This is a genomic window from Pseudoalteromonas aliena (assembly GCF_038155085.1).
Lineage (GTDB): Bacteria > Pseudomonadota > Gammaproteobacteria > Enterobacterales > Alteromonadaceae > Pseudoalteromonas > Pseudoalteromonas aliena_A.
The window spans coordinates 173,015-288,357 of sequence record NZ_JBAKAU010000002.1; the positions used below are offsets into that span (position 1 = coordinate 173,015).

102 protein-coding genes and 2 pseudogenes (1 of these 104 cut by a window edge) are annotated in these 115,343 nt (G+C 38.6%); 65 read left to right on the forward strand and 39 right to left on the reverse strand.

Going from position 1 to position 115,343, the window contains the following annotated elements; all coding sequences use genetic code 11:
- Positions 1–136: 136 nt before the first annotated feature.
- From V6260_RS03575 to V6260_RS03665, 19 genes are all read left to right on the forward strand, one after another.
- Positions 137–1,978 carry a DUF885 domain-containing protein gene (locus tag V6260_RS03575; RefSeq protein ID WP_341592710.1) on the forward strand — a complete coding sequence of 614 codons (1,842 nt, stop codon included), beginning with the start codon at positions 137–139 and terminating at the stop codon, positions 1,976–1,978.
- A gap of 97 nt (positions 1,979–2,075) precedes the next feature.
- Entirely contained in the window at positions 2,076–2,588 is a 513-nt protein-coding gene (locus V6260_RS03580; RefSeq protein WP_341592711.1) for a YcgN family cysteine cluster protein, read from the forward strand.
- Positions 2,588–3,103 (forward strand): RNA methyltransferase, encoded by a 516-nt coding sequence (locus V6260_RS03585; protein WP_341592712.1) that lies wholly within the window; start codon positions 2,588–2,590, stop codon positions 3,101–3,103. Before V6260_RS03580 ends, V6260_RS03585 begins: the two co-directional genes overlap by 1 nt.
- A gap of 173 nt (positions 3,104–3,276) precedes the next feature.
- On the forward strand, positions 3,277–4,170 hold the full coding sequence (locus V6260_RS03590; protein ID WP_341592713.1) for an ABC transporter substrate-binding protein: 894 nt from the start codon (positions 3,277–3,279) through the stop codon (positions 4,168–4,170).
- An 84-nt stretch (positions 4,171–4,254) separates the two neighbouring features.
- Complete coding sequence (locus V6260_RS03595) at positions 4,255–5,511, forward strand: sugar MFS transporter (protein WP_341592714.1); 1,257 nt, start codon at positions 4,255–4,257, stop codon at positions 5,509–5,511.
- Between the two features lie 257 nt (positions 5,512–5,768).
- Positions 5,769–7,658, forward strand: a complete 1,890-nt coding sequence (locus V6260_RS03600) for a methyl-accepting chemotaxis protein (protein WP_341592715.1) — start codon at positions 5,769–5,771, stop codon at positions 7,656–7,658.
- 5 nt (positions 7,659–7,663) lie between these two features.
- A complete protein-coding gene (locus V6260_RS03605) occupies positions 7,664–8,752 on the forward strand; it encodes a GGDEF domain-containing protein (RefSeq protein ID WP_341592716.1) in 1,089 nt (362 codons plus the stop codon).
- Positions 8,753–8,766: 14 nt separating this feature from the next.
- Positions 8,767–9,381: a DsbA family protein gene (locus V6260_RS03610; protein WP_341592717.1), complete on the forward strand. Its 615-nt coding sequence runs from the start codon at positions 8,767–8,769 to the stop codon at positions 9,379–9,381.
- A 242-nt stretch (positions 9,382–9,623) separates the two neighbouring features.
- Positions 9,624–10,376: a DUF3450 domain-containing protein gene (locus V6260_RS03615; RefSeq protein WP_341592718.1), complete on the forward strand. Its 753-nt coding sequence runs from the start codon at positions 9,624–9,626 to the stop codon at positions 10,374–10,376.
- Between the two features lie 10 nt (positions 10,377–10,386).
- Complete coding sequence (locus V6260_RS03620; protein WP_341592719.1) at positions 10,387–11,754, forward strand: MotA/TolQ/ExbB proton channel family protein; 1,368 nt, start codon at positions 10,387–10,389, stop codon at positions 11,752–11,754.
- Positions 11,755–11,757: 3 nt separating this feature from the next.
- Positions 11,758–12,285, forward strand: coding sequence for a MotA/TolQ/ExbB proton channel family protein (locus tag V6260_RS03625; RefSeq protein ID WP_341592720.1), 528 nt, complete (start codon positions 11,758–11,760; stop codon positions 12,283–12,285).
- A gap of 53 nt (positions 12,286–12,338) precedes the next feature.
- Positions 12,339–12,752 carry an ExbD/TolR family protein gene (locus V6260_RS03630; protein ID WP_004334764.1) on the forward strand — a complete coding sequence of 138 codons (414 nt, stop codon included), beginning with the start codon at positions 12,339–12,341 and terminating at the stop codon, positions 12,750–12,752.
- 12 nt (positions 12,753–12,764) lie between these two features.
- A complete protein-coding gene (locus V6260_RS03635; RefSeq protein ID WP_341592831.1) occupies positions 12,765–13,370 on the forward strand; it encodes an energy transducer TonB in 606 nt (201 codons plus the stop codon).
- Positions 13,371–13,415: 45 nt separating this feature from the next.
- Complete coding sequence (locus V6260_RS03640) at positions 13,416–14,738, forward strand: tetratricopeptide repeat protein (RefSeq protein ID WP_341592721.1); 1,323 nt, start codon at positions 13,416–13,418, stop codon at positions 14,736–14,738.
- Positions 14,739–15,035: 297 nt separating this feature from the next.
- Entirely contained in the window at positions 15,036–16,637 is a 1,602-nt protein-coding gene (locus tag V6260_RS03645; RefSeq protein WP_341592722.1) for a hypothetical protein, read from the forward strand.
- Between the two features lie 95 nt (positions 16,638–16,732).
- Complete coding sequence (locus V6260_RS03650) at positions 16,733–19,450, forward strand: TonB-dependent receptor plug domain-containing protein (protein WP_341592723.1); 2,718 nt, start codon at positions 16,733–16,735, stop codon at positions 19,448–19,450.
- Between the two features lie 221 nt (positions 19,451–19,671).
- On the forward strand, positions 19,672–20,811 hold the full coding sequence (gene asd / locus V6260_RS03655) for an aspartate-semialdehyde dehydrogenase (RefSeq protein ID WP_341592724.1): 1,140 nt from the start codon (positions 19,672–19,674) through the stop codon (positions 20,809–20,811).
- A 442-nt stretch (positions 20,812–21,253) separates the two neighbouring features.
- Positions 21,254–23,143: a bifunctional diguanylate cyclase/phosphodiesterase gene (locus tag V6260_RS03660; RefSeq protein ID WP_341592725.1), complete on the forward strand. Its 1,890-nt coding sequence runs from the start codon at positions 21,254–21,256 to the stop codon at positions 23,141–23,143.
- Between the two features lie 313 nt (positions 23,144–23,456).
- Entirely contained in the window at positions 23,457–24,587 is a 1,131-nt protein-coding gene (locus tag V6260_RS03665; RefSeq protein WP_341592726.1) for a DUF748 domain-containing protein, read from the forward strand.
- Between the two features lie 83 nt (positions 24,588–24,670).
- Here V6260_RS03665 and V6260_RS03670 read toward each other — a convergent pair whose 3' ends face one another.
- The gene (locus V6260_RS03670; protein WP_341592727.1) at positions 24,671–25,477 is read right to left on the reverse strand and encodes an ion transporter; all 807 of its coding nucleotides are present in this window, start codon (positions 25,475–25,477) and stop codon (positions 24,671–24,673) included.
- Between the two features lie 100 nt (positions 25,478–25,577).
- On the opposite strand from V6260_RS03670, the gene V6260_RS03675 reads away from it, so the two are divergent.
- The 5 genes from V6260_RS03675 (at position 25,578) to V6260_RS03695 (ending at position 27,520) form a co-directional block, all read left to right on the forward strand.
- Positions 25,578–25,790 (forward strand): hypothetical protein, encoded by a 213-nt coding sequence (locus V6260_RS03675; RefSeq protein ID WP_004334789.1) that lies wholly within the window; start codon positions 25,578–25,580, stop codon positions 25,788–25,790.
- An 11-nt stretch (positions 25,791–25,801) separates the two neighbouring features.
- A complete protein-coding gene (locus V6260_RS03680; protein ID WP_341592728.1) occupies positions 25,802–26,083 on the forward strand; it encodes a hypothetical protein in 282 nt (93 codons plus the stop codon).
- A 68-nt stretch (positions 26,084–26,151) separates the two neighbouring features.
- Entirely contained in the window at positions 26,152–26,343 is a 192-nt protein-coding gene (locus V6260_RS03685; RefSeq protein WP_341592729.1) for a YwbE family protein, read from the forward strand.
- Positions 26,343–26,861 carry a DUF4240 domain-containing protein gene (locus tag V6260_RS03690; RefSeq protein ID WP_007377587.1) on the forward strand — a complete coding sequence of 173 codons (519 nt, stop codon included), beginning with the start codon at positions 26,343–26,345 and terminating at the stop codon, positions 26,859–26,861. The genes V6260_RS03685 and V6260_RS03690 overlap by 1 nt, the downstream gene beginning before the upstream one ends.
- A 197-nt stretch (positions 26,862–27,058) precedes the next feature.
- Complete coding sequence (locus V6260_RS03695; protein WP_341592730.1) at positions 27,059–27,520, forward strand: hypothetical protein; 462 nt, start codon at positions 27,059–27,061, stop codon at positions 27,518–27,520.
- 13 nt (positions 27,521–27,533) lie between these two features.
- Here V6260_RS03695 and V6260_RS03700 read toward each other — a convergent pair whose 3' ends face one another.
- The 3 genes from V6260_RS03700 to V6260_RS03710 form a co-directional block, all read right to left on the reverse strand.
- Complete coding sequence (locus V6260_RS03700) at positions 27,534–28,793, reverse strand: Y-family DNA polymerase (RefSeq protein WP_341592731.1); 1,260 nt, start codon at positions 28,791–28,793, stop codon at positions 27,534–27,536.
- The gene (locus tag V6260_RS03705; RefSeq protein WP_341592732.1) at positions 28,781–29,194 is read right to left on the reverse strand and encodes a LexA family protein; all 414 of its coding nucleotides are present in this window, start codon (positions 29,192–29,194) and stop codon (positions 28,781–28,783) included. The genes V6260_RS03700 and V6260_RS03705 overlap by 13 nt, the downstream gene beginning before the upstream one ends.
- Before the next feature lie 80 nt (positions 29,195–29,274).
- On the reverse strand, positions 29,275–29,694 hold the full coding sequence (locus tag V6260_RS03710) for a MarR family winged helix-turn-helix transcriptional regulator (protein ID WP_341592733.1): 420 nt from the start codon (positions 29,692–29,694) through the stop codon (positions 29,275–29,277).
- 125 nt (positions 29,695–29,819) lie between these two features.
- Here V6260_RS03710 and V6260_RS03715 point away from each other — a divergent pair, with 125 nt between their 5' ends.
- The 6 genes from V6260_RS03715 (at position 29,820) to V6260_RS03740 (ending at position 36,330) form a co-directional block, all read left to right on the forward strand.
- The gene (locus V6260_RS03715) at positions 29,820–30,563 is read left to right on the forward strand and encodes a siderophore-interacting protein (protein ID WP_341592734.1); all 744 of its coding nucleotides are present in this window, start codon (positions 29,820–29,822) and stop codon (positions 30,561–30,563) included.
- Positions 30,564–30,703: 140 nt separating this feature from the next.
- Entirely contained in the window at positions 30,704–31,693 is a 990-nt protein-coding gene (locus tag V6260_RS03720) for an LLM class flavin-dependent oxidoreductase (protein ID WP_341592735.1), read from the forward strand.
- A 296-nt stretch (positions 31,694–31,989) separates the two neighbouring features.
- Positions 31,990–33,003 (forward strand): patatin family protein, encoded by a 1,014-nt coding sequence (locus V6260_RS03725; protein ID WP_341592736.1) that lies wholly within the window; start codon positions 31,990–31,992, stop codon positions 33,001–33,003.
- Positions 33,004–33,423: 420 nt separating this feature from the next.
- Complete coding sequence (locus tag V6260_RS03730; RefSeq protein WP_341592737.1) at positions 33,424–34,830, forward strand: alanine/glycine:cation symporter family protein; 1,407 nt, start codon at positions 33,424–33,426, stop codon at positions 34,828–34,830.
- Between the two features lie 139 nt (positions 34,831–34,969).
- Positions 34,970–35,986: a patatin-like phospholipase family protein gene (locus V6260_RS03735; RefSeq protein ID WP_341592738.1), complete on the forward strand. Its 1,017-nt coding sequence runs from the start codon at positions 34,970–34,972 to the stop codon at positions 35,984–35,986.
- 38 nt (positions 35,987–36,024) lie between these two features.
- The gene (locus V6260_RS03740) at positions 36,025–36,330 is read left to right on the forward strand and encodes a hypothetical protein (RefSeq protein WP_341592739.1); all 306 of its coding nucleotides are present in this window, start codon (positions 36,025–36,027) and stop codon (positions 36,328–36,330) included.
- Between the two features lie 7 nt (positions 36,331–36,337).
- On the opposite strand, the gene V6260_RS03745 is transcribed toward V6260_RS03740, so the two are convergent.
- Entirely contained in the window at positions 36,338–36,901 is a 564-nt protein-coding gene (locus V6260_RS03745; protein WP_341592740.1) for a YSC84-related protein, read from the reverse strand.
- 141 nt (positions 36,902–37,042) lie between these two features.
- Between V6260_RS03745 and V6260_RS03750 the strand changes: the two genes are divergently transcribed.
- Both V6260_RS03750 and V6260_RS03755 read left to right on the forward strand, forming a co-directional pair.
- A complete protein-coding gene (locus tag V6260_RS03750; RefSeq protein ID WP_341592741.1) occupies positions 37,043–38,254 on the forward strand; it encodes a tyrosine-type recombinase/integrase in 1,212 nt (403 codons plus the stop codon).
- Positions 38,254–39,453, forward strand: a complete 1,200-nt coding sequence (locus V6260_RS03755; RefSeq protein ID WP_341592742.1) for a cation:proton antiporter — start codon at positions 38,254–38,256, stop codon at positions 39,451–39,453. Before V6260_RS03750 ends, V6260_RS03755 begins: the two co-directional genes overlap by 1 nt.
- 144 nt (positions 39,454–39,597) lie before the next feature.
- On the opposite strand, the gene ydiJ is transcribed toward V6260_RS03755, so the two are convergent.
- A complete protein-coding gene (gene ydiJ / locus V6260_RS03760) occupies positions 39,598–42,645 on the reverse strand; it encodes a D-2-hydroxyglutarate dehydrogenase YdiJ (protein WP_341592743.1) in 3,048 nt (1,015 codons plus the stop codon).
- Between the two features lie 145 nt (positions 42,646–42,790).
- Here ydiJ and V6260_RS03765 point away from each other — a divergent pair, with 145 nt between their 5' ends.
- Positions 42,791–43,000, forward strand: a complete 210-nt coding sequence (locus V6260_RS03765; RefSeq protein WP_341592744.1) for a PGPGW domain-containing protein — start codon at positions 42,791–42,793, stop codon at positions 42,998–43,000.
- Positions 43,001–43,065: 65 nt separating this feature from the next.
- Here V6260_RS03765 and ppsA read toward each other — a convergent pair whose 3' ends face one another.
- Positions 43,066–45,441 carry a phosphoenolpyruvate synthase gene (ppsA, locus tag V6260_RS03770; protein ID WP_341592745.1) on the reverse strand — a complete coding sequence of 792 codons (2,376 nt, stop codon included), beginning with the start codon at positions 45,439–45,441 and terminating at the stop codon, positions 43,066–43,068.
- A 154-nt stretch (positions 45,442–45,595) separates the two neighbouring features.
- On the opposite strand from ppsA, the gene ppsR reads away from it, so the two are divergent.
- Positions 45,596–46,405: a posphoenolpyruvate synthetase regulatory kinase/phosphorylase PpsR gene (gene ppsR / locus V6260_RS03775; protein ID WP_341592746.1), complete on the forward strand. Its 810-nt coding sequence runs from the start codon at positions 45,596–45,598 to the stop codon at positions 46,403–46,405.
- A 60-nt stretch (positions 46,406–46,465) separates the two neighbouring features.
- Here ppsR and V6260_RS03780 read toward each other — a convergent pair whose 3' ends face one another.
- Positions 46,466–47,815 (reverse strand): class II 3-deoxy-7-phosphoheptulonate synthase, encoded by a 1,350-nt coding sequence (locus V6260_RS03780; RefSeq protein ID WP_002962128.1) that lies wholly within the window; start codon positions 47,813–47,815, stop codon positions 46,466–46,468.
- Between the two features lie 814 nt (positions 47,816–48,629).
- Between V6260_RS03780 and V6260_RS03785 the strand changes: the two genes are divergently transcribed.
- Entirely contained in the window at positions 48,630–49,505 is an 876-nt protein-coding gene (locus tag V6260_RS03785; RefSeq protein WP_341592747.1) for a DNA replication terminus site-binding protein, read from the forward strand.
- A gap of 70 nt (positions 49,506–49,575) precedes the next feature.
- On the opposite strand, the gene V6260_RS03790 is transcribed toward V6260_RS03785, so the two are convergent.
- Complete coding sequence (locus tag V6260_RS03790; protein ID WP_033021802.1) at positions 49,576–50,790, reverse strand: hypothetical protein; 1,215 nt, start codon at positions 50,788–50,790, stop codon at positions 49,576–49,578.
- Between the two features lie 773 nt (positions 50,791–51,563).
- Between V6260_RS03790 and V6260_RS03795 the strand changes: the two genes are divergently transcribed.
- The 6 genes from V6260_RS03795 to V6260_RS03820 all read left to right on the forward strand — a co-directional run bounded on the left by V6260_RS03795 (position 51,564) and on the right by V6260_RS03820 (position 62,554).
- Complete coding sequence (locus tag V6260_RS03795) at positions 51,564–52,802, forward strand: AAA family ATPase (RefSeq protein ID WP_341592748.1); 1,239 nt, start codon at positions 51,564–51,566, stop codon at positions 52,800–52,802.
- Positions 52,803–52,817: 15 nt separating this feature from the next.
- On the forward strand, positions 52,818–53,780 hold the full coding sequence (locus tag V6260_RS03800; RefSeq protein WP_341592749.1) for a transcriptional regulator: 963 nt from the start codon (positions 52,818–52,820) through the stop codon (positions 53,778–53,780).
- 405 nt (positions 53,781–54,185) lie between these two features.
- The gene (locus V6260_RS03805; protein WP_341592750.1) at positions 54,186–57,332 is read left to right on the forward strand and encodes a DEAD/DEAH box helicase; all 3,147 of its coding nucleotides are present in this window, start codon (positions 54,186–54,188) and stop codon (positions 57,330–57,332) included.
- 872 nt (positions 57,333–58,204) lie between these two features.
- Complete coding sequence (rmuC, locus tag V6260_RS03810; protein WP_341592751.1) at positions 58,205–59,671, forward strand: DNA recombination protein RmuC; 1,467 nt, start codon at positions 58,205–58,207, stop codon at positions 59,669–59,671.
- Between the two features lie 847 nt (positions 59,672–60,518).
- Positions 60,519–61,679 (forward strand): aldo/keto reductase, encoded by a 1,161-nt coding sequence (locus V6260_RS03815; RefSeq protein ID WP_341592752.1) that lies wholly within the window; start codon positions 60,519–60,521, stop codon positions 61,677–61,679.
- A gap of 197 nt (positions 61,680–61,876) precedes the next feature.
- Entirely contained in the window at positions 61,877–62,554 is a 678-nt protein-coding gene (locus V6260_RS03820; protein ID WP_341592753.1) for a haloacid dehalogenase type II, read from the forward strand.
- Positions 62,555–62,620: 66 nt separating this feature from the next.
- Here V6260_RS03820 and V6260_RS03825 read toward each other — a convergent pair whose 3' ends face one another.
- On the reverse strand, positions 62,621–63,496 hold the full coding sequence (locus V6260_RS03825; RefSeq protein WP_341592754.1) for a LysR family transcriptional regulator: 876 nt from the start codon (positions 63,494–63,496) through the stop codon (positions 62,621–62,623).
- A 114-nt stretch (positions 63,497–63,610) separates the two neighbouring features.
- Between V6260_RS03825 and V6260_RS03830 the strand changes: the two genes are divergently transcribed.
- On the forward strand, positions 63,611–64,111 hold the full coding sequence (locus V6260_RS03830) for a lactoylglutathione lyase family protein (RefSeq protein WP_055018988.1): 501 nt from the start codon (positions 63,611–63,613) through the stop codon (positions 64,109–64,111).
- A gap of 96 nt (positions 64,112–64,207) precedes the next feature.
- Here V6260_RS03830 and V6260_RS03835 read toward each other — a convergent pair whose 3' ends face one another.
- A complete protein-coding gene (locus V6260_RS03835; RefSeq protein WP_341592755.1) occupies positions 64,208–65,446 on the reverse strand; it encodes an ABC transporter permease in 1,239 nt (412 codons plus the stop codon).
- Entirely contained in the window at positions 65,440–66,150 is a 711-nt protein-coding gene (locus V6260_RS03840; protein ID WP_341592756.1) for an ABC transporter ATP-binding protein, read from the reverse strand. Before V6260_RS03840 ends, V6260_RS03835 begins: the two co-directional genes overlap by 7 nt.
- A 79-nt stretch (positions 66,151–66,229) precedes the next feature.
- Here V6260_RS03840 and V6260_RS03845 point away from each other — a divergent pair, with 79 nt between their 5' ends.
- Positions 66,230–66,808 (forward strand): DUF3299 domain-containing protein, encoded by a 579-nt coding sequence (locus V6260_RS03845; RefSeq protein WP_055018986.1) that lies wholly within the window; start codon positions 66,230–66,232, stop codon positions 66,806–66,808.
- Position 66,809: 1 nt separating this feature from the next.
- Entirely contained in the window at positions 66,810–67,253 is a 444-nt protein-coding gene (locus V6260_RS03850) for a hypothetical protein (protein ID WP_341592757.1), read from the forward strand.
- Positions 67,254–67,342: 89 nt separating this feature from the next.
- Here the strand turns inward: V6260_RS03850 and V6260_RS03855 are convergent, their stop codons facing one another.
- The 7 genes from V6260_RS03855 to V6260_RS03885 form a co-directional block, all read right to left on the reverse strand.
- The gene (locus tag V6260_RS03855) at positions 67,343–67,510 is read right to left on the reverse strand and encodes an SEC-C metal-binding domain-containing protein (RefSeq protein WP_149592827.1); all 168 of its coding nucleotides are present in this window, start codon (positions 67,508–67,510) and stop codon (positions 67,343–67,345) included.
- A 24-nt stretch (positions 67,511–67,534) separates the two neighbouring features.
- Positions 67,535–69,163: an HAD family acid phosphatase gene (locus tag V6260_RS03860; RefSeq protein WP_341592758.1), complete on the reverse strand. Its 1,629-nt coding sequence runs from the start codon at positions 69,161–69,163 to the stop codon at positions 67,535–67,537.
- Positions 69,150–70,193, reverse strand: a complete 1,044-nt coding sequence (locus V6260_RS03865) for a GTP-binding protein (RefSeq protein WP_341592759.1) — start codon at positions 70,191–70,193, stop codon at positions 69,150–69,152. The genes V6260_RS03860 and V6260_RS03865 overlap by 14 nt, the downstream gene beginning before the upstream one ends.
- The gene (locus tag V6260_RS03870; RefSeq protein ID WP_341592760.1) at positions 70,183–70,743 is read right to left on the reverse strand and encodes a DapH/DapD/GlmU-related protein; all 561 of its coding nucleotides are present in this window, start codon (positions 70,741–70,743) and stop codon (positions 70,183–70,185) included. Before V6260_RS03870 ends, V6260_RS03865 begins: the two co-directional genes overlap by 11 nt.
- Positions 70,744–70,774: 31 nt before the next feature.
- Positions 70,775–71,698 carry a GTP cyclohydrolase FolE2 gene (gene folE2 / locus V6260_RS03875; protein WP_341592761.1) on the reverse strand — a complete coding sequence of 308 codons (924 nt, stop codon included), beginning with the start codon at positions 71,696–71,698 and terminating at the stop codon, positions 70,775–70,777.
- Between the two features lie 17 nt (positions 71,699–71,715).
- Positions 71,716–73,050 carry a dihydroorotase gene (locus V6260_RS03880; protein ID WP_341592762.1) on the reverse strand — a complete coding sequence of 445 codons (1,335 nt, stop codon included), beginning with the start codon at positions 73,048–73,050 and terminating at the stop codon, positions 71,716–71,718.
- Between the two features lie 61 nt (positions 73,051–73,111).
- A complete protein-coding gene (locus tag V6260_RS03885) occupies positions 73,112–73,648 on the reverse strand; it encodes a ZrgA family zinc uptake protein (RefSeq protein ID WP_341592763.1) in 537 nt (178 codons plus the stop codon).
- Positions 73,649–73,831: 183 nt separating this feature from the next.
- On the opposite strand from V6260_RS03885, the gene V6260_RS03890 reads away from it, so the two are divergent.
- Positions 73,832–73,984, forward strand: coding sequence for a hypothetical protein (locus V6260_RS03890; RefSeq protein WP_425355701.1), 153 nt, complete (start codon positions 73,832–73,834; stop codon positions 73,982–73,984).
- 187 nt (positions 73,985–74,171) lie between these two features.
- Positions 74,172–74,474 (forward strand): annotated as a pseudogene (locus V6260_RS03895) (GNAT family N-acetyltransferase); the annotation flags it as partial.
- Between the two features lie 227 nt (positions 74,475–74,701).
- Here the strand turns inward: V6260_RS03895 and V6260_RS03900 are convergent.
- Entirely contained in the window at positions 74,702–75,628 is a 927-nt protein-coding gene (locus V6260_RS03900) for a retron St85 family RNA-directed DNA polymerase (protein WP_341592764.1), read from the reverse strand.
- Positions 75,628–76,617, reverse strand: a complete 990-nt coding sequence (locus tag V6260_RS03905) for a retron St85 family effector protein (protein WP_341592765.1) — start codon at positions 76,615–76,617, stop codon at positions 75,628–75,630. The genes V6260_RS03900 and V6260_RS03905 overlap by 1 nt, the downstream gene beginning before the upstream one ends.
- A gap of 439 nt (positions 76,618–77,056) precedes the next feature.
- Here V6260_RS03905 and V6260_RS03910 point away from each other — a divergent pair, with 439 nt between their 5' ends.
- Positions 77,057–77,989: a ChaN family lipoprotein gene (locus V6260_RS03910; RefSeq protein ID WP_341592766.1), complete on the forward strand. Its 933-nt coding sequence runs from the start codon at positions 77,057–77,059 to the stop codon at positions 77,987–77,989.
- A 66-nt stretch (positions 77,990–78,055) separates the two neighbouring features.
- Here V6260_RS03910 and V6260_RS03915 read toward each other — a convergent pair whose 3' ends face one another.
- From V6260_RS03915 to V6260_RS03930, 4 genes are read right to left on the reverse strand one after another with little or no spacing between them, the layout of a single operon-like run.
- Complete coding sequence (locus tag V6260_RS03915) at positions 78,056–78,775, reverse strand: HugZ family protein (protein WP_341592767.1); 720 nt, start codon at positions 78,773–78,775, stop codon at positions 78,056–78,058.
- The gene (locus tag V6260_RS03920) at positions 78,772–79,596 is read right to left on the reverse strand and encodes an ATP-binding cassette domain-containing protein (protein ID WP_341592768.1); all 825 of its coding nucleotides are present in this window, start codon (positions 79,594–79,596) and stop codon (positions 78,772–78,774) included. The genes V6260_RS03915 and V6260_RS03920 overlap by 4 nt, the downstream gene beginning before the upstream one ends.
- The gene (locus tag V6260_RS03925; RefSeq protein ID WP_341592769.1) at positions 79,593–80,645 is read right to left on the reverse strand and encodes an iron ABC transporter permease; all 1,053 of its coding nucleotides are present in this window, start codon (positions 80,643–80,645) and stop codon (positions 79,593–79,595) included. Before V6260_RS03925 ends, V6260_RS03920 begins: the two co-directional genes overlap by 4 nt.
- The gene (locus tag V6260_RS03930; protein WP_341592770.1) at positions 80,642–81,451 is read right to left on the reverse strand and encodes a heme/hemin ABC transporter substrate-binding protein; all 810 of its coding nucleotides are present in this window, start codon (positions 81,449–81,451) and stop codon (positions 80,642–80,644) included. The genes V6260_RS03925 and V6260_RS03930 overlap by 4 nt, the downstream gene beginning before the upstream one ends.
- A 140-nt stretch (positions 81,452–81,591) precedes the next feature.
- Here V6260_RS03930 and V6260_RS03935 point away from each other — a divergent pair, with 140 nt between their 5' ends.
- Positions 81,592–83,673: a TonB-dependent hemoglobin/transferrin/lactoferrin family receptor gene (locus V6260_RS03935; protein WP_341592771.1), complete on the forward strand. Its 2,082-nt coding sequence runs from the start codon at positions 81,592–81,594 to the stop codon at positions 83,671–83,673.
- A 331-nt stretch (positions 83,674–84,004) separates the two neighbouring features.
- On the opposite strand, the gene V6260_RS03940 is transcribed toward V6260_RS03935, so the two are convergent.
- Both V6260_RS03940 and V6260_RS03945 read right to left on the reverse strand, forming a co-directional pair.
- Positions 84,005–84,979, reverse strand: coding sequence for a transposase (locus V6260_RS03940; RefSeq protein WP_341592772.1), 975 nt, complete (start codon positions 84,977–84,979; stop codon positions 84,005–84,007).
- 128 nt (positions 84,980–85,107) lie between these two features.
- Positions 85,108–85,770: a hypothetical protein gene (locus V6260_RS03945; protein WP_341592773.1), complete on the reverse strand. Its 663-nt coding sequence runs from the start codon at positions 85,768–85,770 to the stop codon at positions 85,108–85,110.
- 108 nt (positions 85,771–85,878) lie between these two features.
- Between V6260_RS03945 and V6260_RS03950 the strand changes: the two genes are divergently transcribed.
- Positions 85,879–86,754 (forward strand): LysR family transcriptional regulator, encoded by an 876-nt coding sequence (locus V6260_RS03950; RefSeq protein ID WP_341592774.1) that lies wholly within the window; start codon positions 85,879–85,881, stop codon positions 86,752–86,754.
- A 284-nt stretch (positions 86,755–87,038) separates the two neighbouring features.
- On the opposite strand, the gene V6260_RS03955 is transcribed toward V6260_RS03950, so the two are convergent.
- Entirely contained in the window at positions 87,039–89,120 is a 2,082-nt protein-coding gene (locus V6260_RS03955; protein WP_341592775.1) for a TonB-dependent siderophore receptor, read from the reverse strand.
- 160 nt (positions 89,121–89,280) lie between these two features.
- Here V6260_RS03955 and V6260_RS03960 point away from each other — a divergent pair, with 160 nt between their 5' ends.
- The 5 genes from V6260_RS03960 to V6260_RS03980 all read left to right on the forward strand — a co-directional run bounded on the left by V6260_RS03960 (position 89,281) and on the right by V6260_RS03980 (position 93,488).
- Positions 89,281–89,904 carry a fused MFS/spermidine synthase gene (locus tag V6260_RS03960; RefSeq protein WP_211015451.1) on the forward strand — a complete coding sequence of 208 codons (624 nt, stop codon included), beginning with the start codon at positions 89,281–89,283 and terminating at the stop codon, positions 89,902–89,904.
- Positions 89,897–90,781 (forward strand): fused MFS/spermidine synthase, encoded by an 885-nt coding sequence (locus tag V6260_RS03965; RefSeq protein ID WP_341592776.1) that lies wholly within the window; start codon positions 89,897–89,899, stop codon positions 90,779–90,781. Before V6260_RS03960 ends, V6260_RS03965 begins: the two co-directional genes overlap by 8 nt.
- 107 nt (positions 90,782–90,888) lie before the next feature.
- On the forward strand, positions 90,889–91,356 hold the full coding sequence (locus V6260_RS03970; RefSeq protein ID WP_211001089.1) for a MarR family transcriptional regulator: 468 nt from the start codon (positions 90,889–90,891) through the stop codon (positions 91,354–91,356).
- Positions 91,357–91,364: 8 nt separating this feature from the next.
- Positions 91,365–92,429, forward strand: coding sequence for an HlyD family secretion protein (locus V6260_RS03975; protein ID WP_341592777.1), 1,065 nt, complete (start codon positions 91,365–91,367; stop codon positions 92,427–92,429).
- A gap of 9 nt (positions 92,430–92,438) precedes the next feature.
- Positions 92,439–93,488, forward strand: coding sequence for a DUF2955 domain-containing protein (locus V6260_RS03980; RefSeq protein WP_341592778.1), 1,050 nt, complete (start codon positions 92,439–92,441; stop codon positions 93,486–93,488).
- Positions 93,489–93,675: 187 nt separating this feature from the next.
- Here V6260_RS03980 and V6260_RS03985 read toward each other — a convergent pair whose 3' ends face one another.
- The gene (locus tag V6260_RS03985) at positions 93,676–94,245 is read right to left on the reverse strand and encodes a short-chain dehydrogenase (RefSeq protein ID WP_341592779.1); all 570 of its coding nucleotides are present in this window, start codon (positions 94,243–94,245) and stop codon (positions 93,676–93,678) included.
- 192 nt (positions 94,246–94,437) lie between these two features.
- Here V6260_RS03985 and arfB point away from each other — a divergent pair, with 192 nt between their 5' ends.
- Complete coding sequence (arfB, locus tag V6260_RS03990) at positions 94,438–94,851, forward strand: alternative ribosome rescue aminoacyl-tRNA hydrolase ArfB (protein ID WP_341592780.1); 414 nt, start codon at positions 94,438–94,440, stop codon at positions 94,849–94,851.
- An 86-nt stretch (positions 94,852–94,937) separates the two neighbouring features.
- On the opposite strand, the gene arfA is transcribed toward arfB, so the two are convergent.
- The 3 genes from arfA to V6260_RS04005 form a co-directional block, all read right to left on the reverse strand.
- Complete coding sequence (gene arfA, locus V6260_RS03995; RefSeq protein WP_341592781.1) at positions 94,938–95,138, reverse strand: ribosome alternative rescue factor ArfA; 201 nt, start codon at positions 95,136–95,138, stop codon at positions 94,938–94,940.
- Between the two features lie 227 nt (positions 95,139–95,365).
- A complete protein-coding gene (locus V6260_RS04000) occupies positions 95,366–97,906 on the reverse strand; it encodes a TonB-dependent receptor (protein ID WP_341592782.1) in 2,541 nt (846 codons plus the stop codon).
- Positions 97,907–98,158: 252 nt separating this feature from the next.
- Positions 98,159–99,100, reverse strand: coding sequence for a sensor histidine kinase (locus tag V6260_RS04005; RefSeq protein WP_341592783.1), 942 nt, complete (start codon positions 99,098–99,100; stop codon positions 98,159–98,161).
- A 370-nt stretch (positions 99,101–99,470) separates the two neighbouring features.
- Here V6260_RS04005 and V6260_RS04010 point away from each other — a divergent pair, with 370 nt between their 5' ends.
- The gene (locus V6260_RS04010; protein WP_341592784.1) at positions 99,471–100,799 is read left to right on the forward strand and encodes an HD domain-containing phosphohydrolase; all 1,329 of its coding nucleotides are present in this window, start codon (positions 99,471–99,473) and stop codon (positions 100,797–100,799) included.
- A gap of 74 nt (positions 100,800–100,873) precedes the next feature.
- Positions 100,874–101,893, forward strand: a complete 1,020-nt coding sequence (gene hemH / locus V6260_RS04015) for a ferrochelatase (RefSeq protein WP_341592785.1) — start codon at positions 100,874–100,876, stop codon at positions 101,891–101,893.
- A 467-nt stretch (positions 101,894–102,360) separates the two neighbouring features.
- Here the strand turns inward: hemH and V6260_RS04020 are convergent, their stop codons facing one another.
- Positions 102,361–102,942: a uracil-DNA glycosylase family protein gene (locus V6260_RS04020; RefSeq protein ID WP_341592786.1), complete on the reverse strand. Its 582-nt coding sequence runs from the start codon at positions 102,940–102,942 to the stop codon at positions 102,361–102,363.
- Positions 102,943–103,092: 150 nt separating this feature from the next.
- Positions 103,093–103,448 (reverse strand): annotated as a pseudogene (locus tag V6260_RS04025) (VOC family protein).
- Positions 103,449–103,675: 227 nt separating this feature from the next.
- Here V6260_RS04025 and V6260_RS04030 point away from each other — a divergent pair.
- From V6260_RS04030 to V6260_RS04040, 3 genes are read left to right on the forward strand one after another with little or no spacing between them, the layout of a single operon-like run.
- Positions 103,676–104,017: a hypothetical protein gene (locus V6260_RS04030; RefSeq protein ID WP_341592787.1), complete on the forward strand. Its 342-nt coding sequence runs from the start codon at positions 103,676–103,678 to the stop codon at positions 104,015–104,017.
- Complete coding sequence (locus V6260_RS04035; protein ID WP_341592788.1) at positions 104,014–105,615, forward strand: PepSY-associated TM helix domain-containing protein; 1,602 nt, start codon at positions 104,014–104,016, stop codon at positions 105,613–105,615. The genes V6260_RS04030 and V6260_RS04035 overlap by 4 nt, the downstream gene beginning before the upstream one ends.
- On the forward strand, positions 105,612–105,947 hold the full coding sequence (locus V6260_RS04040) for a DUF3325 domain-containing protein (RefSeq protein ID WP_341592789.1): 336 nt from the start codon (positions 105,612–105,614) through the stop codon (positions 105,945–105,947). The genes V6260_RS04035 and V6260_RS04040 overlap by 4 nt, the downstream gene beginning before the upstream one ends.
- A 473-nt stretch (positions 105,948–106,420) precedes the next feature.
- Here the strand turns inward: V6260_RS04040 and V6260_RS04045 are convergent, their stop codons facing one another.
- Positions 106,421–106,942 (reverse strand): lipocalin family protein, encoded by a 522-nt coding sequence (locus V6260_RS04045; RefSeq protein ID WP_341592790.1) that lies wholly within the window; start codon positions 106,940–106,942, stop codon positions 106,421–106,423.
- Between the two features lie 120 nt (positions 106,943–107,062).
- Between V6260_RS04045 and V6260_RS04050 the strand changes: the two genes are divergently transcribed.
- Genes V6260_RS04050 through V6260_RS04060 form a run of 3 tightly spaced genes read left to right on the forward strand, consistent with a single transcriptional unit; the run spans position 107,063 to position 108,494 of the window.
- Positions 107,063–107,518 carry a YaiI/YqxD family protein gene (locus tag V6260_RS04050; RefSeq protein WP_058405404.1) on the forward strand — a complete coding sequence of 152 codons (456 nt, stop codon included), beginning with the start codon at positions 107,063–107,065 and terminating at the stop codon, positions 107,516–107,518.
- Entirely contained in the window at positions 107,519–108,082 is a 564-nt protein-coding gene (locus V6260_RS04055; RefSeq protein ID WP_341592791.1) for a DUF6942 family protein, read from the forward strand.
- A gap of 19 nt (positions 108,083–108,101) precedes the next feature.
- Positions 108,102–108,494, forward strand: a complete 393-nt coding sequence (locus tag V6260_RS04060; RefSeq protein WP_341592792.1) for an ACT domain-containing protein — start codon at positions 108,102–108,104, stop codon at positions 108,492–108,494.
- Between the two features lie 155 nt (positions 108,495–108,649).
- On the opposite strand, the gene V6260_RS04065 is transcribed toward V6260_RS04060, so the two are convergent.
- Positions 108,650–109,531 carry a LysR family transcriptional regulator gene (locus V6260_RS04065; RefSeq protein ID WP_341592793.1) on the reverse strand — a complete coding sequence of 294 codons (882 nt, stop codon included), beginning with the start codon at positions 109,529–109,531 and terminating at the stop codon, positions 108,650–108,652.
- A 144-nt stretch (positions 109,532–109,675) separates the two neighbouring features.
- On the opposite strand from V6260_RS04065, the gene V6260_RS04070 reads away from it, so the two are divergent.
- Together V6260_RS04070 and V6260_RS04075 are read left to right on the forward strand one after the other, a co-directional pair.
- Complete coding sequence (locus V6260_RS04070; RefSeq protein ID WP_341592794.1) at positions 109,676–110,281, forward strand: short chain dehydrogenase; 606 nt, start codon at positions 109,676–109,678, stop codon at positions 110,279–110,281.
- Between the two features lie 99 nt (positions 110,282–110,380).
- Entirely contained in the window at positions 110,381–110,551 is a 171-nt protein-coding gene (locus V6260_RS04075) for a hypothetical protein (protein ID WP_341592795.1), read from the forward strand.
- Between the two features lies 1 nt (position 110,552).
- Here V6260_RS04075 and V6260_RS04080 read toward each other — a convergent pair whose 3' ends face one another.
- The 3 genes in view from V6260_RS04080 to V6260_RS04090 are tightly spaced (at most 28 nt apart) and all read right to left on the reverse strand, a layout consistent with a single transcriptional unit that may run on beyond the window.
- Positions 110,553–111,209 carry a class I SAM-dependent methyltransferase gene (locus V6260_RS04080; RefSeq protein WP_341592796.1) on the reverse strand — a complete coding sequence of 219 codons (657 nt, stop codon included), beginning with the start codon at positions 111,207–111,209 and terminating at the stop codon, positions 110,553–110,555.
- A 28-nt stretch (positions 111,210–111,237) separates the two neighbouring features.
- Positions 111,238–114,888: an AAA family ATPase gene (locus V6260_RS04085; protein WP_341592797.1), complete on the reverse strand. Its 3,651-nt coding sequence runs from the start codon at positions 114,886–114,888 to the stop codon at positions 111,238–111,240.
- Positions 114,885–115,343, reverse strand: partial view of an exonuclease SbcCD subunit D C-terminal domain-containing protein gene (locus tag V6260_RS04090; RefSeq protein ID WP_341592798.1) — the end only. Its footprint extends 789 nt past the window's final position; 459 of the gene's 1,248 nt are visible here — the last part of the coding sequence; the start codon falls outside the window, past its right edge; the stop codon is at positions 114,885–114,887. The genes V6260_RS04085 and V6260_RS04090 overlap by 4 nt, the downstream gene beginning before the upstream one ends.

The following is a 115,343-nucleotide window of genomic DNA, read 5'->3' on the forward strand; positions in this document are numbered from 1 at the left end:
CATATTTGAATTAATAGAAATGTAACAAGCTCAGATAAAAGTGCAAATTTAATACGATGAACGCAATCTATCGTAATTACTTTATTAAGTAAGGTTTAATGCGCATAATTTAAAAACGATATTAAAAAGGATTATCATGAAATCAATTAAATTAGCATTAATTGCCAGTGGCGTTATGTTTGCTTTAAGTGGCTGTATGAATACTGGGCTTAGTAAACACACTAATACCAGTGCGCAGTTAAACACAGTTAACGCATCGGCAGGTATTGTTTCAGAGCTTTCAGCAGAGCAACAACTCGATGTACTGGTAGCGCAGTATTACGATGAATCGCTCACATATACCCCCATCAGCGCAACGTACAATGGTCGTAATGAGTTTAACGATCAATTCACGCCCGTGATTTCAAAAGAAAATAGAGCAAAAAAAGCAGCTTTTTATAAAAAATATCAACAGCGATTAAACTTTATAGATAAAGCACAGTTAACAGGGCAATCGCTTTTAAGTTTTGAAATATTAGAGCGTGACCTTGCACTTAAATTAGAAGGCATGGCGTTTCCTGATTATTTACTGCCTATAAACCAAATGGCGGGTGCGCATAATACTTTTGCAGGTTTTGGTTCTGGCCAAAGTGCTCAGCCGTTTAATACCGTTGAAGATTACAGTGCTTTTATCTCGCGTAGTGAAGGTTTTGTTAAATGGCTTGCCAGTGTAGAGCGTTCAATGGCGCAAGGTATTGAGCTCGGTGTTGTATTACCAAAGCCATTGGCCGAAAAACTTGCTCCGCAGTTTAACGTACATATTGTTACCAAAGCCGAAGATTCATTATTTTGGATACCTATCAAAAACTTACCAGCGTCGTTTACTGATGAGCAAAAGCAAACAGTTACATCGCAATACCGTGAGTTAATTATGCAGCGTTTGGTGCCTGCGTATAGCAGTATGACTGAGTTTTTAGTTAAGCAATATACACCCAATAGTCGTTTAACTTTTGGTTACGGTGATTTACCAAACGGTAAAGCGTGGTACGAATACCAAATTAAGAAAAACACGACGCTTAGCTTATCTGCAGATGAAATTCATGACATTGGTTTAAGTGAAGTGTCGCGCATTTTAAGCGAAATGAAAAAAGTAAAAGAAACCGTAGGCTTTAAAGGTGATCTATCTGAATTTTTTGACCACTTACGTAATTCAGACAAGTTTTACTACGACACACCTGAGGAGTTAATTGCGGCATATGAAAACGTTAAGAAAAAAATAGATGCGCGTTTGCCTCTGCTTTTTAACATAGCACCCAAAGCACCTTATATTGTAAAAGCAGTTGAAGCATACAGAGCACAGTCTGCAGCAGGTGCATCATATGCATCTCCGGCACCTGATGGCTCTCGCCCAGGCATTTTTTATATCAATACTTATAACTTAAAAGCACAGCCTAAATTTTTACTTGAAACTTTATCGATTCACGAAGCAGCCCCAGGTCATCACTTCCAAATAGCACTTCAGCAAGAAATAGAAGGCTTACCTGATTTTCGTAAATTTGGTGGTTACACCGTTTTTGCAGAAGGTTGGGCGCTTTACGCAGAAAGCTTAGGCAAAGAGCTAGGCTTATTTACCGACCCTTATATGTGGTACGGACGCTTATCGGATGAGCAATTACGTGCAATGCGTTTAGTGCTTGATACTGGTTTTCATGCAAAAGGGTGGACGCGTCAACAAGGTATAGATTACATGCTTGCAAATTCATCAATGGCAAAGAGCGATGTAATTGCAGAGGTTGAACGATATATTGCATGGCCAGGACAGGCGCTTTCTTACAAGTTAGGGCAATTTAAAATTCAAGAGTTACGTGATTTTTCTAAAAAACAACTGGGTGATAAATTTGATATTAAAGCGTTTCACACGCAAATATTGATTGATGGTGCATTACCAATGCCAATACTAGAGGAAAAAATTAAGCGTTGGGTTAAATCTCAAAGCTAATTTGTAGCACAAAGCCAGTACTTTGAAAGGGTATTGGCTTTGCGCCATTTACACCAATACGGTAGAATGCGCGCTCTTTAGGGGGCACGAGTAAACTATGTTTGATCAACAATTAGCAAATACACAATTTTGGCTTAAAAAAAGCTTAAGCGACATGAGTCAAAACGAATGGGAAGCCATTTGTGATGGATGCGGAAAATGTTGTTTAAATACGTTTATTGATAGCGAAGATGAAGACGAATTTACCGCCACCGATCAGTTACGTGAAGGTGAACAGTTAATATTTACTAATATTGTATGTCAGTATCTCGATAACAACACCTGTGGTTGTAGCGAATACGAAAACCGTCAAACGCTTGTTCCTTCTTGTGTAAAACTCACAAAAGAAAACCTTAAAGACATCTTTTTTATGCCACAAAGCTGCAGTTACCGTCGTTTATACGAAGGCCGGGGCTTAGCTTCTTGGCATCCGTTATTAAATAATGGTGATAAAACAAAGATGCATGAGCAAGGTATTTCTGTAAAAGACAAAACAGTTAAAGATTGCGATGTAAAACTCGATGATTTTGATTTATACATTGCAGAATGGCCAACAAAGGACGTAGATTAATGAGCAAACAACAAGCCGTAATTGGTTTAATTAATCCTAAAAGCCCGACTAATGTTGGCGGTGTATTACGTGCAGCAGGTTGTTACGATGCCAAACAGGTATTTTTCACCGGTAATCGTTATTTAAACGCTAAAAAGTTTCATACCGACACAAAAAATGTAGTGGAACGTATTCCTTTAACCGAAACAGATAATTTAGAAGTAGTAAAGCCAGAGGGCTCAACGGTTGTGGTTATTGAGCTTATTGAAGGTGCAACACCTTTACCTGAGTTTAAACACCCTGAAAATGCATTTTATGTATTTGGCCCAGAAGATGGCTCTGTACCAAAAGACGTTTTAAAGTGGTGTGATGAGGTGGTTTATATTCCAACTATTGGCTGCATGAACTTAGCGGCAACATGTAATGTTGTGTTATACGACCGCCTAGCGAAGATTGGCGGGGTAGAGAGTAGTGACGACACTATTATCAGCTCTCGCGATACAAACAATAAAATGAGATGGAAAAAAACAGATTAATCCTATATTTCTGCTTTTACTACAGAACCTAGTTTGTATTCACCTCAATGTAACTTACAAGCTAGGTTTAGTTCACTAAACATACCTGTCTTTACAAATCTTACCCAATTAAATCATGCAAATACTTAATTTTTTACTAAGCTTGAATAAATTAAACATTTTAAGATATTACAATGCGTTGGTTATTTTTATTAGTTTTATTGTTAGCGAGTAACCCTAGTTATTCTGATTCAACAGTAGAATATTACTTAAATGGAAGTCATCAGGTTATAAACGGCTATAACCATAAATCAGGAATACTGTTTGAGACTGAAAACTCAAAGCAAACTCTTCATTTAGCTACGTTAGACTGGCCTCCGTATATTGGTAATGATTTATGTAAAAAAGGATGGGTATATCAATTTTCAGTGGCGTTGTTAAATAGTAAAGGTTACAGCGTTTATATTGAATTTTTACCATGGGCTCGTGCGGTAAGAAACGTAGAGCTAGGTAAAGCGGATATATTACTTCCTGAATACTTTATTGAAGATACAGCTCCTTCTGATTACGTTACTAATAAAACGCGCCGTGAACTACTAGGATTATCAAATTCATTTGTAGGGGGAAAAATTGCTTTTTTAAAACGCAAAGGTGAAACAGATCGTTTTAAAGGTAATTTAAAATCTCTAAAAGGTCATAAAATAGGGGTCGTACGAGGGTATCAAAACACACCTGAATTTGACGCTATGATGGATAATGGTGAGTTTGAAACGATTAGTGCAGTTGATGATTTACAGCTTGTACAACTTCTTGTTGCCAAGCGTGTAGATTTAATAATTGGTGATCCTCAAGTACTTAAATTTTCTGTGCTGTATTCAACGCTTAGCGATCGCAAAAAGCAGAATCTGTTAAGTTCTATTGAACAAGAAACCTCTCCTTTGCAATACAACCCACTTTATTTTGCCATAAGTAAACTTACACCCTCATGGCTTAATGTTTTAGAAGATATTAATGAAGGTCTATATCAGTTTCACAACAGCGCAGAGACTGAACGAATAATTAAAAGCCTTGCCAAAGCGTGCAATTAACTAGGAACGTTCCTATTTGAGTTTCACCCTATTAACTAATAAACAGGTAAACTTGCCTTAATTTGTTAATGGAGTGAAAACAACGTGAGTGAAATAAATATAAATCAATCATATGGTGTCAATGAGCAATCTAATAAAAATTATCTGTTCCCGTTGACCGCTATGACGACCCTGTTTTTTTTATGGGGTTTTATAACAGTTTTAAATGATGTACTAATACCGCGCTTAAAGGGGGTATTTGACCTCTCTTATTTTGAGGCAATGTTAGTACAGTTTTGTTTCTTTGGTGCTTATTTTATCGTTTCTATACCTGCTGGCATTTTAGTAAAACAGCTTGGCTATAAAAAGGGCATATTAACAGGCTTAATTGTTGCCTCTGTTGGTTGTATGCTGTTTTACCCCGCTGTAGTAGTGCATGAATATTGGCTGTTTTTAGGTGCTTTATTTGTACTTGCTTCAGGTGTAACGGTATTACAGGTGTCAGCCAATCCTTACGTGGCAGCTCTTGGCCCTGAGAAAACAGCCTCATCTCGTTTAAACTTAGCACAAGCACTTAATGCTTTAGGCACAACGGTTGGGCCATATGTAGGTGGTATATTATTTTTTGGAACTGCTGGCACACTCGCGGCTTCCGCAGCTAGTGCTGAGTCTGTAAAAGTACCTTACTTAATGCTAGCTGCTGCCTTGCTGTTAATCGCTATTATTTTTGCATTTATTAAACTACCTGAAATAGACGCGCATAAAGAAGAGAACAATGCCGCCATTGAATCTCGCTCGCTTACGCAAGCACCACACTTAACTATGGGTGTGCTTGCTATATTTTGTTATGTGGGTGGAGAGGTTGCTATAGGGAGCTTTTTAGTTAACTACTTTGGTGAAGCACATATAGCAGGCCTTGAAGAGCACGCAGCTGCTGCACTAATTAGTTACTATTGGGGCGGTGCGATGGTAGGGCGCTTTATTGGCTCAGCACTTTTACAAAAAATTGCACCATCAAAAGCTATTGCCTTTAACGCATTCAGTGTTATTGCATTACTGCTTATTACCATATTTACACAAGGCGATATAGCACTCTATTCAGTACTTGCGATAGGTTTATTTAATTCAATTATGTTTCCAACAATATTTTCTGTAGCAATTGAAAAGTTAGGCTCGCTGACAAGTAAAGGCTCTGGCTGGTTATGTTTAGCAATTGTTGGCGGGGCGCTTGTACCATTACTGCAAGGGCTTATAGCTGATACAGTAAATATACAGCAAAGCTTTTTTGTACCGATGATATGTTACGTATTTATAGCGTGGTATGGCTTAAATGTTACTCGCTTAGCACATAAGTGGAAATAACAGACTATACAAGAGTGACTGAATACGTATTCAGTCACTAATAAAAAAAAATTATCAGGAACGTTCCAAAAAAAAGAAGCGCACTTTATTATATTTACAATAATTAATCAGTTGCATCCCTTTAATATTATTTAATTGGTCTTTTATTGTTATTTTTTATCAAATAACTACCTTCAACCCTTAATTATTAAGACATTTGGCTAAATTTTTGTTAAAACTATAGGGTTAATAGTAATTAAAATGATGAAAGGGCGCATATGTATAACTCGCTAAAATTTACTTCTAAAGTTACCATTGCAGCCTCTTTAATTTTGGTGTTGGTGTTAGGGTTATTTACAATTAATAATTATATAACTATGCGCAGCCAAACCGAGCAGCAATTAGGGCTTGTATTGCAGCAAAACTCCGAATCTGTTTCACAAAATATAGCGAGTTGGTTAAATGCAAAGTTAGCGATTGTTATATCAATTGCTAAAACGCATAAAGCTAATGATTCTAAAGCACTCACCCTTTCACAATTAAATACAGCAGAGCTTGCAGGAAGCTTTAAAAATACGTATATAGGTAAATCTAGCGGCACGTTTATCTTAAACGATCAATCAGTCGTTTTACCTCCAGATTTTAATGCGACTTCTCGCCCTTGGTATAAATTAGTCGAAAACAAATCCACTACCGCATTTACAACTCCCTATATTGATGTGACCACTAATGAATTAACGATATCTGCTGTAGTCCCGATACAGCAAGACGGTCAGTTTAGCGGCGTTGCTGGTGCTGATATTGATATGCAAACTGTAACTAAAATTATTAATGATATTGATTTTTTAGAATTAGGTTATGGTTTTTTACTTGATAATAAAGGTCAAGTGTTAAGTCACCCTAACACGAAGTTAAATTTAAAAAATACGTCAGATATTTTTGGTACTAATACACCTCTAAATAGTCAATTTACTGAATATAATGTAAATGGCGAACTTCAGCTTGTTTCTTTTACAAAAATTAACGGTATTGAAAACGTAAATTGGTATTTAGGTGTTGTTATAAATAAAGACAAAGCATATGCCAGTGTTTCAAGCTTTGGCCAAACCGCCGCTATTTATATGTTGATAGGTATTTTTGCTATTATCATTATGATGCAATTCTTACTTCGTTACTTAATGCAGCCAATGGATCGCTTAAATGATGCAATTAAAGATATCGCTCAAGGCGAAGGTGATTTAACCAAGCGTTTAGCTGTCGAAAATAAGGATGAATTTGGAGAATTAAGTAACTCATTTAATATTTTTATTGAAAAAATTCAGTATTCAATAGAGCAAGTTAAAAAGACTACAGAACAATTAGACACAGTGATTGCAAGTTTAACATCGCAAACACATTCATCATTGACTATGTATGATGATCAAAGCAAACGCACAGATAGTGTTGCAGCGGCCATCAATCAATTTTCGGTAACAGCGATGGATATTGCGAACAATGCAGAAAGTGCATCTCAACTTGCAAAAGATGCTGATGGACACTCAACACAAAACCAAGAAACGCTTAGCCACAGTGTTGCAACAATCCACCAGCTTTCAACTAACATGGAGCAAGCTCAGCAAACTATAAATAGTTTAAATACGCATACAGCCAGTATTGGCCAAGTGCTTGAAGTTATAAAAGGTGTAAGTGAGCAGACAAATTTATTGGCACTTAATGCCGCGATAGAGGCTGCGAGAGCTGGAGAGGCGGGACGCGGTTTTGCCGTTGTAGCAGATGAAGTTCGTCAATTGGCGCATCGAACCCAACAATCTACACAAGAGATTGAAGATACTGTAAGTCAGCTACAAAAAGGCTCAAATTTAGCTGTAGACTTGATGAAAACGAGTCTCTTGTATAGTGAAAAAAGTGTGCAGCAAGCGGATGCTGTTGGCAACTTAATGAACCATGTCACAGATGCAATTAAACAAATTAACAATGCAAATCATTCTGTAGCTAATGCGACTGATGAGCAGAACCAGGTTGTTATGTTGTTGGATACTGATATTCAAACAATAAATGAACTTTCTATACAAGGTAAGGCTAATTTGAATAGCACATTAAATGAATGCACCAAACTTAAACAACAGTTTAGTACCCTAGAAAATATGGTTAGAAAGTTTAAAGTGTGAATTCAATGAATAAAAATAATATAAACAAACCGAATTGGCTTAGCTTGATAAATATTGAAAATGTTTATAGCTCTGACAAGCAACGCAAAGCGTTTTCTTTATTTACCATGATTGGGATATCCATCGTGGTGATTACACTTTTAGTCTTTGTGAATTATCAGGTTTATTCATTGCTCCTTACGGTAGCGTTAGTTATTGTTAATATTACGATTATTAGTTGTGCTGTGTATTTTATTAAAACGGGTAAGCTTGAAATTGTTGCTTTGATAAGTATGAGCATTGTATGCATGATGTGTGTGGCATTAGCTTATACCGGTGGAAAAGAGAATACAGCACTCTATTGGTTAATGTTTTATCCTGTGGTTACATTTGCTTCTTTAGGAGTAAGAGCAGGTAGCTGGTTAGGTCTGACTTTACTACTTTGCTGTGTGTTTATTTTATATGGGCCTAATTTTGGACAAGTTTATTATGGGGAAGTGGAAAAATCTCGCTTCTTAGCAGGCTTTACTTTGGTATTTGTATTTTCTTTTATTGGTGAGTACTTTAGATATCGAAGCCATATGTTTATTGCTGATATTGCGCTAGAGCAAACACAGGATGCATATACTGATCAGCTTACTGGTGGTGCTAATCGGCGTTTTATAACGTCTCACTTTCTAAAGTTAGCTGAAGAAAATCCGCGTGACTATTTGCCATTCTCGATTTTATTGCTCGATTTAGATAATTTTAAATCTATAAATGATACATATGGTCATGATTTTGGTGACACTGTATTGATCGAATTTACTAAATTGCTTGATTCTCAATTTCCTACTTCGTCAGTAAAAGCTCGTTATGGTGGTGAAGAGTTTGTAGTGATATTACCAAAAGAAGTAAGTCAAAATGCTGCTAAAATGGCGGATGATTTTCGAGATTGTGTAAGTAGGCATATTATTTTGACATTAGATCATCAACAAGTAGCGCTAACGTGCAGTATTGGTGTAGCACAAGTTGATAATGTTGCAAGTTACACTGATGGATTTAAGCAAGCGGATCAATACTTATATAGTGCTAAAGAACAAGGCAGAAATAAAGTTGTATCTGTTCATAGTTAAGGTTTAAGGAAAAAATGACTCATAGTAAACTCATTTATGTACACGACCCAATGTGTAGCTGGTGTTGGGGCTATTCTCCAACCTGGCTTAAACTAAAATCAGAGCTTGATAGCAAAGTAGCAATTGAATATAAGGTTGGCGGTCTTGCTCCTGATAGCCATGATCCAATGCCACAAAATATGAAAGAGATGCTTGAGGGGACTTGGCATAAAATTTCAGCGCAGTTAGGTACGCAATTTAATTATGATTTTTGGCGTAATTGCCAACCTAGGCGTTCAACTTATCCCGCATGCAGAGCTGCACTTATAGCGCGTAAAGCGGATAAAGAAGCTCAAATGGTGGCTGCAATTCAACACGCTTATTACCTAAACGCACAGAACCCGTCTGATGAAAGTACATTAATTAGTTTGGTTGAAAAAATTGGCTTAGATGAAGATGAGTTTTCGGAGCAGTTAACGTCAAACGAGCTTAATGAGGAGCTCAAAGCGGAGTTATCACTTGTTCGTACATTACCTATTCAAGGTTTTCCTTCACTAGTGCTTATAAAAGATAATAAAGCTTACCCAATTGAAATAAATTACACCGATTGGCAATATTCTTTTGATCAAATTACGTCAATATTAAACTGATTTTGCTTGAATAAACGGGTGTTTGATCAATAAACACTCGTTCTCTTGTTAAAACCCCTTCGTAAGTCTCAATTGTTACAACTGTCATAAAAGCGACTTTTTTACGCAACATCCTTGTAATGTTTCATCTATAAACTTCTGCTCATTGAAATTATTAAGTCATAAATTATTTTTATAACTCAGTTTATGATCTTAAAAAACAAACTAGCAAATCCGCTAACTAACGAGTAAAGGTGTATGCGATGAAAGGCGTTAAACCATTAATCTTAGCTGGTATTGTAGCCGCAAGTGCAGCAGTACACGCAAACGATTTAGATAAGGTTATTGATAAAAGCAGTGAAATTAATAAATCAGCTGCGCAATCACAAACTAAAATAGACAAGATTGCAGATTCAATGCAAGGACGTTTACAGCAATTTAAAACTCTCAATACAGAAATTGATGGTTTAGCTGTTTACAACGCCCAGCTAACTAAACAATTAAATAATCAAATAGAAGAGATGGAATCTTTAAACCTGTCCATGGATCAGGTTTCTATTATTGAACGTCAAATTACTCCACTAATGCTTAGAATGATTGAAGGTCTAGAGCAGTTTGTATCTCTAGATATTCCATTTTTAACTGATGAGCGCACTAAGCGCGTTACGTCTTTAAAAGAAATGATGAATCGTGCTGATATTAACTCAAGTGAAAAGTTTCGCCGTGTACTTGAAGCTTATCAAGTAGAGGTAGACTACGGGCGCACTATTGAAGCTTATACCGCACTTTTAAATGTGGATGACAAAGAGCGTGAAGTTGATTTTTTACGCATTGGCCGTTTAGAGCTTATTTATTTAACACGTGATGGAAAAAATGCAGGTAGTTGGAATGCAGATACAAAATCATTTGAAGCGTTACCAGACTCAGCAATAAGCCAAATAAATAAAGGTTTACGCATTGCGCGTAAACAACTTGCCCCAGATATGTTAACTCTGCCAGTACATGCAGCAGAATAAGAGGTTAAAAATGAAATTGTTTACCCAAATGACAAAAATAGCTCTTTTTGCTTCAAGCCTAAGCATTACTGGCGCAAGTGTAGCGGCAGAGCCAATGAACCTAGATTCATTACTTAAAACGCTCGAAAATGGTAAATCAGAACAAAGGGAGCAAAATAAGCAACGTGAGCAAGAGTTTGCGGCTCGTCAAAACGAACAAGTACAAACGCTTAAAAATACCCAAGCTAAGCGAAATCAAATGCTGGTGGAATCTGAGCGTTTAGAAACACAATTTGAAGAAAACGAAGTAAAACTAGCTAACCTAACAGACACGCTTTCTAAACGTATGGGCTCGCTAAAAGAGTTATTTGGTGTGTTACAGCAAGTAGCAGGTGATTCTAGTAATAAATTTGCTACATCGATTGTGTCGGCTCAAATAGACGGGCGCAGTACGTTTATGGATGAACTTGCTCAAAAAATGGGTTCAACGTCAAAACTTGCTTCAATAGAAGATATTGAAAAAGTATGGTTTGAGCTGCAACGTGAAATGACTGAGCAAGGTAAGGTAAGTCGTTTTAACGCAAGCGTCATTGTTGAAGGCGGTACTAAAGCACAGCAAGAGGTTGTGCGAGTGGGCGCATTTAACCTCGTATCAAACGGTAAATATTTAGAGTTTAATCCATCGACTAAAACATTAAGTGAATTAACTCGCCAGCCAGTATCGCGTTTTACCGCAACGGCTGAGGATCTTCAAAGTACTAAAAGCGGTGTGGTGCAATTTGCACTAGACCCAACTGGTGGCTCTATACTTGGTTTATTAGTACAAGCACCCGATACCCAAGAGCGTGTTCATCAAGGTGGCACAGTGGGCTATGTGATTTTAGGCGTAGGTGTTATTGCACTTCTTATATCACTTGAGCGTTTTTTCTCATTATTAATCATGGGCGGTAAAATTCGTCGCCAGCTTAAAGATACAGTTGCACGTGATGACAATCCGCTTGGACGCGTAATGAAAGTAAAAGATCAATTTCCAAGCGTTTCACACGACACACTGGAGCTTAAATTAAGTGAAGCTATTTTACGTGAAATGCCAAAAGTGACGCGTAATTTAACACTTATCAAAATCATCTCTGTTGTTGCACCGCTGTTAGGTTTATTAGGTACGGTAACCGGCATGATCAATACATTCCAAGCAATCACCTTATTTGGTACTGGGGATCCTAAGCTTATGGCGGGTGGTATTTCTCAAGCGCTAGTAACAACGGTATTGGGCTTAGTGGTTGCTATACCAACGGTATTTTTATACACCTTACTTAATACGCGCGCTAAAAATATCTTGTTAACTATTCAAGAGCAAAGCGCCGGTATTATTGCCGAGCGTAGCGAGAAGGGAGCATAAACCATGGTGCTATTGATTGATTCAATCAATGCTATCCGTGATTTTCTCGACACTGGCGGCCAAGTTCTCTTGGTCATCGGGGTGTTAATCTTCGCGATGTGGTTATTGATACTCGAGCGATTTATTTACTTTTTTAATGGTTTTAGAAACTACAAACACGCTCTTAAAGCCGATTGGATTAACCGTGCAGAACGTGATAGCTGGAATGCAGAGCAAATACGCGAAGCGATGATATCGCGAGCTAGTATGCGCTTAAATACCAATCTATCTTTGATTAATGTGATGGTTGCTTTGTGCCCACTACTTGGTTTGTTAGGCACGGTAACGGGCATGATAGAAGTGTTTGATGTAATGGCAATTACCGGCACTGGTAGTGCGCGTTCAATGGCGTCAGGGGTATCTAAAGCGACTATTCCGACAATGGCAGGCATGGTCGGTGCGTTATCAGGGGTATTTGCCTCAACGTATTTACAACGAAAAGCTAAGCGCGAAGTAGAACTACTACAAGACACTATGGTTTTAGACCATTAAGCAAAATTTTGATAAGCGGCTCTTATAAAGCCGCTCATCCTAGGAGAATAAAAATGAGAGCCCCGTTAGGAAACCTATTTCAAGAAGATGAAGCTGAAGAAATAAACATGACCCCAATGCTAGATGTTGTATTTATCATGCTTATTTTCTTTATTGTAACTGCCTCTTTTGTTAAAGAAGCAGGTATTGATGTAAACCGCCCAGAAGCAGCTACAGCTGTAAAAAAAGAGCGTGCAAATATTCTAGTAGCGATTTCTGATACAGGCGAGATTTGGATTAATAAACGCCAAATTGATGTACGTGCAGTACAAGCAAATATAGAGCGATTAAAAGCAGAAAATCCACAAGGTAGCGTTGTAATCCAAGCAGATAAAAAAGCCACTACCGAAATGTTAATAAAGGTGATGGATGCCTCGCGCGCTGCGGGCGCATTTGATGTATCAATTGCCGCACAAGATGCGTCTTAAGGGCTAGTTATGTTGCGATATTTAGTTGCATTAGTGATAGCCGGTGTAGTGACCTTTATGTTGTTTTTAGGTATGCAGGCACTTATTACTGGCGGTGAAGGCGCTATGACGGATCCAGTAAAGGGTAATGTACTTGATTTTGTTCGCTTGAAAAAAGAGGAAACCGTACAAAAAAAAGAGCGTAAGCCACAAAAGCCACCAACACCAAAAGAGCCGCCACCACCAATGGAGTCACCGCAAATGCAAAGTAGTGATGCTACGGCAAATGCTAACAACTTTGACTTTGGTGCTAATGTAGATGCGGATGTGAATTTAGCTGGCGGGTTAGCGCTTGAAACAAGTGATGGTGAATACTTACCGATTGTAAAGGTAGCACCTGTTTATCCGCGCCGTGCGTTATCACGAGGTATAGAAGGCTACGTTATTGTTGAATTTACAGTAACTAAACAAGGTACTGTACGCGACCCACAAGTAGTAAAAGCAGAGCCTGAGTCACTCTTTGATAGAGCCGCGATGGATGCAGCCCTTAAATTTAAATATAAACCGCGCGTAGTAAATGGTGAAGCCGTTGAAGTGGCGGGTGTTCAGAACAAAATATCTTTCCAAATTAGTGGTTAATTTAGTAATTAACCACGAGTAAACGGACAGAAATGCGAGGCGATTATGAAATTACACCCTACAGCTAAATTTTTAAAAATAACATTATTTTGTACTGCTGCAGTAAGTGCCAGTATTGTTATACCAAGTACGCTAAGCTTAGTGCCAGGGCTTAACGTAGCTACTGCACATGCAGAGCAAAAAACAAAGCGTGTACCTGCGCTACGTGAAAAGGTTTATAGCCAGCTTGCTCGAGCACAAAAACTTGCTGACGACGGCGATGTTAAAGGCGGACTTGAAGCACTTAATAGCATTGAAGAGCGAGCTTCAAGTATGAATTCGTACGAAATAGCAATGATGCATAACTTTTATGGGTTTATTTATTACAACGAAAACGATTTACCAAAAGCGATAGCCTCGTTTGAAAAAGTGGTAGCAGAGGAAGCAATCCCTGAGTCGCTACGTTTAAGCACTACGTTTAGCTTGGCTCAACTGGCTATGGCTAATAGTGATTACACTAAAGTTATCTCATTTTTAGATGACTGGGACAGTATTAACACAAAGCCTAAAACAGAAGGCTATTACTTATTAAGGGCTCAAACATACTATCAGTTAAAAGATTACGAAAAAGGGCTTGAGTACATATCTCAGGTTATTGCTTTAAGTGATAGCGAAGACAAAATCCCTAAAGAAAACTGGTTAGTACTACAGCGTGCAATGTATTACTCGCTTAATCAAACTGACAAAGTTGTTGAAGTGCTTGAGCGCATGGTAAAGCTTTATAACAAGCCTGAGTATTGGGTGCAGTTATCGGGGATGTATGGCGAAACAGGCAGAGAAAAACAACAGTTGGCGGTTATTGAAGCTGCCTACCAACAAGGGTTTTTAACCTCTAAATCTGATTTACGTCAATTAGCACAAGTTTATTTATACAATGGTTTAGCGTTTAAAGCTGCAAACGTTATGAGCGATGCTATTGAAAAAGGTATCGCGGAGCAAAACGCTAAAAACTATGCCTTTGTAGCTGAGGCGATGATTCAGGCAAAAGAAGATGAAAAATCAATAGATTACTTTGTAAAAGCAGCCGATTTATCACCTAGTGGTAAGTATGATCAACGTTTAGCTGAAGTGTATGTCAATACTGAGCAATATGAAGAAGCGGCCGATGCAGCACGTAAAGCACTTGATAAAGGAGACCTTGATTTTGAATCAAATGCATTTGTTGCACTCGGTATGGCGCAGTATAACCTACAAAACTTTGATGCCTCTATTTTAGCGTTCGAACAAGCTGAAAAACATAAAAAATCACAGCGTTTAGCGCAGCAATGGATTAAATATGTAAAGCGCGAGAAAGTACATGCCGAAACACTCAGAACAGCGTTACTGTAAATTTTACTAATTCCTGCACACGTATAAGTAGAAATTATATAGCCATTACATAATCGTAATACCAAACCGCCTCATGGCGGTTTTTTTGTAGCTATAAAAAGTAACCAATTGATTTTATGAAAGTAATATTGTCATCTTACGGTTACCAAACTGTAACTACTTTGTCATATCACTACAGTATCTTACCTACATTCGATAACTCAAGTCACCTTAATGCATGAGTATCGTGCTTTAAAGTGACTTAAGTTTTTACTTAATACGCTAACAAAATAATTAAATACTTTAACGGAGTGAACAATGAAATTATCTGATTTATTCAAGGTCAGCCTAGTAGCAACTGCAATGTCACTAGCCGGCTGTGGCGGCGATATCGAAATTACACCAACCGTAAACGATAACAGTTCGACAACAGATAACAGTGTTAATAATTCAAACAATTCAAGTGGTTCAACCACTGATGACGAGGTTGTTTGTGCAAGCTATGAATCAGATGCAGGTACGGTAACGGGTATCGTTAGCGGAGTTGATTGTTTATATAACGACTCTTTCGCTAGCAAAACGATTTCTATTACAAGCAATATTACATTTGCAGAACTACCAGATGGCGGTGTGCATGTTTTTGATGATGCCCTGCAAATTGGTGAAGATGGTAGTACTGTTGATGGTTTTGATATCCCAGTGAATGGACCAACAATGACTGTAGAGCCTGGCGCTATTTTAGCATTTGGTTCAGGTGAAGCTATAGTACGTATTGCACGTGGTGCAAAAATTCAAGCGGTTGGTACACAAGAAAAACCAGTAGTATTTACATCAGCAAACGCATTTGACCGTTTTGACACCGCTGGTGAAGGCGCACGTTACGCTGACTGGGGCGGTATAATCATTAACGGTAACGGTATTACTGACCAATGTACTGATGCTGAGCGTGATGGTGGGACTTGTAATGTAGCATCAGAGGGCATAACTAGCTACTTTGGTGGTAAAGATAATGCAGATTCTAGCGGTAACATTAAATGGGCTAAAATTTGGTATGCTGGTTCAGGTCCTCGTGTTGGTGGGGAAGGCGATGACTTAAATTCCTTAACGTTAAACGCTGTTGGCTCTGGCTCTGAGTTTGATTACTTACACATTCACCAGGGTTTTGATGATGGAATTGAAATTTTTGGTGGCGCTACAACGCTTAAACATGTTGCAGTAACAGATACGCAAGATGATTCATTTGACTTTGATGCAGGTTGGCAGGGTAAAGCTCAATACTTATTTATTCAGCACGGTACTGTAACGTTAAACGACGGCACAGTTGTAAACATGGGTAACAATGGCTTTGAATCTGATGGTGTTAAAGGTGCATCTTCTGAGCAAGTTTCTCCCTCTAACCCAACTGTTGCAAATGTTACTGTAATTACGACTGATGGCAACTCTGTACGTGATGATGACCCTTCACAAGCATACAAGTTTGATGATCAGTTCAATTCAAGTATTTACAACGCCGTTATTATTAAGAAAAACGCGACAAATACACAATGTATTGAATTCTCTGGTGACGGTGAAAAGCAAGCAGACAAAATTTCATTCACAAGCTCTGTTATGGCGTGCTCTGCAAACTTTACTGATACAGATACGTTTGCAAGTGGACCATTAGAAGGTCAAACCAAAACAGCATGGTTTGAAAATAATGATGCCAATCAAATACTAACTGATGACGTGATGCTTCTTGCAGATAATGGTTTTGCTACTAACACAGCAGCTAGCGAAGTAACGGTTATGGCCACTGATTTAAGTACAACAGATTCATTCTTTGAAAATGTTAACTACATTGGGGCAGTATCGGATCAGGATACAGATTCTAGCTGGTATAAATGGGTTCAAGCGGCTGTTACAGCAGCAAATGCTGACTAAGTAATTGCCATTTATAACATCTAATTAAAGGCGCCTTGTGGCTTGTATATTAAGCGTCAGGCGCCTCTTTTGTATAACCTGATTAGGACTATCTCATGTCTAAAAAACATAGACTCAATCAAATTACTTGGGCAATCGGCTTAGGCTTAGTTACACAGTCTACAAGCCTTATTGCCGCCCAATCGGATGAACAGTTAACAAACTCACAAGAAATAGAAGAAGTGGTTGCTGTTGGAACGCGTTTACAAGGAAGTGCGGCCGCTGTTGTAGAAGAGCGTAAAAACCAAGCATTTGTTGCTGATATTCTAGGCTCTGAGCAATTAGCGCGTACTGGTGATAGTGATGCAGCATCAGCACTACGCCGTGTAACAGGCTTAACGTTAGTTGATGGTAAGTTTATTTATGTACGTGGTTTAGGCGAGCGTTATTCAAGTGCTCGATTAAATGGTGCTTATATTCCAAGCCCTGATTTAACACGTAATGTAATTCCACTCGATATATTTCCTGCCAGTATTATTGAGAGTATGGCTGTTCAAAAAGCATATTCGCCAGATATGCCCGCTGCATTTGGTGGCGGTAATATTGATATAAGAACTAAAACAGCGCCTAGTGAATTTACTGCAGGATTTGAAGTAGGCGCAGGATACGACACCGCATCAGGAGATGGGTTTACGTATAATCGCAATGAAGAGGGCATTCCAGAGGCTTTAAACAATGCTATTTCTCAATACCGAGGTAACTTTGGTATTGGTAATATAGTAAGTCGTGAAGGTTTTGTGGATGCTGAGCAAACCCGCGCTGAGCAAGCGACAGCGATTAACAATGCATTGTTAAAATCACTGCCACGTGCGTATGAGTTAAAAGAGGAATCGTTAGACCCTCGTTATAATGTTAAAGCGCATTATGGCGATAGTTTTGAAGAGTCTTACTTTGGCGGAAAATTTGGTTTTTTATTGGCTGGCGCATATAAAAATGAGTGGGATTTTGAAGAGCGTTTTAGCTCTGTAATTACTCAAGATCTTGAAAATCAAGATGGTTCAATTGATTGTACAACTTCGCTTGCCACAGCAGATGATGTATCTAACTCGTGCTACAACACAGTCAAAAATTCGCAGGTAACTACTGAGACTGAAAGTTATAACGGATCGCTTAGCCTTTCTTATACGCTTGGCACACATAGCATTTCAGCTCAACAGCTTTATATTATAGATAATGAAGACGAGTCAGAAATTGCTATTTCGCAAAGCCCTGCAGGCAGTTCTACGTTTAGTATTGCAGGCGATGGCGTTGCAAATCGTAACCATGCGTTTAATTACGAAGAGCGCCAGTTAAATATTACCCAATTTATGGGGCAGCATACTTTTTTAGATTACATGGGATTAGGTGTTGACTGGCAATACACTGAAGCTAAAGCAACGACTGATATTCCTACTAGTGCTGATTTTGAATTCCGTGATAGCTACAACAGCGATGGTAATTATGCGGGTTCGACTATTACCGGTGATGATAACCGCGTAATTATGTCTTATACCAATATGCAAGAGCGTGTAAAATCATATGGAGGTAATTTAACTTTACCACTTACGTTTGAAAGCATGGAAGTTGAACTTAAAGTTGGCTACGATTTTTCTGATAGGGCGCGACTATTTAATACCTCAAGTTTTGCTATTAACAACAGTGGTGGTTCTGGTATTTCAGTAAATGATGGCACCAATGATGCACTTAATAATAGCGGCTTTTTAACTGACGATTTTATTAATAATAACGCTGTTTTAGTTGATTTTAATGAGCCAACAGCACCGGATGCCGATGATTATATTGCGGCTCAAAAGGTGGATGCTGGTTATGCATCGTTTGATATTTTCTACGAACAGTGGTTAAGAATTAGCGGTGGTATTCGTTATGAAGAGTTTAAGCAAACATCAATTGGTACATCTAGCCTTATCTTTGATGAAGAAGACTTAAATACGTTTTACGACCCAGATAAAATTGCCGCAGGTTCAGTCATCACAGATGATTGGTACCCAGCACTGTCTGTTACTTATGTAGGCGGTGATGATTACCAAGTACGCTTTGGTTATGGTGAAACGGTTGTTCGACCTGATTTCCGTGAAGTTGTACCGGTAACTTATTACGATCCATTAACCGATATTAGAACATTTGGTCGAACAGGTATTAAAAGCAGCCCGATTAAAAACTATGACTTACGTTACGAATATTACGGCGATGTAGGTAATTCATTTAGCGTAGCTGCGTTTTATAAAGATATTACAGCACCAATTGAAACCGTTCTAAATATTGGTGATGAAGATTACTCTGCATCATTTATTAACGGTGAAACAGCAGAGGTGTATGGTGTTGAAGCTGAATGGCTACAAGACCTAACGTTCGTAACTGAAGGCTTATTTACCAGTGGTAACATAACGATAAGTGATTCTGAGGCATCTATTGACCCGGCGCTTGCAGGGACGCTAACCAATCCTAAAAAACGTATGACGGGTCATTCTGAATATGTTGTGAATTTACAGCTTAATTATGATTCACTTGATGGTATGCACAGTAGCTCACTTGTTTATAATGTGTTTGGTGAGCGTATTTTAGCAGCAGGTGTTGCTAATCGTGACGATGCTTACGAGCAACCATTTCATTCACTAGATTTAGTTTATACGTACTACCCAGATTTTAATTCTAAAGTTAAGTTCAAAGTTAAAAACCTACTTGATGAAGATCAAGAAGTAACACAATCAGATATTATTGTACGCTCTAAAGAGCAGGGCATTACATTTGACTTAAGTTACAGCTACGAGTTTTAAGCGTTTACTTTTATAAAGTAAAAACCTAGGGAAGGGATAAACAATAAAAGCAAACTACCCATTAGCCCTGTGTTTATAGCAGGGCTTTTTTATGACATGAAAAAAATTTAAGTTTCGCTTTATTCTCTAGTTTTAGAGCGCGGGTGATGTTAGGTTAGCGTTAATAAAAATTAAATCTCACGCAATGAATTTTTAATTTTTAATGTATTAAGGCATCTTTTATGAACCAAACAGTGGAACAAACAATGAAAAAAGTAGGATTAGTCGGTTGGCGTGGCATGGTTGGCTCTGTGTTATTAGAACGTATGCAGCAACAAAGTGATTTTGCCCATATCGACACCACCTTTTTCACCACCTCACAAGCAGGTCAATTAGGCCCAGATATAGCCGGCGATGCAAAACCATTACTTGATGCAAGTGACATTAGTGAACTTGCAAAAATGAATATTATTGTTACTTGCCAAGGCGGTGATTACACCAATGCGGTATATCCAAAACTTCGAGAGTCGGGTTGGAATGGTTACTGGATTGATGCAGCTTCAGCACTGCGTATGAGTGAGGACAGCATAATAGTGCTTGATCCCGTAAACAAAGATGTTATTGAACAAGGCTTAATGCAAGGCGTTAAAACCTTTGTGGGCGGTAACTGTACTGTATCGTTAATGCTACTTGCATTAGGCGGCTTGTTTGAGCAAGACCTAATTGAATGGGTAAGCCCAATGACTTACCAAGCAGCCTCTGGTGCTGGTGCACGAAATATGAAAGAGCTTATTGCACAAATGGGCGCTATTCATGCAAATGTTGCAGATAAAGTAGATAACCCAAGCTCTGCTATTTTAGAAATTGATAAAATAGTCAGTGAAACAATGGCGTCAAATGACTTACCACAAGACCAATTTGGTGTGCCATTAGCGGGCAGTTTAATCCCGTGGATTGACGTACCTATGCCAAGCGGTCAGTCTAAAGAAGAATGGAAAGCGCAAGTAGAAGCCAATAAAATTTTAGGCTCTTCTAAGCAACCAGTACCTATTGATGGTTTATGTGTACGTATTGGCGCTATGCGTTGTCATTCACAAGCGATGACCATTAAATTACGTGAAGATATTAGCGTAGAAAAAATTGAAGAAATTTTAGCGTCTCATAATGAGTGGGTTAAGGTAATTCCAAACGAGCGTGAAATTAGCGCCACAGATTTAACACCGGTTAAAGTAACGGGCACTTTAAGCATTCCTGTTGGGCGTATTCGTAAATTAGCGATGGGACCAAAATACATTAGTGCATTTACAGTTGGCGATCAGCTGTTATGGGGAGCGGCAGAGCCGCTTCGTCGTATGTTACGAATTATTGTTGATGCTGAATAATGAATCAAGATTATAACTTTGAACAAAAAGGATTAGCAATTTACTAGGCACTGTTTATCTTTTGAGGTTGAATTTTCAGCTGCGTTTTTAGGCCATAAAGCGCCTATGTAGTATGGTTATTTTCCATCAATAGACAATAGCGGATAAATGCCAAACATGAATAGTCTCTTGGTTCATCCTAGAGGCTACATTTACTTATTGTTGCTTACATGGATGTAAGCGAATAGGTTGCACACCTCGTACCTTAATTAAATTACTGCTATAGAACAGTCTTTAATCTTGGAAGATCAACAGGCTTCCCATTTTTGACCTGATTGTTGTTTTGACCGTATTAAAAAAGAAGTGGGAAGCTTTAATAGTACTTTTTTATGAATTTTTTCTTTTGTTTATTACTGAACTTAAGTAAACTGTTTACATAAAGCAGCCTATTGAGTCTAAATTCATGTCCACTTATATAAATAATTTTGCCAATAAGCGATTAGCATTTGTTAGTTCATATTTTAGCTCTGCAATTGCGATAAATACGGTTGTTTCTTGTGTTCTTATTTTTAGCAGCATTAATCACAGCGCATCCCAAGAAAAACTATATTGGTTTTTTACGCTAACATTTATTTCATTGCTTAGAGTAGCTAATCACCTATTTGTTAGTAACACCTACACGTTTAAATATAACCTGTATTTTATTGGTTTATTATTAACCGCACTCACTTGGGCTGCATTCCCTGTTCTGTTTTATGAAAATATGGGGATACAAGAGAAATTTGTATCTTTAGTGGTCTTTAGTTCACTAGCTGGTGGAGGCGTTAATGTTTTAGCTTCAGATATTCGATCATCACTATCGTATATAACATGCCTACTTGTGCCTTTTAGCATTTTGTTACTTTTACAACCTATAGAAGATGAAAGAGTTTTAGGTGTATTAGGGCTCGTTTTGTGGTTTATTTTGTGTTTTATAACTGCTGTACGTAGTGCAAGAGATGTTAAATCGTCAATTAATAATGAACTTAAGTTAGATCAATTCATTGAAAATTTAGAAAATGAAGTACAATCACGTACCGAGCAAATTATCCTTTTAGAGCAAAAAGATAATCTTACTAAGTTGTTTAATCGCGGAAGTTTTGTCTCTAATGTAGAACTCGATTTAGTGAATGAGAATAGTGATATTAAAGCTGTTTTATTTTTAGATATGGATGATTTTAAAATCATCAACGATAAATATGGTCATGAATTTGGTGATTATGTACTAGCTCAAATAGGTAAGCGGTTAATAGATGCACAAACTAAGGGGGACTTTATTGCTTGCCGATGGGGAGGGGATGAGTTTATTTTCTATTCTCGTAATGCCACGGAAGACGAGCTATATGATTGTATTTTTAGGTTAGTCAAAACTTTAACTCAAACTGTTTCTTTAAATAGTTTTCGGGTTAAGCCTTCTTTTAAGATAGGACTATACTTTACTCGTAAAAATTTTGAGCTAGAGCAAGCTATTAAATACGCTGATGTTGCAATGTATGATGGTAAAAGAAGCCGTAACGAAGTTTCTGTGTTTGATGAACGAATGTATGATGCGTTAAAAAGAGAAGATACTTTACGTAATGCAATTCATAAGTGTATTGATAAAGGTGACTTCCACCTTTGCTATCAACCCATTGTTAATATGATTGATAATAAGATAACGACGTTTGAAGTATTGCTTCGTTGGCAGTTTAATGATGAATTTATTCCAGCCTCAGAATTCATCGATATCGCAGAACGATATGGAAAAATTAACCAACTCGGTGAGTTTGTACTCGAACAATCAATTGCTAGCTTGGGTAAATTAAATGAAGTTGATCCGAGTATTGCGCTCTCTATTAATGTTTCAGTCTTACAGTTAGAAAATCATAACTTTTTGATTATCTTAACTGACTTATTAAAAAAATATGCAGTAACTCCAAGCAACGTACATCTAGAAATCACCGAAACTGTAATGATTAAAAACCTAGTATATTTGTCTGAGGTAATCACACAAATAAAGGAGACAGGCGTTCGCATTTCTATTGATGACTTTGGTACAGGATTTTCTTCGATATCTGTTTTAAAAGAGCTCTCAGTCGATTACATAAAAATAGATAAGTCATATATTGATAATATCTGCGAGCACTCTACAGATGAAAATATTGTCTCGGCCGTAACCAAAATGTCACATATGATTGGTTGCCAAGTTGTTGCTGAAGGCGTAGAAAATGTTGCACAGCTGGCATTATTGAAAACCTTGCATATTGATAAATACCAAGGGTTCTTATTTAGTAAACCAGTTAAGTTTACAGACGCTATTAAATTAATAGGTTAATTACTAAAGCTAGTAGTTATTGTAAAATGGATAGCCTAGGTTTTATATCTAACTTATTTTTACTTTTAAGGTAAGTACCTTCTCACTTTATCTTGCTACTAACCGCCCCTATTTTAACTTTTTAGCCTATCTATAAATTAAGCACTTATTACTGGTATAGCATTTGCTTTTAATACTTAAATTAGCCACTTTAACTTCAGTTAGGCTATAAACGATGTATTTTAAATACGATTTACGTAGTGTTATTACAATCTTGCGTAATTCTTACATGTTTAAAATGCTCATTTGAAAGTATTAGGTAAAGGAAATTACAATGAGCACGGTTTCTAATGTATTTCATAGCAAATGGTTTAACTCATTTGCGGTTATTTTATTAGTCCTTATTATTGTCAGGATAGCCGCGCCTTATGCGCTTCAGCAGTACGTAAATTATCAGCTAAAACATACGCAAGGTGTTACGGGGCATGTTGGTGATGTAGATTTGTTTTTATATCGCGGTGCCTACGCGATTGACGACGTTGAAATTTACGCTGTTGATGCAACCTCAGCTCCTAAGCCTTTACTGAGCATTCAAACTCTCGATTTTTCACTTGCGTGGTCAGCCCTTTTAAAAGGGAATTTAGTCACAAATATGGCTTTTACGCATCCTGAAATAGTTATTTACGATAAAGACCCCAATGCTTCTGAGCAAAATCAACAAGTAAAAGATGAAACCACTTGGGTGGGGCTGGCGAATGACTTAGTATTGTTTTCTATCGATACTTTAATAATTGAGCAAGGCAAGTTAACCTTAGTTAACTCAACCAATAGCAGTGAAAAGCCCACTTTTATATCAAATATTAACGCCAAAATTGAAAATATAACGAATGCGCAAAACCTATCAAAAACACTTGTGACTACTCTAAACGTAGATGGGGCGTTAATGGGGGAGGCCGCATTAAAACTTAATGGTAAACTAGACCCTTTTAGCAAACATGCCAATTTTGATTTTAACGCAGAGGTACAGCGCTTCTCAGTTAAAAATCTCGACACTGTATTTAAAGTGTATACACCGTTTGATATTGAAGCGGGGGGGATTGATGGCGCTATGGAACTTGTGGCTAAAGATAATAACTTAAGCGGTTATGTAAAAGCGGGTGTTCAAAACTTACGTGTTTTTTCGTGGCGCGAAGATATTGAAAAAGATGACGACGGTATTTTTACTGCTATATTTGAAGGTAGTGTAGATTTACTTGGCTCTATACTTGAAAACGATGAATCTAAATTTGTTGCTGCACGTATTCCTATCGAAGGGCAATTAGATAGTACGGATGTTTCGACTTTTCAAGCCGTTATTTCGGTTTTAAAAAATGCTTTTTTTGATGCGTTTAAAATGAAAGTGGATAATGTGATTTCTTTTGAAGATCCAAAGAGTGATAAACCTTTAAGTAATAAAAGTAATTAATGTATTTATATATCCTAAATTAAACGCTTAACTCAAAGTAACACCAACATTATTGATATTGGTGTTACTTAGTTTAGATATTTCTATTTGTCTTTACTTAATAGCGCTTTAAGCTCTGCAATTTGAACTTGTAGCTCATTTACCTGACCTTGCGTTGCAGGTAGAGAATCGTTATCCGCAAGCTCTTCTCGGGCATTTCGGTGCTCCTCACTCATTACTTCTAAGATCGCACCTACCATCATGTTTAAAAATACAAATGCAGTTAAGAATATAAACGTAAGGTAATAAATCCAGCTTAATTCGTACACCGCCATTGTTTCGTACATTATGTCGGTCCAATCTTCAAACGTTGCTATTCTAAATAAGGTAAGCATTGATATTGAGACGTCTTGCCAAAGTACGGGATTAATTTCAGCAAACATCATGCTACCCATTGCAGCATATATATAAAAAATAACAAACATTAACAGGGCTATATAACCCATTTGCGGAATTGCTTTAAGCAATGAGTTAACTAATAAGCGCAGCTCTGGGATCATCGAAACCAATCGTAACACTCTAAATATGCGCAACAGCCTAGCAATTAACATTGTAGAGCCAGCCGCAGGGTATAAACTGCCCAATACTATGATAGTGTCAAATATATTCCATCCCTTAGAAAAGAAGTCTTTAATGCCTTTACTTGCAACAAATCGGATTATTAGTTCAATTAAAAAGAATGCAGTAATGCCAATATCCATCCAATTTAGAGCAAGCTCTACGGTAGGATGTAGTGAGTAAGTGTGTGCACCTACTGTAAGGGCAGAAACAATAATTACAGCTATAACAAATGATTGAAATATCTTGCTTTTGTCTATACGCTGAAACAACTTTTGTAACTGCGACATCATAGTAATAGATCCTTTGGATATTAAGATTTTATGGCGCTAATATACAATAATATTGTAATAATTTAACGCTTTTTCGATATAGAAAGTGTAAGGAAATTTAATGTTTATCAATAAACTAAAAAGCAGCGCATTACTTATTATTGGATCATGTGTTTTGGCTGGTTGTAGCTCTGATGCACGTTTTCATGAATTGCAATCGGCGCGTCTTGACGAATGTAACTATAAAGCTGACAAAGAATATTACGAATGCCTCGATAAACAAGACTCTAACTACGAAGAGTTTAAAAAACAGCAACAAGCCCAGACTAAGTAACCTTTATATTTATGACTAAAACTCAAAAACAACGCGATAAGCAAATTCGCTTAGCGCTTACTAATGCATGCGAAGCAATAAAAGAAATGGTAATTGGTTTTGATTATCTTACGCATACAGTTGATTTAAATAACGAAGTAAACACGTTAAAAGTACAATGTTACTTTATTGATGAGATAGCCCGTGAAGATGTAAAATCGCAACTTGATGAGTTAACGCAGATTATACTTAGCCAGTTAGCAGCTATTAAGTTGAACGCAAAACCAGCACACATCTCATTTTTAGCCAATTAACGGCGGTTTAGTTGGTATGACATCACATGGACGTTATAATTAGATAAATTATTTTTAGGGTTTAAATTATGGCTATTCCTTCGCGTTCGCAAATTTCACCAGGCACCAAAGTAAATATTGTACTAAAAGAAGATCAACGCAGCGGCACATTAACTGAAGGTGTTGTTGAGTGCCTTTTAACAAAATCACCAAATCATCCACACGGTATTAAAGTACGTTTAGAAGATGGTCAAGTTGGCCGAGTAAAAGAGGTTTTATAATGGCAGCGTTAACAGAGCAGGCTTTTTGGGAATTAGTAACAACGCCTGATTTAGGGCTCGATCCGCAAAGTGTGAGTGATAACCTAAAAACTAAACTTAATGATTTAAGCGATCAACACCTTATCGATTTTGACAAGCACTTTGGCATACATATGCGCAAATGTTTTACCTGGGATTTGTTTGGTGCCGCCTTTGTAATGGCTGGATGCAACGACGATTACGGTTTTAGCGAATTTAGGTGTTGGTTAATTTCGCGAGGTAAAACAGTTTTCGAAAACGCCTTAGAAAATGCTGATTCGATAGCGCAGTGTACACCTGTTTATTACTTAAACGAGCAGCCTTATCCGTACATTGATGAGTATGATTTAATAGCCGGTTTATTATTTGAAGAACGCAGCGAAGACGAATTACCGTTCATCCCATCTGGCAGTGATGAACCTAAAGGTAAACGTTTTAAAGACAAACCTAAGTTTTTAAAGCAAAGCTACCCACTATTATTTGCAAAGTACTGGCAGTAATGTGCATTTAATCGTTTTGTTGTTCTGGTACGTATTTAACAGCGTACTTTACAACAAAATGATTAGTTGTGGTATCTAAGTGCTGTAGCGCGACTTATCTCCTTTTATAGTAAATCTCTGTTATAGTTGTAAAATTTATGAAAACTAAGTGATTAGCCATTATTTAGCACGCTGATTCACGAGGATACACCCACGCAATGAAATATATAACATTTGCTTTGTTAGCAATTACATTTACAAGTGCTTACGCCTTTAGTGAGCCAAGTAATAAAACACGATTTATACCGCTTTTAAAGTCAAAATTGGGGGCATACGAAGTCGTGTCGACCGATTCAGGGTTATGCGTTAATAGCCAACTGAGTTTAACAGACGAAAGTGATTTAAGTGCAGGTTTTAAACTTGGAGAGCAAATTGTATTTGGTCCGCTTCATAATGGTACACAAACAGTAAAAAAGCCTGGCTTTTGTTTTATTACCAGCTCGCTAAAATATAAAAGTGATGGCCTTGAAAATAGTTTACGAATGAGCCGTTGTGAAAACCCTGCAAACGAAAAAACAATTAATCAAAGTATCAAATTTTTAGCTAATAACACACTGAAATATACATTGAGCGAACCCAGTGTAGAGTGTACATTTAAAAAATCAGACGAGAGCAAGTAAAGTATTTAGTAAATTATTCGCAGTATATTTTGGGGATATCGTGCCAACGCGTAGTGTACTGCGGCGATAAATAATCGCGGTTCATGTACCAGCGGTTGTTTAATTTACTGCTAGCAAGGCTTAGCATGCCTTTTCCGTACCGGTTATTTATTGTATCTAGGCACTGCATTAATTTTGGGTTATCAGCACTTTGGTTAAATAAATCGCTTTGCTGATACTGCACCGAGGTAAGCTCTAAAGCGCCTACGCCACACTTATAAAACCGAACCCCTGGCTGATAAATAGTATTAAACACCTCAGAGACTGCATTTGCCATTACGCAGGTATCGTTAGTGGGGGTTGCAAACTTATACATAAACGACTTTTTGCAATAGCGGTCTTCGTGTTTACCGCTTGCGGCAAATATATAAAGTTGTTTTGTTAGTGAGCGCTGCGCCCGTAATTTACTAGCAACCGTAGTAACATGGTTCATAAGGGCGGTTTTTAATGCGCTAGGCTCGTATATTCGTTCGCCAAAACTACGGGTAGAGTAAATTTCTCGTTTATCTTGGCGTACATCGTCCCAGGTTAAACATGCTACACCGTTAAGCTCGCTTACTGTGCGCTCTACAACCACACTAAACGCACGGCGCATTGTTTTAGGACTTTGCTGTGCAAGTTCCCATGCTGTGTTTATGTTCATTATTTTGAGCTTTTTAGCTAGGCGCTTGCCTATACCCCATACATCTTCGCAGCTCATTCTTTGTAAAATGGCTTGGCGGCTTTGCTCGTTATCTATAACGGCTACACCATCAAACCCGCTTAGCTTTTTAGCGGCGTGGTTAGCCGCTTTGGCAAGGGTAGGCGTTGGGCCAAACCCTACGCCTACGGGCAGTTTTGCTTCTCGCCATACGGTACGCCTTATTACATGACCGTATTCGTGCCAGTTTTTAATCAGTGGCGTGTAGCCATTAAAGTGTAAAAACGACTCATCAATACTGTATATGTATTGTGTGTCGCAAAAGCGGCCAATTATATTCATCATTTTGGCGCTTAAATCGGCATACAGCTCGTAATTGCTTGAGCGTACAACCACGTTGTTTTGCTCAAGCAAATGCTTAACTTTAAAGTAAGGGCCAAATTTAGGTATGTTTAACTGCCTTGCAATAGGGCACACAGCACATACGCAACCGTCGTTATTAGTAAGTACAACAACAGGTTTGGAGCGAATGGAAGGGTCGAATACTTTTTCAGCACTTGCATAAAATGAAACAGCATCTACTAAGGCGTACATTTTAAAAGCTCTGGAGTTTGCCTGTGCATTCTTATTGATAGCGTCACTACGCCCTCTAATTGAAACTCATCCGCTGGTGTTAGTTGTACCGGCTTATGTAGGGGCGATGCTGACAGCAGCCTTGCATTGGTTTTATCAAGTAACTTACAAACAAACAGGCCATTTAAATTGGCAACAATAACATCGCCATTATCAGCTTGCTCTGCACGGTCTACTACAAGTAGGTCGCCTTCAAAAATACCTACCTCTTGCATAGAGTTACCCGATGCAATACCAATAAATGTGGCATCTGGGTGTTTTATTAATAGCTCATCAAGAGAAACACCTAGCTCGGTATATTGCGCTGCGGGCGATTCAAACCCACACACACCGGCTTCTATATAAACGGGAATAACAAACATAACACAACCTAAAACGCATATACTGTATAAGTGTACAGTATATGCGTTTTGTATGAGTTATGCCAAGAAATGAAAGACGATCAATCCATGTTTTTGATCATTTGTTGTGCTGTATTTAAAAAGTCTTTGATTTGCTGAGGGTTTAAATTTTTGCACATTTGATCATTTATTTGCTGCTCAGACGCTAATAACTTATCAAACAATGTATTGCCTTGCTCAGTGAGCGACAAAATAAAACAACGTTTGTCGTGCTCGCTTGCTTGCTTATTAATAAGGTTTAACGCAATAAGATCTTTAACTAACCGTGCTATTTGTGCTTTATCGCGCTGTGTTTTAGTAACTATATCGTTAGCTGTGCAGTTACTTGTACCTGCAATTATATGTATACAGCGTACGTGCATAGCGTTAATGCCAAGCTCTCCTGCGTTAATGGCCTCGCGGATTGTTACACGGTAACTTTGCATGAGCTCAAACAAGGTATTTGATAAAGGCGTGTTCATAGGATTCTCAATATGGTTGACAATGTCAATTAGTTTGCTATAGTTGATTTTATCAACCAATGGGGCGTTGTGCAATGCTTGCTGTAAAAAGCAGTTAACTATTTTGTTACACGAGGTGATTTTAAATGGGTAAACAAGTTCGCAAAGCCAAAGTATTAAGCACAGAGCAAATTACACCGCACTTACAGCGCATTGTTGTAGGCTCAGACGATTTTGCAGATATAACCTGTGCGCACATTGGTAATTATGTAAAAGTGCTTATTCCACAAAATGGCGTTGCCGATTTTAATTTAAAAACGGCATGCATGCGCTCATACACAATACAGCATGTAAATGAGCAAAGCGGCGCACTAACACTCGATTTTGTAATTAATATGCACCAAGGCCCAGCAACTAATTGGGCTAAAACTGCACAAGTAGGAGATGAGCTAGGTATAGCAGGCCCAGGCCCTAAAAAGCTCGATAACTACCAGCATTCACATTATGTATTACTTGGCGATTTAACATCGGTAAACGCTATTAAAGGCTATGTAAAAGCGCTCCCTGTATTTTCAAAAATTGATGCGTTTATACATGCCCCAACAGAGCAAGACATTATTGATTTAGACACCACACGCTACATTAATTGGATAATTACCAATAACGCCGATAAAACAATGCTTAATGCAATTAAAACTATTGAGCTAACAGAGCAGCCACCTATTGTGTTTATGGCGCTAGAGGCAGGTTTAGTACGTAAAACTAAAGCCGTGTTTAGTGAGGACTTTAATATACCGCGTTGTAATATAGTGTCATCAGGTTATTGGAAAAAAGGCGTTGATTCCGAAGGTTATAAAAAGCAGCGCCAACAAAATGCTGAACTTGCTTGAATACCTTAGAGCAAAATAACATATACTTATTTTGCTTTTATGCTTACCCTTAACTTGAATTGATTTAATAGCAGTCCCACTTAAGTGTTTTATGCTGATAATGAACCCATTATTAGTATGCATTTTTAGGAGCTGCTATTTTGTTATCTTCCATTCCTTTTTCGTTATTAGAGCTTGCCCCCATGATCAAAGGGGAAAGCGTTTCTCATACGCTCAATAAAACTACCAAATACGCCCAGCGCGCCGACCAGTTAGGCTTTAACCGCTTCTGGCTGGCCGAGCACCATAATATGCCCGGTATAATTTGTGCTGCTACTTCAATATTAGTAGGGCATATTGCAGGTAAAACTCAGCGTATACGTGTTGGCTCTGGCGGAATAATGCTACCAAACCATTCACCATTAGTTGTGGCTGAGCAATTTGGTACGCTTGAAAGCTTATACCCCGGGCGAATAGATTTAGGCCTTGGCCGTGCACCCGGTAGTGACCCTGTTACCAGCCGTGCACTTAATAACGATATGAGCCGAGCTGAAAACTTTCCTGGTGAAGTAACAGAGCTACAAACATTATTAGGGCCATACAATGGTACTCACTCAGTACGTGCTATTCCGGGGGAGGATACAAACGTACCACTTTGGTTATTAGGCTCAAGTTTATTTAGCGCTCAGTTGGCCGCGCAAAAAGGACTGCCTTATGTATTTGCAGGGCACTTTGCACCGCGTTTTGTACATGATGCAATAGCACTGTATAAACGTGAATTTAAAGCCTCAAACGTACTCGATAAACCCTATGTAATGCTTGCTTTACCGCTGGTGGCAGCAGAAACTGACGAAGAAGCGCAATACCTATCTACCACCTCAAAGCAACGGGTACTTGAACTAATACGTGGTAAAGAGCTGTGGTTAAAGCCACCGGTAGATACCATGGAAGGTTTATGGAGTGAACAAGAGCGCGCCCATGTAGAAAACTTTTTAAGCTTAAGCGTGGTAGGCGGGCACGTAAGTATAAAACACAAGCTAGAGATGATAGCTAAAGAGCTTGAAGTGGATGAGTTTATATTTACAAACGACGTATACGATAGTGAAAAGCGCCACCGTGCACTAGAGATTTTAATGGAAATAAAACATTAATTGGTCCTTTAGTTAAGCAAGCGTACACCCAAGGCTTGTTAGTATACAGGCATCATCAAAAGTTAGTTGTTTTACACCTATTTATTAACTTTTAGTGGTGTCTGTATTAAGTTGTTTTCGGTTTTTAAACAGTTAGCGTGAAGTGTTGTGCCAATTTTTAGCGGCAACTTTTGCATTTAATACCGTTCTGTTTTTTCAATCAAACTGATTTAAACAATCAATTTTAAGATATCACATTAATTTTTTATAATGACCGTATAAACAAAAAACATCATTAAATTAAAGGCAGGTATACCGTGAATTCTCTAAACACCCCATCAGCTAATTCAGTTACTAAACCAGCGCAGCCAAAAGTTGCTCTGATTGCTGAAGGTGGCGGGCAACGAGGGATATTCACAGCTGGTGTACTTGATGCGTGGTTAGAGCAAAACTACGACCCATTTGACTTATTTATTGGCACCTCTGCTGGCTCGCAAAATTTAACTAGCTATTTAGCTCGCCAAAAAGGTTACGCTAAGCGCTTAATTAGAGGGCTTTCGCGCAATAAACGTTTTTTTCAACTAGGTCGCGGCTTAATGGGTAAGCACATAGTAGATTTAGACTGGTACTTTGATAAAACCACAGAGGTAAACAGAGTACTCGACTTTAAAACAGCTAAAACCAGTTTAGGCGATCGTGAGCTTTTAATAACCGCTACTAACGCACGCGACAGAAAAGCCTATTACTTATCACCTACCGGTGAAGGCAAACAATGGCGCGATCTGTTAAAAGCATCAAGCGCATTACCGTTTTTATACAAACAAGGCGTTAAACTAACACCTTGGTTAGATACAAAAGCGGCAAACGAAGCACACTTAGCGGCAGAGCAAAGCGAAGAAGACTTTTACCTCGACGGCGGTTTAGCTGCACCATTACCTGTACGCGAAGCATATAACCGTGGTGCACGTAAAATTGTCGTTATAAGAACGGTAGACGCACACTTTCAGGCGCAATCTGCATGGGTGCAAAAATTAAGAACGTTTGCATGTGCATCTGGTTACTGCCCTAAAACACTCGACTACTTAATTCAGCATGAGGAAGCGTATTTAGATGAGCTTAACTTTATTGCTAACCCACCAAGTGATGTAGAGATTATACAAATTTTTGCAGACGAAAAGCTGCACAGTAAATTATTAGGCAGTTCAAATAACGATTTACGCTTTGATCATAAATTAGGCTTAGATGCCGGTCGCTCATACTTAGCAATGCAAAATTTACAGATTAACAGCAACAACCATTACAGTGCACCTACACAATATAGCTATAACTAATTAAATATAATTACAAAAAAAGCGCATAACTTTATGCGCTATTTTTTTGCCATTCTTAATCCTCATTACGCCTCATATAAACCTTACTGCATCAAAATAAAAACTATTGTATCCCGCACCTATGCGCAAAATAAAATACTGAATCTTAAAAAGATATTATTGATTTTTTAACTAATCAATATAAAGTGTAAGTGTGATTTATTATTCATATTTATAGAAATAAAATTCAATGTTGAATGTGCTTGCTCACAAATTATTAAATATCAATACACACTTCACTATCGGGTAAAGCCAAACTTAAACACTATTATGTTTAATGCATAATGAGCTGCCGGATTTTTTAAGTTAAGTAGCGCTACATGCAGAGTTTAAAGTCGGTGCTAACATAAAGTAAAAGTATAAAATAAAAAGGGATTAGTAATGTTCGATACCGTCGTCAAAAGTGTAAATGGCCTATTATGGGGAGAAGGCCAAATACTCATTTACATACTACTGTTTGCTGGTATTTGGTTTTCGGTACGTTTAAAAGCAATACAAATACTTAAATTTAAACACATGTTTAGCCTGTTAAAAGGCAGCAGTAAGTGTAAAAAAGACGACATATCATCGTTTCAGGCACTATGTACTGGGTTATGTGCTCGTGTAGGTACGGGTAACTTAGCGGGTGTAGCCGTTGCTATATCGCTTGGTGGTAGTGGTGCCATTTTTTGGATGTGGGTTATTGCAATACTCGGCATGGCCACAGGTTTTGCCGAAAGCGTACTGGGCCAAGTATATAAAGTACGCGATAGTAGTGGCGAATTTAGAGGCGGCCCCGCCTATTATATTCAACAAGGTTTGGGCAGCCGTGCCTTTGCTATTGTATTTGCCGCGTGTTTATTTTTAGGTTATGGCTTTACCTTTAGTGCCATGCAAACCAATACCATAACCGACGCCCTTAACTATGCTTTTCAAGTACCTACCTTTTATTCTGGATTAGTTATTACCGTATTAGCAGGTTCAATTATATTAGGTGGCTTTAAAGCCATTGCCTGCTTTGCTGAGCGAGTAGTGCCACTAATGGGTATATTATTTGTAGCCGCGGCGGTTATTATTACGATTATGAATTTACCGCAAGTGCCTGCCATGCTTAAAGATGTGTTTTTATCAGCCTTTGGTTTACAAGAAGCAGGCGCAGGTGCAATGGGTGCAGCCATTAAAAATGGTATTCAACGCGGTTTATATTCTAACGAAGCTGGTGCGGGTAGTGTGCCACATGCTGCAGCAAGCGCAAGCCCCATTCCTAACCACCCAGTAACACAAGGCTACATACAAATGCTTGGCGTGTTTTTCGACACCATTGTACTTTGTAGTTGTACCGCCGTTGTTATTTTATTAGCCGATGTTGATATAATCGGCGAAATGGAAGGCATACGTTTAACACAAAGCGCTATGACCGCACATTTAGCACAAGGCGGCGTGTACTTTGTTGCAGCTGCAATTACCATATTTGCATTTACCTCGGTAGTAGCAAATTATGCCTACGCAGAAAGTAACCTTCATTTATTTAAGCTCGATAACAAAGTAGGGCGCACAATTTATACATTACTTTATTTATCAATGATGCTGTGGGGCGCATCTGCGTCATTAAAAGAAGTCTGGGATTTAGCTGATATAGCATTAGGGTTAATGACAGTGGTTAACGTAATCGCTATTATATTGCTCACGCCAACGATTTTGTCTGTTAATCGCGACTACAATACACAAAGAGAAAAAGGCATAGAGCCTGAATTTAAAGTAAAAGACGTAAAAGTACAGGGTAAATGCGAAAGCGGCATTTGGGATTGATTCTCGTATTTTAAGCAATTTTAACGATAAAAAGCGGTTTTATGGCAACATAAAATCGCTTTTTAATTTTGCATAATTATTCAAAATTAGGTTTTGTAAATAGCACAAAAATATAAAAACAATAAGGTAAACTGATTTAATGATCGACATTCATGCAGGGAAAACAGCAGCAAAAATTATTAACGAGCAGGGCTTTAAACCGGAATTATTTACCTCTTTTTTAGGGGCAAGTGGCGGGCCAAAATGGTTTACCTTATTCGGGTTAGACAAATATATTTTTGGTGAGTTTTTTAAAAACCGAACCCAACCACTTAACTTAATTGGATCATCTGCTGGCGCATTTCGTTCAGCCTGTTTTGCACAAAACGACCCCGTTGCTGCCATTGAGCGTTTAGCAAAATCGTATTCGCAAACGCGCTATTCTAGTAATAAACCAACACCTGCTGAAATAACAATAAAAGCGCGCGCACTACTCGAAGATGTTTTTGGCGATAACGGCGTAACCGAAATAATAAATAATCCCGTGTTTAAAGCGCATTTTATAGTGGCTAAATCTAATGGTTTTATTGCCAGCGAAAATAAATTAATACAGCTACTGGGTTTATCAAAAAGTTATATGCTCAACCGCGTTAACCGAAAATTATTAGGCGCGCAGTACGAGCGATTTATTTTTGGCGCGCCAAACAGCAATTTATCAATAACCGACAGTTATAATTTTAAAACACAAAACATACCACTTAGCCAAACTAATTTAAAAGATGCCTTACTCGCATCGGGTTCAATACCACTTGTTATGCAAGGCATAAAAAATATTGCAGGTTCGCCACAAGGCATGTATCGCGATGGCGGAATAATTGACTACCACTTTGATTTAAAAATTAATAATCCCGGCTTAATTTTATATCCGCATTTTAATTCAGAGCCAAAAGCAGGGTGGTTCGATAAAAATTTAAAACGTAAAGTAGCAGCACAAAATTACGATAACGTGGTGATGATCTCACCATCAAAAGAATTTATAGCCGGTTTACCTTACGGAAAGATTCCAGACAGAAACGACTTTACCGATCTCGATGCAGACACACGCATTAAATATTGGAATACCGTTTTTAGTGAAACTGAAAAATTGGCTGAAGCGTTTGACAACTGTTTAAAGTAAATACTTAAACGAAGAATTATTTATAAAAAGGAAAACAAATGAAACGATTGACTATTATTATTTGTATTTTTTTATCTTTAACAGCTATAGCAGCTGAACAGAGAGAGAAAGAATATAAAGCTCCTAGTGTTCATAGTCTTCATAGTAGAGATATTGATGAAAAAGTTAGTGACAATATAAGTAGTGATTTAAAAGTAAAATATAAAATAACATTTTATTTTTTTAAAATACAATTGACACGTGTAATACTTATGAAACAACCCATAAATTACGTTATGTTAAATTGGATTATTTATAATAAAGCGAGCGTGATTATACAAACCAGCCCGCTTTTAGGAGAGTAATTAGGGGTTAATTTAGTTCAGAATCTACCCAAAATTTAGTGCCTTTTAATACAGCTTGTAGTGCAAGGCCATTTTCGGTTAAAGAATATACGGTAACTTGATCTGCAATAGCTTCCGCAACCAATGCTCCGCCTTTATCTTCGTATTTTGCTGCTGCATCTGCGTTTCCGCCAAATGCCCAACCGTGTTCAATAAATCTATTTACTGCTGCTTGGTTATGAAAAACCATAACAACATTAAAGTCTTTAACACCTAAACCTAGGCCTAAACCGGCTTCGCCCATATTCATGTAAGTTGATTTACCGGTTAGGTTATTTTTTACTACACCATAACCACCACCAAAACTGGCTAAAACAACATTTACGTTTGCGTTATCAAATACAGCATAGCCAGCAGAGTTTGCAATTTGCGTTTTAACGTCAGGTTTTTGTGCATATAATTTGTCTAGCGTATTTGATTTCATGCTTTGCACTAAAGAGCGCTTTTCGCTTGGTGAAGCACTGCCCGTTGTAGCACAACCTGTTAGTAAAACACTTAATGTAATTACACTTAAAATAATAAACTTTTTCATAAACTTTCCTTAATAAGACCTAGCAAAACTAAATCAGTAAAAATGTGTAAATAATTAAACTTTCACTATGTCCAATACTAGACAGTATCGGACTTAAACGTTAAGCTGTAAGTCTATTATTTTATTGAATATTTACACATTATGCTTGTTGCTTTAGTTGATACGTTAAAACAATTAAGATACCAAATTGCTCATCTTGATGACGATACTCTTAAATCAGAATACCCAGAACTTGCATTCTTTATACAGCAAGTTGGCTTGACTGTAACTGAATCAAAGGCCGATCTTAAATTTTTATACCAATTTTTATATGTCTACGGGCGAAAATCAGAAGCAACATATAGTCGTTTTCGAAATGAGCTAGAACGCTTTTATTTATGGTCTTGGTTAATTGCAGAAAAATCAGTGTTCGATTTAAAACGTGAAGATATCGAAGCCTATGTGGATTTTATGGTCGAGCCTGATAAAAAATGGACATCAACTTCTGTGCAATGGCGCTATAAAGATGAGCAAGGTATCCGCCGGTTGAATCAAAATTGGCGCCCTTTCATGCAAAAAGAATCTATAGCAAGCCAACAAACTTTATCGGCTATGTTTACAGCATTAAATGTGTTTTTTAAATTTGCGATTTTAGAAGAACGTACTTTCGCGAACTTTGTACCTGTAGTTAAAAAAAATAGCCCCTACTTGGTGGTTCAGTCACAAATTCAGATCCCAGACACATTAAGTGACATACAATGGGAGTATGTATTTGGTGTAACACGCGATTTATGCGAACAAAAACCAGATCTTGAGCGTAACTTATTTACCCTTGCATGCTTAAAAGGTTTGTATTTACGAATTTCTGAATTGTCAGAGCGCCCGCAGTGGTCACCAGTTATGTCGCATTTTTGGCAAGATAACGACGGCTTTTGGTTTTTAAGAATAATGGGTAAGGGTAATAAACTGCGAGATGTTACATTAAGTGATGATTTTGTTGAATATTTAAAACGTTACCGATTATACAGAGGGTTACCCGCCCTACCTCGCGTTGACGAATCAGAACCATTAGTTCATAAAATTCGTGGCCAAGGTGGAATGACTGTTAGGCAAATAAGACGCTTAGTGCAGCAAAGTTTTGATTTGGCCCAACGATCTTTACTTGATGATGGTTTTAAAGATGATGCAGAACAACTTGAAGCAGCAACTGCACATTGGTTACGCCACACGGGAGCCACGCATGATGCACAAACACGACCACTAAAACATTTATCGGAAGATTTAGGACACTCTAAAATTGCAACGACCGATCAAATTTACATTCAAACAAATATTAAAGAGCGAGCAAAATCTGGCGTTAAAAGGAAAATTTAATGGAGTATTTAGTAATAGCATTTATTGGTTTATTATTTTTAATTTATTCAATTTCGATTAGGCAATTAGAGCGAACAGAAATTACAGGCCCTATGTTTTTTGTACTTGGTGGCGGCTTACTTGCGTGGTTACTGCCTAATGAAGGACAGGAATTAAAAACAGGAATTGATTTTTTACTGCCTTTAATTGAACTTACTTTAAGTATATTTTTATTTTCGGATGCGGCTAAATCAAAGTTAGGTGTTTTAAAACACAGTTTTCAATATCCTAGTTTATTATTATTTGTTGCCCTACCCTTAACATTATTATTTGGTATAGGTTGCGCTTTATTTTTATTCTCTGATTTATCTTTAATTCAAGCTTCGTTAGTCGCTATTATTTTAACACCTACAGATGCTGCATTGAGTAAAGGTTTGCTAGCAAGTACCAAAGTGCCCGAAAAAATCAGAGAAGGCATAAATACAGAGAGTGGTTTAAATGATGGGTTATGTGTTCCTGTTTTTTTAATTTTTATGTTGCTTGCAAAAAATCCTGAGTCGGCAATAACTGCTTCTCAAACGTTAGGTGTTTTTAGTAGAGAATTAGGTTTAGCTATTTTAATTGCTATTGCTGCTACTGGTATTTTCATACCGCTGTTAAATTTTGCTATGAAGCGACATTATTTTGCGCAGAACACGAGTCCATTTTTATTATTAGGCTTTGCAATGGGGGTATTTTCGATTGCACAATATTGTCACGCTAGCGGGTTTATTGCTGTTTTTGTTTCAGGATTATTATTTGATCAATTTTCAAAAGTTGAGATTAAAAAAGAGCTAATTGAAGACTCAGAACACATTGCCGATTTTACATCGTTAATGATTTGGTGTTTGTTTGGGTTTGTTTGCGCTTACTTAGTCATTCCTAAATTAAGCAGTGAAATTGTAATATATGCATTATTAAGTACAACAATAATTAGAATTTTACCTGTAATGGTTTCACTGCAATTTACTGCACTCACACTAAAAGAGCGTTTTACTTTTGCTTGGTTTGGACCTCGCGGTTTAGCATCGATTGTTTTTACTTTAATGGTTATAGATACAAAAATAGAAAATAAATATGACATTGCAACTATCGCTATGACAACTATTTTATTTAGTGTGTTTATTCACGGTATTAGTACAAAGCCAATTGCAGATAGTTTTGCTAAACAATCTAAATAACTTTTATAAAAATTAGTGAATTATTTGCCGAAGTATCGAGGCGTTTTTTCAGCCGCAAAATTGATCACTTAATTACGTGAATTGGTATTAATAAAAAAGGCGTAACTTATTTTTAAGTGACGCCTTTTTTATTTTTAACTTTTATTAGCTAAGTACCTGTGCGAGTAACTCTATTGGGTGCTTAGGTTTAAATTGTTCAAAGCGTTTAATTTGGCTGCGACACGAAAACCCGGTAGATAAAAGTTGCTCTGGCTTATTTTTGTCTACAATTGGTTTCCAACTCATTTCGTAAAGTGCTCGTGAGTTTTCTTGGTTTTGTGCTTCGTGGCCGTATGTACCTGCCATTCCACAACACCCAGTATTTGTTGTGTTTAGTGTTAAACCAATGTCGGTAAAAATAGTTTTCCAAACACTTGCCGCTTTTGGTAAAGCCGTTGTTTCTGTACAGTGGCTAAGTAGTGTAAATTCTGTATCTTGTTTTTGCTTTGCACTTAACGATTTGAAAGATTGAGTTTGTAGCCATTCATGTGCAAGTTGTACATGAAAATCACCGCGATTACTTTCTAAAATTGTGTTGTACTCATCGCGATAACACATAACTAACGATGCATCTAAACCAACCAGTGGCGCATTTATATCACTGAGTTTATTTAAAAATTCGGCGGCATTTTTTGCTGTTACTTTAAACTCGTGTAAAAAACCTTTAACGTGTTGTGCTTTACCATTTGGTTTAAAGGGCAATAGCATAGGCTTTTTACCCAGTGCAGTTATAAGCGTTATAAAACTTTGTACTAATTCAGCTTCGTAAAAACTGGTAAACGGGTCTTGCACAATTAGCACATAATTATTTTGCTCTTCACTTGAAAGTGAATTTAATAATTCAAAATTAAATTTATGCGCTTTGGCTACACGTTTATCAAGTGATGGAATACTTAATTGTGGTGTATCGACATAGCCAACCGTTTTTTTAATTAACCCGCTTACTAAATTGGTTTTTACAATGGGGTTAATTATTCGTGCAAATTTTGACATAAGCGGAGCCGAGGTTTCTATGTTCCCAACTAAATAATCTTTAAGTGGACGCGCGTAATAACTATGGTAATAATTTAAAAAGCGCGCTCTAAATGTTGGCACATCTACTTTTATTGGGCATGAAGTTGTACACGCTTTACATGCTAAACATTCATCCATTGATTCTTTTACTTCGTGAGAAAAGTCGTAAACGCCTTTGTTTTTTTCTCGGCTATGAACAAAGCGTTCCCACCAGGTAATCACTTCACCTTTATTAAGTTCTTTTTCTACTTCCAGTAAATCTACATTTTTAGACTCTTGAAGTCGTAACCATTCGCGCATTAATGTTGCGCGCCCTTTTGGTGAATGCCTACGATCGCCGGTTACTTTATACGACGGACACATAGGTGAATTTTCGTCGTAGTTAAAGCATATTCCGTTACCATTACAGGTCATGGCGTTATTAAAGCTGGTTTTTACATCGATAGATATTTGCTTATCAAAGTGCGAACGTTTTTGACTATCTACACTTACAAGTGAGTCTTCACTTTCAATAGGTGTACATATTTTACCTGGGTTGATTCTGTTATTAGGATCGAATGCCGTTTTAATTTTGCGCAGTTGATTAAATAAATGTTCGCCAAAAAATTCTGGGCCATATTCGCTGCGATAACCTTTACCGTGCTCGCCCCACATTAACCCGCCATATTTTGCAGTGAGTTTTACAACGTCATCAGAAATTGTGCGCAGTAGTTTTTCTTGATCTGGGTCGCACATATCAAGTGCTGGGCGTACGTGTAAAACGCCAGCATCAACATGGCCAAACATACCATATTGTAAATTATGGCTATCGAGTAATGCTCTAAATTCTACAATATAATCGGCTAGGTTTTCTGGCGGTACTGCGGTGTCTTCGGCAAAGGCCAGTGGCTTTTGGCTGCCTTTAACATTACCAAGCAAACCAACTGACTTTTTACGCATTGCGTAAATTTTTAAAATATCGCTTTTATCGTTGGTTAACTGATAGCCAATTACACCGTTGGTTTGATTTGCTACGCACTGATCTAATAATGTACAAAGTGTGTTAACTTTGTCTTTTATGTCGTCGGGTGATACTGCATTAAACTCAACCATGTTGAGTCCTTGCATATCTTTATTCGGTACGTCGGTTATTAAGTCCGATACTGAATGCCAAATTATATCTTCCCGGGCTAAATTTAATACTTTGCTGTCGACTGTTTCAACAGAGGTTGCACGTGCATCTACCAAAAAAGGTGAATGACGAAGTGCAGAATCAAAACTATCGTACTTAATATTTATGAGTGTTTTAAACTCGGCTATGGGAGTTAAGTTTAATTTTGCCTCAGTAACTATACCTAATGAGCCTTCTGATCCGGTAATTAGCCTGCTCATATCAAAAGTTTGTAAGTCATCACTTAGCACATGCTCTAGGTCGTAGCCGGTTAAAAAGCGATTTAAACGCGGGAATTTCTCTAAAATAGCATCGCGCTGCGTGATAGAAATATCTAATACTGTTTTGTACAAGCTGCCGATAAGTGAGTCTTGCTCGGCGATAACTTTTGCTTTTTGTATGTCGATTGGCGAGGTAACCATAGGTGTGCCATCAACTAAATAGGTGGTTAAGCCTAAAACATGATTACTGGTTTTACCGTAAACTAGTGACCCTTGGCCTGATGCATCGGTGCTGATCATTCCGCCAATAGTTGCACGATTACTAGTAGATAAGTCGGGTGAAAAGAAAAAACCATAGGGTTTTAAAAAGTCGTTTAATTGATCTTTTATTACACCTGTTTGTACTCTTACCCAACCTTCTTCTACGTTAATTTCGAGAATTTCTCGCATATAACGTGATAAATCAACAACAATACCGGGCGTGAGTGACTGCCCGTTAGTACCCGTACCACCTCCGCGAGGGCCAAAAGTAAGGGACAAAAATGGGTCGCGAGATGCGGTTTGCAAAGCGAGTTGAATGTCTTTTTCGGTTTTAGGAAAAATAACACCCTGCGGAATTTGCTGATAAATACTGTTATCGGTAGAGGCAGTTAAACGCGTTGCATAGCTTGCATCGGTGTCTCCGCTAAAACCTTGATTTTTAATAGTACTTAAGTAATTAGCGACAAGTTCGGTCGCTGCATCTTGCTGTGTAATTGTTGCTATCATGACGGCGATAATTTAAGGCATTTGTATAATTATATCATGGTGATGGCTAATAGAAATTGAAGATTTTACAGTTTGTAACACTCTTTTTATCGTATTTTGAGCTTCTGTATTTATAATCAAGTTAAGCCAATGTGTAGAGGTTTATATGAAAAAATTGCTATTACAGATCATAGGTGTTTTGTTTATTTTGCTCGGGTTGTTTTTTGCAATCGTGCCGGGCCCCTCGCTAATATTTTTTATGGCGGGATTACTGTGCTTTTCTTTTTACTACCCAAAAGCCAGGCATTATTTAAAACTATGCCAAAAACCCTTAACTAAATCGTGTATTTATTTAGATAAAAAATTAGCACGCTAAATTATGCCACATACAAAAATGCCAGCTATTAAGCTGGCATTTTTATTAGTTACTAATAAACGCGATTATTTAGCAAGTTTGTCTGCTAGGTATAACCAAGTTTCTAGTACTGTATCTGGGTTTAGTGAAACAGAATCAATGCCCTGCTCTACTAACCATGCTGCAAAGTCTTCATGATCTGAAGGCCCTTGGCCACAAATACCTACGTATTTACCTTTTTCTTTAGCTGTTTTAATAGCCATTGAAAGTAGCTTTTTAATAGCAGGGTTACGCTCATCAAATAAATGTGCGATTAAACCTGAGTCACGATCTAAACCAAGTGTTAGCTGAGTTAAATCGTTAGAGCCGATAGAAAATCCATCGAACATATCTAAAAATTCATCTGCAAGTAATGCATTTGACGGTAGCTCACACATCATGATTACTTTAAGACCATTTTCGCCACGTTTAAGGCCATGCTCTTCTAGTAATTCGATTACGCGTTTACCTTCTTCAAGGGTACGTACGAATGGGATCATGATTTCAATGTTGGTCATATCCATGGTGTTTCTTACGCGTTTTATTGCTTCACACTCAAGGGCAAAACAATCACGGAAGTCTTCAGAGATATAACGAGCAGCACCACGAAAACCAATCATTGGGTTTTCTTCTTCTGGTTCGTACTGCTCACCACCGATTAAGTTTGCGTATTCGTTTGATTTAAAATCAGACATACGCACAATTACGCGCTCTGGTGCAAAGGCACAACCAAGTGTAGAAATACCCTCTACTAACTTAGAAATATAAAATTCTACAGGTGATTCGTAGCCGGCAATAATGTCATTAATTTCTGCTTGTAGAGCAGGTGTTTGCGCATCAAAGTTTAAAAGCGCTTTAGGGTGCACACCAATCATGCGGTTAATAACAAATTCAACACGGGCAAGGCCAACACCTGAATGCGGTAAACGTGCAAAGTCGAATGCACGATCGGGGTTACCCACGTTCATCATAACTTTCATTGGTAGTTCTGGCATGCTATCAACGCGCGATGTTAGTATTTCAAAGTCTAAAATACCTTCGTAGATGTAACCTGTATCGCCTTCGGCACATGATACGGTTACTTCTTGACCCGCTTTGATTAAATCGGTTGCATTACCACAACCAACCACTGCTGGAATACCTAATTCACGTGCAATAATTGCAGCATGACACGTACGACCGCCACGATTTGTAACAATGGCTGCAGCACGCTTCATGATTGGTTCCCAATCTGGGTCGGTCATGTCTGTCACTAAAATGTCACCTTCTTGTACTTGATCCATTTCTTTAATTGAATCGAGTACGCGTACAACACCGCTACCAATTTTGTGACCAATTGCACGGCCTTCAACAATTACGTTGCTAGTACCGTTTAATTGAAAACGTTCCATTACGTTTGCGTCTTCGTTTGAGCGCACGGTTTCTGGACGCGCTTGCACTATATATAGTTTACCGTCGTTACCGTCTTTCGCCCATTCGATGTCCATAGGGCGACCGTAATGTTTTTCGATGATTACAGCTTGTTTGGCAAGATCTTGCACTTCTTCATCTGTAATCGAAAATTTGTTTGAAAGCGCTGGGTCTACATCAACGATGTCTACTTGCTTACCGTGCGCTTTATCTTCTGAGTAAATCATTTGAATGGCTTTAGAACCAATGTTACGACGTACTACTGAAGGTTTGTTTTTAAGGAGTGTTGGTTTATGAACATAAAATTCATCAGGGTTTACTGCGCCCTGTACAACCATTTCACCCAAGCCATAGCTTGATGTAACAAATACAACGTCTTCAAAACCAGACTCTGTATCAATACTAAACATGACGCCTGATGCTGACTTATCTGAGCGTACCATGCGCTGAATACCAGCAGATAACGCTACACCACGATGATCGTAACCTTGGTGAACACGGTACGATATTGCACGGTCGTTAAATAAAGAAGCAAACACGTGTTTAATAGCGACCATTACTGAGTCGATACCTACTACGTTAAGAAAAGTTTCTTGTTGGCCTGCGAATGATGCATCTGGCATGTCTTCAGCGGTAGCTGATGAACGTACTGCAAAAGAAACATCTGCTGTTGTGTCACCGTGGAGTTGACTATAAGCGTCGCGGATTGCTTTATCTAGGTTAGGTTGGAATGGTGTATCGATTATCCATTGGCGGATATCCGCACCTACTTTGGCAAGTGTATTTACATCATCAACATCGAGTGTATCTAAAATGTCGTGAATTTTTGCGGTGAGTCCTGATTGATCTAAAAACTCGTTAAAAGCGTCGGCTGTAGTGGCAAAACCACCCGGAACCTGTACACCTGCGTTTGCTAGGTTTGAAATCATTTCACCGAGTGAGGCATTTTTACCACCAACACGAGGAACATCTTGCATACCAAGCTCTTGATACCAGAGAACGTATTCTTGCACGGGTCTTTCTCCAAAATACAAATTGTAGTTGAAACTGTGAGAGTTAAGAAAGAAAACCTTTTATAAAGGTCACCTTCATTCTACACTGGCATTAGTCCTCACGTAAACCGTGAGTAACCCATTTTAGGGATTAAACGTAATAAAAAGGTTAACTATGAGAACTGCTTTTTATATATCAGACGGTACTGCAATCACCTCAGAGGTGTTTGGGCACGCGACTTTGTCGTTATTTCCGGTTGATTTTAATCATAAAACTATTCCTTTTGTTGAAACAGATGAAAAAGCAAATGAAATTAAAGCGTTAATTAACGCAACTGCTGCAAAAGAAGGTGAGAAGCCATTTGTGTTCTTTACCTTCGTTAATCATAACTTAAGTGAAATTATTAAATCGGCCGATGCTGTTGCTTACGATTTTCTTTCTACTTATAGCGAAAAAATACAAAAAGAGCTTGATGTAGCACCAGTACCAAAAATGCACCGCACGCATTCTATTCACGAAAAAAGCTATGATTTTAGAATTGACGCCGTCAATTACGCCCTAATGAATGATGACGGTGGCAACATTAAAAACTTTTCTGAAGCCGATATTATTTTAGTTGGCGTGAGTCGTAGTGGTAAAACACCAACCAGTTTATATTTGGCTTTACAATACGGTATTAAAGCCGCTAATTACCCAATAACAGAAGACGACTTAGAGAGTGAGGGATTACCTAAGTGTTTACTCCCTTACAAACATAAGTTGTTTGGCCTGACTATTGACCCTGAACGTTTAGCTGCAATTAGACATAGGCGTATGGCTAATTCTAAATACGCCTCTATTAGGCAATGCCGAATAGAAGTACGTGAAGTAGAAATGTTATATAAGCGCCATAAAATTTCGTACTTTAATTCTACCCATCACTCGGTAGAAGAAATATCTGCTAAAATCTTAATTGACAGTAACCTTGAGCGACGTAAGTACTAACCAACAAATTTACTATTTTGCTAAAAAAAGCCGCAATATGCGGCTTTAATTTTTTACTTATTACTTACGAGCGTCTTTTAATAAATCAGCTACTAAGAAACCAACTTCTAATACTTGGTCTGCATTTAAGCGAGGGTCACATTGTGTTTTGTAACGTTGAGCTAGGTCATCGTCTGATAAACCGTAAGCACCACCTGTACACTCTGTTACGTGCTGACCCGTCATTTCTAAGTGAACACCACCTGCGTATGAACCTTCAGATTTGTGTACTGCAAAGAATTGGCTGATCTCGCGCATAATATTATCAAAGCTACGCGTTTTGTAACCAGATGTCGCTTTTTCAGTATTGCCGTGCATTGGATCTGAGCTCCAAATTACTTTACGGCCTTCTTGTTGAACGCGGCGAACTAGTGCTGGTAGTTTCTCTGGAAGAACATCGGCACCCATACGTGTAATTAACGTTAAGCGACCCGGGATGTTATCTGGGTTAACTGCATCAATTAAACGAATTAGGTCGTCAGGGTCCATGCCAGGGCCAACTTTAACACCTATTGGGTTTTTGATACCTTTGAAAAACTCAATGTGTGCATGATCTAGCTGGCGTGTGCGTTCGCCAATCCAAACAAAGTGTGCTGAACAGTCGTACCAATCACCTGAAAGGTGGTCTCGGCGTGTTAGCGCTTCTTCGTAACCTAGTAATAAGGCTTCGTGAGAAGTATATAAATCTGTTTCTTTAAGGCTAGGTGCAATTGTAGAATTAATGCCACACACTTCCATAAATTCAAGTGCATCTTGAATTTTGTCTGCCAGTTGTTGGAATCGCTCTTTTTGCGGATTAGCGGCAACAAACCCCATATTCCAGCGGTTAACCTGGTGTAAGTCCGCTAAGCCACCTTGTGCAAATGCACGTAGTAAGTTTAATGTAGCTGCACTGTTGTGGTAAGCCTTCATTAAACGTTGAGGGTCTGGTATGCGTGCTTCTTCTGTAAATTCAAAGCTATTTACAATATCACCACGGTAAGATGGTAATGAAACTCCATCAATTGTTTCTAAATCTGCAGAGCGTGGTTTTGCATATTGGCCAGCCATACGTGCAATTTTAACTACCGGGCATTTACCGCCGTAAGTTAATACAACCGCCATTTGTAGAATGGTTTTAAATGTATCGCGAATATTAGCTGCGTTAAAGTCACTAAACGACTCAGCACAATCACCACCTTGAAGTAAAAATGCACGACCTTCGCACACATCTTCAAGCTGTTTAAATAAGCTTCTTGTTTCTTCAGCAAATACTAATGGCGGAGCGCTTTTTAATTGGCCCTCTACTGACTTTAACTCTTCTTGATCTGGGTATTGTGGTTGCTGCAGTATTGGCAGCTCTCTCCAACTATTTGGGTTCCACGATTGCATGTTCTTTCCTCATTCCTACATTACCTGATAAGAAGAAATTAACGTATGCAGGCACCTAAGTTCAAGGACTAAATTCACTAATTACCAATTATTTAGTTATGAGCTAGGTATATATAAATTTTATAACTTAAATAAGCTGTTCTGTACGCCATTTTTTTGTTTTTTTTATAATATTTACTTGTTCAATAACAACAAGATAAAAGTAAATTGATTATATTTTGAGTATCTTATATTAAATTAAAGGCAAGCATTATATGTATACAAACAACAAGAGAACACATCATACTTAAATTATGTGCATTGTAATCTTAGCTTTACAGGTTGATGTAATTAAAAAAAGTAACCAGTATTATTGCGGGGGAAATTATGCTAGTGATTTTAGTGGCTTTGATAACTCTAAAGATTTAGCAATAAAAAACTTCAATAGTGTTTATTGGGCTTTAGTTTATTTAAAGTTAGCTTTGTTTAGTTAAGTTCCATAACGATTGATATCGTTCATTTTGCCCTCTGAGTCCAAAACCTCAATCATCCAGAGTATAAATAATTAAAACAGCTCACACTCATGATTTGTAGTTTATTACTTATCACCATAGTAGATTTGTGAGTTAGCTTTAATGAGATCACAGCTAATCTACAGGCTATTACATTAGCGAATTATAGTTAATTATATGTATAGCCAACAAGTAAAGAACACATCATACTTAATTTCATTCTAAATTTATCTTTGCAAGTGTGATAAATTTAAGAAATTAATAAACAAACAAAAGGTTATATGTGATAATTACAAAAATGTAAGATGTGTTCTTGGTTGCGTATGGTTAGTAAAATACAAATAAGAAGTCAGTTTGATTTGATGAGTGAGCTAACATTAATGTTAGTAGAAGAGCTAAAAGCTTGTGAATACTCAAAGGCTGAATATTATCAGTTGCCTGATATTAGTAGCGCTGATGAAAACATTGTTCCAGAGTCTATTATCACTAATAGGATTTCAGGTGATTTAGCACATAAATCTATCCTTAATTCATTCACTGATATTTATAAAAAAGATGGTTTAAGTAGTCGTGTTTTAAAGCGCCACCCTGGTTTACTAGTAATTAAAAATGCAAATAAAGAAGCGCTTAATAATCGAATAGCTCAGGTGAATAAGGCTAAGGCTGATTTTAAAGCTTTTATTGTCGCAATAGATAATAACGATGCTCGTTTTGAAGCAGTACACAATGCAATGCCTAATTTAATTACTTTAGCTGCCTACAGAAAAATACATTCTGAGAGTGATTCGCCTTTTTCAGTACGTTTTACGTGGATGCATAAGCACGCAACAAAAACACTCACCAAAAAAATGGCTTTAGAGATGCTTGATAAATCGGCCGGTTACAGAAACCCCAGAATGATTGATCAACAAAAATGGCAATCATTAGTTGCACAAGAACAAATGCGTGTAGCTAGTTTAGGTGAAAAAGAAAAATTAAGGATTAGACGCCCTACCCGTGTAAGCCCTCAAGTAAATGTTAGATACACAGCTCAAAATCGTTACCACGTTAGTGCTGCATTACCCTTTATTTTGATAAACCCAGAACCAGATGTAAAGCTTGGTATTTTACCTGATTATCAAAAGCCAGATGCTCACCCACGTAAGCGAGAGTATGATTTTTTAGTCGATAGGTTATATTTAGAGCAAGTAGACAAATAATGATTATGTTAAAAAGGCCACTATATGTGGCCTTTTTAGCTAGGTGTTTAATTGTTTAAAATAATGCTTTTTATTTTTCTACTATCTCTTCAATTTTATCTTCATCAATTAAAACTGCATTCTCAACGATACGTTTACCGCCTTGAATTTCTATGCGTTTATTGTGTTTGTTTAATGTAAGTATCTCATCGCAAAACTGATCTGATGGATGCATTTCATATGTGTAGTCGATAATATTTCCGGTTTTGTCATCTTTTACATTTGTTATGCTGTATTCAGATATAGCCCCTTTCTCGATCAAATCTTTCATTGTTGTAGTCATGTCGCGACGTAATGCTTTTAATTTATTCTCAGTAATGTCGTCGGTAGAATAAATAGAGCCATACTTTTCCATAATAGAAAGTAATCTAAAATGATACGTTTTACCTGGCGCCGCATACCGCCAAAGATGATACAAACGCAACATCATCCAACGTGATAATCCGCGTTTTAATTCTTGCGCACTATTAAAGTAATATCCTTTGTATTCAAGGTTATCAATCATGTTATGAACAAATGCATTTAAACATGCAACGCATTTAACATTACCACCTTGACCTTTTTTACCACTAAAGTGTAGCGACGATAAAAAGTTCATATTTGACTCATAAAAAGAGTCGTCAATGTCTGAATTTTTAGTGTCGGTCGCGGAATATTTAAATGAAAGTTTAGAACCTTGAAGTGCTTCTAATGATTCTTTGATTGCTGGATAAGGCATTGACTGCCCTACCGCTTTAAGCTCCTGTGCTAATTCGTTCATAGAAAAAACGACCGCATATTGAATACCGGACTTAAAATTAATTTTTACTATTTTGCCTTTAGAGGCTAAACGAATAAGTGCACGCTCTACTTTTTCTTCTCTATCTGATGGCCAAACTAAGTATTCAACGTCTTCACCATCTTTGCGTGTACTGACAACAGCGGGAGTTATTTTAATTTCGCCATCATATAAAATACCATCTACTTTTTCAGATATTTTACGCGTTATTATCGTTTTTTTAGGTGCTTCTTCTAATGGCAATTTTTTATGGCCAGAACGTACAAAGCGACCCCACAAATCGTAGTGATTAAATGTGTTAGAGTACGCACGTAATCCATGAGCTGCATTTTCGATTGAAATTCGCACGTCTTTATTATCTGTAAACAGTGCTAGGCTTTCGTTATCGATTGCACTTTCCACCCCGTGGATTTGGCCCCTTAGTGTATCGGGCAAGTTATCTACCGAGATGTTGACCTTTCGGCTCATTGTTCTAATTTCCATTTTTATTGTGACAGCTAATAACAACACATAAAATGACAAAAGTTAAATGTTTAAGTTAGTATAAAAGTGATCTAAGTTTAAATAAAACGCTCAGATCAATATTTTACTAAGGTTAATGTATTTATCATGATTTTAGATCACTATTTTACTAACCGTAAGCTTACAAATCTAATTTTTACTAACTCAGGTGTTATTTTGTCCATCAGATTTGTTTTTTTTGTAAATTTAGCACGACAAATTAGCCCTAAACTTTTCATCCCTGTGGATAAAGGCTCATTGAGTTAGCATAGATCTGATCTGTACTTACTACAGATCAGATCTATACCAATTAAAGTCACATTTTAAAGCACTGCCTGGTGTATAACTTTATAATTTACTTAGTAAAAATCTGATCTGCCAAGCCGTTTTTGTTCATAACTAGTGGAGTAACTTGTGGATAACTCTATATTTAAAATATAACTTAGTAAAAAGGTGATCTAAAGGTAGATAAAGATCTGATCTTAACTAAGTAAAAAGCTGATCTGCTTTTTTTTTTATTATTTATAATAATCATAGCGTTACATATAGATTATATACCCCTAACCTTTATTACCTTATATATTTAACCACCTTTAAACTTCTTTATTTATACTAAGCAATATTAAAGATGTAAAAATATTTTTAAATGTCTTGTTATTAAAATGCATGTCGTCTTAAATAGTTGTTTACAGCAATTTGAATGGACATTATACTAAATGCCTAACTTTGAGGAATAAAGTATGTCTATCAATAATAACGCGTTAAATACCTATCGGCTTTTAAAAGCAACTGCCGAAGTAGCTGAAAAATCATTAGAAGGTCGTATTCAGCACTATCGTGCTCATCTTAAATCAGAAGAAAAAGAATTAAGAACTTATACGCAAAAAGCAGCTGCCGATTTATTAGGTTGTAATAATCGTACTTTAAAAAGACGTCATGACAATGGTGACTTTGATGATTTAAACATAAAACGCGGCGCTAATGGACATTATGCTTACACGTTAGTAAACATTTTTGCTATGGCTGATATTATGGATATTAAACCAGATCATCGTAGTGGTGATGACAAACTGCAAGTTATTGTCATTAATTCTCTCAAAGGTGGCTGTGGCAAAACAACTAGCATGGTTAATATTGCAGCTGCGTTGGCAACCACAAATATTAAGCGCTATCGCATTGGTATAATTGATTTAGATCCTCAAGGTTCGTCTTCAAGTTTTTTTCCTTCAAACGAGCACGATCCAATTACCGTTGGTGATTTAATGCGTGATTGCATAGATTTAGATGAGGGCGAAACATGGCCTGAATTTGTATCAAACTCATTTTTATCAACCCATATTCCAAATATTCGTGTATTACCTTCTGGTATGGATGACTTTTACTTTGAGCACGAAACTGCAACAATACTTAAAGACACCTCAAATTATGAGCAAACCCGTCATTACCATAAGTTGCTTGAAAAAGTAATTGACCCAGTTAAAGATGAGTTTGACATTATATTAATTGATACAGCCCCAACCCTTAATTTTATGTTTTATAACGCTTTAATGGCATCTACAGCTATGCTTATACCGGTTCATCCTGAAGCTGTTGATTTTGATGCTAATAACAAATATTTAAAGCGATTAGGCGAGATTTATCATACAGTAGCGGCCCTTGGGCATGAAGGCTGGGACTTTATGCAGTTTTTAGTGACCAACTATGTAAAAGGTAACCATTCTCAACGCGATATCGTTAAAGATGTTCGTAGCGCATTTGGCCGGCAAGTTATGAGCTACCCAATTAATCACAGTTCTGCAATCACAGCTAGCTCATCGTCTTTTAATACTATTTTTGATCAAAAAGCGTCAGATAGTTTAGCTAGTCGTGAATCTTTAACAAGAGCCCAAGAAAATATTAAAGATGTTGTCGATGAGCTTGAAATGCTTATTCGTTCAAACTGGCAATCAACCCAATCAACTCTCAATTCCCCTAAGTAAGGATGTTAAATTAAAATGGCTAAAAAACGTAAAAATGACACCCGCTTAGACCCATTTGCAACGGCTGTAGGCAGCAGTAGTCTAGATGCTTTATTAGAACAAGCCAATGCAGGTGACGTAATAAAAATGCCTGCTCCAAGCGATCCTGGTCGACAAATTACACTTGTTTGTAAAGTGATCGCACACGCTGACATTGAGTCTACAACAGGTGTATACGGTAAAAACCGCCGTGTGCAAGCACTTCTAAACGAAAAATCAGTATCGGATATTCTACCTGCTATTGCAGAGGATGGCCGTAATCAGCACCCCGCGTTACTTTGGGACCAAGGTGATAAAAGCTTGGTTTTAGCGGGTTCCCGCCGTCGTATGGCCTGTATTTTAGGCAACGCTGATTATTTAGTACTTAGTTCAAGTGACTTTACTGAGCAAGACGCTAAAATTTTAGCTGTATCTTCAGATCAATATATCGCTCCAAGTTTATGGGAGCTAGGACAAGCTTACCAGCAAACTAAAAATGAGCTTATTGAACAAGGTAAAAAAGGATCTTATAGAGAGATTGCTGCAATTGAAGGTGTATCGCATACTGCCATTGCAGATGCTGTTAAAGCATATGAACAAATACCTGCTGAAGTTATTGCACTCTACCCTACTGCGAATCACGTAGGTCGCGAAGTCGCTAAAAAGCTCATGAGTGCAAAGGAGAGAGACCAAGAGGCGTTTAATCAACTTGTTAATAATCTGTCTAGAGATGAAGAGCTAAATGCCATTACAAGTGACGACAAGCGTGCAATGGCAATCACCAAATGCCTAACTGCTGAACCTCAAGTTGCTGTTAAGCGTGAAGCTGTACTTGAAAATAAGTTTGTATCGGTACAGCGTAATTTAAAAAGTGGTGATGTGTCTATCAAAATTGATAATAAAGTGATGACAGACAAACGCTTAGAACAATTAACTAAGCTATTAAGTGCATTTAATTAGTTAGTTAAATAATGATCTGTCAGACATGTCTACTTAGTTAAATACTGATCTGACAGATTTTTTGTTAGTAAAAATCTGATCTTTACTAGCCTAATCCTATCTTCAATAGTCATATTTCCTCTTCAAGATCACTTTTTTACTAACTAATCGTCCTCTTTTAGCTATTTGCTCTTGGTTTATCATTATCGTTAGTAAAATTGTGATCTATAGCGTTTCGTTTAATCTTTATATTTGTATGTAGTGCTTAATGTTTTACGTAATTTTATATACATTTTTACCTGTAAACTGATTTTTTACTAAGCTATCAGCTCCAACCAGTTTATATCTTGTTAATAGTGCTTTAGCTCAGAGCACATAAGGCATATACTGGCAGAATTATTTTTAAAATTTAACGCTTAGAGTGACATGTCTGCTAACTTATCAAAAAGTGATTTAATGGCTATTTTTGAAGAAATTAAAAATGAGCAGGCTACCCAGTTTCCTCTTTCTGAACGCTTTATAAAAAAACTTTTCCGCGAAAATGTCTTAGATAAAGGCAAAGAGTACTACAAGAAAGGTCAAATCACTTGGCTAGAGCATACCCCTAACTTTTCTGTTGTAGACTCTACCGTGCAAGTGGATAACGGATCATCATTTAACCAACGTATTGAGATCAGTAAAGTACCAACTGGTTATTCTGTTGATACACACTGTACGTGTAATGCAAAAACCAAATGCCGACATTTAGCCGCTATTTTGTTTAAGCTTAAAATAGAGCACTCGGGTGAATACGGTGAAGATTATTTTATTAATGACTGGTTTAGTGAATTAAGCGTTCTTAAAAGTGGTGATCAACATACACCGTCTCAAGTATTATTATTTGTATTAGATATTGAAAATAACAAAGTATTTTTAACACCTAAAATAGCTAATTTTGAGACTAAAAAGAATTACACGTTAGGCCGAAATCTCACTGAGCAACAGTTAAATAGTTTCGTAACGCCAAATGATTTACTCGAAAGTGATTTTAGACTATTTAGTTGGATACGTTCACAAAATGCAGTAGGCAGTATTGAGCTAAAAGGCCAATGGGGCTTTAGTGCTCTACAACAATTGATAGCTACTGAGCGCTTGTTTTTTCAGCGCTCTCGCGTGCCAATTAAAGCGCAATCTGGCCAAGCATTGAGCTTTAGTTGGGAGCAAGATAAAGATCTATCACAATTAGTTATTAAGCTTGAGCAAACCCAAAACTGGGCTTTATTAAAAACAACACCGCCTACTTATCTCGATTTAGATCATTTAAAAGCGGGTCGTCTTCGTACACCATTGAGTGCAGACGAAATAGCGCATTTACAAACTATGCCTGCTTTGCATGACGCTAATTTTGACAGAATATATAAACAACTTGCTGATAACTTTGGTGCAGGTGTTATACCGCACCCTACTAACTTGCAGCCAGCGTTACCTAAGCTATCTAGTAACGCTGTTTTAAAAGTAACAATGGACGAGCAAGGTTTATCGCTTTCACTGTTATTTAAGTATAAGAATAAAAATTATTTAGCTGGTTCTGCCCCAGCAAGTACTATAAATAGCGCATTTGAAAACACCGTAACTAACGAGCTAATCAATCTAGGGTTTGAATTTTGTAAAGGGGGTTTACAAAGTGAACTTGTATTTACAAAGCAATCTCCTATCCATTTGCATTGGCTAATATACGAAGTATTTCCCAGCCTTAAGCAGCGTGGTTGGCAAGTCAGTGTAAGCAAAGTAACAAGCCCTAATCCGCAGTGCGAAGTGAGTTTACATGTACACCGAGCAGCTGGGCATCAAATGCACTGCAAGATATTGTTGTGTGACGCAAAAGCAGCGCTGTTGTTTACTAATGCAGATTCGCTTTATCAGTCATTGAATCGCCAAAGTGAACTGTTTTATTACTACCCGCTTGGTCGTCAATTTGGGGTGATTGATAAGTCTGCCATTAACTTACTAAACGAATTTAAAGAGCGCTTTGAATTTGTAAAAACACGAGACGAATTTAATATCCCGCTTTCGTATTTACCTGAATTAGTAAAGCACACAGCTATTAACGTTGAGCTTCACGATGATTCACTTGAGCTATATTTACAAGAGTTAAATAATACTGATAAGGCAATGCCTAAGGTTTCATTACATGGTTTAAATGACTCAGTAACACTCCGTGAGTACCAACAGCAAGGAGTTGATTGGCTTAGCTTTTTGAAACGTCATCAATTAGGTGGTATTTTAGCTGACGACATGGGATTGGGTAAAACACTCCAAGTTATTGCATTTTTAGCGAGCACATTTAACCGCCCACAAGCAGGCCCTACACTTATAGTATGCCCAACTAGCTTGGTGAGTAATTGGAAAAACGAAATTACTAAGTTTGCTAAAAGTTTAAAAGTAACCACTATTTTTGGAGCAAATCGTAACGACCCTCTACAACACTTAGCACAAGCGCAATGCATTCTTACTACATACCCGCTTTTAAAGCGTGATATTGCATATTATTCGCCATTATATTTTGAAAATATAATTCTTGATGAAGCACAATACATTAAAAACGATACCGCGCAGGTTTCGCGATTAGTTAAACGCTTAAATGCTGACTTTAAACTTTGTTTAAGTGGTACTCCAATCGAGAATAATTTACTTGAGCTTAAATCGTTACTCGATTTTGCTATGCCATCGTTACTTGGGTCTCAAGCCCACTTTAAGCAGCATTTTCAAACACCTATTGAGCGCGAAGCTGATATGCAGAGAGCTGAGCAGCTAAAAGCGTTAATTATGCCCTTTATAATGCGCCGCACTAAAGCACAAGTAGCGCAAGAGCTGCCTGAAAAAACAGAGCTAACAAAAGAGTTTGAGTTTGAGCCTAAGCAAAAAGAAATGTATCAAGGCATTACACGTTCATTAGAAGAGAAGCTAATAGACTTATTTGCCGAACAAGGTGTACAAAAAAGTAAGCTTGCATTTTTAGAGGCACTTTTAAAGTTAAGGCAAATTTGTTGCCACCCTAAATTAATAGACCCAGATACTCAAGCTGGCTCCGCTAAGCTTGAATGGTTAACAACACACTTACCGCTTATGCTAAGCCTTGGTCGTAAGATTATTATATTTAGTCAATTTACATCGGCACTCGATTTAATATCCCAACGTCTTGAAGAAATAAACATTAACTTTAGTATGCTTACAGGTCAAACGCGTCAACGAGATAAAGTAATCGACGAGTTTACCAATGGTAAAACCTCCGTGTTTTTAATTAGCTTAAAAGCCGGCGGAACAGGCCTTAACTTAACACAAGCAGATACAGTTATTCATTTTGATCCATGGTGGAATCCCGCAGTAGAAAAGCAAGCGACTGATAGAGCCTACCGTATTGGCCAAACTAACCCTGTATTTGTTTATAAGCTCATAATGAGTAATTCAATAGAGCAAAAGGTATTTAAAATGCAGCAAGACAAACAAGCTCTTGTTGATGCATTATTTACTGATAAATCAATGAGCTTTACAAAGTTTGATGAGCAGCAAATGTTGTCATTAATTAAAAACTAAAAAAGATCTAAAAAGTTTTGATCTTTTTATGAACTTAATTAAAAACCGGACGTCTATTATTATGCTTGTTGATTAATTGCAGTTAACACAAGCATCATGTTGATTTCCCATTTAGTTACTAATTTTAGTAATAATTAAGCCAGCCCATTTTGAGTTGGCTTTTTTTATGTCTAAAATTTAGCGTTCAGCACTTATTTTAAAAGTTTTTATTTTTTTATGAACTTAATTAAAAAAGACGCGTCTACTATTTTGCTTGTTGATTAATTTCAGTTAATACAAGTTTTCATATTGATTTCCCTATTTAGTTACTAATTTTAGTAATGATTGAGCCAGCCCATTTTGAGTTGGCTTTTTTTATGCCTAAAATTTAGCGTTTAATTTTTATTTTAAAAGTTTTGATATTTTTATGAACTTAATTAAAAAAGACGCGTCTACTATTATGCTTGTTGATTAATTGCAGTTAATACAGGTTTTATGTTGATTTCCCCCTATTTGATTACTAATTTTAGTAATGATTAAGCCAGTTCATTTTGAACTGGCTTTTTTTATGGCAAAATTTATTTAAATTAACCCGTATAAAAATAAATGATCTGCTGTAAATTAATTCGAATTAATTATTTTGTTATCCGGTCTACTCAAATGCCTGTTGTTATATAGCCTCACCTAGTAATATTAGTTATTTTGGTGATTATGTATTTGAGTTGCAGCTTGCTCGGGCACATGTTGATTTTCCCTTTGATTACTTAATTTAGTAATATTTGACCAGCTTATTTTGAGCTGGTTTTTTTATGTCTGTAATTTCTTAACTCCCCTACTTCTGTTGTTGGTTATTGGTTATGATGGCATGTCTCTAAATTTTATAAGTTTATTTTATGCTCACTCAAGTACTCACTAATATTGATTGGCTAAGCGCTGGTGCTGGTGTTGCTCTAGGCACCCTATTTTACGGTGCTGTATCAACACGGCTTCGCAAAAAGCTACATCTACAAATAAGCGAACAGCAGCAACAGCTTTCCCTATTACAAAACCAATTTGATAATAAAGAGCTGCAATACACCGCCTTGCTAGAAGATCATGAATTGCTAGAACATACTCACCAAGAGCAGCGTGATGAAGCGCAGCATTTTAAAACGCGTTTTAGCGAACAAGAAAAACAAAGCATTCAATACAATCATTTTTGGCGTAAAGCCGAAGGCGAGCTGGCAGCGCTTCGTGAACAATATAATCAGCGCGATGTTGAATATAATAATATGCGCACTACCCTTGAGCAAAAACAGCAAAACTTTAGCGAGCAACTCGCGCAAATTGAACAAAGTAAAAATACGCTCAAAAAAGAATTTGAAAACCTAGCCAATAAAATTCTAGAAGAAAAATCACAAAGCTTTAAAACCTTAAATCAAGAAAGCATTGAGCAATTATTAAAACCAGTTCAAGGCGAGCTAAAAGGCTTTAGAGAAAAAATGGAATCAATGCAGGTTGAAGATATAAAACAACGCACTGCGCTTAAAACCGAGCTACTGCATTTGCAAGCTAAAAGCCAAGCTATAACAGATCAAGCCGATAAGCTCAGTAACGCCCTACAAGGGCAAAAGAAAACCCAAGGTAATTGGGGCGAACTCATGCTCGAAAACGTGCTAGATAGCGCTGGCTTACGTGCTGGCGTTGATTATAAGCGCGAAGTGTCGTTTAACACTGAAGATGGCCGTTTGCGCCCTGATGTAGTTGTGTACTTACCACAAGGTCGTCACTTAGTCATTGATGCTAAAACATCATTAAATGCTTATACACGCTACGTGAATGCTGAAAATGAGCTAGATGCTAATCAAGCAATTAAAGACCATGTAAGCGCTGTTACAGCGCGTATTAATGAACTTGCGAGTAAATCGTACGACCGCTTACCAGGTATTAACTCACCAGAAGTTGTGGTTATGTTTGTACCAATAGAATCAGCTTTTGTAGAAGCGCTTAAATATCAAAGCGATATTTACCAACAAGCAATCGAGAAAAATATACTGGTAGCCACACCTACTACGCTGCTGACTAGTTTAAATATTGTTAAACAGCTTTGGCGTTTTGAAGAGCAAACTAAATACTCTAAAGAGTTGGCAAATCGAGCTGAGCGCTTTTACAACAAGCTCAATGGCTTTTTAACAAGTATGGAAGGTGTTGGTAAACAACTCGATCGCGCAAAAGAAAGTTATGATAAAGCGTTCTCTCAGTTATACCGTGGTAAAGGTAACTTAATTAAACAAGCATCAGAATTTAAAGAGCTAGGTGTGTCGGTTCAAAAAGAACTACCTAGTGAGAGCGTAGAACGTGCTCAATTAGAATTAGATTAACCCTTATTTATTTTTATTTAGTTTATGTAAGTTAAATCTAAGGATATTTATGAATAATAAGATTGTAGGAATTGTTTTAATCGTTATAGGTATCGCTTTAATTACGTAGGGATATGATGCGGCGGCTTCGTAGTTAAGCCGTGCATTTAGTGGCGACACACTAATTAGAAGCATGGGGTATTATTGGCGGTGCCATCTGTGTGTTAATCGCTATTAAAAAGCTCAAGTAACCTGAACTTGAAGAATAGCTCTATTTTAAGCAGCTATTTTCAGCGTTAACTAAGTTGAATTTAGTTGTAATAGACTTCACTGCACAGTGTTACTTGCCAAGATAAAACTCTCACAGTGCTTGCCACCAATGGCATTGTTGAAGAGGCAAATACGCCGTGTATTGCAAGGCAAACCTTTAAGAATAAACACTTCAGTAATATTTACCCTAATGACTTCAACTACGCTCGGTTAAATTAGCCAAGTGTTGCCGCAATCGCTTTGCTAGTGAGATTATTCTTGACCTTTAATTTATTACGGTTTTGTTTACTAATTTGTACACATCTAATAAACGTAACCATTTTTATGTTGTATAAATGAGTATTATAGCGTGCACCAATTTGGAAGTTTGCTTTTTTATCAAGCTATTAAAGCGCACTGTTTTGTACATTTAAAAGCACTATACGAGTAAAGAAAACAATCCGTTTTAAATGTTAATTCAAACGCGTATTCAGCGCTTGTTAATTTGATTATCTTATTGATAGTATTATAGTTTATTGTCTCCTCTTTGCTTGAATTTGGTTGTTATTTATACTAGCTTGTAGCGTAGATATTTAACCTAATCAAGGAGAATAGTTACATGGTATCTCGCAGAAATTTTATTAAAGCAGGTGCAGCTTTAGGTATAGGATCTATTTTTAGTGCTTCAGCGCTAGCTGAGCAACTAAAGGTAAAAATGTCTCAAGGGCAGCTTATGCCAACTAAGGGGCCAATCGATAAAAGTGCAGCCTTGCCCACCAATGATGTTACAAACGCTAAACACTATCGCCCTGAAGCAAGAATGGGTTTAGGCGGACTAGCCGCTGGTAACGGTTTTAACACTATATCTAGCGATGCAGAAATTCTAACAATGTTAAATGCTGCATGGGACGCAGGCATACGGCATTATGATACTTCTCCGTTTTATGGTTTGAGTCTAAGTGAAAGGCGCTTTGGGGACTTATTACGTAATAAAAAACGTGAAGATTATGTTTTATCTTCAAAAGTAGGCCGCTTACTTACACCTTCCGCTGAGCCTTTAGAAAATAGCTGGCACTGGGCCGATCATTCACCGTTTCATTATAAGTATGATTATTCAGCCTCGGGCACGCGTCGTTCAATAGAAGATACTCTACAAAGAATTGGCGTGGCGTCGCTTGATATTGTTTATATTCACGATTTATCGCCTCAAAATAGTGATATGGGCGACGATTGGCTTAAATACTTTGATCAAGCCGCTAAAGGTGCCATACCTGAACTTACTAAAATGCGTGACGAAGGAATAATTAAAGGCTGGGGTTTTGGGGTAAATACTCCTCACGCAGTTTATAAAGCGCTTGATATGTCTGATCCCGATATTTGTTTATTAGCGCTGCAGTATTCAATTTTAGATCACAAAGAAGCGCTTAATAAAACATTCCCAATGCTTGATAAGCGCGGGATCTCAGCTGTTATTGGTGCTCCTCTTAATGGTGGCTTTTTAACAGGGCGAAATCGTTTTAATTATTCACCTAAAATTCCAGCGCCTATGCAGCAAAAATACAATGCCATTAGCCAAGTGGCTACAAAGCACGGAATTGATATTAAAACAGCAGCGCTGCAATTTGCAGAAGCGCCTTCTACAGTGGCTTCAATAGTGCCTGGTGCACGTACTGCCGATCAAATTAATGCAAATGTTGCGTCAATGAAGGTAACCATTCCAGATGCATTTTGGAGTGAGTTAAAAGCCAAAAATCTTATTGAGCAAAACGCGCCAGTATAAAACTTATCTATGAGGTGTGCTAAAAACTAAGCGCACCTTTTTTATGCCTACCTAAACGCCCCGCTTTTTCACTGACTACCTACATAAGCTGAACTCTGGTTATATAGTGTTTATTAAATTGAGCGTTCGTTCAAAATAAGTTAAGCTGTAAGCAAGTACTCTAAAACCAACTTAATTTATTTTATTGCGGAGCAAACATGGCAACCACACTCGCATTTGACGTATACGGCACGCTTATAAATACTCACGGCGTACTTTCATTACTTGAAGATATGATTGGTGATAACGCGCAAAACTTTTCAAATACTTGGCGCGAAAAGCAATTAGAGTATTCATTTAGACGTGGATTAATGCAAAATTATATTCCTTTCTCACTATGTACAAAACACGCACTAGATTACGCCTGCTTAGCACACAAAACCGAGCTAAGTGAAGATCAAAAAGGGAAACTGTTAGAGCTTTATAAAACGCTTCCTGCGTTCGATGATGTAAAAGCAGGCCTTGAGCAACTAAAAGCAAAAGATTACCGTTTGTTTGCATTTTCAAATGGCGCTGCTGATGCGGTAAATAAATTGCTCGAAACCGCTGGCATTAGTGAACTTTTTGAAGGTGTAGTAAGCGCCGACGACGTTAAAACCTTTAAACCAAACCCAGGGGTTTATAGTCACTTTTTACGCGAAACCAATTCAACAGGTGCAAACACATGGCTTATTTCGAGCAATCCGTTTGATATAACCGGCGCTATTTCGCATGGCATGCGTGGTGCGTGGATAAAGCGTTCTGAGGATTCTATTTTCGATCCGTGGGAAATACAGCCAAATACTATTGCAACCGATTTACTCGATTTAAAAGCTAAATTAGAAAGCGTTAATTAATTTAACTACATCCCCTTTATGCCCGGTATTAAATTCTACATTGTCGGTGTAAAGGGGGTTTACGTTTTAACTATTTACTCCCGCCTTTATTAGTTCAATCACTGTATTCATGCGTTTTGCCATTGGTCTATTTCGGTGATGGCACACATAAATATTTTCGCTGATTGGATTAGCTAAGTGATGCGTTTTAATAAGCGCAGGTTTATTAAATGCGCTAACAGCATGCGCAGGTAAAACCGTAAAACCCAGCCCTAAACTTACCGGCTCCAGTATTAAACTTATTTGGTTAGAAAACCCCGTGCGCTTAATTTGATCAACATGTTCAAACTCACTGTAGTTTTCGCTTAGTAGCAGCTGCGCGTGGTGTTTTGCATCGGGGTGGCCAATAAAGCCAAGCTCACATAAAACCTCCCACGTTGGGTTTTTAATATGTGCGGGAGTGACCAGTAGTAAGGCTTCATTACCAATTTTGTGGCTAGTAACTTCGCTAAGTGTGGGGGCTTGAGTTAAAAAGCCTATGTCGGCACTGTGGTTTGCTACGGCTTGCTCTACGCTTATATTGGGTGCAAAGCGATAATCAATATTAAGCTCGGTATGCTTTGCCTGCAGCGCTAATAACTGGCTATAAAATTGTAGCCCACAACTACCTGGCGATTGTATTTTTACTAGGCCGCTGTAAGGCGAATCATCTTTTAATTGTTGTTCTAAAAATTGCCATTCTTTTAATAACAAGCTGCCTTGTTGATACAAATTTTGCCCATGTACGGTAAGGGTAAATTGTTTGCCGTGGCGCTCTAATAGCGCGCAGTTTACTTGCTGCTCTAGCTTTTTAATGTGCTGACTTACGCCTGATTGAGTCATAAAAAGGCGCTCGGCTGTTTGGGTAAAATGATTTACCTCAACCAAAGTACAAAACGTGTTTAACCATGTTGGGTTTATCATTACAAAACGTACTCAAAATGATGATTAATGATAATTTTACTTAATAACTGCTGATTCGTAAACTAACTCCATCAACTCGTTACAAAACAAGCCGCACGTTAAAGAGGACATATTATGAGTCATACATATCCACGTAGTTTTTCGCACATTGGTATTTCAGTACCGGATGTTGAAAAAGCCGTAGAGTTTTACACTAAGGTGATGGGCTGGTACACCATAATGGAGCCTACCGTGATCACTGAAGATAACAGCCCCATTGGCGAAATGTGTACCGATGTATTTGGTCCAGATTGGGAAAAATTTAAAATAGCGCACCTTTCAACAGGCGACCGTATTGGTGTAGAAATTTTTGAATTTAAAGACCAAGAAAACCCTAAAGACAATTTTGAATACTGGAAAACCGGTATCTTTCACTTTTGTGTACAAGACCCAGATGTTGAAGGCTTGGCGGACCGTATTGTTGCGGCAGGTGGTAAAAAGCGTATGCCAGAGCCACGTTACTATTACCCTGGCGAAAAGCCATACCGCATGATCTACATGGAAGACCCGTTTGGTAACATCCTTGAGATTTACAGCCACAGCTACGAGCTTATATACAGCGCAGGCGCTTACTAAACTTAGCTCGTTTAAAAAAGTTTAACTATAAACAAAGGCCGCAGTATTAAATACTGCAGCCATTTTTTTACTACATGGTTAAATTTGTAAAAGGTACTAATTCTTAGAGCCGAGCGAGCTATGTAGGGCATTTTTATAGGCCTCATACGCGGGTATAGCTGAGGTAATAATAGCCGCAACAGTAATAACGGCGATTACTTTTAAAGTCTCTACATTAAGCATGTTTGCATTTAAAAATAAGCCATAAGTAGTGCCTAACCAATCACCTAAAAGCCACAAGGTTAAGCTAAGTAAAGCCGTTGCAGCTATGCTTGCCAGTATTACTAAAATTAACGCCTCTACCAGTACTAAGCTAAAAATAATGCCTGGCCCAGCGCCCAATACACGTAGCACGGCAATTTCGTTTTTACGCTGCGCCATAGAGGCAAGTAACATGGTTGATAAGCCAAATAACGACGATACCAACACCAAAATACCAATAATGCGTAATAGGTTTTCAACGGTTGCCATCATTTGCCAAAGCTCGGTCATGGCAACACCGGGTAACACAGCCATTAACCTGTCGGCTTTATAGTTGCTTATATCGCGCTGTAATTTAAAGGTTGAAAACTTAGACTTTAAACCCAGCATTACTGCAGTAATGCTCTCAGGTGTGGTGTTTACCGAGTCTACATTATTAAGTAATTTAGCTTGTTTTGCCGGTGATAAATGTATGGCCTCAATGGCGTTTAAGCTTACATGTATGGTTTTATCAACCGGCGTGCCTGTTGGGCTAAGTATGCCCTTAATTATAAAGGGGGTGTTGTCGTGATGGGTAAAGCTCGTGTTACCAATACCATGAGCAATCACTACGCTGTCGCCAATTTTATAATTGAGCTTTTTAGCTACATCGGCTCCTATTACCGCTTCAAATAATGTATTAAATGGCTGGCCGCTACTAAAAGTAAGTGGTTGCTTAGTGCCGTATTTAAAGTGTTCAAAATAGCTGTTATTGGTGCCCATTACTCTAAAACCACGGTGCGAATCACCTAACGAAATGGGAATTGCCCATTTAACTAATGAGCTGCCTTTTAGGGTTTCATAGCTTTTATAATTAATATTACTGGTGGGGCTGCCCATTCTAAATACCGAATAAAGTAAAAGGTTTAACTGCCCGCTAGGTGCGCCCACAATCATATCTACATCAGAGATGGTTCTGTTAAAGCTCTCTTTGGCCTGCTGGCGAATATGCTCAACACTTAACAGTACGCTTATACTTATAAGTAATGATAAAAAAGTAAGTATGACCGATTTACGTCTACTGGCTAAGCTGCTCCATGCTAACGATACTAGCATTTGCTGCCCTCCTCTTTTAAAAGTGAAGCTACATTTACGTTGCGCTCAAAAAATTGTTGTAAGTGCATATCGTGACTTACAAATACAAGCGTTATGCCGTGTTGCTTACATAAATCAATTAGCAGGGTCATAAATGCATCTCGCGATGCGGCGTCTAATGCTGAGGTGGGTTCGTCAACTAATAACAGTTTAGGTTTATTTATTAAAGCGCGGGCAATGGCCACACGTTGTTGCTGGCCAACACTTAATGTATTAGCTGCTTTTTGCAAAATAGTCGTCGGTAATTTAAGCGCTAAAAGCAGAGCGCTCGCCTCTTGCTCTATTTGCGTATTGCCCGTTTTTGCAAAGTAGCTAGCAAGTTGAATGTTTTTTAACACACTTAAGTACGGTATTAAATTAAATTGCTGAAACACCACGCCAATATTTTGCGCTCTAAATTTGTCGCGCTTTTTTGACGAAAGCGTTGAAAATGCTTGATCAAGCAAGGTTATATCGCCACTTTGCGGTGTGAGCACCCCGGCTAATAAGTTAAGTAATGTGGTTTTACCTGAGCCAGATTCGCCATGTAAAAATACCTGCTCTCCCTGCTTTACTTGCCAAGTAGGAATATAAAACGAGGTTTTATCGGCTTTGTGGTACTTATAGCTAAGTTGGTTAATATGTATGGCTAAGGGAGTAGAGGCCGCAGAAATTGTATTAGGCACGATGAGACTCCTATGGTTTGATAAGTGTTGATATGTTATAACGTTTTTAGTTAAGCAATAAGCTAATTGAGATAAAAACATGTCAAAATATGTAACTAACATGGTTGCTTGGTGTGTTATTGCCGTGGCCAGTTTAGTATTTACTTGTGAGTCAGCGGCTCAAAGTACAAGCTACGAAGAAATAGAGTGGATTCAGTTGATGCCTAAAGATGATTTAGACGCGCTGTTAAATCCGCCTGAATACTTAGAAGAGATTGTAGATGGCTCAGAGCAAGACACATTAAATAGCCTAGACGCTAAAGCGTTTGATAACGAGCAAGATAAACGCTACCAGCAAGCTTTAAGCTCAGTACGAGTGATTGAAAGTTACAATAATAAAAAGCTGCGTATACCTGGCTTTATAGTGCCGCTTGAATCAGAAGAAGGTAAACGTATTAGCGAGTTTTTTATTGTGCCTTATTTTGGCGCGTGCCTGCATATGCCTCCGCCGCCACCTAATCAAATAATCTACGTTAAGTTTGATCAAGGTGTTGATCTTAAAAGCCTGTATGACGCATTTTGGTTTGAAGGCACACTGACGATAAACACCGTTGAAAACGAATTAGGCACATCGGCTTACCAGCTTAAGTTAGACAATGTATTACCGTACGAGGATTAAAGTGAAATACATAAATATAAAACGAGGATTGTGCGGTTTAGCTTTTTTGAGTTCTTTAGGCGCTGGTGCGTGTGAGTTTCATGCGGGCGTGGGGTTAAATCAGTTTCATCCTTTTGCTCGGCAACACTTTCAGCCTCCTATTTTACAAAACTTCTCGTTTGAACATGCCAAACAAGCGCAAGTAAAAGTGGGTAACCCCAGCACGGCAAGCTTTAGTTACTTAGTACCTAAACGTTACAGCGCGGTAAGTGTAAAATTTGTTGCCCCTAAAAATATTAAATTAACTGGGGCTGCTTCTGTACAAATTGCCAGTACCCGCGGTATTCATCGTTTAAAATATGTGGCAAATAAGGCAGGCAATAGTGAAATTGTTATTCAAATTAACGGTATCTTAAATGCAAAGCCCTTCACGCTTGAACAAAAAATAAGTGTGGCGGCCAGTTGATATAACTTACATTTAGGTTAAATACAAAAAGGGCTAACGTAACGTTAGCCCTTTTTTTATGCCTAAATTAAAAGCAGCTTTGCTGTAATTTATGCGTTTTTACCACAACACTTTTTATATTTACGGCCGTTACCACATACACACGGATCGTTTCGCCCTACCTTTGGCGCATCACGTGTCACAGGGCTTTGCGGTGGTGGGCAGCAGCTTGTATTGCTGCAGCCTGAGCCTGTTGGGGCTGGTGATTTTTCGGTCATATTACTCTTCCTTTTTAATAGTATTTACCACGAACCATACATAGGGTTTGGTAGTAAAAATAATGATTTACCAAGCTTGGGTTGTAGCGTTTTTATATTGGCGCTTTCTTGTGTTACGCCGCTAAAGTCTTCTATGTTATCCCCCACTTGAAATTTAATAACCTGTGGCTGCTGCCAGTTATTATTTTGCCCACTTGGTGAAAAACAATCAGCTGTGCCTTGTGTTACTTGTTGGCGGCGCAAGTCTTTATCGTTAATAAATTCGTTGTTATTAACGGCGTTTTTGTCAGCCTCTGAACGGCCAATTAAACAGGTGTTTTTAAGTGTGACAGGTAACCCTACTGCTTTTAAATTATTCCATGTGTGCAAATCGTTTTGCTTATTACGGTTAGTAACAAGCGCTATTTTTCCACCGTGTTTATACACTGTTTCTATAAACGATTTAGCACCAGGTACCAGTGTGGCTTTTTCGCTTGCAACCCATGCCTGCCAAGATTGTGGTGTATATCCTTTGCCGTTAAGCTCGGTTTGTTTTTGATAAGCTGAATTATCAAGTACGGTTTCATCAACATCCATCACAGCTACCCAATTACGTGCTGTGTCTGGCAATTGCGTCACTGCTGCTTTTGCTTGTTCATAGGTTGTAGTTGCTAGTGCTTTGTACTCTTTACTGGTTGTTTGCCATAACACTGCTGATGAAAGTGGGTGCGCATTAGCAGCAAGTGAAACCGATACAGCGCAGTGGTCACTCAACATGGCTTTGTTATCCATATTTTTGAATTTATGCATCTGGGCCGACGCTTCAATATTTTGTGCATTCATACCGCCAACAATAATGTGATCGATAGGCGCCGGGTAGCGTGCTTGGCACCCTAATAATTGGCTGGTTGTAATACGAGTTGAGCGCTCATCACTTAATAAAGTGCGGGTTAGCCTATTGTAAGGTGCTGATATACGGTGGTTAAAATCACCTAATATTACGTAAGGCGTACCTGCTGTTTCGTGTTTTTCAACCCAGCTATTAAGCACTGGTGCTTGTTGTGCATAGGTTTTACACGCGGGTGAGTCGCTTTTTAAGTAGTCGTCTACAAAACAGCCGCTTTTCATATGTACGTTAAGTATATCGGTTGGCCCTTGTTGTGTATTAACGGTTATTTGTAATCCGTAGCGCAGCCCTGCTCTCGCTAATCCTAATTGGTCTATAGGAGCTGTATTGAGTACAGGTATTGCTTTTTTTACTGCAAAGGCTACTTTTTGCTGGGTAGATAAAGCCCCCGTTTGTCGGCACGTATAGGCTTTGCTGTCTGCTCGGCTAGACATAATTAGTTGCCAGTCGTCTTCAGAGAATATTTGCTCTAGCGCCTCTTTAGACGCAACCTCTTGTAGGGCGATTACATCAGCATTTAAATTGTTTGCGTAAGCTTTCATTGCTGCTATTTCGCTTGGCGTTCTGGCTCTACAGCCTGTATCTATTGGGTATGCAAGGTGCTCAACATTCCAAGTCGCTATTTTTAAAGCAGGTAGAGTTTGAGCTTGTAGCTGCGAGGCCGGCTGCGCTGAAAAACTTTCATTAGTATTGTTAGCTTGGTTAGATGTACAGCCAACACTAAGCGCACTGACTAAAGCAATGGTTAATGTATTAAATGTGTTCATGGTTGGATTTCTCTGAGTTGGTTTTATTATGAATTAAGCAGTTCATGAGTTGTTGCGCCCACATAAAGTTAATTTGTATCGCTATTATTTCTATACGGCTTTCTTGGCAATCGTTTAAGGGGGTAACGGTTAAGGTTTGCTCTGCTAGGTTAAAGCCTACAAACCCTTCGTTTGTTTTTATAACAGCTTTAATTCGCTCTACTTTTAAGTTGCTAAACAAAGCGTGCAGCGCGGTTTTACTAAATATGTGTGCTGCACTAATACGCCAGCCAATACTTTGATAGCCTTGAGCGCTATTTTCAATGCACAGTATGCCATTTGTGGGTAACGGCGCTTCGCGGGTATTAAGGCCTGAGTTTGTATGAGCATGCGCAGTGCAAGGCGCTGGTTGATTATAGCCGCACTCACCTTGTAACAACTCAGGCGCTATTTCACCTTGTGTAGTAAATACAATTTGCTGTGTTTGGTTTGCGCGCCTTATTACGTAATCAGTTAATTTTTCAGCGTCATTATGAGCGTATAAATCGTGCTTGTTACCTACAATAATATCTGCAATATCAATTTGCTGATTAAACGTAGCATGGCTTGTATAGCGCGAGTCGTTGAGCTTTCTGGCATCAACTAAAGTAATTGTTTTTTGTAAGCTCAGTACATTTTTATAATGCGATGATGAAAGTGTTTGTAATACTTCTTTTGGGTGGCCAAGGCCTGTGGGTTCAATTAAAAGCCTATCTGGGTTTGCTTGTTTTAGCAGCTGATTAAGTGCAACTTGCATTGGCACGCCGGCGGTACAGCACATACAGCCACCGGGTACTTCGCGAATAGATACACCGCTGTTTGGGTTTTGTTGCCCATTAAGTAGCGCACCATCAATACCTACTTCGCCAAATTCGTTTACTAATACTGCCCAGCGTTCAGTACGTGGTTTGGTTTTAAGTAGCGATACAATAGCGCTGGTTTTTCCGGCACCTAAAAAACCACTAATAATATTAGTGGGTATTGCCTTTAGCGTTTGCTTATTAGAGTTCATTAGCCAATTTCTTGTAACCTTTTACCAAATCGTGATTTGCAGAGACCACCGATTCAGAAAATGTTGAATATTCTGGCGGCACTTTGCTTATGCTGTTTAAATCAAAGCCGGGTTCTATATTGGTCATTGGCGGTACATGAAAATCTTTAGGTAAATCTAATCCATCAACAACGCAGTTATGCCTAACTACACACCCATTTCCCACATGCGATCTAAATACTACCGAATTAAAGCCAATAAATACATCATCCCCTACGCTGCACGGGCCATGAATAATAGAGCGATGCGCTATAGACGTGCGCTCACCAATGGATACAGCGGCACCCGATTTAGAATGTATAACCACGCCATCTTGTATGTTTGAATTTTTTTTAATAATAATTGGCTGCATATCGCCGGTGTCGTCTACTTCATCGGCGCGAATAACCGCATAAGGGCCAATAAATACATTGTCTTCAATGATTACTTTGCCACACACAATGGCTGTTGGGTCTATAAATGCGCTTTGTGCGACGCTTGGCATGTGGCCACTTGGATTTTTTCTTAACATTTTTATCCTACTAAATATGCAAATTAAGGTTTTAAATAACACGTTGCTGCGAAAACTTTCGGTCGTACACAACAGCGTTGTGAGCGTGTAAGCTTTCTTGGTGTTCAACTTTAAAGTGGTAGTCGCAAATGTTGGTTTTTAGCTCTAAGGCCTGTTTGATTCTGCGGGCGGCATCTTCGCAAAAAAGTAAGTTTTCGGCATTAAGCTTGGCAAATGCTTGCTCGTCTTCGCGCTTTACTGCGGTTTGAACAGGCGTACCAATCGCACTTTCTAGCTGTGTAATAAGTGCAGGTAAGTCAGGAAGCTCTTCACCTTTAATACGCATTGTTATGTACGCGTATGAGCGCTGGCTGTGTGGTGTAGCAATACTGCCTTGCTCTGATGATAGCCACTCTAGCAATGCGTTTTTATCAACGTGCTGCTCTGTAAATTGCTCTGCAACGGCATCGCTTAATGCTTTTCGTGAAAGCGCGGCTGAGCACGGGCACGTGCTTGAATAAGCAATAGTAAGGCTAAGCTCGGTATTAATTTCACCGTCTTCAATGGTTTTACATACATTCACCGGATACGCCTGATACCCCGACTGATTTGATAACAGCGCAGGCTTATTAAGTGTTAACTCAAAGGCTAAATTTACTTTAGCGCTTAGGCTTAGGCCTTGCTGAGAGTGCAGCATAGTATTTAATAACGCTGTTAAACTTTCGCCTGTTAAAGGCTGGTTTGCAAGCTGTTCTTTAAGCAGCAAATATAAACGCGACATATGTATGCCTTTGGCTTCGGCTTTATTTAAACTTACAAATATATCGGCTTTGGCGTGCGTATGGATAGGTTCGCCATCGTGTGGTAAAACATGCAAAGGCAGCGAAATTCCTTCCATCCCTACCCATTGTAAAGGTTGTGCATTCAAAGAGTTATTCTGCGAAGTAATATCTGGCAAATGGCTTTTAGCATTCATAAATTTAACTATTCCAATTAACGATTAAAAACAAGAGGCATGGCAGGTTTGCTAGGTTTAGAGACTGTTTTGCCATCGTAAAGGCGCTCGCCATTAACCCACGTACTTACTATTTTTGATGAAAACTCAACGCCATCAAAAGGCGTCCAACCGCAAAGGTAGCGGCAAGAGTCGTGGCTCACTTTTGTGGTTTGCTGTGTACTTACCAGCACTAGGTCGGCGTAGTAGCCCTCTTTTATAAAGCCGCGTTTATCTACTTTAAAACGCAGCGCGGGGTTATGTGCGGTTTTTTCTACCACCTGTTCTATGCTTAAGCGATTATGTTTAACGTGTTCTAGTAAGCTTAAAAGTGCGTGCTCTACTAAGGGTAAACCTGCTGGCGCATTAACATAATCGGTTTGTTTTTCTTGCCATGTATGCGGAGCGTGATCGGTGGCAATAATATCTATTTGATTATTTTTAACCGCGTTTATAAGCGCATCACGATCGGTTTTAGCTTTTATGGCAGGGTTACATTTTATTAAGTTGCCTAAGGCGGGGTAATCTTGCTCGCTAAAATATAAATGGTGTACACAGGCTTCTGCGGTAATGCTTTTATTGGCTATATCGCCTTTAGTAAATAAGCTCAGCTCTTTTTCGGTGGTTATGTGTAATACATGCAATTGCGTATTGTATTTTTTAGCAAGCGACACCGCATACGACGATGAGGCATAACAAGCTTCTGCGTCGCGTATTTTTGGATGGTCGGTAATGCTAGGCACAATGCCTTGTTGCTCATAGCGCTGATTGTTTTTGCTAATGGTTTTACCATCTTCGCAGTGGGTAACTATAAGCACAGGGCATTCGCGAAATATCCCCTCAAGTGCTTGTGGGTTCTCTACTAATAAATTACCGGTAGAGGCGCCCATAAACACCTTTACGCCACATACTTTTTTAGGATCGAGCGCTTTAATATCATCTAAATTGTGCTCGGTTGCGCCAAGGTAAAAAGAGTAATTGGCATAAGAATGCTGCTCGGCTATGGCGTATTTGGCCTCAAGCGCAGCTTTGTTTGTGGTTGAGGGGTTAACGTTAGGCATTTCCATATAACTTGTAATACCGCCGGCCACTGCTGCGCGCGACTCAGTTAATATAGATCCTTTATGAGTAAGCCCTGGCTCTCTAAAATGCACTTGGTCATCTATCATGCCTGGGAGCAAGTACGCGCCTTTTGCGTCAAATACATCATCGTTTTCGCTCGGGGTGATATTAGCAGCAATGCATTCAATAAATTGGTTGGTAATGCGTACATCAGCACGTTGCGTTTTACCTTCGTTAACTATTTGGGCATTTTTTATTAGTTGGCTTTTCATGCTTACAGCTCTTATTTAGTCAGCAATGTATGTTTAATAGGTGTGAGTTGGCGGCTAAATATTAGCTTTGCCAATTAATAACAGGATTATTGCGCGTCGCTTCTGTTGAGCCTTGCCCCGTATTACTAATCCATTGCACGTTAAGCGCATTCAGCGAAGGCATTAAGTTAAATAACGTGACCGAAAAGCCCACAACCGGTGTTTTGCAGTTAAAATTGTAGGTGGCTTCAACATTATGATGATCGTGCTCATCGTGCTCATCGTGCTCATCGTGCTCATCGTGCTCACTGTGGCTGTGAGCAAGTGAGTTTTCGGTGCTTTGTAAAATACATTGCCCTTTTATATCAATAGCGTGGCTACTATTTTTTAATTGCTGAGCGAGTACGTTAATGGCATTTTTATCAGATGAGTTAGCAGCTTGATGTTCAAACCCTAGGGCATCGGCAGCCGGAATAATAAACTGCATTTGCAGCACATTGCCCTCTTGAGCAATAAGTAACTCACCTTCTCCATGCACATGTTTTTGCGCATGAGCTTGGGCACTAAAGCCCAACCCTAATAGCAGGACAACGCTCAGCCCCTGAGTAACCACTTTCATAAACTAACCCTTACTTAAATAGAGCTAAATACATCAATTGTTATAATATAACATATTGATAGTATCCTAAAAAGATAATAATTAAGGGCATTTAACTAATGGGTTGGTAAAGCTATTTATTGTTTATAGGTACAGATGCTGGTAAGTTTTAGCTATATAAATAATTTATTTTTAAGGAAAAACATGACACTGTCATTGGAAGATATCACCGCTGATAATTACGAAGCCATATGCGATTTAGAGGTTACTAAAACTCAAGAAGAATACGTGGCGTGTAATATGTGGTCGTTAGTAGAAGCGCACTACAATAGCGGGTATACCTGTAAAGCGAATTAACCTGAACTCTGGATAATAAATCTATCTCAAGCAGCTATTTTCAGCGCTAACTGCGTTGAATTTACTTGCAATAGGCTAGCTATTGCAAGTAAATTCGCCTTGTTTTCACTGGAAATCTCTGGCTAGAGAGAATAAGCATAAATATCACTTTTGACTCAATACGTTAGTAAACCTCTTAACCAAAGTTCAGGTTATTTACTTAAATGCTGTGCCGGTCGGTTTTTTTATGTGGGTGCAAGAAACCCCTACAAAGGTTTCTATTTGGCGCTTTATGGTTGATCAAACTCATCAAAATAAAGGCATTGGGCGCAAAGCACTGGCTATGGCAATTGAAGAGATTAAAACAATTTCTAAGCTTGAACAAATCGAGATTTGTTATAACCCGCAAAACCCAATAGCTAAAGACTTTTATTCAAGCTTTGGGTTTGAAGACGTTGGCCTCGATGAGGATGACGACGATATGTTAGCGGTTATTAAAATTAATAGTTAACTCATCATAAGTAGGTCGCTAATTTTAAGGGATGATAGTTGTTAAATTAAATCTGACAGCTGTGTATGTGCCAGTGTAGGTCGGATAAACGAAGCGCCATCCGACACAGTAAAATACCTTGCCAATTATTATCAACATTTTATGTTGTTGAATGGCTGGAGAGTGCCATAAGCCGACTATCAGCCGTAACCATTTCTGCCCCAAAACAAGCTACAAAAATTATAAATCTAATCTGAAAATATTGATTGAATTACTTCTTTACCATACTTTTTTTCCATTCGGATAAAGAAAGCTGGTTCAACAAATTTGGCGAACGATATATGGCCTCGTAAACAGTCTTTCTGTTCGTTAGTTAAAATGCCCAAACTGTATTTATGGATTAATGACGATATCGTGCGCTTTTTTGAGCGGCCTAGCGAAAGTTTTGAGTCATTGGTTATTGTAATTCCAGTGACGTGCCGATTATGTCCCTTTGAAGAAAAAACAGTTTTATTTGAGTTAACTTTGATTGAACCATTACAGTGCTTTTTTAATTGATCGCTAATAACTTTGGGGAATTCAAACAGAACCTCTTTTCTATTTGTTGAAAATGTTAGGTCATCTGCATAACGGGTATAATTTACTCCTAATTCTGAGCAATACTCATAAATTGCAGCATCAAAAAAATACATAACAAAATTAGAAATTAATGGCGAACTGGGTGCGCCAATACTAAGTTTCAGTCTACTTCTGCGAGTTAACTTGTAAAACAGTAAATTTGAAAGCAATTCCTTATCTGGGTTCGAAAAGTTTATCCCGCAACTGCTTGCTACTTTAAAGAATAGTTGTGGCTCAATGCTTGGGAAAAAATCTTTAAAGTCCATTTTTAGCATGTATCGGGTATTTTTATGCGCAAGCGCATTATCTTTAATGCTAACCCCTTTTTTATATGCTTTTGCTGAGTCATGCACAGGTAATATGCTTTCTAATTTATTGACAATAAGTCGTTGAATGAATTTTAACTCTTTTGAAGGGTGCGCAATTCTTCTTGTCCCATTACCGTTTCGCTTAGGGATGCGGTATTTCTTATACCTATGTGGCGCTGTTGCAGAAAACTTTAGAATTTCTGACTCACTAATAACTAGCATTGTTTTTAACAATAGCATTATATCCATTAGTTACCTTCTTCCATTTTGGGAGCGACGTTTTGCAGTACATTCACTCTTCTTCTTGCAAGTTGCGAATCGTCGGTGACATATGTCAGACGTAATGCCATTGTTAATGTGGAGTCATCTATTATTTTGTTATCCGTTGTTCGGCCAAAATTTACTAATTTTTTATCGCGATGAATAGGGTAATAATATGTATTGGTGCTTTCTCTTTCTTTGTCAATAAATCTCATTTTTCTAAGTAGATATAAGATTCGTTGGAGAGTGCCTTGTTGTACTTCGATTCCTAAGTGTTTTAATACTTTTTCTATTTCACCCAGCATAATGGGAAAAGACAGTCGAATAATTTCCGCAATTAAATACGAAATGTGGCCAGAAATTTTTTCTTTAAAATTTTCTGTTTTATGAGTGTTTTTAATTTTTTCTTCAACATTATGACAAAGATCTTCTAAGTAATAGTCGTCATATTCAGGTTCATTTTCTTGAACGCTATCATTCCGTGAAGGGAACGGATATGTGCAAAATGAATTTTCAACTTTGCTTTCGATAAATTTTAATGGACCCAAATAGATGAATGAATCCTCTGTTTCCAATTCATCCTTCGGAACAACAACTAGAAGTTTTTTAAAAAATGCAGGCCTAGAACAATAAAGCCCTAGCTCAACTAACGAGCCAGCGCTTTCAAGAAATATAATTACTAATGTTGATAAACTGGCTATATCATCTTCAAAAGTTAGTAAGTCACGATAGTTACCATCTACATAGTAATCTTTGAACTCTTCGGCTAAAACAATATAGTCGTGAAACTCAATGCCTTTTTCTGCGGTATACCGCATTAGTCTATCTCGAAAACTACCGGGAGGAAGTTGTTTGTCTACAGGGTGTACTATACCGCCACAAACAAATAGTGTTTTGATTGCGAATTGAACTTTAAAGTTGTCTTTGTTTAACCTGCCAAACTGTTCTTGTAAGGCCTTTTCATACTCTGCTGACAAAATCCATTCTCTTGAAAACAAAGAAGCGAACTAAATGTTCGCTTCTTTTACACTCTTTACTAGAGGAAGCGTTATAAAGTTTTATAGCGCTCCTGAGGCACGAAGGATCGTTATAAAACTTTATAACGCAACCCTAAATGTGCTCAATAAGTTAGAGTCTGGCTAATCGCCCGACTAGGCTAATTCATGGAATCATCCCAACGCTAAAGAGTAGAAATATACTAAACCTTTAAGAGGTTGGTAGCAACTCGTTTTTGTCCAAAAACGAGTTTAACCGACCTTCTGCTTCTCGCTCATAACTGCCTATCAACTGTACTCTACAATGCGTTATTTAATCGTTTTTACTTATTTATTTTGTCCTGTTTTTGGCTGGCTTAATACGCATTATAAATATATGATATTGATAATTATTTGTATTAACAGGTTTTGAAAGGTGTGTATGAAAAAGTCTATGTTAACTCTGGCGTTAGTTATGGGGTTGGGTGGTTGTAGTACAACCACTGTGGCGCCTGATAAAAGCTCATCGTTGTATTACTCAGCACTTTATAAAGCACAAGCGAAGCCTGTTAGCTCTGTATTATTAGAGCCCACGCTATTAAATGCCGATGTGGTTTTAGTAGGTGAATGGCATACACACCCAGGTGTGCATTTTTTTCAGGCTGAGTTATTTGAGCAATTAAGCAAAAGTAATAAACGCACAGCCCTTTCGCTTGAACAATTTAGCCGTGCCGATCAGCCTATTTTAAACCAGTACGTTAAGGGTGAAATTGGCGAGCAGTACTTAATTGATAATACTCAAGCATGGCCCAATTACAAAAGCGATTATCGGGCGCTTATAGAGCTGGCAAAAGCAAACAATAGCGATGTAATAGCTGCAAATGCGCCTAAAAATATTGTTACGTGTATTGGTAGGCAAGGGGTTAGTTATGTAAATAAGCTTGATGAAACACAGCAAAGCTTCATTGCGAGTACTATTGATACCTCGCCCAGTGATTACAAACAACGCTTTATGGCATCAATGCACCATGGTACGCCCAGTCAAAACGAAAACTATTATGCAGCGCAAGTGACCTGGGATGAAACTATGGGGGAGTCTATTGTTAACTATTTGAATAATCATAAAGATGCGCAGGTAATGCATATAGCGGGCGATTTTCATGTAAAAAATGGCGAAGGTATAGCGCGTGTTATTAAGCGTTTAGCGCCAGAGTTAAATGTTGTGTGGATATCGCCGGTAACAAGTGTGCAAGCTAATCAAACTGGGTATCAGTTGCAGGTTAATCCTTTGCCACCTCGTTATGTACAAAAAGCGCACCAACAAGCGGCTTTTAAGGCTTTAGGCAAGCGAGGCGAGCAAACAGCTTGCTTGTAAAATAACGACATAGTTGGTGAATCTTTTAACCAGGGCTCAGGTTAACTATGTCGTCATGTATTTAGTTTAATTATTTCGGGCTTGATTGGTTAGCTCAACCAACGCTTTACGTACCTCTAATGGGCTGTTGCACTGGGTTTTAAAGTTAATAAAGTAATTACGCTTTTGGCTTTGTATATAAAAGCCTGTGGGTAATAAGCCGCTCATTATTGGGGTGTTATCAGCAACGTTATAGTGCTGCATTAATATGAGCGACATAGCATCTTGATGATCGTCATTCATGTGGTTAATCATACTTTGCTGCTGGCTTTCGTCCCAGTTTTTTGCCTCGCCTTGCCATTCGTTTTGCTCAAGCCAAAATATTTTGCCAAAGCCGCCAATGTAGCGCACGCGTACTACGTCTAATTGCCATAATTGAAAGTCGTGCGCATTGCGATAGCTTGCGGCTTCGGGGTATAGGGCAATATAGTTATTAAGTAAAGTGTGTGCTTGCTCACTTGGCACAACTGAGCCATCGCCTACAAGCGTTACTCGCCCGTGCTCGTTTTGATCGCCTCTGTCGGCGGCATCAAAAATAGTGAGGCTCATACGAGAGTCGTGTTTTAGGTTTTTAGTGTGTTGGGCTATATCGCTAATAAAAAAGTAAACACGGCCTTGCTCGTCGCACATATAGGGAGTTACTGAGCCAAACGGGTAGCCGTGTAAATTATTAGAAATAGTCGACATAACACCGGCATTGGTTTTGTAAACCAAGGTGCGTGCATCGTTTAATGCTTGCTCTCTCATAAAAACTCCTGACGTTGAGAAAAAACCATGGGTGCATCGTTATAAGGATGAGGATTTACGTGCAGTTTCATGGCGTACATTTGTTGTAAGTTTTGTTCTGTTAATACGGTGTTTATAGGCCCGCTTTGCAGTACTTTTTTGTTGTGCAGTAAAATAGCGTCGGTTGCATAAAGGCTGGCCAAATTTAGATCGTGTATTGCAATAATGGCGCTGTTACCTTGCTCTACAAACGCTTTAACACAGCTGAGCAAAGCATGCTGATGGCGCATATCAAGTGCGGATGTAGGCTCGTCGAGCAGCATGAGTTTTGGCTCGCCCGATTGTGTAAAGGCGTTTAGCTGCGCTAAAGTGCGCGCCATATGCACACGTTGTTGCTCCCCGCCCGAAAGCGCACTTACGCGGCGAGTTAAATAATCACTTAGATCCATAATTGCGGCGTATTTATGTACTTTTTCGCTTTGCATTTTTAATGACTCTACATACGGGTAGCGGCCCATTGCAATAAGCTCAAATACCGTAAAATCAAACCCTACGTGGTTTGCTTGCATCATCACTGCCCGCTGTGTGGCAAGGCGGTTTTTAGTATAAGCAGCCAGCGGTTTAGTCTTAAAAAGTACACTGCCAGTAAAGGCATGCATACCTGCTAAGGTATGCATACCTGCTAAGGTATGCATACCTGCTAAGGTATGCAGCAAGGTTGATTTACCCGCGCCATTTTCACCAAGTAGTGCAACAAGCTGCCCTGCTTTAGCACAGCCATTAATGGTGTTTAAAACGGTATGGTTGCCAAAGCCAACGCTTAGGTTATTAAACGCGATCATGACCAGCCCCGCTTATTTTTAACAATTAAATAAATAAACAATGGCGCACCTAAAAGCGCAGTAATAATGCCAATAGGTAGCTCAGCGGGCATTATTACAATGCGTGCTAACCAGTCCGAAAGTAGCAATACCACCACGCCAATTAACATACAAAGCGGTAGCATATTACGTAAATGCGGCCCCACCATTAAGCGGGCAATATGCGGGACTACTAAACCAACAAACCCTATTAAACCAGTAAGCGCTACAACTGCACCTACACCTAATGCAACAAGTATAATTACATATAATTTAAGCTTGTTAGTGTCTACTCCTAGGTACTGAGCTTGTGACTCGCCAATAAGAAGTAAGTTCATTGGTTCTTTTAATCGCCAAAGGCCAATAAGGCTAATAAGCAGTAATGGCGAAGCTTGAATAATTGTACTCCAGCTTGCTCCGCCTAATGAGCCCATGGTCCAGTAATTTATTAATCGCAGTGCGCTGTCGTCGGCAAAAAAGCTCAATAGCCCAATAACCGCAAAGGCCAATGCGTTAATAGCCACCCCCACTAATATAAGTGTGGTGATATTTATTTGCCCTTGTTGCTTGGCAATAAAATATACCAGCGAGGTTACCCCAAGCGCCCCTAAAAATGAGGCATAAGGTAAATACAGCTGAGCGTTAAAATTAAACTGCGCGCTAAGTGCAATAAATGCTACTGCAACCATGGCCGCACCTGCACTAATGCCAATAATAGATGGGTCGGCCAATGGATTACGACACAGCGCTTGCGTTGACGCGCCTGTTTGGGCAAGCACCAACCCTACAAGCACAGCAAGCATAAAACGCGGCAAACGTATTTGCATTACTACATTAATTTGTAGCGCATCAAACTGATTAAAATACTCGGGCGCAAGCCAAGCAATGGCTAAACGCCAATCCCATCCTGCAGGCCCGTACCCTATGCTTAGTAGCGCCAAAGCAAAAATAAAAACTGAGGCCAATAGCATCCATTTATGGGGTTGGCTAAGTGTTATAGGCACAAAGCGACTTAACGTTAGGGTGTTCATAACTGGGCTTTGTACTCGCTAAGCTCATTAATTGCTGTGGCAATACGCGGCGACATGCCAAGCGAAAGTAGGCTATCCATTACAAGTAAGTTACAGCTTTGCGCGGCTTTTAATAACCGTAATGTAGGTTGCTCACAAAAAGCCTGCTTTCCGCCAAGGCTGTGTACAACGTGGGCTGGGGCGACTAAAAAGTCGGGCTGGTTTACAGCAAACACCTCAGTGTTAATTGCTTTAAAGCCTGAATGCGTAGCACCTATATTGGTAATGCCTGCATAGCTAAATAATAAATTAGGCACGGTTTCTTGCCCTGCAGCAACAAGCCCGCGCTCATTAGCTGAGAGTAAAAATAGCGCACTGTGCGTTTGCGCTTTTGCTTTTTTAGGCAGCGATTTAGTAATTTGAGAAATAAGTGATTGCGCTTTTTGCTTGGCGTTTAAATCGTCACCAAGGTGTTTTATTAGCTCAAGTAGTTCGTTAACAGAAGTAGGCTTTTTATAATGAATGAGTTTAACCCCTGTTGCCTCAATTTGTTTAAGTGCTTGGCTTCGCCCTGCGCCTTCAAGCGCTAACAAGGTGGTTGGGCGCCTAGAAAGCACGCCTTCTGCCGCTAAATCGCGGTAATAACCCACTTGCGGTAATTGCGTAGCTTGTTGCGGGTACATGCTAGATTGATCAACCGCTACAAGGGTGCTTTGTTTGCCCAGCGCATAAATTATTTCTGTAAGGGTGCCGCCAGCACTAATAACGCGCTCCTGTGCAAGTGCAGGTTGAGCGACTAAAGCAAACAATATAAATAGGTATTTCATTCCAAACTCCGGCTTTTATTTTTCGGCTATTATAACTAGTTAAATCTAAATGAAAATGATTATCATAATTAATTGATCTTAATTTGACTTAGTTGTAACATCCCCGCCATAAATAATAACTATTATCATTTGGAGTTAAAATGAATCCCTCTGCATTTAAATTTACTGCTATAGCAACCTTATTACTTAGCTCTGGCACTGCATTTGCCGAAAACATAATTGACGATCATATTGTTGTGAGCGGCTCACGCTTTGAACAAAAGCTTAAAGATGTAACAGGCTCAGTGACGGTTATTACTGAGCAAGACATAGAGCGCCAGCTAGCTGTAGATTTACAAACCATGTTTAAATACGATTCAAGCATTGCAACCACTGGCAGTGGCGCAGGCGCGCAAACACTTACTGTACGTGGTGTAGGTGGTAATCGTGTTGTATTTATAAAAGATGGCCGACGCACTAACGATGGCTACGCAGGCGGAGGGGGCTATTTAGTTGGCCGCAATTATTTTGATGTAGCAGGTGTAAAACAAGTAGAAGTCGCCAAAGGTGCTGCATCGTCTTTATATGGCTCTGATGCACTTGGTGGCATTGTGGTTATAACCACTAAAGACCCTAGTGATTATTTAAAAAATAACAGCAGCTTTGTAAAAATGGCACTGGGGTATCAAGGTCAAAACAACCAAATTGCTGCCGATATTACCGCTGCAAAAGACTTAGGCGATTTTGCAGTAAGCGCTGTGTATAGCCACCGCGACAGCGAAGAAGTACAAAATTATGACGAAAACTTACCCGGTTATGATGCGAAATCAGACGCTTTATTAGTTAAATTTGAGCAACAGCTTGATGAAAAGCGCACACTTAAATACACCCTCGATTACTTTAACCAAACAACTGAGCAAGTTATTACTCCTGCCGTTCAAGAAACCGAAGAAGACGACACTAACTGGTCGTTGGCGCTCGATTATCATTCAGAAGTAGCAACTGCTGCGTTTGATAAATGGCACGGGCAAGTGTCTTATAGCAGTTACGAGCAGCAAAGCGATCAAATTAGTGGTGCAAGCACCTACACCGATTATAACGACTATCGTTTTGAGCAAAATATTTTAGGTTTAAAAGCGGTATTTAATAAAGGACTTAAAGGAGAAACCACCGATCACGAAGTGGTATACGGTATTGATATCGATTTATACGACACCACCCGCCCCCGTTTTAAAACACGCATTTTAGCCGATGGCAGCGTTGATTTTACCGATCAAAAACAAAAAGCATTCCCAGGGGCTGATACTTCTTTAATTGGCGCCTATGTACAAGACAGTATGTCGTTTAATAATAGCGCGTGGTCGGTTATTGCGGGTGTGCGATATGATTACTACACCCTAGAGGCTAAAAATGATGAGCTATACGCCGATGCGCAGCTTGATGATATTACCGAATCTGCCTTTTCGCCTAAGCTAGGTGTTATTTATCAAGTAGATGATAACTTATCGTGGTACGGGCAATACGTACGAGGCTTTAAAATACCACCACACGACCAAGCCTATCAAAGCCACGGTGTAGAGCCGTTTTATCAAATACTCCCCAACGCCGATTTAGACCCAGAAAGCAGCGACTCATTTGAGCTTGGGCTTAGATACGCAAGCAGCGATATTAGCGTAAATGTAAGTGCTTTTTATGCAGCCTACGATGACTTTATAGAAACGGCTGTAGTGGGTGTTGAGCCAACATTTATTCCTGGTGTAAACAAAACGCTGTATCAATATCAAAATATTAGCGAAACACAAATAAGCGGTGTTGAAGCAGGAGTTGCCATGTATGTAGCTGAAAATATGCTACTAGAGGCAAACGTGGCCTACGTTGATGGTGAAAACAAAGAAACCGATCAGCCACTTACCAGCATTAGCCCATTAAATGGCTCAATATTGTTAACCACAGAGCAGGGTAATATTAATTGGACTGCGGCTTGGCGTTTAGCTAAATCGCAATCGGATGTAGTACTTGATGCAAATGGCGATAAAACCACACAAGGGCATGGCTATGGCATTTTTGATTTATACGCAAATTACGAGTGGCAAGCGTGGCAGCTAAATGTAGGTGTACTTAACTTGCTTGATAAAGAATATGTACCTTTTGAGCTAATTGCAGGGCAATCACAAGGCGCTGATTTTAGCCAATACACACAACCTGGGCGTAATTTTTCAGCCAAAATTAGTTATGAGTTTTAATTAGCATTTAACGCATTAAATGGCAACAACCGCTGTATGCTAAATGAAGCTGCAGCGCTTGTTGCTTACTTTTAAGATGACACCCATTTTAACTTTTTATGGTATTGATTGGGTTATCGGCATAATTTATAAACTTAACATGACACTCATCTTAATTTTTTAAAAATTCGGCTTAATCAACTAGCTAATTTTAAAAATTCATAAGCTAATGGCATATTTAAAGGCTTTTTCGGCGGTTATTTTAAAAATGTGCTGTTATGAATGTGGTTAGCTAAATTAAGGGCATGCTTAAACCTGCAGCTAGGCAGTTTTAAAACTATTAAGGAGATTTTTAGGCTAGTAGCTTCTTACAATTACTAAAATTTACTCGTCGTTTTTTATTTAAATGCTCGCAGTAACTTACATGTGATTGCGGTTTACCTACGGCGCCGTGAAATACGCGGGTAAAATCAGTAGTAAGTTTTAACCAATTTTCTGGCGATATGTTGACTCTTTCTAATAAAGGGAGCTGAGTGTTTTCAATAAAACCTGGTTTATCATTGCGAATAATGCGCCCTGTGAGCTCAATTAATTCAAGGTAATATTTAAGCTCGAACGGTAAACCTTTGGGCATAAATTTACGGGGCTTACCTGCAAACTTTAAAAGTTGTTTGGGCTGCTTGGAATCTTCTGCGTTCTTAATTCGCTTTTGTACACTGGTAAAGTTAGAGTCTTCAGGAGTATTAGCTACTTTTGCTCTAATTGGGTTTAAATCAACGTAAGCCATACAAGCTGTAAGGGCTGCTTCATCAAGAAGAGCTTGTGATTTAAAACGCCCTTCCCAAAACCGGCCAGTGCATTTATCTTCTTTGTTAGCTTTTCGGGCAATATGTTCGTTTAAAACGCGCATAAACCAGCTAATGCTAGATAACCTTTCTCTGTATTGAATAATAGTTTGGCTTAAAAAGTATCGTTCAGTATTGCTAAGATCCTCACCTTGTAAAAACTTTTGCGTAAGTAGTGTGCCTTTACATAGCTTATGCCAGCGCAGCACTATAGCTTTGTCATTTAACCTATTTGCTTTTTTATCATCAACATAAAGTACAATATGCGTATGATTGCTCATAACTGCGTAAGCACATATATCAATACAAAATATTTTAGCGAGACTAAATAGTTTTTGCTCTACCCAGGCCCTTCGGTGTTCGTAAGATTTGCCTGTTAATGAATCCTCACCGCATAAATAAGCATGGCGTACACAGCGTGAAATACAGTGATAGTATTTTGTATCGGCCAAACTTATTTGGCGTTTTCTTGCAATAGCCATGTAGCACCTGTTTGTTTATTGAGCTAAATAAATCTTAGTTGCTAAATAACTAAAGTACAAAAATAACGGTGGGTGTCACTGTAAAATTTTAAATCTTCATCATCTTAAACTTACTAAAAAGTTATACTTTATAAAGCTGTAAAGTCTCGGGTTTCTAAATAACTCGGTGCATTTTTAAAACAAGCCTCTAGCTTACTTTTAAGTGCAGTATTTACCGCAGTATCACACTTTAACTCTTCGTTATATTTACCATTACTCAGAGGTATTAGGCTTAACGAGTCATAGCTTGGCTTGCTTTGTATTTTATGAATTACCAAGCCTTGCGTTGCTGAAACCTTTATTAAATCAAACTCTGCTTTTTTGGGTTTAGTTATAGCGAGCTTTTTTACATATAACGGATTTTTGAAAGTTAGTTTTGTTGAAAACAGTGCGTATCCTCCACGCTCAAAATGACCATTAAACACAGTCGTTTTTAATGTGGGTGTCATCTTATTTATTAATAAGTTCAAATCAAATTTAGTTGGTAAAATAGTGATCTGAGTTTGCTTTTTAACTGATTCATTTAGTGCATTTTTGATTATTTTAAGATGAGTGTCATCTGTCGTTACTTCATACACTATTTGGTAGTTGTGTGGTGGGGCGTATAACGGCATGTGGCTAGCTAGTACTTTATCGCCCGCTAATATAAGTGCCATACCATGAAATCCCACGTAGCTGTGGGCTTTGTGTTGATGTGTATTTGCAAGTGCTGTGCTCGTTAATGAAATAAAAAGTAGCAGTATGTATTTCATGTTAATTCTCAAAAATAAATATAGCGCTACTATAAGCTGGTTTTTTATGTATAAATAATCGATAATAAGTCTTTAGTTGTTTCCTTTTAATCAACATGGTTTGGCGCTATGCATTTAGACGATATTGAAAAAGTAATTCATATAGCGGGTTCGCAAAATCTGCATACAACCGCTAAGCATTTTAATATTACCCCAGGAGCGCTGTCTAAAACGCTAAAAAAGGTTGAGGCAAACTTAGCCACAGAGCTGTTTAACCGTGTGGGTAAAACCTTAGTACTCAATGATAAAGGCAAAGAGTTTGTTAAGCACAGTAGCGATTTAGTTCATAATTACCAGCAGCTTACTAGCCGTTTTAAAAGCGACAATCATAAATTTAATGCGGTTATTGCAGGCCCTGCCATTTTACTCAAAAGTGGCGTTAAAAAGCTGCTTACACTTCTTAGCAACCTGCCTTGCTCGGTGCGTATTAATAATGTATTTGAAGGTGAAGCCATAAGCCAAGTTGCATCAGGCTCGGCGCATATTGCGTTAGTTACTCGCGAGGCATTAAATAATAGCTTACATACTAATTTAGTAGCGGTTGATGTATTTAATACTGGGTTTAGTGTGGCTGCGGCCGCTGCGCATCAGCTAGTTCAAAAAGGTGCATTATCGCTCAATAAAAATCAACTACAGCACGTGGCTTTTGCATGTCCGCTGTTTTCACCGCTTTGCGGCTTAGAGCAAGGTGTAGGCTCCGACGGCTGGCAAGATGAAATAGCCCCGCGCAATATTGTATTTAGATGTAGCGACTACAGTGCATTAATAGAGGTTGTGCAAAGTGGCTTGGCGTTAGCATATTTACCTAACTTTGTGATTGACGATTTAGGGCTTACAAAATTAACTGTAAAGGGGGTTAACAGTCACTATAGTGAAAGCATTGTAATGATATACAAACCATCAAAGGCCGATGGTTGGCTTAATAAACTTATGCATTCTTTATAAAAAAGGACTAAAAAAAATAAAGCGCCTTAACCACTACACTAAGACGCTTTAGGATGAAAACTGGTTTATACCAATCCGCAATAATACTTAATCATTTTGCGGGGCTAAACGTGTCACTATCTGCGTTAAAAAATTCTCATTTACGACTGCATGGATGCAGAAGGTAGAGCAATGCAGGAGCAATTGCCGAGAGCAACTAAATAGCGAATTTTTTGCCTGGCTATTAACACGTTTTTCCAGCCTCAAAATAGATCACTTAATTAAGCGAATTGGTATTATTTTTATTAAAAATTATAAGCTAACGACATTTTAAATTGAGTTGGCGCACCTGGGTAAACCCATAAAGCGTTGTAGCTACTTTCTGCGTAATCTTCATCAAAAATGTTATTAACACTGATATTAAGTTCGGTTTGCTCGGTTAAATTAACTTGTCCAAACACGCCTACTAGCTGATAGCTTGGTAGCCTAAAACTTAAATCGGCGGCATCACCTAAACGGCTACTTGTGTATTGGTAACTTGCACCAAACTCAAGTTCTTTGCCCATTAATGCTGTTTGGTGGCTAAGCGTAAGGTTTAAGTTGTTTTTTGGTACATTTACCAGTGGGCTGCCTTTTTCAATTGGCACGCCCCAATCGGCATTAATAATGTCGTTTGCGGTTGTTGCATCTATATAGGCGTATGATAAGTTAAACGTGGTTGCATTAGTAATATAGGTGTTTAAATCAAGCTCAAAACCTTTACTATCGGCTTTACCAATAGGCGCTGAAAAACCAACGTTTACAGGGTCTGCTACTAACATATTACTTTTAGACGCATCAAAAAATGCCACAGTACCGTTTACGCCTAAGTATTCAAACTTAGCGCCAACTTCAAACGAATCGCTGTATTCAAAACCAAATGGGTCGCCGCTTGCATCAGTACCACTCAGTGGCAAAAAGCCTTCTGAGTAACTGCTGTAAAAGGTGAGTGCATTATTTAGCTCGTACACTACACCAACACGCGGGCTTATTTGACTCTCAGAGCTTGTTGAGTACACGCCGCTGTTGGTTTCTAAAATGTCTTGATCAACACTGTCAAATCTTAGGCCAATTAATAGCTTAAATTTATCGGTAATATCCATTTGGTCTTGAACATAAATGCAGTATGCGTTTTGCTCTTCGTCGTTTTCGTAAAGTAAGCTAACTGCTGGGCGCTCAACATCGTAATTTGGCTCAAGAATATCAACAGTATAAGTACCATTACCGCCGCGGTAGCGTGAAAGCGCTGTACGTAAATCGTATTTATATGCATCTGCGCCTATTAATAAGTGATGCGTAATACCGGCTGTGTCTAAACTTCCGCTAACTTCAAACTTAACGCTTGTGTCTTCTACTTCGTAGTCGCGATAGCGCTGCTGTCGGGTAAGCGTACGTCCATCGTCAAATAACGATTGGCGCGATGGCGAAAGCTCAGCATCCGACGAAAACCCCGTTAATGTAGAGCTGCGGTAGTTTGCACCTAAAACTAACGACCATTCGTCATTAATGTCGTGATTTAACGTAATTTGATGACCACGAGAATAAACCTGCGTGTCGCCATCGTTTGGGTTACCTAAATAGCGTGAGCTTGGTACGGTGTCAAAATCGTTATCAAGTACTACAACACCACGGTCAAATAACTGGGCTAAATCTATGTATTCAAACTCATACGTTACACTGGTCGATGCGTTTATTTGATGATAAATAGACGGCGTAATCACCTTTTTATTGGTGTACACCTCATCGCGGTAGCTGTCGCTATCTTGCCACGCGCCATTTATTCTAAACGCAGTGGTATCGTTAATGCCGTTAGTGTAATCGCCTTCAACACGGTTGAAGCTGTCGCTGCCTAAGCTTAGCTTTAGCTCACCTTGAGAATCAAACTGTGGCTTTTTGGTCACAATATTTACAGTACCACCGGGCTCCGAGCGCCCATAAAGTGCTGAGCCTGGGCCTTTTAATACTTCTATATATTCAATGTTTGATACATCGCGCGGGCCGCTAAAACCACGCCCACCGCTAAAGCCATTAATTAAATAGCCTGATGGCATGTTTTCGTTACCCGAAAGGCCACGAATCGAAAAGCTATCCCATAATGCGCCACTGTTATTTTTGCGCGAAATACTCGCCGAAAAATCAAGCGCGTCTTGTAATTCGGTAATGCCTTTTTGATCAAGCGCGGCGCTGCTAACACTTACAATAGACTGCGGCATTTGCTTTTGAGGAATGTCGCCACGGTATGCTTGTTTATAAGTAACCGATATTTTTTCAATTTCGTCGGTTTGCTCTTGTGCAAGTGTTTGCGCACTAATGCCTAAACAGGCTAAGTAAATTAAAGAGTACTTCATGATTGATAATAGAGAATAAACAAATGTGATATTATAACGATAAGTTTAACATGTGTTACTTTATAACAAAAAGACTTTTTTGAATTTAAAAATTGCATTAGCAGCTTTGTATACATCACGTTAGTATGGTGATCTATTTAGGTTACTTAACGATAATTATATGAGCATAAAAACAAACGCATTAATTTACTTTTTAGCCTTTTGCAGTGGTTTTTGCATTATGGGTATTGAGCTTTTAGGTGGGCGTATTTTAGCGCCCTATTTTGGCAGTAGCGTACATATTTGGGGCAGTATAATTACCGTATTTATGCTTAGCCTTTCTTTTGGTTATTTGCTCGGCGGCAAGCTCAGTACAAAAAATGCATCGCTTACTAAATACGGCTTAATATTTTTAGTTGCGAGTATAATGGTGGTGCCTATCACACTGTTTTCACAGCCTATAATGGAGTTTATTTTTACCCATATTGAAGATAGCCGTTATGGCTCTTTGCTAGCCTCTACGGCTTTGTTTTTTATTCCCACCATAATTTTAGGCATGATCTCACCTTATTCTGTTCGTTTATTAGTAACCGACAGCGAAAAGAGCGGCCAAGTTGCGGGTATTTTATATTTTGTAAGCACGCTTGGTAGTGCGCTTGGTACTATTATTACTTCGTTTTACTTTGTACTGGCGTTCGACGTAAACACCATAATTAGCGCATTTGCTTCTACGCTTGGGTTACTTGGCGTACTTGCAATTGTTATTAATAGCTTGGCAGGTAATAAGGAGTTGGCTCATGCTTAAATATTTACTTTTGGCTTTAAGTGTATTTTCGGGTGCAGCAACGAGCGAGGTCATTCATGAGGAGCGCTCTTTATATCGCAATATTATTGTTGATGAAACTCGTGACCTACGTTGCCTAAAATTTAACACCAAAAGTAGCCAAACAAGCCAAAGTTGTATGTATAAAAATGACCCCGACAAACTCGTTTTTAATTATACCAAGCTTACGTTTGCCAGCCTTTTAGTAACACAAAATCCTAAAAACGTACTGGTTATAGGCTTAGGTGGCGGGACGCTTTCTAATGTTATTCATGAGCTTTACCCAGCAGCTAAAATTCATAATGTTGAAATAGACCCAGCCGTTTTAAAAGTAGCCCGCGATTATTTTAACTTTATAGAAACCGACAACGTTACATCAAGCGTGCAAGATGGGCGTATATTTATAAAACGTGCCGCTATTAAAAAGCAAAAGTACGACTGGATCATTCTTGATGCATTCAACGGCGATTACATTCCAGAGCATTTGCTTACTAAAGAATTTTTTGAAGAAGTACAAAGCGTATTGGCCGATGGCGGTGTTATTGCAGCTAATACGTTTTCGAGCAGCAAGTTATACGAGCACGAGTCGGCAACGTACCATAGCGTATTTGGTGACTTTATTAACGTAAGCCGCCCTAATCGCAGTAACCGTATTATTTTAGCGGGCATTAAAACTATGCCAACGCAGGCGCAACTTAACGAGCGTATTAGCGTCCTTGCACCGCGTTTAAAAAAATACGATGTAGATATAAAAGCAATAAGCACCTATATGCAAAGCACCAAAAACAACCAAGACTGGCCAGCTAACACTAAAATACTGACCGACCAATACTCTCCAGCTAACCTCCTTAACTTTTAATGTTTATTAAGCCCCAATAAGGGGCTTTTTTGCGGCATACCTCTATATTTACTTAGCACGCTAACTAATGTTAAAATACTTAGCATGCTAACTAAATTAATGTGGTTATGACTACTCAAACTCCTTTTCACGAAACGCTCGATTTAACCATTATCGGCAATATGGGCCGTGTTCATCGGTTATGCCGTGAAGCCGTTACCCTAGCCGTTGAGCCTTTAGGACTTACGCAATCACGTTGGACAGCCTTAATGCACATAGATATGCGCGGCGAAGGGTTAACTCAACTTGAGCTTGCTAACAGCTTAGGCATAGAAATGCCCTCTCTCACTCGTACTTTAAAACAATTAGAAGATCAGCTTTTAATCACCCGCAAAATAGATGAGCACGATAAGCGCAGTAAAAAAATTTACTTCACAGAGCAAGGCGGCACTATTTTGCATTCTTTGTTAGAGACAGTTAGCGACATAAAAAAACAGTTATACAGCGATTTGTCTACTGAGGAGCTAGATGCTATGGCATTGTGTTTACTCAAAATGGAACAAAACGCGCTCAAATGTATTGAAGTTAATAAGTAAGGTTAAAAATGACTCCCGATCAAAAATTTGCACGCTATGTGAGGTTTTCTCTCATAGGGTTTATTTTCGTATTTATCTATTATTTAGTGGCAGATATGGTTTTACCTGTTACGCCTCAAGCGCGTGTTTATCATCCTGTTGTACAAATATCTCCACAAATTAGTGGCCGCGTTACTAGTGTAGAAGTGAGTAATAACCAAACGGTTAAAGCGGGCGATGTATTATTTAGCCTCGACCAAGACCCATATATTTTAGCTAAAGAACAAGCCCAATTAACACTGGATGATGCAAAGTTACAAAATAAACGTTTAGACACCAATGTAAAAGCAATTGAGGCACAAATAAGTGCAGCAAAAGCTAAACAACACGAACAAGCGTTGCTCAAAAGTCGTGGCGAAAAGCTGTTTAAGCAAAAGTCTATATCAGAGCAAGAGCTTGAAAGTATTCGTGCAAATTTTCAAGCGAGTAAGTCAAATGTTGCAGCGCTTGAAGCACAATTAGCTGAGGCTATGTTAGCTCGTGGTGAAAGTGGCTCACAAAATTTAGCCATGCGACATGGCGCTAACCAATTAGCGCAAGCTGAGCTTAATTTATCGTACACACAGGTGCGTGCTTTAAGTGATGGCACCGTTGCTAATTTGCAGCTGCTAGATGGCGCTTACGCTTTAGCTGGGCAACCTTTATTAGCTATTGTTGCTAAAAAAGCTGATTTAGTTGCCGACTTTAGAGAAAAGTCACTTTCAAATATGAAACCAGGTGCTAAGGCACTGGTGGTATTTGATAGCCGCCCTGGTGAAGTTTACGAGGCAATACTTGATACGTTTGAAGCGGGTGTAAGTAGCGGACAGCTAAGTGCCAATGGCTTATTAAGCACCACCGAAACCAGTAATCGCTGGGTACGTGATGCACAGCGTCAACGAATTCATTTAAAGCTTACAGATCATCAAGATTTAATTGCTAATATGCCCAGTGGTTCTCGTGCAACAGTGCAATTATTACCACAGTCGAGCATAGGGCAATGGTTTGGTTCAATACAAATAAGGCTTATTAGCTGGCTACATTATATTTATTAAGGAGGCCTTATGAGCAAAGTTGTTAGCCAAGGCCCACAATTAGACTCCAATGGCCTGCGCCAAGCATTGCGTATTGCTGGCGGGTGCACCATTGGTTTTACAATTAGTAAATTAATGAATTGGCCAAACGGTATATTCTTTACCGTTTACCCAATGTTGTTATTAGGCATGGTACCTACACTTAGCCGCGCTGTTATAACACAATTTTTTGCCTCGGCTGCGTTTAGTGCATTTATAGTACTTATTATGCAAGGGTTGTTTTCTCACTTACCTGTAGTAATGACCTTGTTAGTGTTTGCGGTTTTTTGTATTTTGTTTTATCAAATGAGCTGTGGAAGCGCCTTTTTATTTGGTGCTTTAGGTGTGGTGAGTTTGTCTATTCAGCTGCACTTTTCAAGTTATGTTGATCAAGGTACTAGCATTTACCCGCTTATTTTAAGTAACGGTTTGGCTATTTTTTTAACCGTGATCATTGCAGCAATAATGCATGGCCTATTTCCTGACGTAACGGCTCGGCCTGGGCGAGCAATGCCTAGTAAAGCAAAAGAAAGTATTCGTCATGAAGTACTGCTTTGTGCAAGTGTGGCTACGCTTTCTTTTGTGGTTTTTCAGGTACTTGATTTAAACGATTCTATTTCAGCGCAAGCAGCATCGGTACTTATTTTATTTTCATTGTGCTGGAAAGCCGCAGGAATGGCTGCATGGCAACGTGCTATAGGCACTCTTATTGGCTGTAATGCTGCACTTTTATCGCAATTGCTTTTGTATAGTCACTCAGACTTTTTACTTTTTCCAATCATCACTTTATGGATACTGTCGTTTATATTTGCACGTTTTCATATTTTAGGTGGCGGTATACCGGGCATTGGTTTTGGTGTATTAACTACGTTTGGCATTTTATTTGGTAATTCTCTGGGGCCTGGGCAAGATCTAATTTACAGTGCTTTGTACCGGTTTAGCTCAGTGTCAGTGGCTATACTTTTAAGTCTATGTGCAGTGTATGTTGTGCATCATATACTCAATCGATTTAGCGTTACTCGCCACCATACTTTTGACTAAGCTGACTCGTTTTTAATCTAAAAGGCTGCAATTGCAGCCTTTTAATTTTTTAGGTACGTGAAATAACTTAAAGCGATATTATCGATACTCAAGATGTGTAATCCGCCTATAAATAGAAAGCTTTTAACAATGTTAAAGTGTTTCTAATTCGTTAAATTATTCCAAAGTACCTTCTCTTGCTACAAATTTATAATAGTGCAAAAAGCTTCTCAAGCTGTGGCATATACTCGCTTACAAGTTCAAGGTTGTTTTCGCTAACTACTGGCTCATTTGACTCTGATGTGTTTGATGCATTACCCAATGAACCTATTAAAGAGCTAGCGCCTTTATCCTTAACGTTTTTTATGCTTTGAAAGCCGCCCATTAGTTTATTGGCTGTAGCTTTATTTTCATCAGATAGACCTGATTTAAGGTTTTCGATGTAAGCCATTGATACTTCTGAACCTACAGTGATTAGTTGCTCTGGTGTAAAGCCGTAACGATTAGTTAGTTCTTCAAAGCTTTTGTATAAATCTTGTTCTTTTATGATACTAAGTGCGCTATTGGCTAGTGAGCTTTGCTCTGATGCTGTTTGATCCGAAGACGCCCCTAGCATATTACCTAGATCTACTCCCTTTAAGGAGTCTTGAGCATTTGCCCAGCTTGTTACTGCTGGTAGTGCTTTCATATAGCTTTGAAGCTGACTTTCGTTAATATCTTCTGCAAAACTTGAGAAACTCATTGCTAATAAGCTAAGTGATATAAGTGTTTTTTTCATTGAGCATTTCCTAATATTAAAGTAGTGCCAATTAGAGACTAATTAGCAACTGTTGCCAACACAAAACAGAGTATTAGCGGGTTTTATAGCATAAATTATGGTTTTTTAAATAAGCTCTAAGAGTTTAGTTCATTCACCACAAGGTAATCTTCTAATGATATAATGCATTTTTAAAAAGTAGGGCTGAACACAATGTTAACAATTTCAAATGCTGTCACTATTGATGAATGGGAACTAGAACTTACTGCTATTCGTTCGCAAGGTGCCGGTGGTCAAAATGTTAACAAAGTAGCAAGTGCAATTCATTTACGCTTTGATATTAATCGTTCTAAATTGCCTGATTTTTATAAGGAACGTTTACTTGCCTTGAATGACTCAAGGATTACTAAAGAAGGAGTTTTAATAATAAAAGCACAGAGTCACCGTACTCAAGAGCTCAATCGGGAAGATGCTCTTAAGCGTTTAAAAGATTTAATACTTAGTGCCACTGTAGTAAATAAAGTTCGCCGTGCTACTAAGCCTAGCCGTAACTCACAGCGTAAGCGCATGGATAAAAAAACTAAACATGGACAAAATAAAGCGCTGCGTGGCAACATAAAGTTTTAGTTTAAAATTTTTAGTAGAGCTTGCAACTACCGTAGTGTGTAAGCTCTACTTAAAATAGATATAAAGCCCTATTTGATCGATGCTATTTAAGCGGCGATTAAATAAGACTCTCGTCCTATGTGTTTGTTGTTGCGTTTAAACGAGCCTTTTCCTTTTTTAGCTTTTACGACTTGTGGTTTAAATAATTTAGAGGTTACCAACGCTGCTAGTGCATTGTGATTTATAATGCCTCGCCCTGTGTCTACCGCGCTGATGTTTGCGGTTTTTGCTTTAGATTTTTTAGTCATATATTTCCTATCAACTAATTGATTATTTAAAATAAATAATAAAGAGGCTTTTATGTTGTCCGATTAAAAGCGCAGCTTTAAATTGTAGGCGGGAGTTTACCTCGCGCTTCTTAAAAAATGGCGATTGTAGGCTTAATTTTCAACCGCGCAAGTATTTTTAATAATAAAAAGTATAAAAAAAGCGCAGTTAATAACTGCGCTTAATGTTACTTAGTTTGCTTTATAAATTAAAAGCTAAAGCTTACTTTTGCGTAGTACGTTCTGCCGTCAAAGCCATAAGGCAATGCGCGTACAGGGTATTTAAATGCGCCGTTGGTGATAAAATTAAGTACTTCGTCGTCGCCTAATTCATCTGGCGTTTCGTCAAATACGTTATCAGCACCTACCGAAAGCGCAAGCATATCATTAATTTGGTAACTAACATTTAAATCAACTAACACTGCAGACTCAACCGTACTTGTTGGTTTAAATGAACCAATAGGCGAAAGCTCACCTGGTAATGAAATATGGTCGTTACCAAAGTATTTTACGTCTGTTTCGCCAAAGTAGTTAAAGCGAATGGTTGATGTGTAGGCATCGCGTTCGTAGTCAAACGTAAGCGTTGCACGCTCACTTGGTTGTCCGTCGGTAAAAAAGCTGCGTTGTAAATCGTCAAAAGCAACCGCTTCAGGAATACCGTCTTCTGCATTTACGCTGTCAATTTTAGTATCGTTTAGGTTACCTGCAAAGGTGACTCCTAAATTACCGCCTTCAACCTCTGTGCGGTACGATGCAATAATATCAACACCTTGCGTAGTTGAGTCAACCGAGTTTGAGAAGTAGTTAGCTTGCACAGCTCCCGTTGCTTGTAGCGCTGCAACTGCTTCTGGGCTAAACGATACGTCGTCAACTGAAAGTAAGCTGCCAAGTGTAATGCGGTCTTTAATTTCGACGCGGTAAAAATCAACTGTTAACGAAAGCTCGCTTGTTACATCGTAAACAAAACCTGCACTGTAGTTTGTTGAGGTTTCAAGCTCTAAGTTATTTACGCCTAACGCACTTGGGAAAGCTGTACCCGTGTTAGCAGTAAACGACTGCGTTAATGTACCGTCTGAGCCTAAGTTAGTTGTAAAAGCTGTATAACCACTTTGTTGAAGTGATGGTGCCCTAAAACCAGTAGATAGTGCACCACGTACTGCAAAGTCATCATTTAATTCATAACGTGTTGCTAATTTACCAATCAAATCGTCGCCAGCATCTGAGAAATCTTCATAACGTAGCGCACCACTTACGTTCCATGCGTCGGTGATCATGGTTTCTACGTCTACATAAACTGCGTAGCTGTTACGGTCGCTGTCGTTAGCCGCTTCAGGGCGTAGGCCGTTATAAGCTTGAAAACCACACTGTGCAAATTGATCCGGATCGTTTACTGATGGGTACGAGGTATCCATATTTGCTAAACCACACGCGTATGAGGCTTCATCGCCAGGCACTATTTCGTAGTTTTCTTTACGATATTCGGCGCCAACTGTTACATACAAAGGCTCACTACGGCCAATATCCACAATACCGTTTATATCAAGGTTAACCGTTGTTTGGTCAAACCTAAAACCACCTGAGTAACCGCCAGTAGGGCCTGAGTTTGCTGCAATGTCGGCATCGCTTGCATCTGGGTTATTAAACAAATATTCAGCCGCGTAAGAAGCATTTAATGTATTGCGTGATGTAAAATCGTATTGGTTTTCACCATAAACAGCCGATACATCGTAAGTCCAATCTGTATTTATATCGCCTTTAAAACCAAGCGCAACTGAAATATCTTGTGCTTCGTTATATATGCGCGGTAAAAAACCATCACTATATACTTGGGTTACGTTTTTAGAGGCTTCGTTAAAATTACGGTAAAAACCATTACCCAGCGCCGTACGTTCTGAGTAGCCACCAAACGAGTAAAGCTCGCCGTCGCCCATTGGTAATGCCATGTTGTAAAATAACGACGTAAATTCACTTTCTGAGTTACCTTGGCCCCAGCGTACATCTTCACTTAGCGTACCTGGTTCAACATTAAGCGAACCACCTGTATCGCGCTCTGCGCGATTAGTTCCGTCGGCATCACGGTATTCAAGCGATAGGTTAATAAAGCCGCCTTCGTTACCTAATTCAAAACCACGGTTTAAACCTGCTGAAATAGTGTCGCCGTCACCTTCACTTGTGCCGCCGTATTGTACAAAACCCGTTGTAATACCGGTTGAGTTATTAAGAGATAAGTTAATTACGCCTGCAATCGCGTCAGAGCCATATTGCGCGGCTGCGCCGTCGCGTAATACTTCAACGCCTTTGAGCGCTGTTAGCGGAATGGCATTCATATCGGTACCCGCAGCGCCTGCACCTACTGTACCGTTAAGGCCAAAAATTGATTGGTTATGACGACGCTTTCCATTTACTAATACAAGAGTTTGATCTGGTTGTAAGCCACGAAGTGTTGCGGGTCTAAATAAATCAGAACCGTCTGATACTTGTGTACGCGAAAAGTTAAATGAAGGCGCTGTCGCTTGAAGGCTTTGGCCTAATTCGGTAAAGCCTCCTTTAGTTAAATCATCCGCGTCAATTAAATCAATAGGAGAAGAAGATTCTGTAGAGGTACGATTAGATACGCGCGATCCTAATACAGATATTTGCTCAATGTTTTTTGCAGCTTCCACTGGTGCTTCTTCTGCGTTAACAACGCTTGGTGCGCTAAAGGCAAAAGCAACGGCTACAGCCAGTGTGTTTAAACGGTATGTTGGCATAGTGACGACCCTGTTTTTTGTATTCTTAATAATATGTGTTGTTATGAGGCTCATAACCTGTTGCAAACATCCTAGCAACATATGCAAGCAAAAAGAAATGAAAAAAACTAAATACTTGGTATAAATATGCAAATAAACTTCAAGGTAAGAAAAAAACACATGGAACGGTTGGAAAGCGCGCTAATAATAGATTAAATTTCAAAAAAACAGAATGTCTAATACTTTATTTATATTGTGATTTTTTTCGTTATTTTACACTTTTAGGGGTAATAGACAGCGGATGGTCGTACCTGTCCCTAATGAGCTGTTAACTTCTATTTTTCCACTATGATCACGTACCATAGCGTAAACAAGAGTCATACCCATCCCTGTTCCTTGGCCCACTTCTTTAGTTGTGTAGAAGGGATCAAACATATGTTTTATAGTATGTTCGCTCATACCGCAGCCATTATCTTTTATCTCTATACAGATATTTTTCCCTATCTCAAATATATTCATTTCAATAATGCACTTTCTTTCCAAGCCAAATTCACAAGCTTGCCAAGCATTCATTAGTAGGTTTACAAAAATCTGATTAATTGACGATAAGTTGCACATAATGAGTGGTAAAGGTCCAAATCGAGTTGTAATTTCACATAACTTAAGTTTGGTACTCAATAATTTTAAAGCATTATTTGCCGCTATGATTATGTCGGTAAGTTGTTTATCTTGTTTTGAGGTCGGGTGGGCAAAATTTAATAAATTGTGGACAATTTGTTTTATTCGTTTGAGGCCCTCTACACTATCATTAATTTGTTCAGGGAAATTATGATAAACCCAAGAAAATGGGTGTTTTAGGTTTAGTATATCGAGTTCATGTTTAAAATGACTTTCTTTAATTTCATTGTTCAAATATCGTTCATTAAGTTTTAAAAGTAATATAAGTAAAGGGCTGGTGTGGTGAAGGCTTTCAAGGTTGCTCGTTGCATAAGCAAGAGGATTGTTTATCTCGTGGGCAACACCTGCGCAAAATGTACCTAAGGTGGCCATTTTTTCAGTCTGAACGAATAAAGTTTGTTGACGTTCTAAATCAGCTACTTTTTTTTGTAATTCATCATTTACGGCAACTAAAACACTGCTTTTATCTTTAAGTAATTGCTCTGCCGCTAAGCGTTGCTTTCTTTCGTTTAAAAAAGCGAGTTCAAAATTATCCATTCCTTTAACCTGTATAAAGAACTTTTGTACTTAACCTTTAGTACCCTATGCAAAAATTTGCAACTAATACCAATCCGCAATAATACTTAATCATTTTGCGGGGCTAAGCGTGTCGCTACCTGTGTCAAAAAATTCTTATTTAGAACAACTAAATAGCGAGTTTTTTGCCTAGCTATCAACACGTTTTTCCATCCTCAAAATAGATCACTTAATTAAGCGAATCGATATAAAGTATTTGTCGACTTATATATGTAAGATTTATGGGTTGTTGAGAATACCCACTACACTAAATTTAATATAGATAGAGTAAATGCCTCATAGCATCATTTTTAAGCTAATATTTAGTTAGAGGTAATTTTAAGGTGAATCAATGACTCAGAAAAATTTAAATACTCCTATCAATCAGGTTGATGTACTATGCATTGATGATGATGAAATAGTACTGCGCTCACTAACTCGTTTACTTGAAGTAAACAACCTATCAGTTATAGCTTGTGATAACCCACAAAACGCATTAACCCTTTTTAAAAATCATGAATTTGGTTTAATTATTAGTGATATGCGTATGCCATCAATGAATGGTGCTGAATTTTTAGAAAAAGTACGAGGACTAGCTCCAGATACTCAACGTATTTTATTAACCGGCTTTGCTGACATAGAAACCACCCTAGCGGCTGTTAACCAAGGACAAATACATGGTTATATTCAAAAGCCATGGCAAAACGATCTATTATTACGTAGCATTAAAAATAGCCTCGAAAAATTCTCTCTAAAAAAACAGAATAAAAATTTAGAAGAACAAGTTAAAACTCAAAATCAAGAATTAATCGAGCTTAACAATACGTTAGAGCAACGAGTAGAGAAACGTACAAAACAAATAAAACAAGTGCTCAAGCAATTGGAGGACGCCAACGAGCGTGAAAAGCATGAGCATAAATCAACCGTAGAACTGCTTTATAACTTTATAAACGCAAACCCTTACCTTGATGGTAACAAAGCACAAAACATTGCTAATACCTGTACACAAATAGCGCTTTATCTCAATTTATCTAAGAAAAGTATTGAGCTTGCTCCAATGGCTGGTTATTTGGCGCAAATAGGCTTACTTGCTATGGATCCTGAACTTTATAGAAAACCAGTAAGTCGCTTAAGTGAACAGCAACGCAAAATTTTCTATACCCACCCAAGTACTGCACAGTTAATGTTAATGCCAGCAGTGCATTTACATGATGTATCGGATGCTATTTATCATCAGTTTGAGCGTTATAACGGAAATGGTTTACCTAAAGGACTTGTCGGAAATGACATACCTATTGGTGCGATGGTGCTTAGCCTTGCTCGTGATTACTGGGAAGCATTTGAGTTAAGTAACAGCACTACCGATAAGGAGCGACATTTAAATGCGCTCCAAAATGTGAAGTTGTACAGTGGCACTTTTTATCACCCCAAAATTGTGCGTGCACTTGAAGCTAGCCATGGCAAACTCAACGAAAAAATAAGTACCGCTGGATCAATATTAATTTGTAATGCCCATGAACTTAAAGAGCAAATGGTACTTGCCCATGCATTACACAGCCATGTGGGTATAATGTTGCTTTCTAAAGGTCATGTATTTAGCCGTAAATCAATTGAAAAACTGCAGCAGCTAGAATCGAAAAAACCAACCCCATTTAGAATTATGGTTAAAACTGCTAAATGATTGATCTAAACTGCAGTTTTTTTCGTTACAATGTGCATAAAATAGATTATTGAATTTGCTTGAAGGAGCACTTTGTGTCGCGATTTTCTGCGGTTACTGACAACCCCCATGATGGGCGTTTTAACCAAAAAACGGGAATACTGCTTACTAACTTAGGCAGCCCTGATGCACCAACAGCGGCTGCGCTTCGTACATATTTACGCGAATTTTTATCAGATCCACGCATTGTAGAAATACCACGCTTGGTATGGATGATAATTTTACACGGCATTATTTTACGCGTACGCCCAAAACGTTCGGCTAAATTATACGAGAGTATATGGACCGAAAACGGCTCACCACTTACTCACATTACTCGCCAACAAAGCGTCAAGCTAGATACCTTATTAAAAGAGCAAGGTTATACCAATACAGAAGTAGTAATGGCTATGCGTTATGGCAACCCTTCAATAGAGGCTGGCCTTGAAAAGCTTCGTGATAAAGGCCTAACGCGTATAATTATTTTACCAATGTACCCGCAATATTCTAGCCCAACTACGGGTTCTACGTTTGACGCTGTATCGAGCGTACTGCGAAAATGGCGCTGGGTGCCAGAACTGCATTTTATAAATGGGTATCATAAAAACACCCATTACATTGAGTCGCTTGCTAATAGTATTAGTGAGGATTTAGAAGCGAACGGTATGCCACAAAAAATGGTATTTTCGTATCACGGTATGCCAAAATTATTTTTAGAGCGCGGCGATCCGTACCATTGCCTATGTTTACAAACCACGCGTTTAGTTGTCGAAAAATTAGGCCTTGATAAAGACAAAGTAATTAGTACTTTTCAAAGTCGATTTGGTAAAGCAGAGTGGTTAAAGCCTTATACTGACGCAACCCTTGCAGCCTTACCTGATGAAGGTATTACCGATGTAGCTATCATAAGCCCTGCTTTTAGCGCCGACTGCCTAGAAACACTTGAAGAATTAGAAGGTGAAAACCGTGAAATATTCGAGAACGCAGGCGGCGAAAAATACCGTTACATAGCGGCACTAAACGACAGAGACGACCACATAGAAGCTGTGTTTGATGTTGTAAAACCTATGTTGTAAATCAGACTTATAAAAGCGCATAGCTAAACATATTTCGCATTAAGCGGTGTTAAATTTAACATCGCTTTTTTATAGGCAATAAAAAATATATTTTAATTTACACCAATTTACTTAATTAAGTGGTTTATTTTGAGCAAAGAAAACCTTGCTAATAACACAAAAAGTTCGTTATTTTGCTGTTTTATATCAGAAGTTTTTAACGCAGTTAGTGTAAGGTTTAACTCCCAAATTGATCAGATATTACTTGATACTAGAATGGTTTAGTACAGCATAATTTTTGGCTTATTAAAGTAACTAGATTTTTTATTCTGGATCATTGACGTTGCTATTTTAATCTTTTTGTTAACTGTAAAGCCCCTTTACAACAAATCCTAGACTAGAAAATGGTTATAATCCTCGTACTGTAATTTAATCTCACCTAGATACAACAAGTTTAAATCTATAAAGGTCAATGGGTCCTAGAAGTGCTATTTATTTAAAATAGCAGCTATCCGCTCGCTAAGTTCTGGAAGTACATCTTGTTCAAACCATAGGTTCTTTTTAAGCCATATATTATTGCGCGGACTGGGATGAGGAAGCACTAAATAATTTGGCCAATACTCACGCCACGATTTTACTAACTCCGTAAGTGGCATTTTTTTAGTGTCTGGTAAATGATACGCCTGCGCGTATTTACCTAATACTATTGTCAGCTCAATATTTGGTAGTGCAGCCAATAATTGCTCGCGCCATGCTGGGGCACATTCTTTTCTCGGTGGTAAATCACCCGACTTACCCTTACCTGGATAACAAAGGCCCATAGGTAAAATGGCTATATTATTGGCATCGTAAAATTCATCTCTTGTTATCCCAAGCCATTCTCGCAGACGGTTTCCGCTTGCATCGTTAAACGGCACGCCTGTTTCGTGAACTTTTATACCCGGTGCTTGGCCCGCGATTAAAATACGTGCGTTTGGGTTAAATTGTATTACAGGGCGAGCCCCTAAAGGTAAATGAGGTTCACAGATCACGCATTTACTAACTTGTTCTATTAATTGGTGACTATTCATGTTTATTTGGCCTTAAATGCTTAATATTTATCCTAAATGGCCATTTAGGATAAATGAGTTGGTAAAAAATCGGTTTATTTTAATTAAAACGAGCGTTAGTTAGTAAAATCGTGATCTTTAAGCTCATTCGCGCTACAAGCCTTGTAAAACCTAGTGTTGTTCTGCCCATACAGCAAATTCATTGCCGCTCGGCTCTGCAAAATGAAACCGGCAACCACCCGGAAATTCAAAAATAGGTTTTAATATTGTGCCACCATGGAGTTGTACTTTTTTATACGTGGCGTGAATGTCGTTACTATAAAAACCAATAACGCAGCACCATTTTGAGTTAGCGATTTAAGCGGCGCATTAAAAAAGCCACCATCAAGCCCTTGGCCACTAAACGCCGTGTATTCTGGGCCGTAATCGGTAAACTGCCAATTAAATACACGACTAAAAAAGGCTTTAGTTGCGGGTAAGTCGCATGCAGGGAACTCAACGTAATTTAGTTTTTCGTGATCGCTCATCGTTATTCACTCTTTATTTTTACTCAGTTTATTAACCTTAAGCTTTACATAGAGCCTGTGCAATATCATTAAATAATATCAGATCAGTATTTTACTAAGTAACTAAGTACGCATAACTTACTTAAAAATTAAACACCTCAAATGAGAATAACTATCTTTTGTATTTGTAACATATATAATAGCGCCTTTGTTTTATCCTCAGCTTTAAATAAAGGGATTAATTAACTATGCAGGCACCTTTGCACAGTGCGCCATTCGATAAGGTTAACGTGATTGCGCTTATAGTAAAAAGTGTAAGCAGTTATCGAGTTTTGGTATTTTTACGTTTTTTTATTGCCATAATTGGTGGCTATGTTTTTACCTCTGCAAGCACTGCGTTATTAAGTTTTGTATTGCCAATAGCTAAACAAGACGCTGTGCTGTTTAGTGTTTCAATCAGCATTTTAATTTATGCCGTAGTATTTATTTATGCCTTTAGCGTTAAATCATTAAAAACAGTGTGGATCAGTATTTTACTAGGTACGGGAGCGTTCATTGGATTGCTTGCATTACTGAAGGGTTGGGTATGAAAGACAGCTTTTTCAGATCGATGACTTGGTTGCACACTTGGGTAGGGTTACTCGTTTGTTGGTTATTATATTTAATATTTTTTGCAGGGACTCTTAGCTTTTTTAGAGACGAAATAACCTTATGGAATCAACCAGCCATTCATAATGTACAAGCCCAAACACAGCGTATAGAAGCGCAAAAACAACAAATAATTACCGGATTTGATTACTTAGCTAACCATGGAGCTAACTCATCAAGCTGGCGTATTACATTACCCGAGCCACGCATTCCTTATTTAATTTATGGTTATGCAAAACCAAAAGAGCCAGGTCAGCGCCGCAGTAAGTTTGAAAACACACAGCTAAACCCTAATTCCATGCAAGAGCTTGAGCCCTTTGTAGATACTAAAGGCGGTAACTTTTTTTATCGGCTGCACTATGATTTACATTACATGGATGCAATAACCGCACGCTGGATTGTGTGCTTTGCTAGCTTTTTTATGCTGATTGCCATTATATCGGGGGTGGTTATTCATAAGCGTATTTTTAAAGATATGTTTAGCTTTAGGCGTAACAAAGGTAGCCGTACATGGTTAGATGCCCATAACTTAAGCTCTGTGCTTGCCCTTCCTTTTCATTTAATGATTACTTATACGGGTATAATTACACTTATATTTATGTTGTTTCCCTACCCTGCGCAAACCTCTTATGATAACGGCATGCGTGGTTTTTTTAACGATGTAACCCCTCGCAATACCATGACCGATAAAGCCCAAGGCGAATCATCAATGGTGCCGATTCAACGCATTTTAGATCAGGTTTATACTAAGTGGCCTCATGCAGATATTACTCGCGTACAAGTTAACCAACCAAATATGGCAGCTTCAACAATTACCGTATTGGTAAGCGCAGGTAAAACACTACGTGACCAAGCACCACGCTTAATATTTAGTGGTGCTACAGGGCAAATGGTCGCTAAAACTGATGACGAGCTAACTAGCAGCAAAGCGCTTTACGAATCTCTTAATTCTATGCATACAGGGCGTTTAGCTACGTGGTTGTTGCGCTGGTTATACGTATTAGGCGGTATTGCAGGCTGTGTAATGATTGGCTCTGGCTGTATTATGTGGGCTAAGCGAATTCGCGAGCGAACTAAAAATAACGTTAAACCTTCGTTTGGTTTAAAACTAGTTGAAGGGTTAAACCTAGCCACTATTATGGGACTTCCACTGGCAACGTGTGCATTTTTTATTGCTAACAGACTACTCAGCCCAACTACCGCAGAGCGCGCCGATAAAGAGATACTCGCGTTCTTTTTAACATGGCTAGCGGTTGCTCTTTTAGCACTTATAAAGCGCGACACACTGCAATGGCGAGTTATGGCAGCTATAAATGCTGTTGCATGTTTAAGCGTACCGGTTATTAATGCACTTACAACTAACGGTAATATAGTTAGCTATTTGATGCACAAACAGTGGGCTTTATTTACTTTTGATGCACTATTTTTACTGTTTAGTATATTGTTTTTTATACAAACCGAAAAATTACGTACTGCTAAAGGCAACCTAAAAACAATCAGCCTTAGTCAATCTAATAACCTTAAAAAGCAAAAGCCATGATTGATTTACTCGGTTTTAGCCTATGTTTACTCAGTTTTAACTGTTTTGCGCTGGCTAAGTATAATCATTTTAAAGATGTATTTAAAAAACGCCCTACAGAACCCCAACGTAAAAAGCTGCTATTAGCTGCTTGGATCAGTATTTTACTAAGCTTGGTGCTTTGTATAGTTACTCAAGGTGGATATGGAACATTACTATTTTGCGGCTTTATGAGCCCAAGTATCTTAATTATAATGGTTTTTTATAATTTTTTAGTAGGCTACGTAAAGTGGTTTAGTGTTTTAAATAGCGTATTAGTTGTACTAAGCGGGTTGTTTTTAGCATTAAACTAGCCTTAGTTAGTAAAAATGTGATCCGTTATTTTCCCATAGATTAGGGCGTGTTGATCTTTGGTGGGTGAATTTGCAGCAGACTGTTTGGTATTTAGGCAAGGCAGGGCCTATGTAGTGTGGTTATTCCCCATAAATAGGCGATAACGCAGCATAAATACCAAACATGCTCTGCCCAAAGGGTTCTTTCTAGGGACGATTAACTCTTTGTTGCTCGGTTTTTACTTAGCCCACTAGGTTACAAACCTCGCGCCGCGATTTAATCGCCCCTTGATTGAACAGATTTCAATCCACAAAGATTAACACGCCCTAGGCAAAAAAAATGGCAAGCTATATAGCTTGCCAACAATAGGGATATTCTGTGTTTCTAATACTTGCTGTCTCACGGCAAGTACACACAATATAACCATAATATATTTAAGTTACTTTACAGTTAGATGACTCTTTTATTACTACTGTAAAGGGGCTTTACACAGCTATTGCTTAACCCAAATAACTTGCTCTGTTGCAAAACCAAGCTCTTCAGCTTTAGTTGTAAAATGTTGTTTAAGTTCATCACTAACTGTAGGTGTGCGCGACAAAAACCATAAATAATCACGGTTGTAGCTCGTTATAAATGCATACTGGTAGTCAGGCTGGTCAAGTTCAAAAATTACGTAAGCGCCATAAAATGGGCCAAAAAACGACACTTTGAAATGGCCTGTATCAGTCCTTTCTACAAATTTAGCTAAACCCACTGCTTCATCCCACTTTTGCTCTTTGGTGATATAGCCTTTGTTAAGTACCTTTACAGTACCGTCGTCGTTTACTGTATAAGTAGCTGTTACCTGATCCATACCTTCTTCAAAAGAGTGATCTAGGCGAGCAATTTCGTACCACTTACCTTTGTATTGCTCAAGATCAAAGTTTTTAACGGGGGTAATACCTTCAGGTGCACTTGTGCAGGCAGTGAGTAAAAATAACCCTGTAATAAGTAAAATAGTCGTAATAGATTTCATGAAAGCTCCTTTTTAAAAGTGATGATGTTTGTACGACCGCAAGCAAATAAAGTTTGCTAGCCGATTAAAATAAATTGCTATAGGATCAGTTAAATACTAGAGCAATTAAAAGATTAAAGCATGAAAATATGGGTAGATGCCGACGCGTGCCCCGTGGTCATAAAAGAAATTCTTTTTAGAGCAGCAGAGCGCACACAAACACCAACCATTTTAGTGGCTAACCATGCAATGCGCATTCCGCCTTCAAAATTTATTAGCCGCGTACAGGTTTCTAGTGGGTTTGATGTAGCCGACGACGAAATAGTAAAACGTGTTGAAAAAGGCGATTTAGTTATTACGGGCGATATTCCGCTAGCAAGTGAAGTAATTGATAACGGCGGGCAAGCACTTAACCCTCGTGGCGAGCTTTACACGCCAGAAAATATTCGCTCGTTGTTAAACGTGCGCGACTTTATGGATACTATGCGCTCAAGCGGCGTTGAAATGAGTGGCGGACCACCACCGCTTAGCCAAACCGATCGCCAAAATTTTGCAAATAACCTTGACCGCATTTTAGCGCAAAATAAGGCAAAGTAAGTGACAGAGCAAGTTGTTGGTTTAGGTGAGTATGATTTTAACGTAGCTGTGTATGTCGCAAAAGCACCGCCTATGCCCTACTTTGAAACCCTTCAAAGTATTGAGCCTGTAATAAACGAGCAAATAAATACCATAAACCAGCACTGTGGAAATGGTTGGCGTAAGGTGTTTAACATATACGCTAAAGTGTTGTTTGCGCTACCGAGCGAGCATTACAGCTTTGCAAAACAAGCCGATAGTTGGCAAGCGTATCGCGATAAATTTTTACTTCAAAAAAACAGTAAAACCGCCCTGCTATTTAGCGCGCCTGACACGACTATTACTTGCCCAGATAAAGCTACTAGCAATAAAAACCAGCTACATATAATTGCTGGGCGTACGCACGTTAAAAACTTATTACAACAAGGTAAGTTACATGCACAATTTGATTGGCTCGACGACGAGTTTGCAATAGACACAACTAACAACATTATTGTGTGCCCGTATTTTGATTACAGGCAGCTAAGTAATATAAAAATAGCGAGATTAAGCGAGCTAGTCGCGCATCTAAAAGGCACTAAATAACACATTGTAAGGAACGACCATGGCCGGAATTTTAGAGTTAAACGAATTATTAAAATCAATGCTGCCTGTGCTTAAACAAGGTGAGTACATATTTTGCTGTTTAGCAGGCTCACTTGCCGATTATGTTCATCTAGAGCCACTTGCCACTTATGTTGAAGAAGAAGGGCTAACCCTTATTTTAAAAGCTGAAACTGCCGATAAAGCAGGTATTACTTACGAGGGTAAATATAATTTAATTACTCTTAATGTACATTCAAGCTTAGAGGCCGTTGGGCTAACAGCTGCAGTATCTGCAAAGCTAACTGAGCATGGCATTAGCGCTAATGTGGTAGCTGCGTTTTATCACGACCATATTTTTGTACAAACAGACAAAGCACAAGCTGCAATGAAAGCGCTTGGAGAGATTGGTTGAATTGCTTGCACAGTAATGATCTGAGTGATGTGGATATTAGAGCGTCGGGTGGCGCTTCGCTTAACCGACCTACATTTCATGATGCTCATGGCTTAAAAATTTTATTAAATTGTCTAATATCCGCTTTATTTTTATTACAAATAATAGTTTTTGTATCACTCAACAACCAGCTTTGATACCACCCATTTATGTAGCGGGTTTTGATTGTAGCGTGGGTGCCATGCGGCTATTACATCAAACGGAGCTGGTAGCTGCTGTAGTTCTATTTTTACCAGATCTGAGCTTACTGCGCGTGAGGGTAAAAATGCGATGGAGTCTGTAGTTTCTAAATACATGGGCACAATAGAAAAACATGGTGCCGACACAACAACATTGCGTGTTAAATCAAAGCTTTTAAACCAATCGTCAATAGAGCCTTTGAAATTTGGACGCGAAGGCGAGGCAATAATGTTTGGGTAGCTGGCTATTTGTGCAAGCGTTGGTTGTGTCCCTGCTATTGATGAGTTAGCTGAGGTAACGCAAATATGTTGCTCTTCAAATAACTTAATAATGGGGTAAGTACTTGGAATATAGTCGGGGAAAGCTATCGCTAAATCGACTTTACCACTTTCCATTAAGTCGTGCAGGCTGTCGAGTTCAAAGTCTCTTATTATTAGCTTTAAATTGGGCGCTTGTTCTCTTAGCTCTTTTACAAGCGCTGGCAAAACAACTTGCTGTGCGTAGTCGGTAGCGGCTATTACAAAGGCACCATCAACCGTTTTTGGGTCAAATATTTTAGGTGCTAATAATGCTTGAAAGTCGTTTAATAGTTTGTCTATGTCTACCGACAACTCCTCTGCATAAGGCGTTGGTACAAAGCCGGTGGTTTTTCTTAAAAACAGCTGATCGTTAAATACATCACGTAGCTTTTTTAGTTGCTCACTCACTGCTTGCTGGGTTAAGCCCAATTTACTCGCCGCTTTTGATGCGTTTTTTTCGCGAATGAGCGCTTGAAAAATACGTAGCTGTTTTATATCTAGCCTGTCTAACTTACTCATACCAATGCCTTTGTTGTTTAAGCATGATTAACGTATCACATTACCATTTATTTTTGTATCACTTACATAGAATGGTTGTTTCTAATTGTTGAACTGTCCCCTTACTATGCTCCTACACACTAAATTGAATGATTGGAGCAAACAATGAAAACAGTAATTTTAATAGGCGCACTGGGCAAAATGGGTCAAGCGGCATTAACTGGCTTAACTAAGCACAAAGTAATTACAGCGGGTCGCTCGGGCGATGTAGATCATATTGTTGATATTACGAGTGAGCAGTCAATTACTGAGTTGTATGAAAAAGTAGGCCACTTTGATGCAGTAGTAAACACAGTAGGTTTATGCGAATACGACACCTTTGCTGATATGAGCGAAGCCCAATGGATGACGACCGTTATGAGCAAAATGATGGGGCAAATTAACCTTGTACGTATTGGTCAAAAGTACATTGCCGATGGCGGCTCATTTACGCTGATTAGCGGTATTTTAAACGTTAAACCTATCCCTTTTGCGATTGCTGATGCAACAACAAGCGGCGCAATAGATACGTTTGCAAAATGCGTATCACTAGAAATGCCGCGTGGCACGCGTATTAATGTGGTTAACCCTACTGTGCTTGAAGAAGCATGGGACGTATATGGCGAAATGATGCCAGGTTTTCAACCTGTACCAAGCAAGCTTGTAGGTAAAGCGTTTGAGCGTTCAGTTGATGGCTTTATCACTGGCGAAGTTATTTTTGTAGATGCATAACTACCCGCCAGATTGGTCAGAGAAACTAGCAAATTAATAAGCGCTTTGCATTAACAGTAACTGCAAAGCGCTTGAACACAGATTTTAACAGGTGATGAAATGAAAAAATTAATACCCGTATTTGCGATATTATTGGCCGCAGGCTGTGCCAATGTAGCGCCAAGCTCGCAATATGTTAGCGAGCCCGGCGAAAACTCTAATAAAGAATGTAAAACAATTCCGCGCCATAAACATACGGTTAAATGGTGCAGGCCGCATCCTTCAAGATAAGTTAAACAACGTACCCGCTAAAACCAAGCGCTTTAAAATACAGCTTCGGAATGCCAAATTTACACTCATTTAGCAGTTCGCTAAAGCGCATTCTATCAAGCGGATAAAACTCATTCTCTAAGTCATGCCCTGTTTGTTTTTTACCTGTTTCGGTTAAACCCAATTGAGCGCAAGTTGTAAGCTGGGCTTCACGCTCAAATGAAGTTTCGGGGCGCATTAAGTCTGCAATATACAGGTTTGCGTCTTTTTTAAGGCTTCCTTTAATTGCTTTTAATAACTCTTTTTTATCGCCGTTATCTTCTAAAAAATGCATTACTAATAAACATAAAACGGCATCTGCTTTAACCGATAACTTATCAACAGGGGCATTATGTACATCTACGCGGCTTGTTATGCCTTGCTCATCAAATTGCTGCTGTGCGATAGCAAGCATATCGGCTGATGTATCTTGCACGGTAAATTGCCATGTAGGGTTTAGTGCAGCCAGAGCAAGTACTTCTTTGCCTGTGCCTGCTCCTACTACTAAAATATGTGCGTTGTCGCTTAGTGTTGCTTGTAGCTGCGTATTAGTGAGCTGGTGTAATAATTCATAACCAGGAACTAAACGGGTTATGCGGCTATCATATTGTGTTGCTTGCTCGCCTGTAAACGTTGGCATTGTATCTCCTTGTTTTCAGTAATGTTGCTTATAAAACTTCAACTGTGGAATATCCACCTGGCTTTTTGGCTACATGCACTTGAGTGGCTACGCGCTCGCTCATTTGTGTTACGTGCGATATAACACCTACTTTTCTACCTTGTGCTTGCAAAGAATCCAAAGCGTCCATTGCAATGCTTAGGGTTTCGCTATCTAACGTACCAAACCCTTCGTCAATAAACAAAGAATTGATTTGTACTTTGTTAGACGAAAGCGATGCTAAACCAAGTGCAAGCGCAAGCGATACTAAAAATGACTCACCGCCCGAGAGCGTATTAACAGAGCGTTGTTCGTCGGCCATGTCGCGGTCGATAATGGCAATGTCGAGTGTTTGCGCTATGGCGGTTAATTCGTAGCGTTTGTTGAGTGTTTTTAAATGGCTGTTGGCATAGTGCAGTAATATTTTTAATGTTTGTGTTTGTGCTAAGTTACGCATGGTTTTACCCGTTGCATCGCCCAATACTTTATTAAGCAAGTGCCATTGCTCTACCTGTGTTTTAAGCGTAGTTAACTCGGCTTGTTTGCCTTCAAGCGCCTTTGCGTTTTGGTTGTGTTGCTCAATAGCAGTATTAGTTGCTAGTAATGAATTTTGCAGCTGCGTTTGTTGCTCGTTTAAGCTGCTTAATTGCGTACTTAAAGCCTCTGCACTTTGTGTTGGTTTATCGCTACTGTTGTGTTTTTCAAGGGTAAGTTGCTGCTGTTTTAATGCGGCATTTGCATCTGTTAACGCTTGAGTTAACTGCTCATGCTGAGTTAAATGCGCTTTTATAGTCTCGCTACTTAGCGTTAGTAAAATTTTGACCTGCTCGTGCGTTACATTGCTAAATTGCGCTTTAAAGTCAATAAACCACTGGTTATAACGTGCTTCAAGTGTTGCTAGTTCTTGGCTATTTTCAAGTAAGCGTTGCTCTACATTTTTAAGCGTTATAGCGTGCTCATCTCGTTGTTTTATAGCGTCGTCACAGGCTTTTTGACTCGCTTGAACCTGCGATTGCTTTTGCTCTTGCTCACTTATGAGTTTTGCTTGGTAGTCGTCTGCGCTTATTTGCTCATTATTAAATAAAGCTAAGCGCTCACTTTGTACCGCGTTTAATAGCTCTTGAGCTTTTACAAACTCTTCATTAAGTACTTTTAACGATTGCTCGCTTTTACTAACAAGCGGGCTAAGCTGCTTTATTTGCTCATTAGCTGTGTCTTGGCGTTTTTGGCTTTGCTCTAGTTGCGTTTGAGTTTGCTGGTACTTCGTAACCTGCTCGTGCAGCTGGGTAAGTTCAAGTGTATTAGCTTGCAGTTGTTGCCAAAAATCGCTGTTTTCAAATTGGTTATTAAGCGTTGTATCCAGCTCGCTAATTTGCGCACTTAGCTCGCTATGCTTACTTGTTATTTGGTTTTGCTTATGTGTAAGCTCAAGGTGTTTATTACTGAGCTGCTGCTGTGCTTGCTGCTCTGCTTTAAGTGCTGCTTGTAGCTCATTTACTTTAGTTTGCAGTGTACGTTGACGTTTTTGTTGCTCAAAGTATTGCGCTTTCTGATCGTTTAATTGCTTATAAGTTACTTCAAGCTGTTCAGGCGTTAAGTCGTTAAGCTCTGTGCGTGCGCCTTGCATGGTATTTTTAATGTCGAGCTGTTTGGCTTTTGCTGTTTGTATTATTTGCTCAAGTTGTCCGTGTTCAGCAGTTAATACGGCATGTTGAGTTTGATGCTTATGCAGCTCGCTTTGTGCATGGTCAAATTGCTTTTTAGCTATATTAAAAGCATTTTCAAAATCAGTAATTAAGTTATTTAATTGCTGATTTTGATTTACCGCATACGGGTGCTCAGTTGCACCGCACACTAAACAAGGCTCATTAGGGCGAAGCTCAGTGCGTAAATGTTCTACGTTTTCGCTGGCTCTTAAGCGCGCTTGGTTAAGTGCGTACTCGCTACCTTTAAGCGCTTGCTCGCTGGTTATTAAATGCTGATTAAGTAAAGTATGGGCTTGCTGGCTTTCATTTAACTGCTGATTAAGTACTTGTTGGCGTTGAGTGCTTTGTTTTAGTTCTGCGTTAAATTGCCCGTAACGCTCGCGCTGCTCTTTTAAGTAATCAATACTTTTTAACTGCGCGTCGCAGTGCTCTGCATTAAATTCATTAAGCTGAGTATTTAATGCCTGTAAAGTTGATTGCTCACCACTAAGTGCCACCTCGCACTGCTTCACTTTATTATTTTGCGCATTTAAAAGATCGTTCTGACCTGCAAGCTCGCTATTAAGAGTTTGGCTTTGCGCAGCGTTTGCGGTTAATTGCTGCTGTGCATTTAAGTAGGTATTGAAGCTTTGCTGATAGTAGCTCCAGTCTTTTGCTAAAACATGCAGCTGTGCATGCTCATTAAGCCATTGCTGGCTTTTGGTAGAGTCGGTATTAGCGAGTTCTAACTCGTTACTGCTTTGCTTTAACTGCTGATTGAGTTCATCAAGTTGCGTTTGCTCTTTAGCTATTTGTGACTCAGTACCTTTTATACTTTGGGTTTGCAAAGCAATGTTGCTGTCGAGCTCGCGCGCTTTAGCGATAATTGGCGCTGCATTTTGCTTTTGCTCATTGGCGTTATTAAGCTGCTCGGTATGTTTGGTAAGCGCGGTATTGCACTCATTAATTACCGCTAAATGGTCAACACTTTTAAGCGTTGTAATTTGCTCATTTTGCGCCGTATTTTGATCGGTTAACAAAGTAAAGCGGCTGCGGTTATCTTTTATTTCAAGCGCTTGTTTAGCTTGTTTTGCCTGCTCGCTTTGTGAGGTGATACTTTCAAGCGCTGAGCTTGCTTGTTGCTGGGTTTGCTGTGCTTGCAGTAAGTTTTGCTCAAGCACTGCTGCTTGCTGATACCAGCTAAGTGCTTTTTCTGTTTTGGTCAGCTCTTGTTTAGTGTGTTCTGTTTGCGCTTTTAAATCGGTTAACTTGTTTTGTTGTAACTCAAGTTCTTCTGGTGTTAATAGAGTATAGCTTTCAAGACCTGCTTTAAGCGCTTCAAGCTTTGCTACTTGCTCTTTATGGCGTTCAAAAATACGCACGCCAATACGGCTAAACTTATCGGTACCTGTTAAGCACTCTAAAAGTTGCGCTCGCTCATCGCCAGTGGCTTTTAAAAACGCAGCAAACTCGTGTTGCGCTAATAACACTGCACGGGAGAATTGCTCAAAGTTAAGCCCTATTTTTCTCTCAACTTCTTTTATTGTGTGGCTTTTGTCAGCTATTAGGGTTCGCTCTGGCAGGGTAACTAATGTGTGCTCTGCTACTTTAAGTTTGCCTGTTACTTTTTTATGAGTTCGTGCAATTGTATAGCGCGCTCGGTAAAGCTGTTTATCTTGTCCTAAAAAGTCGACCTCGGCGTAGCCTTCCCATGTACCTCTGCGTAGCAAGTTTCGCGCATCATTTAGCTTAATGCTGTCGCCATTAAACTCAATTAAGTTACCTTTATCGCCGCGTAGCCTCGCTGTTTTTGTATAAAGGGCTAAACATATCGCATCTAAAAAAGTACTTTTACCAGCCCCAGTATCGCCCGTTATCGCAAATAAGCCTGCATCTTTTAATGGGGCTTGAGTAAAGTCTATTTCAGCGTCAACTATTGAGGCTAAATTATGAATACGAACTGCGGTAATTTTCATAGTTGTTCTTGCTCCGTTAGCTCGTTTATCACATCACTTAAAAGTGTTTTTAGCTCATCGGGTACGCTTTGCCCTGCCATGTCTTTATCGTTTGCGAATGCTTGTTCTAATAAATTAATCGGATTGAGCATTTCAACTTCGCTTAAATCTTCAAATACGGTGTTGTCATCATTTTGCGCAGATTGCTCACGTACACGTTCAATACCACAAAATTTAATATTCTTGTCTTCAAGTGCTTGTTCTATTTGTTCTCTGAAGGTGGTGTCGATATCGCTTGATTTAAGCTTTACACGTAAATAAGGCGCTGTTGTATTTTGTGCGGTGTCGAGCGCTTTAATTTGCTCGCATAGTTCGCTTAATGGCACACACTCCCCTTTTGGTAAAATAATTACATCGGCAGAGCGCGGAATGTAAAGGGGGTTTACAGTCGTACTAATATGTTGTTTTTCATCATT

Excerpts from the sequence above, each read along its gene's own strand:
- V6260_RS03575 (WP_341592710.1), top strand. The coding sequence starts at position 137 with ATGAAATCAATTAAATTAGCATTAATTGCCAGTGGCGTTATGTTTGCT.
- V6260_RS03580 (WP_341592711.1), top strand. The coding sequence starts at position 2,076 with ATGTTTGATCAACAATTAGCAAATACACAATTTTGGCTTAAAAAAAGC.
- V6260_RS03585 (WP_341592712.1), top strand. The coding sequence starts at position 2,588 with ATGAGCAAACAACAAGCCGTAATTGGTTTAATTAATCCTAAAAGCCCG.
- V6260_RS03590 (WP_341592713.1), top strand. The coding sequence starts at position 3,277 with ATGCGTTGGTTATTTTTATTAGTTTTATTGTTAGCGAGTAACCCTAGT.
- V6260_RS03600 (WP_341592715.1), top strand. The coding sequence starts at position 5,769 with ATGTATAACTCGCTAAAATTTACTTCTAAAGTTACCATTGCAGCCTCT.
- V6260_RS03605 (WP_341592716.1), top strand. The coding sequence starts at position 7,664 with ATGAATAAAAATAATATAAACAAACCGAATTGGCTTAGCTTGATAAAT.
- V6260_RS03610 (WP_341592717.1), top strand. The coding sequence starts at position 8,767 with ATGACTCATAGTAAACTCATTTATGTACACGACCCAATGTGTAGCTGG.
- V6260_RS03615 (WP_341592718.1), top strand. The coding sequence starts at position 9,624 with ATGAAAGGCGTTAAACCATTAATCTTAGCTGGTATTGTAGCCGCAAGT.
- V6260_RS03620 (WP_341592719.1), top strand. The coding sequence starts at position 10,387 with ATGAAATTGTTTACCCAAATGACAAAAATAGCTCTTTTTGCTTCAAGC.
- V6260_RS03625 (WP_341592720.1), top strand. The coding sequence starts at position 11,758 with ATGGTGCTATTGATTGATTCAATCAATGCTATCCGTGATTTTCTCGAC.
- V6260_RS03630 (WP_004334764.1), top strand. The coding sequence starts at position 12,339 with ATGAGAGCCCCGTTAGGAAACCTATTTCAAGAAGATGAAGCTGAAGAA.
- V6260_RS03640 (WP_341592721.1), top strand. The coding sequence starts at position 13,416 with ATGAAATTACACCCTACAGCTAAATTTTTAAAAATAACATTATTTTGT.
- V6260_RS03645 (WP_341592722.1), top strand. The coding sequence starts at position 15,036 with ATGAAATTATCTGATTTATTCAAGGTCAGCCTAGTAGCAACTGCAATG.
- V6260_RS03650 (WP_341592723.1), top strand. The coding sequence starts at position 16,733 with ATGTCTAAAAAACATAGACTCAATCAAATTACTTGGGCAATCGGCTTA.
- asd (WP_341592724.1), top strand. The coding sequence starts at position 19,672 with ATGAACCAAACAGTGGAACAAACAATGAAAAAAGTAGGATTAGTCGGT.
- V6260_RS03660 (WP_341592725.1), top strand. The coding sequence starts at position 21,254 with ATGTCCACTTATATAAATAATTTTGCCAATAAGCGATTAGCATTTGTT.
- V6260_RS03665 (WP_341592726.1), top strand. The coding sequence starts at position 23,457 with ATGAGCACGGTTTCTAATGTATTTCATAGCAAATGGTTTAACTCATTT.
- V6260_RS03670 (WP_341592727.1), bottom strand. The coding sequence starts at position 25,477 with ATGATGTCGCAGTTACAAAAGTTGTTTCAGCGTATAGACAAAAGCAAG.
- V6260_RS03675 (WP_004334789.1), top strand. The coding sequence starts at position 25,578 with ATGTTTATCAATAAACTAAAAAGCAGCGCATTACTTATTATTGGATCA.
- V6260_RS03680 (WP_341592728.1), top strand. The coding sequence starts at position 25,802 with ATGACTAAAACTCAAAAACAACGCGATAAGCAAATTCGCTTAGCGCTT.
- V6260_RS03685 (WP_341592729.1), top strand. The coding sequence starts at position 26,152 with ATGGCTATTCCTTCGCGTTCGCAAATTTCACCAGGCACCAAAGTAAAT.
- V6260_RS03690 (WP_007377587.1), top strand. The coding sequence starts at position 26,343 with ATGGCAGCGTTAACAGAGCAGGCTTTTTGGGAATTAGTAACAACGCCT.
- V6260_RS03695 (WP_341592730.1), top strand. The coding sequence starts at position 27,059 with ATGAAATATATAACATTTGCTTTGTTAGCAATTACATTTACAAGTGCT.
- V6260_RS03700 (WP_341592731.1), bottom strand. The coding sequence starts at position 28,793 with ATGTACGCCTTAGTAGATGCTGTTTCATTTTATGCAAGTGCTGAAAAA.
- V6260_RS03705 (WP_341592732.1), bottom strand. The coding sequence starts at position 29,194 with ATGTTTGTTATTCCCGTTTATATAGAAGCCGGTGTGTGTGGGTTTGAA.
- V6260_RS03710 (WP_341592733.1), bottom strand. The coding sequence starts at position 29,694 with ATGAACACGCCTTTATCAAATACCTTGTTTGAGCTCATGCAAAGTTAC.
- V6260_RS03715 (WP_341592734.1), top strand. The coding sequence starts at position 29,820 with ATGGGTAAACAAGTTCGCAAAGCCAAAGTATTAAGCACAGAGCAAATT.
- V6260_RS03730 (WP_341592737.1), top strand. The coding sequence starts at position 33,424 with ATGTTCGATACCGTCGTCAAAAGTGTAAATGGCCTATTATGGGGAGAA.
- V6260_RS03735 (WP_341592738.1), top strand. The coding sequence starts at position 34,970 with ATGATCGACATTCATGCAGGGAAAACAGCAGCAAAAATTATTAACGAG.
- V6260_RS03740 (WP_341592739.1), top strand. The coding sequence starts at position 36,025 with ATGAAACGATTGACTATTATTATTTGTATTTTTTTATCTTTAACAGCT.
- V6260_RS03745 (WP_341592740.1), bottom strand. The coding sequence starts at position 36,901 with ATGAAAAAGTTTATTATTTTAAGTGTAATTACATTAAGTGTTTTACTA.
- V6260_RS03750 (WP_341592741.1), top strand. The coding sequence starts at position 37,043 with ATGCTTGTTGCTTTAGTTGATACGTTAAAACAATTAAGATACCAAATT.
- V6260_RS03755 (WP_341592742.1), top strand. The coding sequence starts at position 38,254 with ATGGAGTATTTAGTAATAGCATTTATTGGTTTATTATTTTTAATTTAT.
- ydiJ (WP_341592743.1), bottom strand. The coding sequence starts at position 42,645 with ATGATAGCAACAATTACACAGCAAGATGCAGCGACCGAACTTGTCGCT.
- V6260_RS03765 (WP_341592744.1), top strand. The coding sequence starts at position 42,791 with ATGAAAAAATTGCTATTACAGATCATAGGTGTTTTGTTTATTTTGCTC.
- ppsR (WP_341592746.1), top strand. The coding sequence starts at position 45,596 with ATGAGAACTGCTTTTTATATATCAGACGGTACTGCAATCACCTCAGAG.
- V6260_RS03780 (WP_002962128.1), bottom strand. The coding sequence starts at position 47,815 with ATGCAATCGTGGAACCCAAATAGTTGGAGAGAGCTGCCAATACTGCAG.
- V6260_RS03785 (WP_341592747.1), top strand. The coding sequence starts at position 48,630 with ATGGTTAGTAAAATACAAATAAGAAGTCAGTTTGATTTGATGAGTGAG.
- V6260_RS03790 (WP_033021802.1), bottom strand. The coding sequence starts at position 50,790 with ATGAGCCGAAAGGTCAACATCTCGGTAGATAACTTGCCCGATACACTA.
- V6260_RS03795 (WP_341592748.1), top strand. The coding sequence starts at position 51,564 with ATGTCTATCAATAATAACGCGTTAAATACCTATCGGCTTTTAAAAGCA.
- V6260_RS03800 (WP_341592749.1), top strand. The coding sequence starts at position 52,818 with ATGGCTAAAAAACGTAAAAATGACACCCGCTTAGACCCATTTGCAACG.
- V6260_RS03805 (WP_341592750.1), top strand. The coding sequence starts at position 54,186 with ATGTCTGCTAACTTATCAAAAAGTGATTTAATGGCTATTTTTGAAGAA.
- rmuC (WP_341592751.1), top strand. The coding sequence starts at position 58,205 with ATGCTCACTCAAGTACTCACTAATATTGATTGGCTAAGCGCTGGTGCT.
- V6260_RS03815 (WP_341592752.1), top strand. The coding sequence starts at position 60,519 with ATGGTATCTCGCAGAAATTTTATTAAAGCAGGTGCAGCTTTAGGTATA.
- V6260_RS03820 (WP_341592753.1), top strand. The coding sequence starts at position 61,877 with ATGGCAACCACACTCGCATTTGACGTATACGGCACGCTTATAAATACT.
- V6260_RS03825 (WP_341592754.1), bottom strand. The coding sequence starts at position 63,496 with ATGATAAACCCAACATGGTTAAACACGTTTTGTACTTTGGTTGAGGTA.
- V6260_RS03830 (WP_055018988.1), top strand. The coding sequence starts at position 63,611 with ATGAGTCATACATATCCACGTAGTTTTTCGCACATTGGTATTTCAGTA.
- V6260_RS03835 (WP_341592755.1), bottom strand. The coding sequence starts at position 65,446 with ATGCTAGTATCGTTAGCATGGAGCAGCTTAGCCAGTAGACGTAAATCG.
- V6260_RS03845 (WP_055018986.1), top strand. The coding sequence starts at position 66,230 with ATGTCAAAATATGTAACTAACATGGTTGCTTGGTGTGTTATTGCCGTG.
- V6260_RS03855 (WP_149592827.1), bottom strand. The coding sequence starts at position 67,510 with ATGACCGAAAAATCACCAGCCCCAACAGGCTCAGGCTGCAGCAATACA.
- V6260_RS03860 (WP_341592758.1), bottom strand. The coding sequence starts at position 69,163 with ATGAACACATTTAATACATTAACCATTGCTTTAGTCAGTGCGCTTAGT.
- V6260_RS03865 (WP_341592759.1), bottom strand. The coding sequence starts at position 70,193 with ATGAACTCTAATAAGCAAACGCTAAAGGCAATACCCACTAATATTATT.
- V6260_RS03870 (WP_341592760.1), bottom strand. The coding sequence starts at position 70,743 with ATGTTAAGAAAAAATCCAAGTGGCCACATGCCAAGCGTCGCACAAAGC.
- folE2 (WP_341592761.1), bottom strand. The coding sequence starts at position 71,698 with ATGAATGCTAAAAGCCATTTGCCAGATATTACTTCGCAGAATAACTCT.
- V6260_RS03880 (WP_341592762.1), bottom strand. The coding sequence starts at position 73,050 with ATGAAAAGCCAACTAATAAAAAATGCCCAAATAGTTAACGAAGGTAAA.
- V6260_RS03885 (WP_341592763.1), bottom strand. The coding sequence starts at position 73,648 with ATGAAAGTGGTTACTCAGGGGCTGAGCGTTGTCCTGCTATTAGGGTTG.
- V6260_RS03890 (WP_425355701.1), top strand. The coding sequence starts at position 73,832 with ATGACACTGTCATTGGAAGATATCACCGCTGATAATTACGAAGCCATA.
- V6260_RS03900 (WP_341592764.1), bottom strand. The coding sequence starts at position 75,628 with ATGGATATAATGCTATTGTTAAAAACAATGCTAGTTATTAGTGAGTCA.
- V6260_RS03910 (WP_341592766.1), top strand. The coding sequence starts at position 77,057 with ATGAAAAAGTCTATGTTAACTCTGGCGTTAGTTATGGGGTTGGGTGGT.
- V6260_RS03915 (WP_341592767.1), bottom strand. The coding sequence starts at position 78,775 with ATGAGAGAGCAAGCATTAAACGATGCACGCACCTTGGTTTACAAAACC.
- V6260_RS03920 (WP_341592768.1), bottom strand. The coding sequence starts at position 79,596 with ATGATCGCGTTTAATAACCTAAGCGTTGGCTTTGGCAACCATACCGTT.
- V6260_RS03925 (WP_341592769.1), bottom strand. The coding sequence starts at position 80,645 with ATGAACACCCTAACGTTAAGTCGCTTTGTGCCTATAACACTTAGCCAA.
- V6260_RS03930 (WP_341592770.1), bottom strand. The coding sequence starts at position 81,451 with ATGAAATACCTATTTATATTGTTTGCTTTAGTCGCTCAACCTGCACTT.
- V6260_RS03935 (WP_341592771.1), top strand. The coding sequence starts at position 81,592 with ATGAATCCCTCTGCATTTAAATTTACTGCTATAGCAACCTTATTACTT.
- V6260_RS03940 (WP_341592772.1), bottom strand. The coding sequence starts at position 84,979 with ATGGCTATTGCAAGAAAACGCCAAATAAGTTTGGCCGATACAAAATAC.
- V6260_RS03945 (WP_341592773.1), bottom strand. The coding sequence starts at position 85,770 with ATGAAATACATACTGCTACTTTTTATTTCATTAACGAGCACAGCACTT.
- V6260_RS03950 (WP_341592774.1), top strand. The coding sequence starts at position 85,879 with ATGCATTTAGACGATATTGAAAAAGTAATTCATATAGCGGGTTCGCAA.
- V6260_RS03955 (WP_341592775.1), bottom strand. The coding sequence starts at position 89,120 with ATGAAGTACTCTTTAATTTACTTAGCCTGTTTAGGCATTAGTGCGCAA.
- V6260_RS03960 (WP_211015451.1), top strand. The coding sequence starts at position 89,281 with ATGAGCATAAAAACAAACGCATTAATTTACTTTTTAGCCTTTTGCAGT.
- V6260_RS03965 (WP_341592776.1), top strand. The coding sequence starts at position 89,897 with ATGCTTAAATATTTACTTTTGGCTTTAAGTGTATTTTCGGGTGCAGCA.
- V6260_RS03970 (WP_211001089.1), top strand. The coding sequence starts at position 90,889 with ATGACTACTCAAACTCCTTTTCACGAAACGCTCGATTTAACCATTATC.
- V6260_RS03975 (WP_341592777.1), top strand. The coding sequence starts at position 91,365 with ATGACTCCCGATCAAAAATTTGCACGCTATGTGAGGTTTTCTCTCATA.
- V6260_RS03980 (WP_341592778.1), top strand. The coding sequence starts at position 92,439 with ATGAGCAAAGTTGTTAGCCAAGGCCCACAATTAGACTCCAATGGCCTG.
- V6260_RS03985 (WP_341592779.1), bottom strand. The coding sequence starts at position 94,245 with ATGAAAAAAACACTTATATCACTTAGCTTATTAGCAATGAGTTTCTCA.
- arfB (WP_341592780.1), top strand. The coding sequence starts at position 94,438 with ATGTTAACAATTTCAAATGCTGTCACTATTGATGAATGGGAACTAGAA.
- arfA (WP_341592781.1), bottom strand. The coding sequence starts at position 95,138 with ATGACTAAAAAATCTAAAGCAAAAACCGCAAACATCAGCGCGGTAGAC.
- V6260_RS04000 (WP_341592782.1), bottom strand. The coding sequence starts at position 97,906 with ATGCCAACATACCGTTTAAACACACTGGCTGTAGCCGTTGCTTTTGCC.
- V6260_RS04005 (WP_341592783.1), bottom strand. The coding sequence starts at position 99,100 with ATGGATAATTTTGAACTCGCTTTTTTAAACGAAAGAAAGCAACGCTTA.
- V6260_RS04010 (WP_341592784.1), top strand. The coding sequence starts at position 99,471 with ATGACTCAGAAAAATTTAAATACTCCTATCAATCAGGTTGATGTACTA.
- V6260_RS04020 (WP_341592786.1), bottom strand. The coding sequence starts at position 102,942 with ATGAATAGTCACCAATTAATAGAACAAGTTAGTAAATGCGTGATCTGT.
- V6260_RS04030 (WP_341592787.1), top strand. The coding sequence starts at position 103,676 with ATGCAGGCACCTTTGCACAGTGCGCCATTCGATAAGGTTAACGTGATT.
- V6260_RS04035 (WP_341592788.1), top strand. The coding sequence starts at position 104,014 with ATGAAAGACAGCTTTTTCAGATCGATGACTTGGTTGCACACTTGGGTA.
- V6260_RS04040 (WP_341592789.1), top strand. The coding sequence starts at position 105,612 with ATGATTGATTTACTCGGTTTTAGCCTATGTTTACTCAGTTTTAACTGT.
- V6260_RS04045 (WP_341592790.1), bottom strand. The coding sequence starts at position 106,942 with ATGAAATCTATTACGACTATTTTACTTATTACAGGGTTATTTTTACTC.
- V6260_RS04050 (WP_058405404.1), top strand. The coding sequence starts at position 107,063 with ATGAAAATATGGGTAGATGCCGACGCGTGCCCCGTGGTCATAAAAGAA.
- V6260_RS04060 (WP_341592792.1), top strand. The coding sequence starts at position 108,102 with ATGGCCGGAATTTTAGAGTTAAACGAATTATTAAAATCAATGCTGCCT.
- V6260_RS04065 (WP_341592793.1), bottom strand. The coding sequence starts at position 109,531 with ATGAGTAAGTTAGACAGGCTAGATATAAAACAGCTACGTATTTTTCAA.
- V6260_RS04070 (WP_341592794.1), top strand. The coding sequence starts at position 109,676 with ATGAAAACAGTAATTTTAATAGGCGCACTGGGCAAAATGGGTCAAGCG.
- V6260_RS04075 (WP_341592795.1), top strand. The coding sequence starts at position 110,381 with ATGAAAAAATTAATACCCGTATTTGCGATATTATTGGCCGCAGGCTGT.
- V6260_RS04080 (WP_341592796.1), bottom strand. The coding sequence starts at position 111,209 with ATGCCAACGTTTACAGGCGAGCAAGCAACACAATATGATAGCCGCATA.
- V6260_RS04085 (WP_341592797.1), bottom strand. The coding sequence starts at position 114,888 with ATGAAAATTACCGCAGTTCGTATTCATAATTTAGCCTCAATAGTTGAC.